The sequence below is a fragment of the Arthrobacter sp. V1I7 genome (genome assembly GCF_030817015.1).
In the GTDB taxonomy this organism is placed as follows: domain Bacteria; phylum Actinomycetota; class Actinomycetes; order Actinomycetales; family Micrococcaceae; genus Arthrobacter.
The window spans coordinates 3,366,992-3,482,334 of sequence record NZ_JAUSYS010000001.1; the positions used below are offsets into that span (position 1 = coordinate 3,366,992).

Sequence of the window (115,343 nt, forward strand, 5' to 3'; positions counted from 1 at the left end):
CGTGACGGCAGGACCTTTGAACGCTACTCCCGCCCGCAACTCGTCGCCGACGAGGTGGTGGGGCGGGTCTGGAGTTTCCGGGACGTCACCCCGGCCAAGACCGCCCAGGACCAGATCAACCAGGCCATGGCGGACCTCGCCGAGCAGGCAGCGCAGCTCAAGGACCTCGCCTTCAAGGACCCGCTGACCAGGCTCTCCAACCGGCAGCTTTTCAACGACCGCCTCGCCGACGCGCTGCAGGGGCCGTACGGCACCGCCGTCGACGTCCTATTGCTGGACCTGGACGATTTCAAGGAAGTCAACGACATCCATGGCCACCACGCCGGTGACCAGATGTTGATCGAGCTGGGCCGGCGGCTGTGCGCCTGCGTCCGCCCGAACGACGTCGTAGCACGGCTGGGCGGCGACGAATTCGTCGTCCTGCTGGTCGGCTCACTCGATCCCGAGGCCACCGCCGAGCGGATCGTCGAATCCCTGAGAGTGCCACTGTGGATCGACGGGACCATGCTGCGGCCCTGCCTCAGCCTGGGACTGGCCTCCATAGGCGAGGACGCCGTGGACGCCTCCGAGCTGCTGCGCCGGGCCGACGTCGCCATGTACGCGGCGAAGACCGCCGGAAAGAACCGGTACCTGCGGTTCCGGCCGGAGATGATGGCGGCCCTCGTGGAGCGCACCGAGCTGGAGGCCGGGCTGCGGCTGGCCGTCGATAGCGGCCAGATCGCCGTGCACTACCAGCCGATCGTCTCCGCCCGGCACGGCGCCGTCGTCACGGTCGAGGCGCTGGCCCGCTGGGAACGGGACGGCGAACCCGTGCCGCCGCAGCAGTTCATCCCCGTGGCGGAGCGCAGCGGCCTGATCATGGAGATCGGCACCGAGGTATTGTTCACAGGCTGCACGGAAATGAAGTCCTGGCTCGCGGAGGATGCCTCCCGGTCGCTGGCCGTCAACGTATCCGGGGTGCAGTTGCAGCACGGCGACTTCGCCGAGCTGGTGCTGGCCGTCACGGAGTCAAGCGGCGTGGACCCCCGTCAGCTGGTCCTGGAGGTCACCGAAAGTGTGTTCTTCGGCGACGACTGCCACGTGATCCAGCAACTGGCAGCCCTGCGGAAGGCCGGCGCGCGGGTAGCCCTGGACGACTTCGGCACCGGCTATTCCTCGCTGGGCCGGCTCCAGGAGCTCCCGGTGGACACCCTGAAGATCGACCGGTCCTTTGTCTCAATGATCCGCACCGGTGCAGAGAAGCTACCGATCCTCACGTCGATGATCAGCATGGCCCACGGTCTGGGCCTGACGGTCACGGCGGAAGGCGTGGAGACCGAGCATCAGGCCGAATATCTTCTGCGGCTGGAGTGCGATTCACTGCAGGGGTTGCTCTTTTCCTCCCCCGAACCGAGGCCCCTGCTGGAGCCCGCCATCAGCCGGTCGGTCGAGGCCTTCGCCTCCCTGCGCGGGGACCGGGTGTCCGGAAACCGGTAACCAACACGTGCTCCGCCTGAGCCCAGTCCAGCTGCCGCGAAAAAGCCGGGCCAAAGGTGCTGGACACAGGGCTGGGGAACCCTATGATCAGGAATACGCATTGCCCACGGTGTCGCCGCTGGGATCCGTTCTTCCTGGACACAGGGCTGGGGAACCCTATGATCAGGAATACGCATTGCCCACGGTGTCGCCGCTGGGATCCGTTCTAACAACCGTCGCTATGGGGGCCGGAATCGCCGTGGGAACCGGGTTCGAAGAGACCCTGCTTGAGCAGGGTCCGGATGCCTTCTTGCTGCTCGCCGCAGACGGCACCATAGCCTATGTCAACGCTGCCGCGGAGCGGCTCTTCGGCTACCCCCGCGAGCAACTGCTGGGGTACCAACACACCATCCTGCTCTCGGAGGACGAGCGTGGCGGATTCCTGCGCGTCTTTGGCCGCTTGGGCCGCGGAAGCCTGGCCGGCCAGCGTCCCTTCGCGGCCGCGGGCCGCCGCCGGGACGGCACCGAAATCGCCTTGGAAATCGCCTGCTCGCTCGTGACGTTCGACGCCGGCACGGCCATGGCGGTCGCCGTCCGGGATGCCAGCTACCGAATCGACGCCGATTCCGGGCGGCGCCTGGCCGTCTCGCTCCTGGATGCCACGCTGGAAACCACCGCCGACGCGATCGTGGTGGTCTCCTGCGAAGGGCAGATCACCGGAATCAATGACCAGTACCTGAAGATGTGGGGCATGCCGGCGGAGCTGGTGGCGGCCGAGGACCCGATGGCCCTGATCAGGTTCATCGCCGCGCAGCTGGTCCACCCGGAGTACTTCCTGGACAAGGTCACGACACTGTACGCGGACCGGTCGCTGCAGAGCCATGACGTGCTGGAATTCAAGGACGGCCGCACCGTGGAGCTCTACTCGCGCCCGCAGAAGGTCGCAGACACAATCATCGGCCGGATCTGGAACTTCCGGGACATCACTTCCCGGCAGCGCGCCCAGGACCAGGCCCGCCACGCCATGGAAGAACTCGCCGAGCAGGCGGACAAGCTCAAGGAACTCGCCTTCCAGGATCCGCTGACCGGCCTTGCCAATCGGATGCTGTTCAACGAGCGGGCCGCCGCCGCGCTGCTCACGCCCGAGCCGGTGCACGTACTACTGCTGGACCTGGACGACTTCAAAGAAATCAATGATGTGCTGGGCCACCATGCCGGTGACGAGATGCTGGTGGAGATCTCCCGTCGCTTGCAGAGCTGCGTGGGCCCGCACGGCACCGTCGCGCGGCTCGGCGGCGACGAGTTCGTGGTCCTGCTGGTTGGCTGCCGGGACTCCGACGCCGTCGCGCAGCGCGTTGTGACCGCCCTGAACGCCCCGGTTTCGATCGAGGGCACGCTGATCCGGCCGGGCCTGAGCCTGGGCGTGGCTTCCCGGAACGACGGCTCAACGACGTCCTCGGAACTGCTCCGGCAGGCGGACCTGGCGATGTACGCCGCCAAGGAGGCCGGGAAGAACCGCTACGTGCACTTCCAGCCCGCGATGCTCGCGGCGCTGCTGGAACGCACCCAGCTCACGGCCGGGCTGCGGCGCGCCGTGGAGCTGGGCCAGATCACCGTGCACTACCAGCCCGTGATCTCCGCGGACCGGCTCGACGTCGTCCAGTTCGAAGCCCTGGCCCGCTGGGACTGGCGCGGAGAGCTGATGTCCCCGGATGACTTCATTCAGACCGCAGAGCGCAGCGGCCTGATCCGGGACATCGGCGCCGAGGTGCTGCGACGCAGCTGCTCCGAGCTGCAGCCATGGCTGGCGGCGGATTCTTTCCGGAGCCTCGCCGTGAACGTCTCCGGCGTGCAGTTGCAGCACCGCGACTTCGCCGAGCGCGTCCTGGACATCGCGGCCTGGAGCCGCGTCGATCCGCACCAACTGGTGCTGGAAGTGACAGAGAGCGTGTTTTTCGACGCCGACACGCACGTTATCTCCCAGCTCTCCAGCCTGCGCGCGGCCGGGATCCGGGTGGCGCTGGACGACTTCGGGACGGGGTACTCGTCGCTGGGCCGGCTGCAGGATCTGCCGGTGGACGTCGTCAAGATCGACAAGTCCTTTGTGTCCATGCTGCAGACCGGTGTGGAGAAGCTCCCGATCCTGACCTCGATGATCCACATGGCCCGCAGCCTGGGGCTGAAGGTCACGGCCGAAGGCATCGAGACAGCGGCCCAGGCGCGGTACCTGATGGAGCATGGATGCGATGCGCTGCAGGGCTACCTGTTCTCCCGCCCGGTGCCCGAATCCGAGCGGCAAAATGCGGTGCGGAAGTCGGCTGCAGCCATCGCCGCGCTGGAGGGCGTCCCGCTCCCGGGATAGCAGTTCGGGCCAGGGTCCCGGACGGCGGTTCGGCGCCTGCTGCAGGGGCTGCTGTGGCGACACATTCGCCCTCCACCTGGGCCGGAGCATGCCGTAGTGTCCCACACCACATATGATGCAGGAAACGCAGCCCACGGTGTTCGTCACGTGGTCCCTGCAACTCGTATCCGACGCTTGGGGGCAGGCAAACATCTTGGACTCTGGATTCGCACAAATTCTGCTGGAACACACCCCGGATGCGCTGCTGCTGCTCGCCCCGGACGGATCCATTTCCTTCCTGAACGCGGCCGCGGAGGACCTCTTCGGCTACACCCGCGCCCAGCTGCTCGGCGCCGATTCCAGCCTGCTGCTGGCTGAGGCCTCGCGGGAAGACTTCCATGGTGTGCTCGCCGGCCTTGGCGGCACCGCAGCCCGCTCCCGCCAGCCCTTCGCCGGCTCCGGCCGCCGCTCCGACGGTACCGAGGTCCCCGTCGAGATCACCTGCTCGGTGCTCCCCACCGGGCCCAACGCCGCCGACGCCGCCGATGCCGCTCCGGCCGCCGCACACGGGGCCGGAGTGCAGTCCGCCGCCCACGCCGACGCACACTCCGCCCACGTCGGCGCACACTCCGCACCCCAGTCGGGGCCGTCCGTCGCACTCTCGGTCCGCGGCGCCGGGCACCGGCAGGCTGCCTCGTCCGGCAATCCACAAAGCCCCGCCGCCGCGTCGGCGGACACCGCAACGCACCGCCGTCGCACTCCTGCCGGGGCAGCTGCCGCTCCGGCGGCTCCCGCGGCTCCCGCGGCCTACGCCGACCGCGATGACCAGCTGCGGGCCGGGGTGCTGCGGGACCAGCTGACCGCGCTACCCAACGGGACCCTGTTCAACGAGCGCCTGGCCGCCGCACTGCGCCGCCCGGACCCGGTGGATGTGCTGCTGCTGAACGTCGATGACCTCAAGAGCCTGAACGACATGCTGGGCCGTTCGTCCGCCGACGAGCTGCTCGTGGAGGTGGCCAGACGGCTGCGCAACTGCATCCGGCCGCACGACACCGTGGCCCGGCTGGGCGGCGACGAGTTCGTGGTGCTGCTGACCGAATGCCTCAACGCGGACGCGGTGGCCCGGCGGATCGCGGAGTCGCTGCTCGAGCCGATGCGCGTCGCCGGGACCCTGGTCCGGCCCGGACTGAGCATGGGACTGGCCTCCAAGACTCCGCAGACCATGGACGGGGCGGAACTGCTGCGGCAGGCGGACGCGGCCCTGACCGCGGCGAAGGCCGAGGGGCCGCACAACTGGCTGCGGTTCAGGCCGGAAATGCTGAACGCGGCGGCCCACCGGACCGGCGGCGAAACCGGGCTGCGGCGGGCGGTGGAGCTGGGCCAGATCTCGGTCCACTACCAGCCCGTGGTGTCCCCCGGACTTGGCGCCGTGGTGCAGTTCGAGGCACTCGCGCGCTGGGAACGCCATGGGACGGTGGTTCCGCCCAACGAGTTCCTGCCGGTGGCAGAGCAGAGCGGGCTGATCCGGGAGATCGGCGACGAGGTCCTGCGCCGTGCCTGCGCCGAGATCCGTCCCTGGCTCGCCGGGGACGCCAGCTACAGCGTCGCCGTGAACGTCTCCGGCCTGCAGTTCCAGAACCGCGATTTCGCCACGGATGTGCTTGCCATTGTGGCGTCCACCGGCGTGGACGCGCGCCAGCTCACGCTCGAACTGACCGAAAGTGCATTCTTCGACGCCGATTCGGACGTGCTGCGGCAGCTCCGCCAACTGCGCGAGGCCGGCGTCCGGATAGCGATGGACGACTTCGGCACCGGCTATGCCTCGCTGGGCCGGCTCAAGGAGCTGCCGCTGGACACGGTCAAGATCGACCGGTCCTTCGTCGCGATGATCAAGACCGGCCGGGAGCAGCTGCCGTTCTTCAACACCATGGTCAGCGCCGCACATACCCTGGGCCTGAGGGTCACGGCCGAGGGCATCGAGACCCCGGCGCAGGCCAAGTACCTGATGGACCGCGGCTGCGACTCCCTGCAGGGCTACCTGTTCGCCAAGCCGGCCCCGGCCAGCGACCTGGCCGGGACCATGGAAAGCGCGCTAACGGCTATCGACAAGGTCGACGCCGCCCGCTGAGTATCAGCGTTTTTCGCAGGCGATTCCGTCGTTGTCACGGTCCAGGTCGTACTCCCTGTTGTGACGTTTAGCGCCCCCGTCGTTGTAGCTATACACAGTGCTATTCACCCGGAAGGTCGTGACCCGCTTTCCGGACGTTTTATCCCGTGCACCGCTCTTGCCGACTCCGTGCGGATAAACCTTATTGAGTTCGGTGCAATTCTTGTACGACCTCGGCGACGGTGCAGCATTTGCCGGCATCACCGAAACGGTCAAGAGCAGCGCCGTCGCCGCCACAGTCGCGACGAAAACCTTCTTTACCAGCATATAAATAGAACTCCCCCATAAAGAAAGCCAAGGCCGCTCGTCGGCAAAGGCTAAAGGAATGCTATCCCAGCATTCGAGTCCTGCGGCGTTTGCTTGCCCCGCGAGCGGAGCTTATCGAGATCCTGCGCCACCATCGCCTCGCTGCGCTCCCACAGCTCCCGGGCCAGCCCGGCGTCGTACGCCTGCTTGTTGGCCTTCGCGAGGGCACGCTTGGCGTAGTAGGCGCCGGAGATCCAGTCCTGCCCAGGGGTCGCAGTAGCGAGCCACACGAGTGTGTCCGCGCCCTGTTCGGGGCTCAGCAGGAAGCGGTTGAGGAAGGTCTTGTACGCGTGCCGCATCGGGCTCGTGGACTCCGCCGCGAAGTTGGTGGCGACCACGCCGGGGTGGAAGGCCGCCGTCGTGATTCCCTCGGCGCCGTAGCGGTGGTTCAGTTCGGTGGTGAACAGGATGTTCGCGAGTTTGCCGGTGCCGTACGCGCGGTTGGTGGAGTAGTTCTGCGCGGAGTCCAGGTCGTTGAGGTCCAGCTTGCCGAAGCCGTTGGCGGCGCTGGAGGTGTTGATGACGGTGGCGTTGCTGGCGGTGAGCACATCCATCAGCTCGGTGGTGAGCAGGAACGGCGCCAGGTGGTTGATCTGGAAGGTCTTCTCGTGGCCGTCCACGCTGAGCTGCCGGGGGCCCATGATCCCGCCGGCGTTGTTGGCCAGGACGTCGATCCGCGGGTACTTCTCTTTCAGCTGCAGAGCGAGCTCGCGCACCTGCGCCAGCTCCGCGAAATCGGCGACGAAGTAGTCGGCACCGATTTCCTTCGCCATCCGTTCGGTCTTCCCGGCGGACCGCCCGACGACGACCACCCGCTCCCCCTGCTGGCTCAAGATCCGGGCGGCGGACGCGCCGATGCCGTCGCTGGCTCCGGTGATGACGATGGTCCGTGCGGTCATGAGGCGTCCCTGCGATTGGAAGCGGCTGGCGCTTCTACAACGAGGCCGGCGCGACTTATGTTCCGCGGCTTCAGCCCGGATTATTCAAGATCGTCGGGGTGCCGGGGTTTCTCAGGCCAGGAGTCGGACCTGTTGTCGGAGGCTGTTCTTCAGCTCGGCATGGCGGCCACGAGTTGCGAACGATCGTTGCCGAGCGCCCTTAAAACGGCCATGAGCTACATCGACGTAGGCCGACGCTACCGGGGGTAGTTACCCCATCCGCCCCGGTTCATCGTCCGTGGTCACAATCAGTAAGTTCGCCTAGTCGTTGAGATAACCTTCGGTCTCGTGTAACTTGGCTCACATATTCCTTATGGCGATAGGGAATATCCATGATACGGAAACTATTGGTCGGTGCGTTCAATGATGAGCGACCGGCTGCTGGCTCATAAGGAGCGGACTGTGGAAGAAAAAATTGCGGAGGCGGGGAGCACGAAGACGTCCCTCGCACAACAAATTGAAGGCGCCTACCAGCGCATTGGCGTCACCGGGGCCCACCGGCAGATTGTCCTGATGATCTTGCTTGGGGTCTTCTTCGACGCTCTCGAACAGAACGCAGTCGGCATCACCGGGCCGGTCCTGCGGGAATCCTGGGGTCTGGGCGCGACCGACATCGGGCTCCTGAACACGATGACCTTCACCGCCACCGCCCTGGGGCGGCTGGCGACCGGGCTGATCATCGACAAATACGGCCGACGGAACATGCTGGTAATCAACCTGATCATCTTCGCCGGCGGCTCGCTGCTGTGCGCCATAGCGCCCAACTACCCGGTCCTGGCCGCCGGACGCTTTGTCGTCGGATTCGGCCTGGGTGGGGAAATCGCCGTCGCGGTCATCATGATGGCCGAGTTCTTCGCAGCCAAGCACCGGGGCACCGCCGTCGGCCTGATCAACGTCACCGCCGCCGGGCTTGGCAACATGCTCGCACCGGCCTTCGGAATCCTCGTCTTCACCCTCTTCGACGGCCCGGACAAGTGGCGCTGGGTCTTCGGCCTGCTGTTCATTCCGGCACTGCTGGTCATGTTCTTCCGCCGATACGTGCCGGAAACACCCCGCTTCCTGGCCTCGAAGGGACGGCTCGATGAAGCCAACATGGTCATCACCCGGCTCGCCAGGGGAAAGCTCTCTGGCCGAATCGATGACCCCGAGGTCTACATCACCGCCGTGCCCGGTCCAGCCACCACGGAATCCAAGGGGCACTGGAAGGACGCGCTGCGTGGCCGGCTCCTGAAGCGGACCGTCCTGCTCTGCGTCGCCGTGTGCATGTCCTACGCTGCCCAGATCTCAATGCTGACCCTGATGCCGACAATCCTGGTCTCCCGCGGCTACGCGGTAAACACCAGCCTCTGGTTCACCCTCATCATGCAGTCAGGATCGCTCATCGGCGCCGCAACCGCCGCGTTCCTGGCCAGCAGGCTGCCCCGCAAGAAGGTCCTCACGGGCGCCGCGATCCTGGGCTGCGCCGCCGGGCTATCGATGGCCTTCCTCGCGAACGACATAGTCCTCGTCGTGCTCTTCGGGGTGCTCTTCAACTTTTCCGTCATCATCCTCAACACCACCATCTGGCTTTTCGCCCCCGAACTGTACCCCACCCGCACCCGCGGCTTCGGCACATCCATCATCCTCGCGGCCGGATCCCTGGCAGGTGGCCTGTTCCCGCTCATCTCCGGCGTCATCTTCGACGCCGCCGGGCTCATGGGCATGTTCACGACCCTGGCCGGGCTCTTCATCGTCCTTGGCATCGTCGTGCAATTCCCCCCGGAAACATTCGGACAGCCCCTCGAAGAAGACGCCAGCGAGGACGAAGGAGCCATCTATGGTCACTGAGCCCAATACAAGTGAGCAGGCAACGGTCCTCCTGGTCAACCCGAACAGCAACCAGCGGACCACCGAGCTAATGACGGCCATTGCCGCCGACATCCTGGGCCCCGAAGGCCTGGAAGTGATAGGCCTGACCGCCGCCAAAGGCCCCACCATGATCATCGACCCGGACTCCCTGGCAGAATCTGCCCGTTACGTGCAGGACGCTGTGAACGGCTACATGCGGGGTCCGGACGGAAGCAGCGTCGAGGCGGTTATTATTGCAGCCATCGGTGATCCAGGTCGGGCCTCCCTTGCAGAAAGCCTTGAAGTACCAGTCATTGGTATCGGCCAGGCTTCCATCCGATCAGCCTGTGGGGAGGGCCGCAAGTTCGGCATGGCAACGAGCACTCCCCTGCTCGCAGATTCCCTGACCGCCCTGGTCGAAGAGCACGGTCGACGCGAATGGTTCACAGGAGTCAGGCTCACGCCGTCTGAACCGCTCGTCCTGGCCGCCAACCCCGACCGCCAGTTTCAGGAACTTGCAGAGGCGGTCAAGGAAGCAAGTGAGAAGGATGGAGCGGAAGCGGTCATCATTGCCGGCGGGCCCTTAAGCGAAACCGCCCGGCGGCTGGCCTTGACCAGCACCGCCGACATCATCCAACCCGTGCCGAGCGCCTGCTCGATGGTCCTCGAAAGGCTTTCTCATCAGCGGATAGCGGATCGCACGCCGCTGGCCAACATAAAGTAAGCATCCTCATGATGCTTGGAGGCATGACCGAACGGCCGCTAACCAAAGGAGGAAACACCATGGGAAGCACGCGCCCAGCCCGGCGACCCGCGTCCATCAGCCACGCCCAAAATCCGATTCAGCCCGCGGGGACGGCAAAACCCCGGTCCCGGCCGCCTCTACGCCCTCATCTGCGATAAGCCGGTTAAATGCGGGAGAGCCTCCAACCTGGTGGTTGGAGGCTCTCGACCGTTTCTAATGGTTGTCCGGCGGTGACCTACTCTCCCACACCCTCCCGGGTGCAGTACCATCGGCGCTGTGGGTCTTAGCTTCCGGGTTCGGGATGGGACCGGGCGTTTCCCCCACGCTATGACCGCCGTAACCCTTGCTCCCGCCCCGCCTGGCTGTGCCCGGGGGTGGGAAAACTTTGGTGTTACAACATGTGCTCTGCCCTGTTGGGGGCAGTTGTGGTGTTGTTATTCAGTTGTGGTTTCGTTCCCGTGGCAACAAAGCCCGGGGACCGGGTTTGTTGGTTGGGAACCACATAGTGGACGCAAGCAGTCTTGTTTCTTTGTACCCTCTTCATGGTGTGAACGTCTTTTGAATCCGTTCACGGAGAGGGTGTGTGGTGTAAGTTATCGGCCTATTAGTACCGGTCAGCTTCACGAGTCGTTAGTCCTCGCTTCCACATCCGGCCTATCAACCCAGTGGTCTGGCTGGGGGCCTCTCACACACAAGGTGTATGGAAATCTCATCTCGAAGCGAGCTTCCCGCTTAGATGCTTTCAGCGGTTATCCCATCCGAACGTAGCTAATCAGCGGTGCACTTGGCAGTACAACTGACACACCAGAGGTTCGTCCGTCCCGGTCCTCTCGTACTAAGGACAGCCCTTCTCAAATTTCCTGCGCGCGCAGCGGATAGGGACCGAACTGTCTCACGACGTTCTAAACCCAGCTCGCGTACCGCTTTAATGGGCGAACAGCCCAACCCTTGGGACCTACTCCAGCCCCAGGATGCGACGAGCCGACATCGAGGTGCCAAACCATGCCGTCGATATGGACTCTTGGGCAAGATCAGCCTGTTATCCCCGAGGTACCTTTTATCCGTTGAGCGACGGCCATTCCACAATGTACCGCCGGATCACTAGTCCCGACTTTCGTCCCTGCTCGAGATGTCTCTCTCACAGTCAAGCTCCCTTGTGCACTTACACTCGACACCTGATTGCCAACCAGGCTGAGGGAACCTTTGGGCGCCTCCGTTACTTTTTAGGAGGCAACCGCCCCAGTTAAACTACCCATCAGGCACTGTCCCTGACCCGGATTACGGGCCGAAGTTAGATGTCCAAAGTGACCAGAGTGGTATTTCAACGATGACTCCACCCGAACTGGCGTCCGGGCTTCAACGTCTCCCACCTATCCTACACAAGCCACTCCGAACACCAATACCAAACTATAGTAAAGGTCTCGGGGTCTTTCCGTCCTGCTGCGCGTAACGAGCATCTTTACTCGTACTGCAATTTCGCCGAGTTTATGGTTGAGACAGCGGGGAAGTCGTTACTCCATTCGTGCAGGTCGGAACTTACCCGACAAGGAATTTCGCTACCTTAGGATGGTTATAGTTACCACCGCCGTTTACTGGGGCTTGAATTCTCAGCTTCGCCTTGCGGCTAACCGGTCCTCTTAACCTTCCAGCACCGGGCAGGAGTCAGTCCGTATACATCGTCTTGCGACTTCGCACGGACCTGTGTTTTTAGTAAACAGTCGCTTCCCCCTGGTCTCTGCGGCCCCTGCACGCTCCGGACAGCAAGTGTCCATCACGATGGGGGCCCCCCTTCTCCCGAAGTTACGGGGGCATTTTGCCGAGTTCCTTAACCATAATTCTCTCGATCGCCTTAGTATTCTCTACCTGATCACCTGTGTCGGTTTGGGGTACGGGCGGCTAAAACCTCGCGTCGATGCTTTTCTCGGCAGCATAGGATCACCGAATCCCCCCATACGGGGGTCCCATCGGGTCTCAGGCATCATGAACGGCGGATTTGCCTACCGTTCGCCCTACATCCTTAGACCGGGACAACCATCGCCCGGCTCGGCTACCTTCCTGCGTCACACCTGTTAATACGCTTGCCTCCCGGGATCAGGTCCCGCGCTCCACCAAAACCCTTCCACCACAAGGGCGGTCGGGCAGGTTTCGGGCGGTTAGTATCCCCCGTTCAGCATGGGCGGTTTTTCGCCGGTACGGGAATATCAACCCGTTGTCCATCGACTACGCCTGTCGGCCTCGCCTTAGGTCCCGACTTACCCAGGGCAGATTAGCTTGACCCTGGAACCCTTGATCATTCGGCGGACGGGTTTCTCACCCGTCTTTCGCTACTCATGCCTGCATTCTCACTCGTGTAGGCTCCACCGCTGGTTTACACCGCGACTTCACTGCCCACACGACGCTCCCCTACCACTCCAGACGCCTGAACCAACCCCACAACGGGGGCGGCTTGGCTATCATCTGAAATCCACAACTTCGGCGGTGTACTTGAGCCCCGCTACATTGTCGGCGCGGAATCACTTGACCAGTGAGCTATTACGCACTCTTTTAAGGATGGCTGCTTCTAAGCCAACCTCCTGGTTGTCTTCGCAACTCCACATCCTTTCCCACTTAGCACACGCTTAGGGGCCTTAGTTGGTGGTCTGGGCTGTTTCCCTCTCGACTATGAAGCTTATCCCCCACAGTCTCACTGCTGCGCTCTCACTTACCGGCATTCGGAGTTTGGCTGACGTCAGTAACCTTGTAGGGCCCATTAGCCATCCAGTAGCTCTACCTCCGGTAAGAAACACGCAACGCTGCACCTAAATGCATTTCGGGGAGAACCAGCTATCACGAAGTTTGATTGGCCTTTCACCCCTACCCACAGCTCATCCCCTCCATTTTCAACTGAAGTGGGTTCGGTCCTCCACGACGTCTTACCGTCGCTTCAACCTGGCCATGGGTAGATCACTTCGCTTCGGGTCTAGATCACGCCACTGCAACGCCCTATTCAGACTCGCTTTCGCTACGGCTTCCCCACACGGGTTAACCTCGCGACGTAACACTAACTCGCAGGCTCATTCTTCAAAAGGCACGCCGTCACCCCAACACAGCAAGCTGCGGAGGCTCCGACGGATTGTAAGCACACGGTTTCAGGTACTGTTTCACTCCCCTCCCGGGGTACTTTTCACCTTTCCCTCACGGTACTGGTCCGCTATCGGTCATTAGGGAGTATTTAGGCTTATCAGGTGGTCCTGACAGATTCACACGGGATTTCTCGGGCCCCGTGCTACTTGGGATACTTCACCAGGCGGTACACAACATTTCGGTTACGGGGCTCACACCCTCTCTGGCCGGCCTTTCAAGACCGTTCACCTATGCCTGTACTACTCACCTTCTCAGTCCGGCAGAACTGAAGCGGGAAGTCCCACAACCCCGACCATGCAACGCCCGCCGGCTATCACACATGGAACGGTTTAGCCTGATCCGCGTTCGCTCGCCACTACTGACGGAATCACTATTGTTTTCTCTTCCTGCGGGTACTGAGATGTTTCACTTCCCCGCGTTCCCTCCACGCACCCTATGTGTTCAGATGCGGGTCACCAGGCAGCTCGCGCCCCTGGCGGGGTTTCCCCATTCGGACACCCTGGGATCACAGTCCGGTTATCGACTCCCCCAGGCTTATCGCAGATTCCTACGTCCTTCTTCGGCTCCTAATGCCAAGGCATCCACCGTGTGCTCTTAAAAACTTGACCACAAAAGATCAAAAAACTAATTCACGAGAGAACCATGAAAACCATCACCCCGTCCCCGAAGGCACGGAACAACAGATCCAGGTTCATATTCTTGGAAATTGCTTCTTATAAAAGATGCTCGCGTCCACTATGTAGTTCTCAAACAACAACCCCGTACCACACCCCCACACACCAGCCCTCCCAAACGGAAGAGCCCCACGTGCATGCCCGGTGCAGCCAGGAAACCAGAAACACAAGTCCCACACCACCACCACATCCCCGCAAGGGAACCCGGCCGTGCCATGGTCCTGTTGTCTCAGGACCCAACAGTGTGCCAAACACTAAACCGTCTCCCTCTCCTCCCGGGACCGTTCCAGGACCTGCTCCGAAGAGCTGGTCCGTACTGGGTCAGGAAGAGACGATGACGGCCGCTATTCGTTGATATTCCACCCGTGAGCACCCGCCGCAGAACTTGCGTCTGCGCAACGGGCGTACTCCTGACAAACCCTCCACACTCACATACATGAGGCAAGGTGATTGTAGGTGCTCCTTAGAAAGGAGGTGATCCAGCCGCACCTTCCGGTACGGCTACCTTGTTACGACTTAGTCCCAATCGCCAGTCCCACCTTCGACAGCTCCCTCCCACAAGGGGTTAGGCCACCGGCTTCGGGTGTTACCAACTTTCGTGACTTGACGGGCGGTGTGTACAAGGCCCGGGAACGTATTCACCGCAGCGTTGCTGATCTGCGATTACTAGCGACTCCGACTTCATGGGGTCGAGTTGCAGACCCCAATCCGAACTGAGACCGGCTTTTTGGGATTAGCTCCACCTCACAGTATCGCAACCCTTTGTACCGGCCATTGTAGCATGCGTGAAGCCCAAGACATAAGGGGCATGATGATTTGACGTCGTCCCCACCTTCCTCCGAGTTGACCCCGGCAGTCTCCTATGAGTCCCCGCCATCACGCGCTGGCAACATAGAACGAGGGTTGCGCTCGTTGCGGGACTTAACCCAACATCTCACGACACGAGCTGACGACAACCATGCACCACCTGTAAACCGACCGCAAGCGGGGCGCCTGTTTCCAGGCGTTTCCGGTTCATGTCAAGCCTTGGTAAGGTTCTTCGCGTTGCATCGAATTAATCCGCATGCTCCGCCGCTTGTGCGGGCCCCCGTCAATTCCTTTGAGTTTTAGCCTTGCGGCCGTACTCCCCAGGCGGGGCACTTAATGCGTTAGCTACGGTACGGAAAACGTGGAATGTCCCCCACACCTAGTGCCCAACGTTTACGGCATGGACTACCAGGGTATCTAATCCTGTTCGCTCCCCATGCTTTCGCTCCTCAGCGTCAGTTAATGCCCAGAGACCTGCCTTCGCCATCGGTGTTCCTCCTGATATCTGCGCATTTCACCGCTACACCAGGAATTCCAGTCTCCCCTACATCACTCTAGTCTGCCCGTACCCACCGCAGATCCGGAGTTGAGCCCCGGACTTTCACGGCAGACGCGACAAACCGCCTACGAGCTCTTTACGCCCAATAATTCCGGATAACGCTTGCGCCCTACGTATTACCGCGGCTGCTGGCACGTAGTTAGCCGGCGCTTCTTCTGCAGGTACCGTCACTTTCGCTTCTTCCCTACTGAAAGAGGTTTACAACCCGAAGGCCGTCATCCCTCACGCGGCGTCGCTGCATCAGGCTTGCGCCCATTGTGCAATATTCCCCACTGCTGCCTCCCGTAGGAGTCTGGGCCGTGTCTCAGTCCCAGTGTGGCCGGTCACCCTCTCAGGCCGGCTACCCGTCGTCGCCTTGGTGAGCCATTACCTCACCAACAAGCTGATAGGCCGCGAGTCCATCCAAAACCACAATAAAGCTTTCCACCCCCCACCATGCGATGAGGAGTCATATCCGGTATTAGACCCAGTTTCCCAGGCTTATCCCAGAGTTAAGGGCAGGTTACTCACGTGTTACTCACCCGTTCGCCACTAATCACCGGTGCAAGCACCGGGTCATCGTTCGACTTGCATGTGTTAAGCACGCCGCCAGCGTTCATCCTGAGCCAGGATCAAACTCTCCGTTGAAGTAAAACAAAAACAGACACAACCAACACCCCCGGGAAAACGGGAGAAACCGGCTGCACAAAATTTGAAACCAGCTGTAAAAACCAGACCACACCACGGGGTGGCGGGCCCGGCAAAACAACCAATCCATATAAATAAATTGGTATCAACAAACTTGGCACACTATTGAGTTCTCAAACAACAGACACATTCGGATACTTGCCGAAACAATCCATCTAAATTCAATGAATTCTTTTGTTTCGCTTTCTTCGCTGCGATATCTAAAGCTTATTTCATTCATATCCACTTTGCAAATCCGGGATATTCACCCGAAATTCGCATTGGCGACTGAATCCGCCCAGCAAAATAAGAAGCAAAGTTCCTTTTCTGCGTCTCGTACAGGACGAGTCGAAGAGCAAGATTATCGCTTCTATCGTTTTCTTGGGGGTTTGTCACCACTCAGCGGCGGCGACTCGAATTACTTTACACGGCACTGGGACCCGGCACAAATCCACGCAAATGAGGGTCCCCAAGCGGTTGAACCCCCGGATGGCGCGGATTTCTGCCAGGTATTGGAACCTTGCACGCCACATCGGCTAAATCGCGTTCCTGTGGACTGACTCACACCCCGCTGTTTGAGCCTGTCGAACTTCACGGCCCCTCGAGCAGGCCCTGCACCTGCAACAGGAACTTCCGCCCGGCGCTGGTCAGGGCCGGAACATCACTGAACGTGCGCTCTGGAACGGCCAGCTGCAGGCAGTCCAAAGTCCACTTCACTTCGAGGTAGAGCTGCTGGGCAAGGTCCAACGGGAGCGGGGAACCATCCTTCATCCGGTAGCCTGCCGCCCCGAGGGTGTCCGCAATCATCCGTTCCCGGCGGTCCCAGGACGGCGTGGAGCCGTCGAGCAGCCATTGGACCACGGTGCCGGTCACAGTGGCCGTCGACTTCTCCGGCGCGAAGGCCACGGCGTCGGCAAGAAAGTCCCACAGCGGACGGCCGCCGTCGTGCATCTTGCGTCCAGACGGTGACAGGACCAGATGCCCCTTGCTCTTCCGCAGCAGTTTCCAGGCCTGCAACTGGTGCCTGAGCTGAAGTACGGGACGGGTCTGGCTTTCGCGGTTCGCCGCTCCGGGCCAGCGGTATTCCCAGCCGAGTTCCCGGACGGCCTGGCTCACCACGGCAGGCTTGAGGTAGCCGTCCGCGGTCAGCTGCAGTCCGTCGGGGCCCGCCTGGCCCAACAGCCACTGCACAGGACGGACGACGGCGTCGATCTCCCCGTCTGTTGGCGGTTCCGGCCAGGGGCGTTTCGCCAGCTCGTCCAAGCGGGCGTTAAGCGCCTCCGCCTCGAACGCGTATGGCTCAAAGGTGCCGGCGTCCTGTCCCGTGACGAACTTGTACCAGCCGGACAGCTCTTTGTGTTCCTCATCTGCCGGATCGGCAAGGGCTTCGATGAGGCGAGCGTAGCCATACGGTCCGCCGGCGTCCTCCACCGGACCCCGGTTGGCCCCGTCGATGCAGCGCACGCCACCCGCGGCCAGCTCGGCCGGCCCCATCACCTCAAAGAGGTGCGTCCACGCGTCGCCGAAGTCATATTCGTATTCCAGCGTGGCCGGGCCGGTCTGCTGGGCGTCTACGAGTTCAGAGAGTACGACGCCGGAGGCCGGCTCGTCGCCCATCTCTTTCGCGGCGTCGTCTGGGCCGATGATCACCCTGGGCTGGCCGGTCCTATCCACGCACCGGATCCCAAAGAGGTGCCGGTTCTCCCATCCGAAGGCGGTCTGGAGGACCCCGTGGAGTTCCGGGACGGTGATGGTCTCCGGCACCAGCAGCCGCCGCCAGATCTCGGGCTCGGTGTTCTGGATGGAGACGCGGAGGTCGTAGGCGGGGACTGCCTGTGCGGGGACACGGCCAGATTCTTCCATGCTGGTTATCTTGCCAGAACCCCGCTGGACCGGGCGGTCGTACTGCCACGTTTCTACCAGTCAGCAGGCGTACGTTGCGCCACTACGGCCGCACTCGCTAGGCTGGATGGTAAGCATGCTTAGCATGCCGTCCGTAGGCAGACCAACCATCGGAGGAGCACCATGACTGACCAGTACACGTTCAAGAACCCGGTAACAGCGTACGAACACATCGAACCTCCCAAGCAGCACCAGCCGGAGCCCGGTTTGGACGCGAAGTTGACGCCCAAGGCGGACCTCGGCGAAGACACGTACCGCGGTACCGGCCGGCTTGAGGGCCGCAAGGCCATCGTCACCGGCGCGGACTCCGGCATCGGCGCCGCTACGGCGATCGCCTTCGCCCGGGAGGGGGCCGACGTCGTGCTCTCCTACCTGCCGGAGGAGGAAGAGGACGCCGCCCGGATCGCGAACCTGATCGAAAAGGCCGGCCGCAAGGCGGTCAAGGCCCCGGGCGACCTCAAGGACTCGGCGGTGTGCCGGGAGCTGGTGGACATTGCCCTGCGCGAGCTCGGCGGTCTGGATCTTCTGGTGAACAACGCCGGCAAGCAGGTGGCCCAGGAGGACATCGCGGATATCAGCGATGAGCAGTTCGACCACACGCTGAAGACCAACGTCTATGCCATGTTCTGGCTGACCAAAGCTGCCGTTCCGCATCTGCCGGCGGGTTCCACCATCATCAACACCACCTCCATCCAGGCCTACAACCCGTCGGAGACGCTGGTGGACTACGCCACCACCAAGGCGGCCATCAACAACTTCACCAAGGGCCTGGCCCAGCAGCTCGCGCCCAAGGGCATCCGGGTCAACGCCGTCGCGCCGGGGCCGATCTGGACGCCACTGCAGGTCAGCAGCGGCCAGCCCAAGGAAGCGCTGCCCGAATTCGGCAAGAGCACTCCCCTGGGCCGGGCCGGCCAGCCGGCCGAGCTGGCCCCGGCCTATGTGTTCCTTGCCTCGGCGGAGTCCAGCTTCGTGGTGGGCGAAACCCTCAACGTCAACGGCGGCAACCCCACGCCCTAACCCGGCTCCGCAGGCCGGCTTCGGCGGATTTAACTCAAGCGGGCTCTTCCCCGTGCGGCCTTGTGTTGCCGGGGTAGAGCCCGCTTTGCTGTGCTGTTCTCTTGCCGGGAGCACACTGCTACCGTGACTGAATGGAACGATCAATGGTTCGACCCAGAAACGGCAAGGTCATCGCGGGCGTCTGCGCAGCCCTCGCTGACCGCTTCGGCGTTTCCAGGACGCTGGTCCGCATCGGTTTCGTGTTCTTCGGCCTGTTCGGCGTCGGGGAGCTCGTCTACATCGCGCTGTGGATCATCATCCCCAAGTCGCAGTAGCCCACTAACCCCAAAGCACAGGCCACGTAGCCCCACTGGCGGGACCTCAGCGGGCGGGCACCTCGTCCACGAACGCCACCTGGGCCACATACTGCTGATACAGCTTCAGTGCCTCGTCGGTGTCGATGCGGCCAAAACTCAGCGTGTCCCGCAGGCCTTCCAGCTGGGCGTTGGCTGTTTCCGCCGCGCTGACCCTGTCCGCGATCGAATGTGAATTGGCGAAATTCGTGGCGAGCGCCGCGGCGACGGACAGCATGACGGCCAGCAGGCACAGGACGCGCCAGACAATCGAGTCGTCCCCGAGGGAGAAGACCCCCTGGAGGGCCTGGGTGAACCCGGTGCCTCCGAACGCCGGGCCGGCGGTGAGCGCGGCGGCCAGGGCACTGCCCACGACGCTGATGTTGGAGAGCTTGTTCCGTTTGGGGCGCTCCCGTCCCAGATAGGAGCGGACGGCCTGTTGTTTCTGTTCGATCCGGTTGGAAAGCAATTGCCGCGTATCCGATGTTTCATCCATGACCTGCTACCAGCCTCCCTCGCCGATGGCGCATGGGTCCACATTCCCACCGCCCCTCGTCAGTGTCCAGACTCCGCGTTGACTCTAGAAGATGCCCGCGTTGAGGGTTTCTGCGGCTGCCGGTTTTCCGGCGGGGGTAGAGCTGCTGTTATGGAGCTGACGATGAGCGAACGCAAGGCTGTCACGAAGTCTGGCCACGGAATACCGTCGGGCTTCCAAAGCCAGGAAGGGCGAGATCCTGGATCAGATCTGCGCGGTGACGCGCTGGAACCGCAATCATGCCCGCAAGGCGCTGGGTTGGGTCCTGACCATCAGGACTGTCCGTCCCCGCCCGCCGAAGCCATTGATTTATGACGACACCGTCATCGACGCGCTGCGGTTCTGCTGGGCGGTGCAGGGGACGCCCTGTGGGCGGCTGCTGGCGGCGGCGCTGCCTGATCTGGTACCCCGCCTGCGCCGCTTCGAGGAGCTTCAGATCGATGACGGGACGGCCGCGCTGCTGCTGAAAATCGCACCGGCCACGATCGACCGCAGGCTCAAGGCGGACCGGGCCAAACTGGATCCGCGGGGCCCGTCCCATACCAAGCCGGGGACCTTGCTGAAGGACTCCTTTCCGCTGCGGACCTGTGCCGAGTGGGATGACGCCCGGCCCGGGTTCGTGGAGATCGATCTGGTCTGTCATGAGGGCGGAAATTCCCAGGGCGAGTTCTGTTTCACCCTTGATATCACTGACATCGCGAGCGGCTGGACGGAGACCGTGTCGGTTCGGAACAAGGCGCAGAAATGAGTGTTCGCCGCAATCAGGGAGGCGACCGCGAAGTTGGCAGGAAGAACGGGGTCCCTTCGCCTTCGGTTGCCTGCCCGTCTGTAAACTGGCGGAGGCTACGCGAAACGTTCGCGCAAACGATTCACCGAGGGCGGCAACGATGACGACAATGGTAAAAGTGGCACAGCTTGCCGGCGTTTCAATCTCCACTGTTTCCCATGTCCTGAACGGAACCAGGCATGTAGGTGATGAGACGCGGCAGCGGGTCCTGAAGGCCATCGAGGAAACCTCCTACCGGCAGGACGCACTGGCCCGCGCCATGCGGCGCTCAAGGACAGACAGCATCGGTCTTATTGTTTCCGACGGCGGGGAGCCGGCCTTCGCCGAAATGATCCGCGGCGTGGAAGAGACCGCTGCCAGCCAGGGCATCACCCTGCTACTGGCCAATTCCGCTGAAGACCCGAAACGTGAGGCGCGCGCAGTCCAAGCCCTCCTTGAACGCAGGGTCGACGGCCTCATCCTGGCACGTGCGGCGGGCTCCGGCCCTGAGGCCCTCTCCGAATTCGCCAACCACGATACGCCCCTGGTGCTGATGGACAGGCTTTCCGCTGACCCGTACGACCAGGTGGGAGTTGAAAACCGCGAGCCCATTATGGAGCTTGTGGAGCACCTGGTGGCGCAGGGCCACGAACGGATTTTGCTGATTGCGGGGGACACCAGGGTTGCCACCCTGCAGGAACGGCACGATGCGTTCGCCGAAGCCATGGCCGCTGCCGGGATCGCGCCATCGGACCAGCTAACAGTCATAGCTTTCGAACCTGCAGAAACTGACGCCGGCATCGAGGCAGCGCTGTCCGCAGCCAAGCCCCCTACCGCTGTGATCGCGTGCAGCACCGTCTTGGCTGCAGCCGCACTGCGGCGCATCCAGCAGCGCGGGCTACGGATGCCGGAGGACATTGCCTTCGCTACCTTCGACGGCTTTGCCTACGCCGACCTGTTCGAGCCCCAGCTCACCACCGTCCGTCAGCCTGCATTCCAGGTAGGCGCCACAGCGGCCGAACTGCTAACCAAGAGGATCGCCGACAAATCAGGCAATCCCTCGGTAGTCCGTCTGGCGCCCACGATCGAATACCGGGCCTCCACCGGCCCGCGGCCGGCCTCCTAGGACCTCAGCACCCCGGTCCTTTCCGACTGCCACACGCCCCGCGGCCAGGAAGATCGGAACAAACCAACATTTCTTCTGTGACCTGTTGCACATCGAAACGTTTGTCCCTACTATCGAAACGTTCGCGCAAACGTTTCGCTATAAGGAGTGGCAGTGGCAACCATCGTCGACGTCGCATCCCTTGCCGGCGTTTCCACGTCCACTGTGTCGCACGTCCTCAACGACACCAGGCATGTTGAGCCGGAGACCAGGGAGCGCGTCATCAGTGCTGTGCGGGCCACCGGATACCGGCGGGACGCGCTAGCCCGTTCCATGCGGCGCGCCAGGACTGACTCCATTGGCCTTGTTGTTTCGGATGCCGGAGAGCCGGCTTTCGCGGACATGGTGCACGGCGTGGAAGAAGCCGCGGCCCAAAACGGCCTGTCCCTGCTGCTGGCCAACTCGGCGGAAGATCCTGCCAGGGAGCGCGCTGCAGTCGAGGCACTCCTGGACCGCCGCGTGGATGGCCTGATCATTGCACGGGCGGCCGGTTCCAGCGGCGGGCTGCTGACGAGAATCCGTGAGGAAAAGAAGCCGCTGGTCCTGTTGGACCGCCTCGCGGACGTGGACGTGGATCAGGTGGGGGTCAATAACCAGTCCGCCATGGCAGCACTGGTTGGACATCTCGCCGTCCGCGGCCACCAGCGGATCCTGCTGATCTCCGGGGATTTGCGGGTTTCATCGCTCCGTGAGCGCTACGACGGTTTCCACGCCGCCATGTTGGATCGGGGCCTGGAGGTGCCGGCCGGCCTGCTGTGTGAGGGGACGGCAACTGCGGCATCGACATTCGACCGTGTCCGTACACTTCTCACCACTTCCAAGGATCGTCCCACGGCGATCCTGGCTTGCAGCACACTGCTGGCCGCCGGCGCCTTGCGGGCCGTGCAGCATGAAGGCCTGCAGGTGCCGGGCACTATGGCGTTTGCCACGTTTGACGGGTTCACCTACTCGGACCTTTTCGAACCCCAGATCACCACCGTCCGCCAACCTGCGTTCCGGCTGGGTGAGAGCGCCGTGGGTTTGCTCCTGCGGCGTATCGAAAACCCCAATGCTCCCACGGAGGTCCTCCGGCTCGAATCAGAAATCGAATTCCGCCGCTCCACCGAATAATAGCCCGACCAACTGCCCCGCAAACAGCTACACACAACCCCATCGCAACCCATCAGGCCCCCTCCAGGCGCCGCATGCAAAGGAGCATTACATGAGAAAAGCAGTCCGCACCTCCATCGCCACGGCGGCAGCCGCGGCCCTGCTGGCGCTCACCGCCTGCGGGAGTGCCACCGAGTCCGCCGGGCCCGCAGTGGACGGGCCGTACGCGGCCCCCGCCAAGGACATCACCGCCACCATCTCCGTCTCGAACTGGGGCGATCCGGGGGACAAAGCCGTGTACGACGGCGTGGCCGAGCGCTTCAAGGAGAAGCACCCGAACGTGACGGTGAACAACAACTTCACCCCCATCACCACGTGGACGGAATACGTCAACAAGCTGGTGACGCAGGCCGCAGCCGGTCAGGCTCCGGACGTCATCAACATCGCCACCGAAGGCGTGGAGCTGGGCCTGGCCAACGAGCTGTTTTCGCCCCTGGACGGCTTCCTCAAGAACGACCCCGAAGCCAAGGCCCTGCGCGAGGACATCGATCCCAAGCTGCTCGCGGGATTCGGCAAGGACGGCTCCACGTACCTGATGCCCAACACCTTCAACACCATGGTGATCTACTACAACACCAAGATGTTCGAGGCCGCCGGCATCGAACGGCCTAGCGATGACTGGACCTGGGACGATTTCCTGGAGATCTCCAAGAAACTGACCACCGGTTCCGGCGCTGACAAGGTCTACGGGTTCGCCATGCCGTACTACTCCTTCGGCATCACCCCGTGGCTCTACTCCAACGGCACCTCCATGATGAGTGAGGACCTCAAGACGGCCCAGCTGACCGATCCGAAAGTCCAGGAGACCGTGGAATGGGTGCGGGACCTGGCCACCAAGTACGGTGTGGCGCCGCAGCCTAAGGGCTCCGACCCGTACCAGCTGTTCCCCGCCGGCAAGGCAGCCATGACCGGGGCCGGGCACTTCGTCACCGGCGGATTCGCCAAGGCCGGCTTCTCCGATTACGACATCCTCCCCTGGCCGAAGGGAACCACCAAGTCCACCGTTTTCGGCGCCGGAGCGTTCGCCATCTCCAAGACGTCCAAGAATCAGGAGCTGTCCTGGGAGTTCATCAAGATGCTCACCGACCAGCAGACCCAGAAGAAATGGGCGGACGCTGGCTCCGCCGTTCCGTCCACCAAGACTGCCGCTTCATCCCCGGAGTTCCTGTCCTCCCCCAAACATGCCGAAGAGTTCTACAACTCCCTGTCCTACGCCAAGCCGGTAGCGGCCCCCGGCGCCTACAACGTGCTGGATCCCGCGTTCATGCGGGCCATGGACGAGATCATGTCCGGCCAGGACATCGGATCCTCCCTGGAAAAGGCCCAAAAGGATGTTGAGGAGGCGTTGCAGAAGTGACCCTGACAGCCCCCCAAACCCAGCTGCCCCCCGCGCCCCCGTCGGGGCGCGGGGGCCACCCCGGGCGGCTCACCGCCACCCGTCGGCGGGAAGCCCTCACCGGGTACCTCTTCACCGCCCCCACCATCATCGGCTTCCTGGTTTTCGTCCTCGGCCCGCTGGTCGCCGCGATCTACTTGAGCCTCACCAAGTACAACATCCTCACAGCCCCCAAATTCGTAGGCTTTGAGAACTACGCCCGCATGTTCCGGGACGAACGGCTGGCCACCACCTACGGCAACACCGTCCTGTACGTTGGGGCGGCCGTCGTCCTCATCAACGGCTTTGCGCTCCTGTTCGCCGTGCTGATTAACCAGCGGCTCCCCAGGGTTTTGACCTATGTGTTCCGCTCCGCGTACTTCTTCCCGTACCTGGTGGCCCTGGTGTATGTGTCCATCATCTGGCAGGCGCTCTTTCAGAAGGACACGGGCATCCTGAATTACTACATCGCCGCCCTGGGCGGGGAACGGATTGACTGGCTCAACAGCTCCGAGTTCTCCAAAGTGTCAGTGATCATCGTCGACACCTGGCGGAATGTGGGGTTCGCCATGCTGATCTTCGTTGCAGCCTTGCAGGAAGTACCCAAGGACATGGTGGAGGCCGCCCGCATGGACGGTGCCAACGAATGGCAGGTCTTCCGCCGCATCGTCCTTCCGATGATCAGTCAGGCAACATTCTTCAACATCACCATCACCATCATCGGCGCGTTCCAGATCTACGAGTCCATCATTGTGCTCACCAGGGGCGGCCCGGGCGATGCCAGCCGCAGCGTGGTGATGTACATCGCCGAAGTGGCCTTCAACAAGTTCGATATGGGCTACGCCTCAGCCATCGCGGTAACACTGTTCCTCATCATCATGCTGGTGACGCTGGTGCAGTTCCGCCTCAGGAAGTCGTGGGTGAACAATGAGTAACACCAACGCTGTCATCAGCACCCCGCAGCAGAGCAGCGCCGCGCGCCGCAGCAGGCCCCGCCCCGGTGTCGGGAAGAGCATTTCGGTGGCGCTGCTGTTCTTGGGGGCCATCGGCATGGTGGCCCCGTTCCTTTGGATGTTCACTACCTCGCTTCGGGACGCCAGCCAGGCGTACGACCTGCCGCCGCAGTGGCTGCCCACGGAGTGGGACTGGACCAACTATGCCGCGGCCGTGAACGGGCCGGTGCCCATCCTGCGGAACATGTTCAACAGCGCGGTCATCGCCATCGCGGTCAGCATCGGCATGATCATCACAGCCCCGGTGGCGGGCTATGCCTTCGCGAAGCTGGAATTCCCCGGCCGCAACTCGATCTTTGTGGGCCTGTTGTCCTCGCTGATGGTGCCGGCACAGGTGACCATCATTCCGCTGTTCCTGCTGATGCGGACCTTCGGCCTGCTGGACAACCCCCTCAGCCTGATCCTGCCCGGCATCACAGGAGCACTGGGCGTTTTCCTCCTGCGGCAGTTCTTCCTCGGATTGCCGCAGGAAATCATCGACGCGGCCCGTATGGACGGGGCAACGGCCTGGCAGACGTACCGTCTGATCGCGCTGCCGCTGGCAAAGAACGCCGTCAGCACCTTGGGCGTGATTACATTCCTGGGCAGCTGGAATGCCTACTTCGCCCCCTCGATCTTCCTCAACAGCACGGACACCGCCACCCTCCCGCTGGGCCTGGTCCTGATGCTCGGACCCTACGGGGCCGGCAACGTGGCCCAGGTGATGGCGGCAACCACCATCGCCATCGCTCCGGCTCTCATCGTCTTCCTTGTGGCCCAGCGGTGGATTATCGCCAGCCTCACCCAGTCCGCTGTCAAGGGCTAAACACTATTTTCCGAAAGGTACTCCTCCATGGCTTCTTCAACCCGCTCCGGCCTGCTCTCCAGCCTCACCAAACTCTCCACCGCCCGCACCGCCCGCGCCTCCAGCTGGGACCAGACCGGCCGCAACCGCGACAACTGGATCATCATGCCCGGCGAGGAACGGGTCCTGGCCGATATTGAAGGCCCCGGCTCCATCACGCACATCTGGATGACCCAGTCCTGCCGCATCCAGCCGGGCCCCGGCCAGATCTCCCCCGAACTGGTTGGCGTCCCGATGCTCGAAATCCACAACGCCCTCGGAGTCAGCTGGGAAGTGGTGGACCCGGATTACTACCGCAAGATCGTCCTCAAAATGTACTGGGACGATCAAGAGACCCCCAGCGTCATTGCGCCCCTGGGCGATTTCTTCGGCCTGATGAACTCCCTGTCCGGCTCCTATGATTCGCTGCCGCTCTCCGTCTCCGCCAAGGAGGGGGAACTGAACACCTTCGGCGGCAGTGCCGCCTTCAACAGCTACTTCGAAATGCCCTTCAACTCCCGTGCCAGGATCGTCGTCGAAAACCAGAACGACATCCCCTACCTGCAGTACTTCTACATTGACTACGAGCTCTACACTGAGCCTCTTCCGGAGGACACCGCCTACTTCCACGCTCACTGGCGTCGCCAGAAGCCGAACGCGGGCTGGGGCCCGGACCTTCAGACCAACAGCATTGAGGTGGCCATCCCCAACCTGACGGGCGAGGACAACTACGTGGTCCTGGAAACGGAAGGCCAGGGCCACTATGTGGGCTGCAACCTCGCCGTCCGCCACTTCCAAGGGTCATGGTGGGGCGAAGGCGACGACATGATTTTCATTGACGACGACACCTGGCCGCCCAGCCTCCACGGCACCGGCATGGAGGACTACTTCGGCCACGCCTGGGGCATGCAGCACAACGCCTTCCTCATGAACGGCACCATGGTCCACGAAGAAAACGTGCCCGGCTTCCACCACAGCTACCGCTTCCACATGACCGATCCCATCAGGTTCCAGAAGCGCATCAAGGTCACCTTTGAACACGGCCACGCCAACCACCTCTCCGACGACTGGTCCTCCACTGCCTACTGGTACCAGACCCTCCCCTCCCCCGTTCTGGACATTGACGCTGTGGAAGAGCGCCTGCCGCTGCGGCCCCGCGACCAGGTGGAAGAACTTCCATTGCCGGAACTGACGCCAGCCCAGCAGGCTGCGCGGGATGCCTCCGCCGAACGGATGCAGCGGTTCACCGAAGCCCGCGACGCCGTCCGGCATGAACGCAGGGCAGAAATTGACCATTGGGAGAGGGCCAACGCCCGAGCAGGCACGGGAAATCCGGCGGCGGTTCCTGGCCGTAAACAGCGTCCCGGTCCAGTAATCCCACCAGCAGACAGCACAGAAGGATCAGTATGAACGCGCAGGAACCCCGCCCCGCCTTCCACTTCACAGCCGCTGAGGGTTGGATCAACGATCCCCTCGGCGTTACTTGGAAGGACGGCCAGTACCACATCTTCTACCAGTACGTTCCGGGCCGCGGCACGTGGGCCTCCAACTGCCACTGGGGACACGCCACCTCCCCCGACATGATTGCCTGGACGGAACAGGGCGTCGCCGTCGCACCCGGCGACGGGGACGACGGCGTATGGTCAGGTTCCATAGTCACCGGCCCGGACGGTGCCGCGACGATGTTCTACACCTCGGTCACCGAACCCGACATCGGCATTGGGACAGTCAGGACCGCCACGCCCGACGACGCGTCCTGGAACTCGTGGACTAAAGGCGCGAAACTGATGACCGCTCCCGATGCCGGCGTACTGGCCTACCGGGACCCGTTCGTCTTTCGCGACGGCGGACAGTGGCGCATGTTCGTCGGCGCCGGGCTGGAGGGCGGCACCGCAGCCGCGGTTTCCTACAGCTCCCCGGACCTTTCGCAGTGGACCCTGGATGGCATCGCCGCGCAACGCTCCGGCACGGCGACGGATCCGGTCTGGACCGGCACCATGTGGGAATGCCCCCAGCTCTTTGAGATTGACGGTTCCCACGTCCTGGTCACGTCCATCTGGGAAGACGACATTCTGCACTACGTGGCCTACGGCGTAGGAAGCTACTCCGATGGTCAGTTCACCGCCCGCTCCTGGGGCCAGCTCACCTACGGCAAGAGCTATTACGCCCCTTCCTTCTTCCGGCACAGGGACGGCTCGCCGTCGCTGATTTTCTGGGTCCGCGGCGTCATCAGCCCGGAAGGGCAGTGGGCCAGCGCGCTGAGCATCCCGCACACGCTGACGCTCGACGGCGATACTCTGACGGCCGCCCCCCACGCCGACCTCGCGACGTACTCCCGGCCGGGCTCCCTGGAGCAGGTCAGCGCTGCGGTTTTTGAGACAGTGCTCGACGACGGTGCGGACCTCCGGTGCGCCGTCACCGCCGGGACGGTCATCAGCCTCTCCACCCTGGACGGGCCACTGGCCACCGTCCGGCACGACGGGGACGGCATCCGGGTCACGGTGGCCGGTAACGCCGACTTCGCCGACGCGTTCCTACCGGCCGACGAGGGCTCCGAGCTGCGGGCCATAATTGACGCCGGGGTGTTGGAACTCTCCGGCGATCAGGGCATCATGGCAGTCCCACTGCCCATCGTGGACTCGCCCGTGACGCTGACGGTGGCCAACGCCGTCTCCACGCCCCTGCTCAACGTGGTTTCGAAGCTGATAGTGAATGGCGTGGGAACTACACGTCAGGCCGCACTGTCAGGACAGCCGTGACCACCACTGCTGGCTCCCAGCGGCCCAACCCCCGGATGTCGTCGTCGGGGAATCCTTGATCGACATCATCACGACGTCAGCCGGACCTGTGGAATTCGCCGGCGGGTCAGGCCTCAACGTGGCCTACGGCCTTGGGCGGCTCGGGGCGGACACAGGCCTGCTGACAGTGCTGGGCGCGGACCAGAGGGCCGAAGCCATCCGGCAACACCGGATTCAGCTGCAGTGCAGCCTCTGCCCCGTGCCACCCGCCTGAGCCGCACCTCCGATGCCACACCCGCATTGGCAGAGAACACAAGCGGCCGATGTTGCCCGGAGACAACTTCTGGGTCCCACTCTCAGGAAACCTTTACGGGATTCCTTGCCTGGAATCACATCTCAGCCACGAGGTCAGCTTAGTTCACGAGCATCAAGCGCGCGGATAGCGTCAGAGAGTAAACGCGCAGGGTTCTCAGGGATCTTCTTCAAGGAGCGCTGGCTCGGCCATGTTGTGAACCCGTCATCTTCCCATCGAGGAACAACATGGAAGTGAAGATGGGGGACGGATTGCTCCGATCCTGGACCACTCGCGCTGAGTAGATTGACACCTGGGGCGCCCAAGGTGTCGCACATAGCCAAGCTGACTTTCTGAATAAGCGCCATTGTGGCGGTTAGCGAGGAAGAACCCGCTTCGTGGACTCCCGATGCATGCGCCGTTGGGATCACAAGAGTGTGTCCAGGTGCCAAAGAGCTCGTCGACAGGGGTAGGAACGCAGCGGCATGCTCCTCTTTCGCAACCCAATCAGCAGACGAGGCCTGCAGCAGCAAGGAACAAAGTACGCAGCTCATACAATCATCCTTACCTCAGTAAATTCCATCTTGCCGGCTTCGATGCCGGTGACAGTAACGGTCCAGTCGGGGCGCTTGAATCCGAGCACTACGCTGACTTTCTGCTGCTCTGTCAGCTCGCCCGGTCGCGTCACTACGCGTTTGACGCTGCAGTATCCAGGCTGCGAGACACTCTCCGTGGGGAGTGGTTCCAGACTGCCGAGGATTCGGCTATCTCTGCTCCGCGATATTCAAAGGCAAAGAACAGGGCTGCCGGTCACGTGGTTGATGCTGCTTGGATGGCGGCACCGACGATGCCCGCTTCGTTCCTGAGCTTTGCCGGTGTTATTGGGGTTCGCAGCCTTAGGAGGGGCAGGTATTCGTCGGTTCGTTCGGAGATGCCGCCGCCAACGATGATCAGTTCGGGCGAGAAGATGAACTCGAGTTCGGAGAAGTAGCGCTGTAGTCGAACGCTGTATTCCTCCCAGGTCAGTCTGTCGCATTCTCGTGCGACGGCGGATGCTCTGATTTCGGCGTCGAAGCCGTCGATGGAAAGGTGGCCGAGTTCGGCATTGGGCACCAGGTTCCCGTCAAATATGAGGGCTGACCCGATCCCCGTTCCCAGGGTGATGACAAGGACGGTTCCGTTTGTTCCTTTGCCGGCGCCGCATCGCGCTTCTGCCAGTCCTGCGGCATCGGCATCGTTGATGACAGCCACTCGTCGGCGAAGGCGTTCCGTGAAGAAGCTGTTTATGTCGAAGTTGAGAAAGGCTTTGTCAACGTTCGCGGCTGATCGCGAAATTCCGTGCTGGACGATGCCGGGAAAGGTCACGCCTACTGTCGAGGTGCGGTCCAGGTCTTCGTTTCCTGTGACGAGCTCATCAACGATCTGGGAGACAACGTCGCCGACGGAGTCCGGGTTGGCCGGCTGGGGTGTGGCGAAACGAAGGCAGCTTCCCCTTACCTCGCCTTCTTCGACGTTGACGATGCCGCCCTTGACGCCGGTGCCACCGATGTCAATGCCGATAATGGGGCCCGTTTTTGCGGTGTTGCTGGCCATACTGGTCCCTTCTTTCATTAGGTTAGTGGGGTCAACAGCCCGCTGTCGCGGCTTGGATTCCCGGCGTATGGCAGAGGCGGCTGGGACGCATTTGTGGTCGTTCCGGGCCCCAGAACGACCACAAATGCGGTCTACTTTTTGGGAGTTAGCGCACCGTCATCAGGTGGTGTGGGCGGGTTAGCGGCTCAGCGCACCCATACGGTGCTGTTGACCGGGAGTTTGCCATTTTCCAGCGGGGCGCTGCTGACCAAGACAGTGCCGGCGGGAAGGTCGACGGGGGTGTCCCCGAAGTTGGTCACCGACTGCCAGCCACCGGGGCGGCGGAAGTGCAGGACCTCCGGGTTGCCGGTCTCGACCCATTCCAGCTCTTCGTCGGACTGGAGTTCACGGCGCAGCCGCAGGGCGGTGCGGTAGAGCTCCAGGGTGGAGCCTTCAACGCCGTCCTGCGCCTCGACGGCGTATGTGCTGAACCAGTCCGGTTGGGGCAGGTGGGCGCCGCCGTCGCCGAATCCGAAGGAGGTGCCTTCAGACTTCCACGGCAGGGGCACGCGGCAGCCGTCGCGGCCGATCTCCACGCCCTTGTTGCGGAAGAAGGCGGGGTCCTGGCGCTCGGAGCCGGGAATCTCCGCGACTTCCTGCAGGCCGAGTTCCTCGCCCTGGTACAGGTAGGCCGAACCGGGCAGGGCGAACATCAGCAAGGATGCGGCGCGGGCGCGGCGCAGGCCCAGCTCGACGTCGAGTTCCTCGGCCGGCCCGCCTGCCAGCAGCCAGGCCTTGCCGTCCTGGCCCTTGGGCTCGGTCGCCGTGACGTCCTGGGCGGCGTTGGTTCCCTGGGCTGCTGCGGCATTGCCCTTGGGCAGGCCGTAGCGGGTGGCGTGGCGGACTACGTCGTGGTTGGAGAACACCCAGGTGGAGGATGCCCCCGTTTCCTTGGCCGCGATGAGGTTCTCCGTGATGATCTTCTGGAACTTCGGCGCCTCAAAGTCGGCCTGCAGGAGGTCGAAGTTGAAGGCCTGGCCCAGGCCTTCGGGGCTGGCGTAACGGGCACGGCGCGTCTCATGGACCCAGGCCTCCGCAACAGCTGTGCGCGGCGGATCGTACTCGTTGAAGAGCTTGCGCCACTCGGCGTACACCTCGTGGACTTCGTCGCGGTCCCAGAACGGATGTGAACCGTCGATAAACCCGTCGGCGCCGGCTTTGGCTTCCAGCTCCGCCTTCAACGGCAGCGGCTCGGAGAGGTCCTTTGCCATACCGTGGGCGACGTCGATGCGGAATCCGTCCACGCCTCGGTCCGACCAGAAACGCAGGGTCTTCAGGAAGTCCTCGCGGACCTCGGGGTTGTCCCAGTTAAAGTCCGGCTGCTCTTTGGCGAAGATGTGCATGTACCACTGGCCGGGGGTGCCGTCCGGTTCGGTGATGCGTTCCCAGACCGGTCCGCCGAACACAGAATCCCAGTCCGACGGCGGCAGCTCGCCGTTTTCGCCCTTGCCGTCCCGGAAGATGTAGCGCTCTCGTGCAGCGGAGCCCTTCGGTGACGCGAGGGCTTCTTTGAACCACTCGTGGCGATCCGAGGAGTGGTTGGGTACGATGTCTGCCACCAGCTTGATGCCGGCGCCGTGCAGGGCCTTTGCCATCCCGTCGAAGTCCTCGAGCGTTCCCAGTTTCGGGTCTACGTTGCGGTAATCATCGACGTCGTAGCCGCCGTCCGCCAGTGCTGACGGGTAGAACGGGCTCAGCCACACGGCGTCGATCCCCAGGGATTTCAGGTACGGGACTTTGGCGGTGATGCCTTTGATGTCGCCGATGCCGTCGCCGTTGGAGTCGGAGAAGCTGCGCGGGTAGATCTGGTACACAGCGGCCTGGCGCCACCAGTTCGGATCGGCCATGCGTTCGGATTCGGAGGAGTTTGCCAGGGTGGCGGTGGTGGACAAAGGGTGATCCTTTTCTTGTTGTTTGGCGTCTATTGCTCGTGGGTTTGGGCTGGCTATTTCACTGCCCCGCGCATGACTCCGGACAGGACCCAGCGCTGGGCGAGGATGTAAACCACGAGAGTGGGTGCCAAGGCCATCAGGTAGGACGCGAATGCGAGGCTGTAGTTGGTGTTGAATTCGCCCTGGAAGAGCATCTGGACCACGGGGAGGGTCTGCAGGGCCGGGTCCGCGATCATCATCTGCGGCAGCAGGAAGTCATTCCACGAGCCGAGGAAGGCGAAGATGCCCACCGTGGCGTTCATGGGTGCGAGAAGCGGGAAGATGATCTGGCGGAACACCTGCCATGTGGTGGCGCCGTCCATCCGTGCCGATTCCTCCAGCTCAACGGGAATGGAGCGGACGAAGGCGATGTACAGCAGCGCGTTGAACGAGATGCCGCCCAGCACGTGCAGGAACACGACCCCGGCCGGGTTGTCCAGGCCAAGGAGTGCCGTCTGCTTGATCAGGGGCAGGATGATCACCGGAAACGGGATGAACATGGCCGAGAGCAGGTACACAAAGGAGCCGCGGAAAAACTTGTGGTGCCAGTTGCGGGCAATGGCGTAGGCCACCAGCGAACTGCAGGCTAGTGCGCCCAGAACGCTGAAGACGGTGACGAAAGCCGTGGACATAAAAGCGCGCGGGAAGTTGGTGGCCACGTAGGCGGCGGCGAAGTTCTCCCAGTTCATCGGGTTGGGCCAGGCGAGGCCGGTCCCGGTTCCGATCTGGTCCGGAGTCTTCAGGGCCATGGCCACGGTGAAGTACAGCGGCAGCAGCACGGTCAGGGAGGCCACCAGCATGAGAGCGGTCAGCCACCAGTTGACCTTAAAGCCTTCACGGCTGGAACGGCGAATCTTTCCTACGGGAGCGTCAACTGCGGGAAGCGTGGAGCCTGTGAACGTGGATGCGGTCATTAGAGTGAAACCCCCCGGCGCTGGATGAGGCGCAGCTGGATGATGGAGATCAGCAAGGTGATCAGGAAGTAGATGACGGCGTTGGCCATCTGGTAGGAGTAGTCCCCGCCGGTGAAGCCGGAGAAGATCCGCATGGCCACTGATTGGGTTGCCATGCCTGGGCCGCCGCCGGTGAGGCCGACGATGATCTCGTAGGTTCCGAGGAAGCCTTTGAAGCCGAGGATGACGTTGATGACCAGGTAGCCGAGGATCAGGGGCAGGGTGAGGCTGATGAACTGGCGGATGCTGCCGGCGCCGTCCAGGTCTGCGGCTTCGTAGACCTCGGAGGGCACACTTTGCAGCCCGGCGAGGTAGATGATGGTGGCACCAGGTGCTGCCTGCCACACGGTGACCAGCACGATGGCGAGCCAGGCGAGGTTCTCATTGGCCAGGATGCTGGTGGCCAGCGGGGTGACGCCGAACCGCTCAGCCAGGACGGGCAGGGTGTTCGAGAAAAGGTAGTTGAACACGAAGGACACGATCAGGGCCGAGAGCACCATGGGGATGAAGAAGATGGTGCGCATGCCGGTGCGCCATTTTATCTTTGCGTTCAGGCCCAGGGCGATGGCGAGGGCCACGACGTTGACCACCACGGTGGTGGTCAGGGCAAAGACGAAGGTGAAGATGTAGGACTGCAGGATTGCCGGGTCTTTGAAGATGTTGACGTAGTTGGATAGTCCGATGAACTTCCAGTCGCCGTAGCCGGCGTAGTTGGTGAGGCTGAAAAACACCCCCACCAGGGCCGGCAGGGTAATGAAGAAGGCGAACAGTGCCAGTACCGGCACCACCATCCAGTAGTACGTCGGATCGACCCTGCTCTTACGGCGGATTGCCTTGCTTGTAGTGCTGGGGGCGGGAAGGTCTTTATGGGCCACCCGGGAAGTGGTAGTCATTGGGGCTCCTGGCATCGGGTGGGCTTAGACGGCGGTGCGCTCGGCAACGCGGCGCCATTCGTCGTCGAGGGCGGAAAGGAACTGGTCGCCGTTCTTGCTGTACACAAACGACTGGATGTAATTGTTGACCGGCACCGACGGCGGGAAGTACGTGACGGCGCCTTGGTAATAGCGCGCTTCCTTAACCGAATCGCTGAGGCCGCTGATCTGCGGGTTGGTCACCGCCGGGGCGTCCTTGAGGGGCGAGAAGGCTGCGTTCTTTTCGTTGTAGGTGTTCACCACTGCCGGTTGCAGCAGATAGCCAACGAACCGCTCGGCCGCCGCCTTGTTGGGGGTGTTGCGGGTGATGGAGAGCGCCATGTCCACATTGACGCGGGCCTTGGTCTCTTCCGGGTTGTTGGTGACAGGCAACGGGAAGGTTCCGACCCGGATGGCGGGGTTGGCGGCAACGAGTTGGGACAGTGCCCAGGGGCCCTGCAGGTACATGGCTGCCTCGCCTTTGGCGAATGCTGCGTTGCCGTCTGCGTAGTTCCTGCTGGCGGCGCCGTCCTGCGAGTAGGCGGCCAGTTGCAGCATCTTAGGTAGGGCGGGCCCAAAGTTGTTGGTGAATGATTCCGGGGCAGTTGCGCTGATGTCCGCGCCCTTGGCCATGATTTTGGTGAAGAATCCGGCGACGTCGAGCGTGCCTCCGATCGCGTAGTCGAACATGCCCTGTGCAAGGGTCCAGGTGTCCTTATACGTCCCGTAGATCGGGGCGATCCCTGCAGCCTTGAAGGTTTCGCAGGCTGCGAGGAACTCGTCCCAGGTGGCGGGAACGGCCACATCGTGGAGATCGAAGATGTCCCTGTTGTAGAGAACGCCTGCCGCGGCGACGGAGAACGGCAGGGCGTTGGTCTCGTTGCCGTTGTACTGTCCCCAGGAGCTGATCAGGTCCTGCATCTCAGGGTTGATCGTGGCGGCTGCTGGCAGGTCGGTGAGGTCGGCGAAGATGCCCTTTTTCACGAAGTCGGCAGTGGCCTGCGCGAAGCCGCGGGTCACGACGTCGGGCGGGTCGTTCCGCACCAGGCCTGGGACGAAGTTGCCCTCGTTGAAGTCCTGGATCACCCGAATGTCGGGGTTCAGCGCTTCGAAGTCCTTGATCACCCGGTCAAAGTAGTCAATGACCTCGGGCTTGTTCTGCATAAAACGCAGGGTGGTGACGCCGTTCTGCTGGCCGGGTGTGGCGCCGCAGCCGGTGAGGGGAATCATTGCTGCGGCCCCTGCCAGGCCGGCAGCCCGGAGCAGTGTCCGTCTGCTGATCATCGCTCCGGGAATGGCGGCGTTCACAGGGCAGGGGCTGACGTGCGGAAGTTGCTTGGCCGGGGCCGTGGCGAGGGGCGGGCCGAGCTTCGGGATGCAGTTCACAGTTGCTCCTTTGCAAAAAGCTGACTGAAGGGGGAAAAGTAGAGCGAGTGATCGGCGGCTGTCCGATCCCCCAGGCTCCAAGTCTTTTATTTGGAATCTAAATTTAGTTCCTAAAGTATTATGTGGGGTAAACGACAGAGAGGTCAACACCATGTCCGAAATATCGACAGCAACGCCCCAGTTGCTGCGCCGTGTGAGCGCCGGAGCTGTCCTGGACTTCATGCGCACGTCGGATGCGGTAACGATCACCGAGATCATGGAGGCGACCGGGCTGACGCGAGCCACCGCAATTGCGGTGTGTGAGGACCTCACGCAGCGGGGGTGGATTCGGGAGCTTGAGAACCAGCGGGCATTCGGTGGCTACCAGAAGGGCAGGCCGGCACGGCGGTTCGAGCTCGACGAACACGCCGGCTACGTGCTGGGCATGGACGTCGGCATCTCCAAGGCCACCGTGGTGGTGTCCGACCTTCGGGGGGAAACCACTGGGCAGGGCCAGCCAGCCGTTTGCCGGCGCCGAAATTTCGGCTGAGGAACGCCTGGCCGTCATTGACCGGACAGCCATGATGGCGCTGCACAGCATTGGCGCCTCGCCCGATTCCGTCCTTGCGGTCTGCGCCGGCATTGCCGCCCCCGTGGACCGCAACGGGGACGTGCTGGCGACTCAGCACTTCTGGGGACTGTTCGACGTCGGCCTGAAGTCAGCGCTGCGGGACCGGCGCGGTTGGACGGTGCTGCTGGAAAACGATGCCAACCTCGCAGCCCTGGGCGACCGCTGGCGCGGCGCAGCGGCGGGCCTGGACGACGTAGTGGTGATCCTCGCCAGTGAGCGCTTTGGTTCAGGAGTGATCGACGGCGGGCGGCTGTTGCACGGCAGCCGAGGCGGCGCCGGCGAACTGGCGATTCTGGAACACGTCCAGGGTGTGGGGGACACATTCGGCATCGCGAGCCTGGCCAGGGCCTGGGCGGCCGAGGCACTGGCCGGCAAGGCCAGGACGTCCCTCCGCGCCCATGCGGACGGCATCGAAGCCGAACACGTGTTTGCTGCCGCAGCGAACGGAGATGCGGTGGCGCTCAAGATTTTGGACCGCCTGGCGGACAGGATGGCCCGTGTCATTGGTACGGTGGCAACGATGTTCAACCCGGAACTCGTCGTCATTGGCGGCGCCGTCGCCAACTCCGCTGGCGTGCTGCTTGAACCGATCGCCAAGCGGCTGAAGGACTTCACAGTAACCCCCCCGCGCGTAGCCGTCTCCCCGCTGGGCGACTCAATCGTGACAATAGGGGCTGTACGCGGGGCGCTGGACTACGTGGAAGAGAACTCCCTGGACTTGGAACTAAGGGCGGATTGACCGGGCTCATACCGTGGCGGAGGTCGCTCTCGCCACGGGCTCCCCGCGGGCTTCCGAGTATGTGGACCGGCTGGCGGCGCTGGCAAGCCGCAGCGGCATGCGCGAGTTCGTGGTCCGGGCACAGTCGCACCGGGCGGTCCTCGGTGACGAGGCCGCCGCCCAGGCTGTGCCCTGGCTGGCGAAAGAGATCGACAACCCTGCGCTGACCGCGTTCCTGAACCGGCGCCACGGCGTCTCCCCGTGATTGGAGCGTGTCCGGGGGCGGTTCCCGGAACCCCTGTCCCGCCGTCGTCCGCGGGACTACCATGCAGCTGTAGCGATGGGATTACCACCGCGCTGTCCCTGCGTGGAAGGAAATCTGTCATGGAATGCATTACGTGGTTCGCGCCTATCCTGCCCGGGAAAATGGACGAGTGGAGGGCGTTGGTCGAGGAGATCAAGGGCCCGCGCTGGGAGGAGCAGGTAGGGTCGTGGCAGCGCATGGGCGTCACCCGGGAGGTGGCCAGCCTGATGCAGACGCCGGAAGGGGATTTCGTCTGCCTGTTCCATGAGGCCGAAGATCTCGCGAAGGCGTACCAGTCGCTCGCGACGTCCGAGGACCCCTTCGATGTCTGGTTCCGGGGGCAGCTGGCGAGCGTGCACGGGGTGACGGCCGAGATGCTGCAGGGCCCTCTGCCGGCCAAGGTGTTCTTCGACTACCGCGACGCCGGTTGAAGGTGACGGCGTCGTACTCGTTCCGCGGCGAGCTGTGGCACTACCCGGAGGAAGCCGGGTGGCACTTCATCACGTTGCCTCAGGATCTGGCTGCGGAGTTCCGGGACGACCCCGCTCCCGTCCGCAAGGCCTTCGGTTCCGTGAAGGTGAGCGCCTCAATCGCCGGGCAGCGCTGGTCCACGTCGGTCTTCTGGGACAGCAAGAGCGACTCGTATCTGCTGCCGGTCAAGAAGAGCGTTCGGGCCGCGGCGGGCATCCGCGCCGGTGACGAGGTCGACGTCGAACTCGAGCTTGGTGGTTGAGCCTCCCGAGACCGCACACCCGGGTTAAACAAAAGCAGGGCCCGTCAAAGACGGACCCTGCTCGAAACCTGTAAGGTTCCGGACTCAAAAGAGTTAGCTGAAAGCTAAGTCTTAGAGAGCCTGGATGTTTACGGCCTGGGGACCCTTGGGGCCCTGCTCGGTTTCGAAGGAGACCTTCTGGTTCTCTTCGAGGGAGCGGAAGCCGGAAGAGGCGATCGCGGAGTAGTGTGCGAAGACGTCCTGTGAGGAGTCATCGGGGGAAATGAAGCCGAAGCCCTTTTCAGCGTTAAACCATTTGACGGTACCAGTAGCCATTATTTTTTGTCCTTCGTGAAGGTGGAGGAAAAGTCCCGACTTTCGGGTCCTCCGGTGTGGGGTGCTCAAAACCGCTGCTTCAGAAGAACAAGGTCTTGCAACCTTGCGTACTGCCTGAACTACGAACTGCATAAACACAACAACAGGATCAACCCTACAGGAGATTTCCGGGGCGGATTACCACTAGCCCGGGAACGCCGCGGCCTACCCGCAAAAAACGGCGAAACCATCGACGTCACGAACAACGGCGAACTAGCCGCCACACTGATCCCGCCGTCCTCCTCCCCCTTCGAGCGGCTGCTGCTGGCAGGGCAGGTCCGGCCGGCAGCGGACGGCGCCGTCGACTTTCGGACGCTGCCGCGCGTCCACGCGGGCTCCGGCACGGCGGAAATCCTGGCGACCTCCGCGGGGACCATTGATCATCTACGTGGACACGTCGGCTGTCCTCAAACTGGTGGTGGAGGAGAAGGAATCGACCTCCGCCGCCGAGTTTCTCTCAACAGCGGCGGCCCGCGGCGACAAGCTGGTCGCGTCCATGCTGCTCTACACGGAACTTCATTGCGCAGCACACCGCCGCGGTTTTCCGGCCGGGCTGGTCAATGCCGTGCTCGGCGGAATCAATCTGCTGGATCTGGCGCGCTCGGATCTCATGTACGCGGCCGCACTGCCCGGCGGTTCGCGCAGCGCAGGTGCCATCCATCTCGCGGCGGCCATCCGGCTGCAGGCCGACGTCCTGGTTGCCTACCACGCCGAACTGCTGGCCGCCGCGGTGGACGCCGGCCTCAACGTCCTGTCCCCGGGCAGCCGGGCTCCTTCCGCCGGCGATCGGGACTGAGCGGACAGTAATCCGAAGGAATCTCAATGATGTTGTCAACGGATGGCGTGTCGCTTGGGTTGTCCCGGCCGGTTATGGCCGGGACAACCCAAGAGCTTTTAGCTGATCCAGCCGGGGTAGGGCTTAGGGTCCTGCTCCGGCAGTTCAGCGGCGGTGGCGGGGAGGTTGTCCGGCCATCGGACTGGCCTGACGCCCAGTGGAAGAACACCTCGTCGGTGATCGCTTCGAAGCAGGCGTCCTGGAACCGGAACCAGTAGGTGGAGGTGTCGCCCTCGACGCAGGTTCCGTAGCCGAACAGTTCCCCGCCGTTGTCGCGGGTGCGGGCGATGGCGAAGATGATGTAGGGCCAGGATCCGGTGTCCATCCCTCGCTTCCCCAGTTCGGCAGGACGGACCAGGCGGTGCCTTCGAGGGCGTCCATCCAGTCGTACCCGTCCCCGGTCCGGTCGCGGCCGGAAGAACCGGCGCGGTAACCGGTTCCGTGGCCGTTGCCGGAACAGGGATCACCGGAGAACCGGAAGATCCACATTTCCCCGCGGCTGACCACCGCGGGGAAACAGCCAAAGGCCCGGCGCGCAGCGCTTTTGTGCGCCGGCTTTGCTTCGCGCCTGGCGCACCGGACCTGGCCCCGTGCCGTCACAGATCGCGGCGGATAGGGAGCCACCGGGACGCGGGGCCATCCGGGTCCCGCGTGAGGCACGCTTCCGCTCAGCGCCGGGTCCGGGCCGCCGCCAAATCCCGCTCCAGCCGCCGGTTCACCGCCTCAAGACGAAGGACCACGCGGATGCCGGCCAGATTCAGACCGTCCTCGAGCAGTGCGCTGATCCGGCGCAGGGTCTCCAGGTCCTGTTCACTGTACCGGCGGGTTCCCCGGACCGTCCGGCCAGGTTCCAGCAAGCCTTTGCGCTCATACAGGCGAAGGTTCTGCTGTCCCATCCCCACCAGTTCCGCGGCCACGGAAATGGCATACACCCCGGCGGTAATCCCGGTTTTCCGCTCCATCGGATCCTCCTCAAAACCCGAATAAACCCCTTGCCCCAGTTTCACACCAGTGCTATAAAAAATCTATACCAGCCACAACAGGTAGAGCGGGCTGGGACGGAATGATCGCACCGATCTGGAAGGAGTGAGGAGACCATGCTGATGCGTACCGACCCGTTCCGCGAGCTCGACAGGCTCGCCCAGCAGGTCCTTGGCACCACAGCCCGGCCGGCCGCCATGCCCATGGACGCGTGGCAGGACGGGGAAGAATTCGTCGTCGCGTTCGATCTGCCCGGGGTCGCGGTGGATTCGGTGGACATCGACGTCGAACGCAACGTCCTGACTGTGAAGGCAGAGCGCAAGGACCCGGCCGGTGAAAATACCGAGCTGATTGCCGCCGAACGTCCCCGCGGTGTCTTCAGCCGCCAGCTCATCCTCGGCGATGCCCTGGATACCGACGCGGTGAAGGCCAGCTACGACGCCGGGGTGCTGACGCTGCGGATCCCGGTGGCCGAAAAAGCGAAACCGCGCCGGATCGAGATCGCATCGGACAAGACCCCGCGTCAGGAAATCAACGCCTAGAAACGCGTCCGGGTCAGGCCCGCAGGACCGGGAGCATTGGACCGGCCGCCAGCAAGTCAAGGGCGATGCAGAGCAGCCACGCCACCGCGCCAGTTGCGCACCGAAAAAGCGGCCCCCGACGATGCCTCCCCACCGATGGTCCCCGGCCTCACAGGCCGGGGACCATCCCCGCCCCTCACCGCACTCCAGGGCCTTGGGGGGCGGACAGGACGAGGAAACAGCAGACAGAAAACCGGACCATGAAAGAGCACAGCCCGGATCCCTACGAGGTTCTCCATCTCAGGCCCGCCGCGACGGCCCGTGATGTTACCCGCGCCTACCGGTCGCTGGTGCGCACCCATCATCCCGACACCCGCGCCCCTGAAACAGTGGACGCCGGTCCGGAATCCAGCGCACAGGAGCTCCACGACATCATGGACGCCTACGCCGTTCTCGGCGACCCGGTCAGGCGGGCTGCCTACGACCGGCAGCGGCGCGGATCCCCGCCGCCGGAACCAGCACCGTCGCCGCCGCCACACGAGCCATCCAGGGCTGGACCACCCAGCCGGTCCGGGCCTGCCCTGATCATCGGCCCGGTGCGGTTGGAAAACCCCGGGCAACAGGCTACCGGACAGCCGGACAGCGGACGGCAGATTACCGGCCGATGGGATCTGTTCGGCCGGCTGCCGCACCGTGGAGCGCAGGGTGAAGAACCGGCCCCTGGCGAGTACCGGATCCTGTGGTGGGTCCGCCGGTGAAACAGCCACACCCTGCCCCGCTGGCCGTCACACCGCACGCCCCTGAAAGGAACCTGCCATGAGCGCCTGGCGCCCGTACGATCAACTTCTGCTGCCGGCGTTTCACGAACGGTTTGAACAGCGCTGGGGCAAAGGAACGGCCCCGTTCCTTGACCCCACGGTCCAGGTCCACCTTCAACCCCTGCCCCGGGCCCAATGGATCAACGCCGACACCGGCGCGGCCATCGCCGTGGTCCCCATCTGGGCCGAGGACACCCGTCACCGCTCCTTCGGCATCTTCTACCTGCCCCCTCCGGGGACATCTGGGTATTGCACCCCGGACACACGGCCCACATCGAGCCAGGCAAAACAAACACCGACGAACAGATCACCCTCCGCAACGACGTCTTCAGAAAAGCCGTAGACCACGCCCAGGAATTCATCTACGGCACCCAGCTCTAAACAAGCGCACAACCCCGCCCATGGCCCGGGCTTGTCCCCGCTGCCGCTTCAGAAAGGCCGGCAAGCGGACCTGCCTTCTCCGGCTGTGCAACGGAACATCTTGGAAAGGAGATTCAGCATGTCCATCCTGTACATGGAGGAGGGCTTCGGGCCGCACGCGGACCGGGGCTTCGACTCCGGCTCAACCCGGCTGGAACGCAGCGGCCTGCGCCCGGATCCGGGAGGCAACACAGACCGGCACTCGCGCGAACTGGTCCGGCACATCCTCAGCCTGGAAGCGGAGCGGGTCCCCGCCGTCACCGCAGAACTCTTCGCCGAAGCCATCGCCGTCGCAAATGCCGTGCGCCAAGCCCAGGGCCGGGGACCCGTCACCTCATACCGGGCCCGGGACTTCTGGGAAATCCTCAAGGAACTCATCGACAGCGTCCTCGACCAATAAGTCCTCAGACCAATAACGGAAGCCCCCACCCTGCCTTCGCAGGTGCAGGCGCCGGGGAAGATCCGCCCTCCTCCACCACGCCTCCTGGAACCCGTCCGTGGAGCGGCATAGTTTCTAGCCGGCGTCTTCGCGGGCGTCAGGGTAATCCTCCTCGTCGTCGGCGGACAGTCCCAAAGCCGCCTCGATCAGGTCTGCTTCGTCGGCCTCCGCTTCCGCCGTGGCGATCCCGTCGTAGCCGGCACTGCCGGGCTGCACGGCCCTGCCCTGGTCGATGAAGTCCGCCTGCGGGACGCCGTCGGGCAACAGCTCCATTTCCGGCAACTCCTCGGGGCTTTCTGGCAGCACGGGCGTCCGCTGCTCTAAGGCGTCGGCTTCCGGCACCTCGGAGCCGGTTTCCTCTGGCTCGACATTCATCGTCCACCTCCCTGTAACCGGTGTAATTCACTGCGGCGCCGGGTTGCTTGGGTGTCTCCCCCATTGCGCGTCCACCCGAAACCAACTTCGCAATGCCAAATTCGGCCGCAATCCTCTTGCACCAATCTTTGCACCAGTGCTATAAAAAATCTATAGCAATGGATACATATCGGCTGCCGCCTTGAGGGAATCAGCGAACCCTGAGAGTGGAGGCGGGAACCATGTTGATGCGCACTGACCCTTTCCGTGAACTGGACCGGATCGCCCAGCAGGTTTTCGGCACGGCGGCGATGCCAATGGACGCCTGGCGGGAAGGCCAGGAATTCGTGGCCGCGTTCGACCTGCCCGGCGTGGATATCGAATCGGTGAATCTGGACGTGGAGCAACATACGCTGACCGTCCGCGCCCGCGCCCCGACGGCGCATCGGCAGCAAGTACCCGGAGTCCGAATTGAAACGGTGCTCCCCGCCGGGGATGGGCGGGGAGCACCGCACCGGAGAGCGGGACGCCGGGAGGAAGAAACAAGCCGGAAGCATGCCGGTGACATGGGTTTACCGCGCAGCAGAGGGCATGGCTGAGCTGTCCCGCGGTCTACCTCGGAGCAGCGTGCGGCAACACCCGTCTCAAACTGACTTCGCAGTTCCGCCGCACCGAGCAAGGCGATCAGCAGCGCCGGTCCCCCCGTGGTCAGGTCAGTTGCCCAGACCACTTCATCCCCGCCGGCGAGTTTCAGGACGTTGGCGATGGGCTCGAGCAGGGCCGGTTCGTCGTTGAGTATTTTCTGCGAGAGCAGCCGGTTTCCGGCGGCGATCACGATGCAGTGTTGTTGGGCTTTGCCGGCATCGATACCAGCCCACAATTTCACCAAAACAGCCTCCAGTCTGTCGGATACTCAAACCCAGCGAAGACGGCGCCGTCGTGCCCTTATCCGGCGATCGTGTCGCGCCTCCCGATCAGCGGTCGGGTCATCGCGGTGGCGGGCGGCCATTCCTTCGAAGCCGTCACGCTGTGAATCGTCCGGCACAGCAGCCAAAGCCATACCCGCCTCCCCTGGGTAGCCACGGAACCACAACGGCCACGAAACCACCGGTCAACACCGTAAGGACAGCAGCCAAAAAACGGTAATACTGGAAAAGGTCTTGAGCCGGCGTGACTCAGCAAAAAACTGACGTGCCTGGCGGCACTGCCTTTCCGACGATCTGTCCGCCGGCTCAAGGTCCGTCAAAGGGGTGTAGAGCCAGGCGGACATGACTTCATAGGAGCCTGATTCGACCAGTCCCATTACCGTTTTGTCTGCCCATCTGGCCCGCGCCCCACTCATCAGCCATTAATCCGACTGGGGGCAACGTCCATCTTGGCAACCGAAACAACCAAAATCATCGCCGGTATCGACACCCACGCCGATACCCACCACGTGGCCATCATCAACGAACACGGCAAACCCCTCGCGGACAAAGAATTCCTGGCCGTGGGATCCGGCTACCGGAAGATCGTGGACTTCATCACCAGCCACGGCACAGTCGCCGCCGTAGGGGTCGAAGGAACAGGCTCCTACGGAGCCGAAATCGCCCGGATCCTACGCAGCGCAGGAATGAACGTGCTGGAGGTCAACCGCCCGAACCGGGCCGCGCGCCGGCTGAAGGGCAAATCCGACCCGCTGGACGCCTATCAGGCCGCCCGATCCGTACTCGACGGTCGAACCACGTCGATCCCGAAAGCCAAAGACGGTCCCGTTGAATGCCTGCGAATTCTGCGCGCCGGGCGGACCTCGGCAGTAAAAGCTCGTACCGCAGCCAATCAGATCAAGGGTCTTCTCGTGACGGCCCCGGACAAACTCGGGGCAAAATACAGAGGCCTCGGAACCTCAGCAATGATCACTGCCCTGCAGCGAATCAGACCTGCCGGCCATGTAGCTGACCCCGAGTACGTGTGCCTGCTGACGTTGAAAGCCCTGGCCACCCGCTGCCAGTCCCTCGGAGCGGAATTAACTGCTGCGGATGCCGCGCTCCAGGAAATCCTCGACACCTACGCGCCCATGCTCTGTGACCTTCCAGGGGTGGGGACGGAAGTAGCAAGCCAGCTCTTGGTCACCGTCGGCGACAACCCGGACCGCCTTAGAAATGAGGCCCAGTTCGCTGCCCTCGTCGGGGTCGCCCCCATTCCCGCATCCTCGGGGAAAACCACCCGGCACCGGCTCAGCAGAGGTGGTGACCGCAACGCCAACCACGCCCTTTACCAGGTCGTCCTGGTCCGCATGGCATCGTGCCAACGGACCAAGGACTACGTCGCCAAACGCACCGCAGAGGGCAAAAGCAAACGGGAAATCATGCGCTGCCTCAAACGCTACGCAGCCCGGGAAATCTACCGCCAGATCACCAACCCCCAGGCAGCCCCAGACAACACCCGATCTGCGCCAAAAGCGCACCACACTCGGTTGCACAATCGCGACCGCCGCCCACGAGCTCGGGCAATGGCCCTCCAAAATTTCCCTCCTGGAACGAGGCCTCCTACGCAACGATGCCCTCGCCGCGAACTACCGCCAATGGCTGACCGACCAACTGCGGGAATCCCAATCCTTGATGAGCAGATCGGGAGTGTCTGAATAACGGTGGATCCGGGGTTGGCCTGACACGCCGGGCGGTGCCTGGCGGGGAGGACCGATCATGAGCGGAACCATGGATCCCATGGCGAGTGAAGTGGATCAGCAAGAGTTAGCGCAGCAGCTCCTGGCCCAGGCCAGGGAGCAGGGCATCGACCTCGTCGGTCCGGACGGGTTGTTGAACCGGCTGACGAAAAACGTCCTGGAGACCGCCCTGGAGGCGGAGATGGACGAACACCTCGGCTACGGAAAGCACGACGTGTCCGGGCGCGGCAGCGGCAACTCCCGCAACGGCACCCGCACCAAGACGGTGCTGACCGAGATCGGGCCGGTGGACATCGACGTGCCGCGGGACACCGGGTCGACGTTCGATCCGCAGATCGTGAAGAAGCGCCAGCGCCGGCTGACGGGTGTGGATGAGATCGTGTTGTCGCTGAGCGCGAAGGGCCTCACGACCGGGGAAATCGCGGCCCACTTCGCCGAGGTTTTCGGCGCCACAGTCTCGAAAGACACCATCTCGAGGATCACCGAGAAGGTCATCGGCGAGATGACCGAGTGGCAGAACCGACCCCTGGACCGGGGTCTTTCCGGTGGTGTTCATTGACGCGATCCATGTAAAGGTCCGCGACGGCCAGGTCACGAACCGGCCGGTCTACGTCGCGATCGGCGTCAGCGTCAACGGCGAACGCGACATCCTCGGGCTCTGGGCCGGAGACGGCGGAGAAGGGGCGAAGTTCTGGCTCTCGGTGCTGACCGAAATCAAGAACCGGGGCGTGGAGGACGTCTGCATCACCGTCTGCGACGGGCTCAAGGGCCTGCCCGAGGCCATCACCACCGTCTGGGAGCTGGCCGTAGTCCAGACCTGCATCGTGCACCTGATCCGCAACACCTTCCGGTATGCGGCCCGGCAGTACTGGGACGCCATGTCCCGGGATCTGCGCCCGGTCTACACGGCACCGTCAGAGGCCGCGGCGAAGGAACGCTTCGTTGAATTCTCGGGCAAGTGGGGCCGGCAATACCCGGCTATCACGCGGTTGTGGGAGAACGCGTGGAGCGAGTTCGTGCCGTTCCTGGACTACGACGTCGAAATCCGGCGGGTCATCTGCAGCACCAACGCCATCGAATCCCTCAATGCCCGCTACCGGCGCGCAGTGAGGGCAAGGGGCCATTTCCCCACTGAGCAGGCGGCCCTGAAGTGCCTGTACCTGGCCACCCGGGCACTGGACCCTACCGGCAAGGGCAGGGCACGATGGGCCACACGATGGAAGCCGGCACTGAACGCCTTCGCCATCAGCTTCGACGGAAGAATCAACTAAATGCCAACCGTGGATCCACCGTTAAACGGACACTCCCCAGATCTGCCTGATTGAGGACCGTCGAGACCGGGCATATTGGCTGTGAAGCCTTTTGGCCGAAATGGGGTAGCCAATAGAACGAACGAGTGTAACGATGCAGGCATGAATACGACCTCGCAGCTGCCTTTTCGTCGTCTGCAGTCGCGAACGGTAGCGATAATCCTCGCCGGCGTACTGATACTGACGCTTGGCGCTTGCACTTCCGCTGAGGAGCCCGGCGCCGCGAACGTCTGGTCGCTCACGGATGCCGGGGCCTCTGTCGGCGGCGTGGCCCTTTCCGCCCAGGACGGGGCCCAATGGACAGACGAGGGCTTGCGGGTCAACGGTGCGGGCTATGCCAGCACCTCGGACCCTGGCCCCATCACCACCGATGCGAGCTTCACCGTGAGCGCATGGGCGCGTCCGGCGGCTCAGCCAGCGGAGTACGCCGTGGTCCTCAGCCAAGCGGGGGACGTCGCCGGCGCATTTTTCCTGGGCGTCGCCGAAGGGTTCTGGTCATTCTCAGTCAAACCTAAAGATGGCAATGGGGACGGCTTTGTCACCAACCGTGACCGAGCGACGGGAGTCGACGTGAAACCGGGCACCTGGGTACACCTCACCGGCGTCTACGATTCCGCCGGTGGACGGGCCCGCTTCTTCCTCAACGGCTATCCCGTCAGTGAACAAGGTGTCGCCACAGACCCCTTGTTCTCGGCGAAAGGTCCGCTGCTGTTCGGCCGCGCGCAGTCGCACCGCGAACCGTCTGACTTCTTCGACGGAACCCTTACCGACGTGCGAACCTGGCCGCGCGCGCTCAACACAGAGGAAATAAGCGCAGCTGCGCAGATCGCGGCACCAAAAGGTGCCATGCTCGACCGACCAGAGCAATCAGCGGCGCCGACCTGCCCGGATCCCCATGGCGGTGTCTGCCTTGGTGACCTCGCTGCGGGCACCTACACGACCAAGTCCTTCGAACCGAAACTGACGTACACCGTCCCGGAAGGCTGGCTGAACGGTGAGGATCTGCCAGGCAATGTACTGCTGCGCCGGACCGACGATCCACAGGAGGGCGACTGGGGCGGGAGCTACATCGGTGTTTACCAGAATGTCCGCGCGCCGGCGCTGTGCGGTGAAGAAGCACAGAATGGGGTCGGTACGAGCGCCCGAGAACTCGCCTCCTGGTACCGCACGGTGCCGGGCCTTGAAATCGTGAGAGAAGCTCCGGCCTCGGTAGGCGGCTTGTCCGGTACCGCGATCGACTTCCGGGTAAGTGCTCAATGGAGGAGCACGTGCCCCCTCGAGGGCGTCATCCACGCGGTCCCCGTCATCATCGGCGGCGGAGTTTCTCAGCTGCACCACATGATGGGCGCCCCGCTCGAAATGCGCCTCATCCTACTCGACTGGGCCGAAGGCAACATTGCTATTGAGGTCACCGCTGCACTCGAGCAACACAGCCTCATGGACTACCTCGAAGGAGCCGGAGCTGGCGCGGTCATCGATTCCTTCAGGTTCGGGTCCTAATGGCCGCTCCCACCGCATTGTTATCCAATCGGTTCAGAGCTGGAATGGATGAAACCTTTGGGGCTTACAAGTGATGACATCTGCTGGATCAGGCAAAGCTGAACTTTTTTGGACGAACACGGGATTCTTCAGCTGAAGTGGCCGCGCCGCGCCATCATCGGATCAAGTGATGCTGAGGCAGCCATGCACATTGTCAACGAGCTATGCGGACAAACTGAACGCCCACTGCTGGTGGACATGGCCACAACGTCCAAGGTCACCCGCATGGCCCGCACTGTCTTCGCCCGGACCTGCCAAGCATCACAAGTCGCGCTCCTGGGCGCTTCACCACTAGACAAAGTCATCGCCAACTTTGTTTTGGCAAAGAACAAGACACCCCGCCCCAAACGCTTCTTCACCTCACGGACAGAAGCCATGGCATGGCTAATGACAAGCACCACTGCATGACCTGACGCCACCCCCTGGACATGTAGGAGGACCCCTGCCTAACGCACTGCCGGCTGTTGCCCAGCAGCCAAAACGGCGAGGTCGTGGATGAGCTGCCGCACTTCGCGTTCGCGGCCACTGGAAAACACAACATGGGACAAAGGAATAGTCTTCGTTGACGGAGCGGGAACGGCTGAAGGCTTGTCCGGCGGTGCCACCGGAGCGGGCTCCTCAGCTGCAAACGGATCAATAAAGCACACTGGTTCCATCACACGTTCCCCTCAACCATCACCATCCTGATCTGCCCATTATGGATGGAACCGCCCGCCGAACCAGCAGCGCCGCTCTCCGGAACTCTCTTTGCCGTGATTTGACGCCTATAGGAGCATCGAAAAGGCTTTTACAGCCCGAGCGCAGCGAGGCCGGGGACGCGACCCTGATAAGGCGCCTCGAACCGGGGACGGGCTGTCGGACGAGGACTCGCGCTACATCGCCTCACCGCCTTGGATGCAGTAGTCTCTTGGCTCCAAGCGGCACACGGCAACGGCGAGCCGCCATCGACCCTGCGCTACTCGTAGTCGGGCGCTGGCCTTCTGGCATCATGACTTCCGCTGCGGAACGCGGACGAGTCCGACGCGGTGCCGTTCTTGGTGGACCCTGGTTGTTGCCTGAACAGCAAGCCGCAGGCGTATGTCGGAGGTGCAGAGAGGCATGGACAGAGCAGGATTCTCACAGCGACCGACCGCAAGGGTTGGCCCAACGTAACACGGCAGGAATCTGGGGAAACGTGGCCGAAATAGTGGAGGGATACAGTCTTCGCATGCTGCCCAGCCCGGACCGCATAAGAAGCCCGAGCCCCCTGGAGCCTTTCCCTATGTCCTATGTGAAGCCCAGTGATTTGATCACGACGATGATCGACGCTGGTGAGTCAAAGGTATTCATGTCCACCCGTGACACGGTGGTGCGTGCAGCGATGGCCGGTGCGCTCCTCTCTCTGGCGGCCGCGTTCGCCGTCACGGTGAGCGTGACCACCGGCATCCCGCTGGCGGGGGCGATCCTCTTCCCGGTCGGGTTCATCCTGCTGTACCTGCTCGGCTACGACCTGCTGACCGGCGTGTTCGTCCTGACACCCCTCGCGCTGCTGGACAAGCGACCCGGCGTGACCGTCCGCGGCGTGTTCCGCAACTGGGGGCTGGTGTTCGTCGGAAACTTTATCGGAGCGTTCACGGTGGCCCTGCTGATGGCGGTCGTCGTGACCTACGGTTTCGCCATCCCCCCGAACGAGGTCGGTGTCGCCATCGGCCACATCGGCGAGGGGCGCACGCACGGCTATGCCGAGCACGGCGCGTCCGGGATGCTGACGCTGTTCGTCCGCGGAATGTTGTGCAACTGGATGGTGTCAATCGGCGTGGCCGGCGCCATGATCGCGAAGGACGTCCCGGGAAAAGTGATCGTGATGTGGATGCCGATCATGCTGTTCTTCTTCATGGGCTTCGAGCACTCGATCGTAAACATGTTCCTGTTCCCGTCGGGTCTGCTGCTCGGCGGCCAGTTCACCATCCTCGACTACCTGGTCTGGAACGAAATCCCGACGGTGCTCGGCAACCTCGTCGGCGGCCTGCTGTTCACAGCGCTGCCCCTCTACGTCACCCACGCGCGAACCAAAGCGCCGTCCAACGCCGTGGGGAACCTCAAGCTGCCGGCTGGGGAAGACGCTGCCCGCACCGAAACCGGAATCCGCCACTAGCCATACCCGACCACTAAGTGGGTGACAAGCTGCTTATGGGGATTTCCGCTCTCGGGCTCGGCGTCTTCCTGGCCCCTCCCGGCGTCACCACCACAGCCGTTCAGGGGGCACTGGGCGCCGGGTACCGGCACATCAACACAGCCGCCGCTTACGGCAACGAGACCGATCGACGCCGAGCTTCGGTGCGCTTGGTCAGCGCTAGGCTAAGCCGGTCCAGGATTGATGACTGGCCTGACCGCTATTCCCCCTGCACGAGCACTCTGACGTCCCAAGGGCCGAGGTCAAGTTCGTCGCCGTAGCCGAAGGTCTCTCCTGAGATCACGTCTTGGACCGCAGCGGGCAGCTTGAAGCTGCTTGGAGTCCAGGACCAGTTGCGGATGAACCGCAGGTGCTCGCCGTTCCGGGCTGTGGCGCCGGTTACGGTCTGCGAAACCGAGGTTGGGCGCCATGCGCTGCCCTGCCGAGCAGCCCACGCGGCGATGTCACGGGCCAGTGCCTCATTGGGCACGGTACCCACGTAGGTGATCCGTCCCTTGCCGTGAACCGAGGTGGTTACCGCTGGCCATCGGCCAAAGTGCACATGCTCGTAGGACGCCAGTACCTCGGCACCGTGAAGCGCGTCTCAACAGCGAGGTTCCCGTGGGCGTAACAATCGAAAGGTGGGGGTCTGAGCTGCGATAAGCGAGGGACAGAGACGTTTCTTCGGCGGCCGACAACGGACTCCTGCGGGTCGCTTAGGCCTGACTCGTGCCACTAGGACCGCAAATTTGGGGCAATAGGCCCCTGACCTGCTGTTTCTCGCTGCCGGTAGGGCATTTTTGGTTACTAAGAACCTCTGGGAAGTAGCCTCGGAGGATGGTTTCACAGTTCGTGCGCAAGATTAGGACGGCCTCGGGCGCCGTCGCGGTCCAGGTCGTGGCGAAGGATCGTGGCCAGGTCGTTGAGATCGACCATGTGGGCTCGGCCCACACCGACGCCGAGTTGGAACTGCTGCTGGAGTTAGCGCGAGAGAGGCTACATCCTGGCCAGGGGATGTTGGATCTGGGCCCGCTGCCCCGGATCCAGGCCAGTACCGAGGATGTCGCCGACTGGACCACGGCCGGGCCCATGCCGGTCTCCAGCCCTGGTGGCCGCCGACGGCTCGTGGCCGGAGGCGGGCGCGTGGTCGCGACCGCTTCGCTGCTGCTCTGGAACGTCCTGACCGAGGCGTACTCCCGTCTGGGATTCGACACAGTCGGAGACGACGTGTTCAGATCTCTGGTACTCGCCCGGATCGTCGAGCCTACCTCCAAGGCCGATACCATCCGGGTCCTGGAAGAGATCGGCGCGGTTGCCCCCTCCCTGCGTACAGTCTTCCGGTGCCTGCAGCGCTGCAACAAGCAGGACTACCGCGGCACTCTGGCCAAGGCGTGCCTGGCCCACTCGGTCCGAACAACCGGGACCTCGGCCATGGTGCTCTACGACGTCACCACGCTCCACTTCGAGAACGAGGACGAGGACGCTCTGCGCAAGGTCGGGATGAGCAAGGAGCACCGCGTCGACCCGCAGGTCCAGGTCGGGCTTCTCGTGGACCCGGCCGGGTTCCCGCTGGAGATGCACCTGTTCGAGGGCAACAAGGCCGAGACGACCACTCTCGTCCCCGTTCTGGAAGCCTTCCAAGAACGCCACGGCGTGACGGACATGGTCGTGGTGGCCGATGCGGGCATGCTCTCGGCGGGGAACCTGAACGCGCTCGAGGATGCCGGGTTCTCCTTCATCGTCGGCTCCCGCCTGACCAAAGCCCCCTACGACCTCGCCGAGCACTTCGAACGCCGCGGGGACTACTTCGAAAACGGGCAGATCCTCGAATCCAGGCGCGTGATGGGCACCGGCAAGAACGGGCGGGAGCGCCGGATCGTCTACCAGTACTCCTTCAAGCGCGCCAAACGGGACAACCGCAATATCAACCTCATGATCGACAAAGCCGAACGCATCGCCGACGGGAAGGCCCCGCTGAAGAAGGCCAGATTCCTCAAGGTCACCGGCGCCCAGAAGGCTCTCGACCAGCCCACCATCGACCGCGCCCGCCAGCTCGCCGGCCTCAAGGGCTACGTCACCAACCTCCCCGAGACCAAGATGCCCGGCACCGCGGTGATCAGCGCCTACCACGACCTCTGGCAGGTCGAGGCCTCCTTCCGCATGACCAAATCCGACCTACGCGCCCGGCCCGTGTTCCACCGTCAGCGGGAGGCCATCGAAGCCCACCTCACCGTCGTGTTCGCAGCCCTCGCCATCGCACGCCATCTGCAGGAGGCCACCGGGGCATCCATCAAGCGCATCGTCCAGACCCTACGCGCAGTCCGATCAGCGACCATCGAACTCAACGGACAACGCCTGACCCTCGACCCCGACATACCGTTGGAAGCCCAAAACCTCCTCGCAGAACTCGGCCGCGAAGGTCACTAAGCCAGTTGGCACGAGTCAGGCGGGTCGCTTAGGGGACGGCCCCCTCTCTGTCGGCGTTCCCGAGTAGGGCTCACGAGACTTCTTATCGCTCTGATTGTGCTCCTTCCAAGTGGGTAGGGCGGCTTACGTGACCGGCCAGCTTCTTTCTCCCGTTACTGTTTTTGAGCCCCGGTACTGGTGCAGGATTGGGGTGTCTGGCCTGTTGGTCCCGGCACGGTTTCCTCTTCCTGTCGTTGATGATCTACGGGGTGAAGCTACCGGGACCGGCAGGCGCCGAAGAGACCGCTTATAGGGGCAGGGCAGAATGAATCGCCGTGCGTAACGTGAAATGCCGGGCTTCGACACCATCCACAGGCCGCGCGAAGAACTGCTGCGACCGGAGGTGCTGGATGATCGGGAACCACGAAACCATTGATGTTTTTGCGGTCTGGATGCGGTAAGCGTGACCATCACGCCGTCGCCCTGGACAGAACCGGCAAGAAACTGCTGGACCGGGGTCTGCCGAATGATGAGGGCAGGCTGCGTCTGATCCTGCAGGTCCTTAAATCCCACGGGCGGATCCTGCTATGTCGTAGACCAGCCCGCCACCACCGGCGCCTGCCGGTTGCGGTGGCGCCGGCCGCCGGCGTCACGGTCGGCTATCTTCACAGCTCCATCCGCGGCGACCACGCCTCCCGCAGAGGGAACAAGGCACTCAAACGCGTCCTGTTCCTCTCCGCCTTCGCCTCGCTCAAGGACCCCGTCTGCCGGTCCTACTACGACCGGAAACGCGCCGAATGAAAACGACACAACCAGGCCCTGGTGGCATTGGCCCGAAGACGCTGCGACACTCTCTACGCCATGCTCAGGGACGGAACCCTGTATGCCCCCAAGGCCGACGTGGTTTGACGGAAAACAGCGAATTCAGGCTGGCTCCGATCTCACGAGTGCGCCTGCGTCGGCAAGGTGAGGATTTCGGCTCCGTCGTTGGTGATAGCGATCGTATGCTCACTGTGTGCTGTCCTGCTGCCTGTCGCACTTCGGAGCGTCCACCCGTCGACGTCCGTAATAAGTTCAGCGGTGTCGGCCATGACCCATGGCTCCAGTGCCAGCAGCAGTCCGGGGCGGAGTTTGTATCCTCGTCCTGGCCGCCCAATGTTTGGAACGTGCGGGTCCTGGTGCATCGTCGATCCGATGCCATGCCCCCCGAACTCGGTGTTGATCGGGTACCCCGCCTCGCTGAGGACTGAGCCGATGGTATGGGAGACGTCGCCGATGCGAGCCCCCGGTCCGGCAGCGGCTATCCCTGCGCTCAATGCGCGTTCGGTCGCGCTGATCATCGCGACGCTCTCCGGGGGCTTAGAGTCGCCCACGATGAAGCTGATCGCAGAGTCTGCAGCAACTCCGCGCTTTGAGACGGCGAGGTCGAGTGTCAGCAGGTCGCCGTCGGCAAGCGTGTAGTCGTATGGCTGTCCGTGGAGCACGGCATCGTTGACGGCCGTGCAGATGTAGTGTCCGAACGGCCCGCGTCCGAAGGATGGCTCGTAGTCCACGTAACAGGACAGCGCTCCGGCCTCGATGATCATGATTTTGGCCCACCGGTCGACGTCAAGGAGGTTTGTGCCGACGGTGCTGCGGCTCTTCAGCGTCTGCAAAATGTCTGCAACCAGGCCGCCTGTCTCTTTTGCTCGAGCCAGTTCGATGGGGTTCAGGATCTCAATCATCCAATAACTATACCGGCCATATTATCCCGGTATAATCGGAGCCATGGTCAGATTGCCGCTCACATTCGAAGAGGTCGAGCGCGGACAGCGCCTCGGTGCCCTGCTGCGTCGCGCCAGGGGCGACCGCTCGATGCTCGACATCGCGCTCGATGCGCGTGTCTCGCCGGAGACCCTCCGGAAGATCGAGAGGGGCCGCGTAGCGACCCCTGCCTTCCCGACCATCGCTGCGATTGCAAACGTCCTCGGACTCTCCCTCGATGTGGTGTGGGCCGAGATCAACCAGCCCGAGCGTGGTGTTGAACCGACCAGCCCTGATGACAAGGCAAGTGAGCGGTTAGCCTCGTAAGCCTCAATCCCGCAGCTGAGCCGGAGGCTTCGAGCAGAGAGAAAGCATGGGCGCGGGCTCTCACCCGATGTCCCCGCTTGGCACAACTAGCACCGCCGCTCCGCACCAAGTTGAAACAATCAAACAGCCCTGGGGTTGACGAAAAACATAGGGGCACCCCGACGCTTCTATGTCTGTCAAGCGGTTGGAAACGGGTGCGGGCGCGGACCAAGTTGTTTTGCCGGTGGCGGGGCGGCTCGTCGTGACCGGCCAGCGTCCCCTCTCCCCCATTGTTTTGGCTGCTGGCGAAGCTTGCGGAGCTGTGGCCGACGGAGGCCTGTCTACCCGCAGGGCAAAGGGCTGGAAATTCCCGGAGGAAATCAGCGACGAAGGAGCGCCGCAGGGAAATTCCTGAACCGCAGGCCCCGACGAAGGAGGGGCTAGACGGGCCGGAGCGGACACGTACAATCCGACAGGACAGCAGCCAAAACAAAAACGCTTCTACAGCCCGAGCGAAGCGAGGCCCTTGTCAGGGTTTAAAAGGGCTGAGGCCGGCCCCGTGGGGCCGGCCTCAGTTTTCCCTCAGCAAAAGGAAACCCAGTGGTGCAGCGTCATCGCGGCAGAAACTTACAGGTCCAGCGGGGATTTCTCCCAGGAGATATCAACGATGCGGGCGCCCGGCTGCGGCATGGTCAACATCGAGAGCTCGAGGATGTCCTGGGCCTGGGTGGCATCGGCAGGTGCTGCGTCATCGTCCGTCAGGATGTACTCGTGGCTCATGTGCTGCCCCCAGGCTCTTAGTGGATCGTGTTCCTTTTCCACTGTAGCCCGGCGGCAGGCCGTTGCCCGCTGGTGGTGCTGCGCCCGCGGCAGCGTGATCGGCGGCCGGAGGAGCGCATGCGGGGGAGGCCGCCACCGCACCCAAGGGGCCGGACCGTTTTCCCCGGTCCGGCCCCGTTGCTTTTAGCAGTGCCGCTTATAGGCGGTTACCTGGTTCTTCGCGACCGGGGCGATGGTTCCCCGGCTCACCAGCTGGTCCATCAGTTCCGCGAGCCTGTAGCCCGGCGTATCAGCCAGAGCAAGCCTGAAGTGGTCCGCAGCTACTGACGACTGACCTTTCAGGTACGCCAGCCATCCAATCAAGGTCAGCAGGGGCGCCCGGTAGCCTTCCGGCGCGGCGTCGATGAGATCCCGGGCGGTTTCCTGCGCCCGGTCCACCCGGTTCCAGTCCGGGGCGATACCCTCCCCCATGAGCAGATTCCCGCTTCCCTCGGCGTCCGGCAGCTCCGGATCGATGACATTGCAGAGCAACGTGTCCCGCAGGTCCGGACGCTGGAAGCACGCCAGCAACTCCACCGCTGTCTGCGGATCCGTCCAGCCGTCCCGGGTCAGGGCCTCTGCCCACAGTTCCCGGCCCGGACCCAGCTCCGCGCCGAGCACTCCCGGGAGCGCGTGACGGATCTGCTCCTCCCTGTCTGCCGGGCCTGCGAACGGCGTGTAGCTGGTGCCGGGCGCCTTTTGGTAGCTGCTGCCACGGAACACCAGTTCCGCGTTCAGCTGCCCGTCCGTGATGGATTCCAGCGATTCGGGCGCGCAGCACCCGGCGTCGCTGTCACACAGCAGGTTTTGCCAGTGGGACGGGGTGACCAGCCACGCGTCCTGCAGCGGGGTACCTGCACTGTCCAGCGCCTCAATGACGGCCTCGACATAGTCGTGGAAGGGGCGGGGCTGTCCGAGGGCGAGGGTGCTGGCCGTGTAGATGGCCAGCAGCACCGCCGTGGCCTGAGTGTCCAGCGCGAGGTAGTCCACCATGGTCCGGGCGAAACCGGCGGGTTCCGTGGACACGGGGACGTCGACGCGGAGCGTCGCGCCCAGCGTCTTGCCCCGCATGGTCAGGAACACGAAGGATTCCCGCGGTACGAACCCGAGGGTGTGCGGGATGAAGCCGAGGATGTCGGCCGGGCTGGAGATGCGGATTGCGTCGTTCATGTTGAAAGTCCTTTGCTGAGGATGATGGTGAGCGGGGCGGCTCGTGGTGACCGGCCAGCGTCCCCTCTCCCCCCGTTGTTTTGGCTGCTGGCGAAGCTTGCGGAGCTGTGGCCGACGGAGGCCTGTCTACCCGCAGGGCAAGGGGCGGGAAATTCCCGGAGGAAATCAGCGACGAAGGAGCGCCGCAGGGAAATTCCTGAACCGCAGGCCCCGACGAAGGAGGGGCTAGACGGGCCGGAGCGGACACGTACAATCCGTCAGGACAGCAGCCAAAACGTCGTAGAGAGAACAGGGCCAGGGGCGGCGGAGCCCTGCGGAGCCGGCACTGGACCCACAGCCGGCCGCGCCAGCGGACGCCCTTTTCCTGGTGAGCCCTGCGAACCCTCCATCAGCACCCCGAGTCTCCATTCGGCGTCCCTGGCTTCGGCGGCCGCGCGCCCCCGGTCGCCGGCACTGAGTATGCGAATGGCGGTCCGCCGCAGCCGACCCACCGCGCAAGTCGGCCACGACGGCGGACCGCCAGCGGTGACCGCCCCGGCAACGGGACGGCCACCTGAAGGGACTAGCCTGCGAGCAGTTCGGCCAGTTCGACCGCATCGGACACCAGCACCGCCGCGCCTTCTTTCAGGAGCCGGTGGCATCCTGCCGAGTTGGCGCTGTGTACGCTTCCGGGGACGGCCGCGACGTGCCGGGCAATAGTCTCCGCGTGGTGGGCGGTGTTCAGCGCCCCTGAGCGCCAGCGGGCTTCCACGACGCAGGTAACGCCTGCGAGGGCGGCGATGATGCGGTTTCTCTGCAGGAACCTGTGCCGGGTCGGGGCGGAACCGGGCGGGAGCTCTGAGAGGGTCAGGCCGTTGCTGCGGATCGCGGCTGCGAGGTCCGCGTTCCCTGACGGGTAGTCCCGGTCAAGGCCGCCGGCCAGTACCGCGAGGGTTGCCGGTCCTTCTCCCTGGCTTCCGGCCAGCGCGGCCCGGTGCGCGTGCGCATCGATGCCGTAGGCCAGCCCTGAGATCACGCAGATTCCACGTTGGGCCAACCCGTATGCCATGTCTCCTGTAACGGAGGCGCCGTAGCTGGTCGAGTCCCGGGAACCGGTCAGGGCCACACACTTCGAAGGTGCCGGGATGCCGTTGTCGATGTTGCCCCGATACCAAAGCCCGTACGGGGCGTCGGGCAGATCGTCCAAGCCTTCCGGCCATTGTTCATCCCCCGGAATGAGGAACCCGCCGCCCAGGCGTTCGATGGTTGCCAGGTCCTTCTCCGGGTCGACCTCCGGAACCCGCGGAGCCCACCGTCTCAACGCTTCTGACAATTCTTCGACCGTTGCCTCCGGAATGGCGTGTACGGGCTGGGCGCCGGTGGCAAGCCTCAACGCGGCATACGCGCCGAGCCTGCCTACGAGGGCCCGGCCGACACGGTCGCCGGGTTCGAAGAGTCGGGTCAGGGCTGCGCGTGCAATGCGATCGTTCATGTTTCTCTCGTCCTTTGCTGAGGATCCGGTGAGTGGGGCGGCTTTGGTGACCGGCCAGCTTTCCCTATCCCCCGGTTGTTTTTGCCTGCTGGCGGAGCAGCGCGTAGCTGTGCCCGACGGAGCCGGGGCAACCCGCAGGGCAAGCAGTGGATGGGTTGTGGGAGGAAATAAGCGAAGCGCCGACACGAGGCATCGGCTGCGCAGCCGTCCGCAGGACGGTTGAGCCGGTGGAGCGGGCACGTACGATCCGGAGGACAGCAGCAAAAACAGAAAAACGCTTCGACAGCCCGAGCGAAGCGAGGTCCGTGCAGTAGACCTGGGCGCTAGCTGGGCAATGTCCGGAAACCGGAGTCCTCAGGCAGGGCGTGGTTTCCGGTCTACGTTGTGGTGCTCTCGCGTGCAGCGCAGGCTTGCTGGTGGCGGTAGAGCATTGCGCGGCTCCAGCCAACGAGACGCACGGCGTCCTCGGCGGTGCGCCCTTGAGACGCGGGTGTCCTGGGAATGGCGGTCTTTTTACAGCCTAAGTCGCACTCTTAACAGGGAGCGCCACATCGGTCTTCACATGATGCGCCTTTGGAGCTCGCGGTACACCGTCGTCCGGGATACCCGGAACAGTTCGGCCAGTTCGGCCTGCGTATGCTCACCGGCGTCGTGCAGTGTCAGAAGATGCTTCCGCTGCGTCTTGGACAATTTTGGCTGCTTGCCTTTCAGTCGGCCCTTCGCTTTTGCGACCGCCATGCCCTCGCGGGTGCGCGCCCGGATCAGATCTGCCTCAAACTCGGCCACCATTCCCAGGACGTTGAACAGCAGCCGGCCTACGGGGTCAGTCGGATCGTGGGTGCTGCCGCCGAGACTGAGGACTACCCCTTTGGCCGTCAGCTCGTCGGCTATATCCCGGGCATCGGAAAGGGAACGCGCCAAACGGTCCAGCTTGGTCACCACCAGCGTATCGCCGGCTCGGCATGCCGCCATCGCTTCACGGAGTCCAGGGCGCACCCGGGTAGATCCCGTCAGTCCGTGATCGACGAAGATCTGCTTCTCTTCAACACCAAGGGCAAGGAGAGCGTTTCGTTGGGCGGTTAGGTCTTGGTTGTTTGTCGAGACCCTGGCATAACCGATCTTCATTCCAGTCATGAGGAACAGGGTTGCAGTAATCCCCCCGTCACCGTGCATTTGATCGTGCGGGTCTTACGTACGTGGCCCAGGCCAGTAACTGCACGGGACGTGTGGCACGTTTCCGGGGCACGGCGATCGACCGGCTTACGGGAACGAGGGAAGAGCAGGCACAACGCCGAGAGATTCCGTTTTGGCGTAGGCACTCTCGGTATTGACGGTGGTGCAAGGATGATGAGATGTCCTTCTTTGATGATCTTCCGGCCCGGCCCGAGAGGCCACGCCAGCCGAAGCCCGTGCCACCCGTCTGGGCAGGTCCGCCATCGGATGAACTGCCCGCCGTTGTCTCATTGGGGCAGTTCTTTCACCGGTCCGCACAGATGGTCATGGCCGCAAAAAGTGTCGAAGTTTTCTCCACAGGTTGCTTGATTGAGGTCGTATGGTCTGTCCGTCGGGCGGATGAGTCAGACAGTGACTGGAGCAGAGTCATTGACCAGTGCTTCAATCGTGGCCCCTACAGATTGGATTCGGACAACGGCCGTGGTGGCGCCCTTCGCTTCGGTGTTGCCTTTCCCGACGGACGGAAGACGACGACCGCTCAGTTGCACCCAGGGATGTTTGAAGGAGAGGAACCAGTAACGGGGCCGGTATTGATGTCGGCGGGCGGTGGAGGCGGATCAAGCAATGACGACGAACTGTTCTGTTCAAACAAGTTCTGGCTTTGGCCGTTGCCCCTCGGCGGGGACACACGAGTCGTGGCGCAATGGGAGGACCTTGGCCTGAAAGAGGAATCCGTTCTCATCACCGGCGAACAACTGGGAACGGCGGCCGCAAACGTGCAGAAATACTGGGTTACCCCGCTTCCTGAACCGGGAGGATGAGCATGTCGGCTCTGGTGTTTGGTGTAGTCGTCATGCTCGGGGGCCTATTTGTCTTGGCAATCTCCAACCCGCTAGCCAAGCTGGTGACTAACTGGAATCTCTTCATCCATCAGGACCCAGGCGTTCTGGAGGCCTATAGAAGTAGAAAACGTCGCGGCATACGACTGGTTGCGAAAGTTTTCCTGGTGTGGGAGGCGGCTTTATTATCGGGGGCCTTATTGGGTGGAATCTAGAGCCCCATAGCCCGCCGGCGACCTCCAGCCTGGAGATATTCCGATGAATCAGGCCCTGCGTCAAACTCGTCGCCGTCCTTCGGCTCCCTGATTTCGGGAACCACCCTGGCGTCCGGACTTCGACGTGTCCCGTGCTCGGCCTGTAGAGCATTCGCTGGCACTGGCCAGCGTCCTCGGTGGCCTTGGACCGTGGCTGGAGTCGTAGAAGGGACTGCTGAAAGGTTCGGTTACGTGGACGAGGGGATCTCAACGAGATACCGGCGGGCGACGGTCAGCGGATCGCTGCGGTTACCCTGGGTCAGAGTGGCCCGCCCCCGGAATGGTCTGTTTTGGGATGTGACCATGTGGTTTACGCTCTGGTCATGACAAGCAGCACGGAAGCACGGTGAGTTCCGGGGAGAAGGGACGGAAGCCACCATTCGAGGTGCTCTTCGCTGTTTGGGTGATGATGGCGGCCATAGCAGCGTTTGGCGTCCTTGGCGTTCTGGCCATCGTAGAAGTGGCCAAGGAACCGAAACCGGCATGGGTTCCTTGGCTCTTCGGATTCATCTTGATCCTACTTTCCGTGATCGCCGCCAGCTTCGTGCAAACCCTCAAAGACGGCGATCGGACCATGCGGTAATACTTGAGCCTCGCCGTCCCGCTGTGGGTGTTCGGCTTCTCCTGGCCGCCGTCTTGGAGTTGGCTGCCCTTCCTGGTCCCGATTGCTATTGTTGGCCCACTTTGGCTGCCGCGGGCTCGTCGTTTCTTCGACGAAGCCTCGGATGCGTCCTCTATCGATACTGCGGGCCCGCGTGCGCCCGGGCCTACTCCATGAATACGACGGGAAGTATTTCTCGAACCGCCGGCATCGTTCCCACTGGGCTCCTCCACTGCTGCATCGGTTCCGCCGGGAAAAGCGCCCGGTGAAGGATCCATATACGGACATGTCAGCTACTGGTTCACTCAGCGGTTACGTTGGTAGCCAGCGTTACGAGGTCGGTTCGTCGTCTTCGTACCGATACTCGTGACGGAGGGCTTTGACCAGCTTGTGTCCGGTGAACAACGAGAGGCCTGCACCGATGAAGAGCGCTACTGCGCCAAGAATGTTCAGGCCCGTCGGATCGCGTAATAGTACAAGTCCGAGGACCACCAAGAGGACAGCAAGGTAGGACCACTGGCTCCGAAGCCACCAAGTGCCGCGGCGCACAGCGGGGTGATTTCGTGCGTCCATCACTGTATCCCCGTCATGAATGAGACGCTATCAGGGCTTCCCCCCTGTATGTACGTCTGCACACTTGGGGATCCTTTACCGGACACCACCTGAACCGTAAATCAAACTGAAGCCCGGCATGCTCAACCGGTGCCCTTATTCCGCAAGGGTCTGCCCCGGCAACGTGGGGGCTGGGGCCGGTGCCTCGGTGGCGTAAAGGGAGTTGAGTTGGCGGTAGAGGATTCGGGCGATGTAGCGCTTGAGGGATCTGCGGATTTCGCGGTAGCTGCGGCCTTCTTGGGTGCGTTTGGCGACGTAGTCCCGTGTTCCGGGGTCGTGGGCCATCCTGGTCATGGTGATGGTGTGCAAGGCTCGGTTGAGGCGCCTATCACCGCCCCGGTTGAGCCTGTGCCGGACAGTGTTACCGCTTGAGGCTGGCAAGGGATTTACCCCTGCCAGTGAGGCGAAGGCAGCTTCGCTTCGAACCCTTCCTGGATGCGACCAAGCTGTCAGGACGGTAGCGACTGTGACAGCCCCGGCGCCCACCATCTCCAACAGCGGTGCCGCGGGGCTTTGCTGGATCAGCTCTGTCATGCGCTTCTGGTTCGCAGTCAGCTGGGTGGTCACTTCGAGAACGCGGCGCGCCAACCGGACTGCTTCCTCGCGCGCGATCGATAGTTCGATCTGTTCCTGTCGTTCCCGCCATCTGGTGATCGTGGCGATCTGGGCGGGAACCAGCGGTTTACGAGCGTCGATTCCCAGATCGTGTGCCCGGAGTAAGGCGATGAGTGCATTGACATTCATTGTTCGTTCCCGGGTCAACTGATCCCGGGCTGCGCTCAAGATCCTGAGTCCGGCACGGGTTCCTTCATCCCGGCGGGGGACTCGAAGCTGGGACTCCTCTAAGGCCAGGACTGCGGTTCCGATGGCTGCGGCGTCTAGCGGGTCGGATTTGCCGATCGCCCGGCGCCCTCGGGCGTTCATCCGTGGAGCTTCGGCGACGTCATAGCCAGCGTCGGTTACTGCCCTGGCCAGACGTGCCCCGTAAGAGCCGATGCCCTCAACGGCCCATAGACAGGCGACATCGCCGTCTGTCCGTCGGCCGACCCACGCAAGTGCCCGGGAAATCCCTGTCGAGGTGGTCGGAAACTGCTCGCACGCGACCTGTTGCTTGGTACTGGCCTCGATGATGGCGTAAGTGTGGGTGCGGGCGTGGCAGTCCACGCCGATTACAAATGGGCGGGTCTGCGCAACGATGGTCAACGCGGCCACCCTCCTTCCTTTCGAACGGGCAAGACTGGTCGCATCGCGACCGGCACTGGACCTGGGAAGAGTCACTTCGAGGCAATACTGTGATGAGCCACAACCGCAGAGGCTGGGCAAGCTTCTAATCAAGCCACCGTCGTGGGACAGGTCAACGCCGGTCACTCCACCCAGCGCGGACAAGTCGGGGGAAATGCACCCTCAAGGGGCAATTGTTTTTTCGAGTCACCCGCCAGATAGAACGACCGGCATCAACACTGCCAGCTAGTCCCAGACCAGCCACTGCAAGACTCACAGTTGTTTTTTGCCTGCTGGCGGAGCTTCGCGTAGCTGTGTCCGACGGAGCCGGGGCAACCCGAAGGGCAAGCGGCGGATGGATTGTGGGAGGAAATAAGCGAAGCGCCGACACAAGGCATCCGGTGCGCTGCCGTCCGCAGGACGGTTGAGTCGGTGGAGCGGGCACGTACGATCCGAAGGAATCTCAATGATGTTGTCACTGGATTCCTGCGGGTCGGTTAGGCGGCGGCCCCCTCTCGGTCGGCGTTCCCGGCCCCCGCCTTGCTGGTTTGGAACACTGTATTGTCTGCGGAGCGGCCCCTGAGGCATGCGTACTGTGCTGTAGCCTCGGGGACACGACAGCCTGAGGGGGCAGCGCCATGAATCGTCCATCACTTTCCGTCATTGCAGCCATTGGTGCAACCAATCGAACGGAGTAAACGGTGATCCTTGCTGTAATCATTGCCTGCGAGATCGGCTTCTGGATTGTTGTCCTGGGCGGACTGGCTGCCCGGTACCTGATGGGTTCCCGACGCGTCGGCACAGCCCTCTTGGTGTGCGCTCCACTCATCGACGTTGTGCTCCTGGGTGCGGTCGCCGCTCACTTGGCAACGGGGGCCACGGCCTCCTGGCACCACGGGCTGGCTGCGCTCTACATCGGGTTCTCCGTGACCCACGGTCACCGCATGATTGCGTGGGCAGACACCCGCTTCGCCCACCGTTTCGCCCACGGTTCCTTACCGGTCAAGCCAACCGGGTCACAGTACACAAAGCAGTGCTGGGCCGACGTTATCCGGACCATGGCCGCCGCCATCGTCGCCGCGGGAATCATCGCAGCAATCACATGGTGGGTAGGTAATTCCGCCCGCACGCAAGCGCTCACCGGATGGTATGGCGTTCTGGGCATCATTGTCGCGATCGAGTTCATTTGGGCAGCCAGCTATAGCATTTGGCCGCGGAAATCAGTGAAGTCGCTGGAGCGAGGCAATAGTTCCGGCCAATCGGCCGAAGCCCCCATAAACCGCCCTTCCTAGTAGCAACGCACGCGGAAATGCAGACCAGATGACCCCCAGGGGCCTTCGCATTAGTCCCTGCGCACCACGCACTGGGAAATCACGCCTCGTGAAGCAATACAGCAAATTTCCGACCAGGCATCAGAGCTTCCTGGGACGGATAGCGCCCCGGCTACTCATCAGCCCGTCAGCTCGGCGGCGGCGAAGGAGACGGCGAAACGCGCGCACCAGATGCTTACCGAGCTGTAGTCGGCCAGGTTCGCTCCGGCCGGGATCTCGTAGTTCTGATCGCCCTTGTTGGCTTTGAGCGCACCCAGATCGAGGTAGGCTCCGTCGTCGAAGAGATACCAGCCGGCCGCTCCCTCGATCACCGGGGCGTCGCTGAGCCACACCCGAAGGTCCGGGCCATCGGAGGTATCGAGACCTTCGAACCTCAGAATCCGGCTTCCGTCGGCGAGTTCGAGGATTTTCACCGTTCCGGAGCTGGCATGTTCATGGCTGATAAGTTTGCCCGTCACGAGTTCATGCGGAGCGACCGCGGCGGGCATATCCGAGGGCCCCGCAGACTGGCTGGGCGGCGGCGCAACGGCCGGAATTTCCTCGGTCACAGTGGAACTGGTGAAGATCCGCCAGGGCTGGAACAGATACAGCCCGACGGCGACCGCGATGGCGGCCAGCAAGGCCACAGCCGGAATGGCAACGCGCCTGTTCATGCCCTTCCAACGACCGGACGGACAACGAAGTTCCGGGCCTGCCACGGGCTTGCCCCTCATATTTCAGCGCACCCGATCTCGTCATCGCCGGCCTCAGCGACCTGGCCGCCGCCCTGGGACCCGTTCAGGCCGGGGTTTGAGCGGGCGCCGACTCCGGAGCAGGCAATAACATTGGGAGAGCTCCCCAGGAATGTCTGTGGTCGCCTGTACCTTAGGCCTTAACCGTCAGCACGTACCCCGTATCAAGGACACGATGGACTACTACGCAATCAGTTCGCTGCGTGAAAACCATGCAGGATGGTCGCTGCTGCGCGCGCAGAACGCCCCGCTGGCGGTCTCCTTCTTCATGAAGGCCTTCACCGGCCCCAACCAGCGGGACATCGGGCGCCAGGACCTCATCGACCACCTCGACGACGTCCTGTTCGGCCTGCGGGATGTGTTGGGCGAGGACAAATTCCCGCGCCCGGCGTCGGAGTACCTGGACGACTGGGCCGCCCCGGAGCGGGCCTGGCTGCGCAAATACTACGTTCCCGGCCAGGACGAGCCCCGCTACGATCTCACCGCCGCGGCCGAGGACGTGGTGCGCTGGGTGGAAAGCCTGCGCGGCAGGGACTTCGTGGCCACCCAGTCGCGGCTGACCAGTATCTTTGCCGTCCTCAAGGCCCTGGTCCAGCAGTCGGAGACGGACCCGGAGGTGCGGCTGGCCGAACTCCAGCGGCAGCGCGACGGGATCGACGCGGAGATGCAGCGGATCAGGGACGGCAACATCAGGGTCATGACAGGCCCGGAAGCGCTGGACCACTTCCAGCAGCTGACGTCCCTGGCCCAGGACCTGCTCTCCGACTTCCGGGAGGTTGAGCAGAACTTCCGGAAACTGGACCGCCAGGTCCGCGAACAGATCGCCACCTGGGACGGCAGCCAGGGCGATCTGCTCGCGTCGATCTTCGCGAACCAGCAGGACATCAGCAGCTCCCTCCAGGGCAGGACTTTCCAGGGCTTCTGGGACTACCTCATGTCCCCGCAGCTGCGCACCGAGCTGCGGGACCTGCTGCAGCGGGCCACCCAGATCGAGGCGCTCTCCGGCGCCGATAACCTCCATGCCGTGACCAACCTCCACCAGGACTGGCTGCCCGCCGTCGAGCAGACCCAGGCGACGGTCCGCCAGCTGTCCCAGCAGATGCGCCGCCTGCTCGACGACAAGGTCTTCCTGGAAAACAAACGCATCATGCAGCTGATCCGCAGTATCGAATCCGGCGCGCTGAGCACCCGGGAGGCGCCGCCGTCGGGCTTCTTCCTGGACGTCGCCGCGCCGTCCGTGGACGTCGCGCTGCCCTTCGAACGGCCCCTCTATGAGCCCAGCCGGAAGGTGATGGTGGACGACGACGTCGTGGCCGCCGACGACACGGACGTGGACGCCGGTGCCCTATTCAGTCAGTTCCACGTCGATCCGGCGCGGCTCCAATCCAGCATCGACGCCGTCCTAGCCGACGCGGAGCAGGCGACTCTCGCGGAAATCACCGACGCCCACCCCCTGAAGCAGGGCCTGGCCGAGATCGTCGCCTACTACCAGCTCGCCACCGAGTCGGACTGGGCCAGCATCAACGCCGAAGCCACGCAGCAATTGTCCTGGCAACTGCCGGATGGAAGTATCCGCGAGGCGACCATCGACCAGATCATCTTTGGAAGGCCAGCATGAACCCCGAAGCACCGGAAGCCAGGACCTCGGAGACCCGGACGCCGGAGGAGCTTCCCGGCGTCGTCACGCGTCTCTTCAAAGGCGTGGTCTACGCCGAAGCGGACGAGAAAATCTGGCAGTCGCTCATTGCCCTGACCTCCCAGGTCCGCGACTACGTTGCCGTGCTGGGGCTGGACCTGATCCTGGACGAGTCCGAGGGGTACGCGTTCCTGAAGTCCCGGGAGGACCCGGATGGAACCCTCCCCCGGCTGATCCCGCGGCGCCAGCTGACGTTCAATGTGAGCCTGCTGCTGGCCCTGCTGCGCGGCCGGATGCTGGAGTTTGACACCAACAGCAGCGAGCTCCGCCTCATCATGACAGAGCAGGAAATTGCGGACATGGTCTCGGTTTTCCTGCCCGAATCCAGCAACGAGGCCCGCATCCTGGATCAGCTCGGCGCCAACATCAAGAAGGTGGTGGAGCTGGGTTTCCTCCGGAAACTGCGCGGACAGGCGGGAACCTACGAGGTGGCCCGGATCCTCAAGGCCTACGTGGACGCGCAGTGGCTGGAGGAGTTCGACGCGCGGCTGGCGGACTACCGCTCGTCGCTCACCGGCACCGGCACCGGCGCCGGCGCCGGCGCCGGGGTAACGGAGGTGGAAAGCAAATGACCGCTGAACTGACCAACACCGAACTGCAGGACAGCCTGTTCAGCCTGGATGAACCCTCCCAGGACGTTACGGACGACGCCGGTACTCCCCCGGGTTTCCGGCTGCACCGGCTGGAGCTGCTCAACTGGGGCACCTTCCATCAGGGGATCCGAACGTTCCGGCTGGACGGCGCCAACAGCCTCCTCACGGGTGACATCGGGTCGGGTAAGTCCACCGTGGTGGACGCGATCACCACTCTCCTGCTTCCCGCGCACCGGATCGAGTACAACAAGGCCGCGGGTGCGCAGAAGAAGGAACGCACCCTGATGTCCTACGTCCGGGGCTTCCACAAGAGCGCCCGCAGCGCCGGGGGTGAATACTCCAAGCCGGTGGCACTGCGCGGGACGGGAACGCTCACCGTGGTGCTCGGCGTCTTCCACAACGCGGTGCTGGGCAAGTCGGTCACCCTGGCCGTGACGCTCTGGGCCATGCAGGAGGCCGGCCAGCCCAACCGCTTCTACTCGGTGGCCGAGACGGACCAGTCCATCGCGGCGGACTTTGCGAACTTCGGCCAGGATCCGGCGAAGCTGAAAAAGAAGCTCCGCGCCGCGGGCGTGGCCGTCCATGATTCCTTCGACCCCTACGCCGCGGCGTTCAAGCGGCAGTTCGGCATCGGCGGGAACCAGGCCATGGAGCTGTTCCACCGCACCGTCTCCATGAAGCAGGTGGAGAACATCACGTCCTTCGTGCGCACCAACATGCTCGAGGAAGACGACGTCGCGGCGCGGATCGGCAACTTGATCCACCACTTCGACGACCTGAAAAAGGCCCACGACGCCGTGCTGCGGGCCAAGGACCAGATCGGCCTGCTGACGCCCATCAGGGAGGGCTCCGCCCAGCACACCAGGCTGAGCCGCGAGGACGAGCTCGCCAGGACGCAGCGGGACCAGCTGCACCCCTGGTTCACCGACCAGAAGCTGAAGCTGAGCCTGGAACACCAGGCGGAGCTGGCGGGTACCGGAGTCCGGCTGCGGGAGGACAGCAGCAAGCTGTCCACCTCGATCAGCCAACTGCGCCACGATCTCTCCGCCGTCAAGGAGGACATCCGCAGCAACGGCGGCGGCCGGCTAGCCGCCATTGATGCAGAGGTCACGCGCCTTACCGAGGAATCCCGCACCCAGCGGCAGCGCTTCGAAAACTACACCGCCGCCGCCGCCGGCCTGGGCCTGCCGGCCGCCGAGGACCGGGTGCTGTTCGACGCCAACCGCGCCCGCCTCACTGGGGTGGAAGCGGAGCTCGGCGAGAACTCCCGCGGGCTGCAGGAAAGCCGCACCGCGCTGACCATCGAGCGGACAACGCTCACCGAGCGCGCCGCCGAGATCGGCGCCGAACTTACTAGCCTGCAGTCCCGCCCCAACCTGCTGCCGCGCCCCCAGCTGGAGCTCCGCCGTCGGCTGTGTGACGGCACCGGCATACCGGAATACGCGCTGCCCTACGCCGGCGAGCTGCTGCGGGTCCGCGACGGGGAAGCCGAGTGGGAGGGAGCCGCGGAACGCACCCTGCACGGCTTCGCACTCTCCCTGCTGGTACCCACCGAGCACTACCAGGCGGTGAGCAAGTGGGTGGATACCAACAACCTCCGGGGCCGGCTGGTGTACCTGAAGATCGGGGAGTCGTATTCACCCAGGGCAGCCGAGCCGGGAACGCTGGCGGCCAAGATCGCCATCAAGCAGGGCACCCCGTTCCGCAGTTTCCTCCTCGACGAACTCAGCAGCCGGTTCGACTACTTCTGCTGCGAGAACCTGGAGGATTTCCGCCGCTATCCGAAGGCGCTGACCCTCAACGGCCAGCTCAAGGGCGGCCGCGGGCGGCATGAGAAGGACGACCGCCGGGACCTGACGGACCGGCGCAACTACGTGCTCGGCTGGGACAACCAGGACAAGGTCACCCGCTTCCTCGCCGAGCAGGACGAGGTCCGGAGCCAGCTCCAGGGCAACACCGCCCGGCTCGGCAAGGTGGACCACTACCTCGGTGCGCTCGGGCGGCAGAACCAGCAGCTCGGCACGGTCCGGTCCGTGACGGATTTCGCCGAGATCAGCTGGCAGCTCACCGCCCGCCGCATCGAGGACCTCAAGAAGGAGAAGAGCGAGCTCGAGTCCGCCAGCGATGTCCTGCAGCAGCTGGCCGCCAAAGAGACGGAGATGGCCGGGCGGCTGGGGCGCCTGGAGGACCAGGCGGACAAACTCCAGCGCCGGATCGGCGCCAATGAGGAAGCGGCCAAGGAGATCGCCGCCGCGATCGAGGAGTGCGCTGCCGTCTTGGGTGAGCAGCCCTTGGCGGACGACGCCGGGGTGCTGGCCGCCGTCGGGAAACTCGCCACCGGTGCGCTCGGGGACAAACCGCTGACGTACAAAAACACCGCGGCGGTGGAAAGCACCGTACGTGCCGGGCTGACGGACATCATCGATGCACTCGTCAAACGGATCGCCCGCACGGCGGAAACCACGGTGCGGCTGATGGCCGACTTCCGCAACAAATACCCGAACGAGACCACCGAAATCGACGCCGCGCTCGAGGCCGCCGGGGACTACAACCGGCTCCTGGAGCAGCTGGTCAGCAACGACCTGCCCCGGTTCGAGGCGCACTTCAAGGAATCGCTCAACCAGAACACGATCCACGAGGTGGTGGCCTTCAACGCCTTCCTGGACAGCCGCCGGCAGGACATCGTGAACCGGATCGGCGAAATAAACCTCTCCCTGGCCGGGATTGAGTACAACACCGGCCGCCACATCCAGCTGGAGCACCAGAACACCACGGACCTGGATGTCCGCCAGTTCGGCATGGACCTGCGGGCCTGTTCGGAGGGCACCATCGGCGACGAGGAACAATACTCGGAACAGAAATACCTGCAGGTGGCGCGGCTGATCGAGCGTTTCCGCGGCCGGGACGGCTACACCACCCTCGACGAGCGGTGGACCGCCAAGGTGACGGATGTGCGGAACTGGTTCACGTTCTCCGCTTCGGAAAAGTGGACCGAAACCGGGGATGAGTTCGAGCATTTCACCGACTCGGGCGGAAAATCCGGCGGCCAGAAGGAAAAGCTCGCCTACACCATCCTCGCCGCCGCGCTGGCCTTCCAGTTCGGCCTGGCCGCGGGGCAGGGGCCCGGAAAACCTGCCGGCAAGAATTCCGGCGCCGGCCGCAGCTTCCGGTTCGTCGTCATCGACGAGGCGTTCGGCCGCGGGTCCGATGAGTCCGCGCGGTACGGCCTGGAGCTCTTCCAGCGGATGAAGCTCCAGCTGCTGATCGTCACACCCCTGCAGAAAATCCATGTGATCGAACCCTTCGTGGCCCACGTGGGCTTCGTGGCGAACACCAACGGCGACGACTCCCAGCTGCGCAACATGACTATCCAGGAATACCGGGACGAGCGGGACCGGCGTGCCTAAGCGGCGTCCCGAGGGCCCCGAACCGAGCTTGCGAGGTTTGGGAAGGGACCTCCGCGCTGAGCCTCTGCCCGGACGTTCGCACGGCTGGACCACGCTGGCGATGCTCCGCGCCCAGTCGCAGAAGACCTGGGACAGCGGCGTGCTGCTGCGCGAGCTGCTGGAACCCAGCGGCGTCTATCCGCGCCGCCGTCCGCTGAAACGCCCGACGGCGGCCACCCTCCGCAGTGACTATGCTGCGGCACGAGCCTGGGCGGCGGAGTTGTTCGCCGCCACCGGGCATTTCACGCTGGAGACCGCGGAGGTGGGCCGCACCACCATCGGATCCAACCTGCTGCCTGCCGCGGCCGTGTTTCCGGCGGCGGACGATGAGATTGCCTTTGTGGGCAGATCGAAGGATGCGTCCCGGTTCCGGGAGCTCGCCGAGGGGTTGTCCGAGCTGGACCCCGGTCTCCGCAGCTGGGTGCTGAAACGTCCACTGCAACTGCTGGAACTGGGCGGTGACGCGTTGACCGCCGCCCGGGTGGCCCTCTGGCTGCGGGACAACCCGGACCCCGGCATCTATGTGCGGCAACTCGGCATCACCGGTGTGCACACCAAGTTCATCGAGCACCACCGGAAGGTGATTGATGAGATGGCCGCGGAGCTGCGTGCGGACCCGCCGCTCCCCGTGGACGCAGCCGACGGCGATGACCTTCCGGAAGCGGCCGCGGAGCCGGGGTCACTGCTGGGCCAGGCCCCTGCCCGGACACCGGCGGCACGCTTCGCCGCGCGGCACGGGTTCCTGCACCCGCCCGAGCTCGTCAGGTTCCGGGCGCTGGACCCCCTGCTGCCGCTGCTGGGCGCAGCACGGGACCTGACCGTCACGGCCGAGGCGTTCAGTACGCTTCAGTTGCCGGTCAGGAAAGTGATTGTCACCGAGAACCTGGTGAATTTCCTGGCCCTGCCGGAGGTGCCCGGCACGCTGGCCGTTTACGGCGGCGGGTACGGATTCTCGTCGCTGCGGGACGCGGAGTGGCTGCGGGAGTGCGCGGTCTGGTACTGGGGTGACCTGGACACCCACGGCTTCCGGATCCTGGACCAGCTCCGGGCGGTCCACCCCCACGTGGTCAGCGTGCTGATGGACGAGGGCACGCTACTGGCGCACCGGGACGCTTGGGGCAGCGAGCCGTCCCCTTCCCGGGCGGCGCTGAGCAGGCTGACGCCCGAGGAGTCCGCACTCTTCGAGGCGTTGGTCAGCGATTCCTTCGGAAAGTCCGTCAGGCTGGAGCAGGAGCTGATCCGTTGGGACTGGGCGCTGGAACGGCTGCTGACCGGCTGAGAGCCCCGTCAGCTTGCTTCGGACGCTGCTTGCCTCTACCGACTGCCGTACAAATTCCGTACAGTCTTTAGTGGAGACGCCGACAATCCTGGCTTAGTCGAGTGGTACGCGCGACACGGATTTACGTCCACCGGCGGCGATAACCTGAGGCTTTACATGAAGGTAGCCACGGCCAAGAAGTACCTTGAAGCCGACGGGTGATGGCTGCCGGTCCACACCGATGAAGAAATCCGGCAGTCGCTAATTGCCCTGGCCTAGGCGCATGCGGTTCCAGCTTTCCGCTCCGGTACGTAACCCCGCAGGATGAAGCCAAGCATGATCCATCCAGCGCCGAACAACGCGAAAACTCCGGCACCGATTGCGGGAGGCAGCACTTCCAGCGCGTACAGGAGCGGCCGCAACGGCAGGACAAACATCCCGACTGCGCCGATCGTCATCAAGCCGGATCCCAACCGTCTCGGATGTCGTTCTCCATGGCGGCCGCCCCTGGTGACGGCGAGTCCGACGAGGAAGGAGGCCAGTCCCGGTCGGAGGAGACGCAGCTGGCCAAAATGGAAGAGCAGCTGGGTGACATCGGGCGCCGGAACCAGCAGCTGAGCGCCGTCCGTTCTGTTGCCGGTTTCGGCGAGACCAGCTGGGCGTTCACTGCCCGCCGGATTCAGGAGTTCAAGGAAGAGCGCCGAGGTCCTGGAAAGCAAACCGGGCTGGACTGCAGGCGCCAGAAGCGGGCCGTGGAGAGGCCCAGCGTGTTGCCGCTTTCCCGGCGCGGCTGCACCACTTCAATCACAACCGAGGCCCCAACTCACTCAAAGGTCAGGCACCAGCAAGCCGCGTAACTAACCTCCGTGGTAAAAACACCTAGATAGTGTCTGCCGGCATTCCGCAGCGTAGGCGACCGGCTGCAGCCCGGAACCCCGGGTAGCCGCGCCTGCCGAAACTCCGGAGTGATTTCCAGAATATTTTGCCAGTCACCCATCCGACATGCCGCAACGCCCGAATAACTGACATCACCTCTTGGGTTGGCAGGCAAGGCGAACCCAGTCGATCTATAAACTCAAACCGCATTCAGGAGATCATCATGACGACACACACCAGCTCCGGCAGGGCTACCCGCACCAACATCCAGAAGGCATCGATGGTTGTGGGTGCCGTGTTCCTGCTGGTCGGTGTCCTGGGCTTCGTGCCGGGAATCACCGCCAACTACGACCAGCTACACTTCGCGGGACACCACTCCGAGGCCCTGCTGCTGGGCCTTTTCCAGGTCTCGGCCCTGCACAACATCGTCCACCTGCTTTTCGGCGCCGCAGGCCTCGCCCTTGCGAAGACCGCTTCCGGTGCGCGCTCCTTCCTCCTCTACGGCGGCATCATCTACCTGGTCCTGTTCGTCTATGGATTGGTCATCCCCCAGGATTCGGCCGGGAACTTCGTGCCGCTGAACGGCTTTGACAACGTCCTGCACCTGCTGCTCGGCGTCGGCATGGTGGCCCTGGCCTTGATCCTCACCAAGGGCCACGCCAAGGCCCGGGCCTAAGCCAAAGCCGGGCGGCCAGCACGAAGGTACGTGCGGGCGTACTAGTGGGCACGGCGGGGCGCAGCAACCTGCGCCCCGCTTCGGTTCCCGCCCTACAGCGATGCTCCGGCAGCCGCAACGGCAATCGTGGCGGGAAGCGCCAGTACGAATATCCATCTGGCCCATGAAGCAAGGATCCCCCGACGCCAGGAAGCCACGCCCAGCAGCAGCACCCCTGAGAGGACTGTCAGGAGCCCGATCAGGAAGGCAATCCAGGCCCCCATGCGGGCGTTGCCTTCCTGATCGGGCTGGTCGCTGAAGAACCTGAATTCGGCCACATTCCCAGCCATCATGGCGGCGAACCCGATAATGATGGAAGCGGTCGCGATGACTGCCAGCACGGACGCCCGCCTCCGGTACCGCAGGAACAGTCCGAGAACCTATGCGGGTGAGTGCACAGCCACGGATGCGCGTTCAATGGTGGGGCACGTGATCTTCACGGCGGAGTCGTTGGGTGCTTCGTCCAGGCCCAGGAGCATGCGTACTCCTGCCGCTCCGAGTTCGTAGTGGGGCAGGGACACTGTGGACAGCGGCGGACGAAGGTGGGCGGCGATGACTTCCTGGTTGTCGAAACCGACTACGGCCATGTCATCTGGAATGGAGAGCCCGTTTTCCCGGAGGCCGTCGTAGAGGCCCATGGCCATGCGGTCGTTGTAGCAGTACACGGCGGTGACGTTGCGTTTGAGCAGTTCTTCGGTTGCGCCGTATCCGCCTTCCTGGTCCGGATAGGCTTCCATGACCAGGTGGGGGTCGAACGGAATTCCGGCACCCTCGAGTGCTTCCTTGTACCCTTGGAGCCGTCCGTCCTTGGCTGGGGCGGGAATCGTGGCGTTTATGAAGGCGATGCGCGAGTGGCCGCCGCGGAGCAGGATTTCCGTTGCCGACTGTCCACCCTGTGCTTCGTCGGGTACGACAGAGCGGGCCGCCCCGGCCTCTGGAGAGAAACAGTTGACGAGGACGAAGTCCGCCTCGCGCAGTGTTTCCGGGATGTCGGTGGCCCGGTGGAACCATGTGGAGTAGAGGATTCCGCGTACCTTGTATTCGAGCATCATGGCGATGGCGTCCTGTTCCAGGTCGCGGTTGCCTTCGGTGTTCGCGATGAGAAGGGCGTACCCGTGTTTCCATGCTTCGTCCTGGGCGCCGTGGATGATCTGGCCGGCGAAGGGGGTGGTGGCAATGGCGTCGGCGACGAGACCGATGAACCGTGAGGTGCCGCTGACCAGGGTCTTGGCCATCGCGTTGGGGCGGTAACCGAGTTGCCGGATCGCGTCCTTGACCCGTTGACGCGTCTCATCCGCAATGCGGGCATTCTTCTTCTTGTTGATGACCAGCGAGACCGTGGCGGTGGACACGCCGGCTGCTTCAGCAACCTCGCGGAGGGTAACCGGATGGGCGCGGCCGGTTCTGACAGGAACGTCGGGGGTGGCCGCGCTGCCTGAATCTTTCTCCTGCGAAATCATGTGCCCTCCATCAGGAGTATATCCGTCTGCCGTGGCCGTCATCCCTTCGTCGCCCCGCTTTCCAGGCCTTGGATCATTGCTTTGTTCAGCACGAGAAATACCAGCAGCAGGGGCGTGATGGTGACGCAGACGGCGGCAAAGGTGGCCGTCCAGTCGGTCTTTCCCATGGCGCCAATGTAGTTCTGCAGGCCGAGCGGAATGGTCTTCAGTTCTTCGGAGAGGACGAAGGTGTTGGCGAAGATGAAATCGTTCCAGATGAAGATGCTGTTGACCAGGACGACTGTCACGACAGTATTTACCGACAGGGGCAGGGTGATGAGTCCGAAGATGCGGTACGGACCTGCTCCGTCAAGAGAGGCTGCCTCGTACGTTTCCCGGGGGATGTATTCAAAGAACGAGGAGAACAGGTAGATGGACATCGGAAGGGCGAAGCCGGCCAAGGGAATGATCATCGACGCGTAGGTGTCAAGCAGGTTGATGGTTGAGTAGTCGATGAAGAGCGGCACGAGGGCGATCTGGACGGGCACGATGATGCCGATCAGGAAAAGGCTGCGGACGAACTTGCTGAACCGGAACCCGAGGACCTGCAACGCATAAGCAGCCATCATTCCCAGGAGCACAATCAGGACATTGGCTCCCATGGTGACGATGAAACTGTTGAGGATGTTCAACCAGAGGTTGCCCGTCTCGAACGCGCGGGCGTAGTTCTCCCACGTCAGGGACTTTGGCAGCGCGAAGGGGTCACCCGTCGCGAAGTCGTGCTCAGTGCGGAGACTGGTGATGAAAAGCCAGGCGAGAGGGTAGACCTGCACAATGACGATAAGGGCGATAAGCACTCTTGACAGGGTGCTGTGAAGGCTGGGCGGCCGACGCCGCCGCAGCGGCGGCGGGCTGTCTGATGGGACTGCCCTGGGCCTTGTAATCGGAGCTGCCGGCGCCGTCATGCGTCCGCCTTTCGTTTGAGCATGAAGAGGATGAGCCCTACGGCGACCAGACACTCGACGACGATGAATACGGCGATGGTACTGGCATATCCGAAGTCGGTGCTCGAGAAGGCCGTCTTGTACATATAGGTGGTCAGCAGCTCGGAGGACTGTCCGGGACCGCCATTCGTCATGAGGTAGGGGATGTCGAATCCGCGCAAGCCGTAGGTTGTTGCCATGATCGTGGTGGTGATCCAGACAGGCATGATGTGCGGGAAGCGGATCTTGGTGAACAGTTGCCACCGCGACGCGCCGTCGAGGCGGGCTGCCTCTTCAAGTTCCTGCGGAACGGACAGCAAAGCGGCGTAGATGATGAGCATGTACAGGCCGGTGAACCGCCACCCTTCGGGAGCCGATACTGCGGCGAGGACGGTGTTGATGTCCGAGAGCCAGGGGCGTTCAAGGGCGCCGAGGCCGATCCAGTGCAGCAGCTGGTTGAGCAGTCCGACCGGGTCGATGGAGTAGATGCGAACGAAGAGGAACGCGATCGCCACGGTGGAGATCACCGCCGGCAGCAGGTACAGGGTTTTGATGAGCTCGCGGCCGCGTCGCATCGAGGTGAGGAGGCTGGCGACGAGCAGGGCGCCGCCGAGCTGCAGCACCAGGCAGATGGCGAGATACCCGAGGGCGTTGAAGAAGGAGCGCCAGAAGATGTCGTCCGCGGTGAGCATCCGCACGTAGTTGGCGAGCCCTACGAACTCCATGTCGCTGATGCCGTTCCAGGAGAAGAAGCTGAGGAACAGCGACTGCACGATGGGGAACAGCACGGCGACGCCGTAAAGCAGCAAGGGTGGGAGCAGGAACACCAGGACAGAAAGTCGTGACCTGTTGGGGAGCATGGCTAGGCCTTTCGGGTGGGGGCCGCAGCCCCCACCGCTGTGATTACTTGAAGAACTTCGGGGCGTTCTGCGCGACGGTGCTGTCCATAGTGCTGGTGAACTGTTCCGGTGTGATGTTGCCCTGGACGAGGAGCACGAGTTCCTGCTGCAGCCGGCCGTTGGTTGTCGGGTCCAGCTGGGTGTCCCACGGCATGGCCTGTTTGTCCCCGAGGTCGTTGGCCTTCTCCAGGGCCTTTTTGTACAAGGGTGTGGCGTTGGCCGGTACGGCGGTCTCTACGTTTGTAGTCGGCGAGAGTGCACCGGTGGCCGCGTATTCGGACGGGTACTTCTTCAGGGCGAACTTCAGGAAGTCGCTGACGAGCGGGTCGTAGGTCTTGGAGTTGACGGCCATGCCGATCCCGGACGGGGAGACGAACTCGTTGGCAGCGGTGACTGATCCTGCAGTCGTCGGCAGGGTGAAGAAGTCGATGTCATCGCGCACATCAGGGTTCAGTTTGTCCGTGGCCAGACTGGGCAGCTCCCAGGTGCCGATGTTGTACATCGCCGCCTTGCCGGAGGTGAACTGGTTCTGTGCGTCGGAGTAGCCCTGCGATGAGAAGCCATCCTGGAAGCACTTCGCCCTGCCGAGCGACGCCAGCCATTCGACGGTTTTCTGGCCTGCAGGGTCAGAGAACTTCGCTTCGCCCTTCTTGAGCTTCTGGATGAAATCCGGCCCGGCTTCACGGAACGGCTGGTAGGCGACGTACCGCTCGAGGGGCCATTGGTCCTGGCCGTCGATGGCGATGGGGGTGATGCCGGCATCGCGCAGGGCGGTGCACATGGCGGGGAGGTCATCGAGGGACTTCGGGACGGACACCCCGGCTTGCTGCAGCAGTGCCTTGTTGTACCAGATGAATTCCAGCTCGAACTGGAACGGAATCATGTACAGGGAGCCATCGTCGAAGCGCTGGTAGTCCAACGCACCGGGCCGGTAGTCATCGTAGACGTCCAGGGACTTCAAGAGCTTGTCGGCGTCTACCATTTTGCCTTGTTTTGCCAGCTGCTGGGCGAAGGGTGTGGCGTCGGTGTCGAAAAGCTCAGGGAGCTTGTTTGCCGCAGCCAGTGTCTCCAGCTTTTGAATGTAGGAGGGGCGGTCCGGGGTGGTAATGAAGTTCAGCGCGAAGCCCGGGTGGTCCTTCGCATAATCGTCAGCGAGCTTCTTCATGATGTTGATGACTGCCCCATCAGCGGGCCGGGAAAGCAGCCACGAAATTTCACGGGGTTTGATTTCCCCGGTCGGGCTGACGTTGGCCGGGTCGCTGGAGCCTCCTCCGCCGCCGCAGGCTGTCAAAGCCAGGGCAGCGACGGCTGCGACGGCGGCAGCACGGAATAGTTTTTTCATTGCGGCAATCTCCCTTGATTGGAACACAGGTTGGGGTGGGGGTATTCAGTTGTCGGTGTGCTTGCGTATCTCAAGTTGGGTGACGGTGACGGATCCTTCGCCGGTGAACAGGCCGATCCGTCCCGCCGGCAGGTCGTAGACCCGGGTGCTGAGAGCTACCTGCCGGTCGACGACGGCGACGCACAGGTCGCCGTCGACGATCACCTCCAGGGTGTGCTCGCCCGGAGCAAGGTCGCAGGGCCGCTCCAGCTCGATGTCGAACGGAACGTCCCCGGACACCTGCCATTGGGCGTCTCCTGTGATGGCCCGTGGCCAGCGGTCGAAGACAAGCCGGCCACGTTTCGGTTCCAAGCGCAGAATGTAGGATTTGTCTCCGTCCTGGCTGGAGCGCAGCAACAGCCCGCATTCGGTGGCGTTGGGGGCGATGTCCAGCACTGCCTTGGCATAGAACCGGCTGGGCAGTTCTTCGTCGGATATGACAGCGGTGTACCCGTCCGGCACGTCCAGCCGTGTGGGCAGGTCGTTGGTCAGGGATACCGGGATGTCTTCCCAGAAGCTGTCCACGAGTTCATCGGCGAAAGAAAATCCCAGGGTTCCGTCCGGGTTTTGGCGGGCTTCCAGAACGGCCATCGTGCCGGCCCACTGCCAAGGTCCCTGATCGGTATCGCCTTCCTTGCTGGCGATCCACCCGAAGAAGAAGCGGCGCCCCTCGCGCTCTGCTGTCTTGGATGCGTAAAACGCGCGGCCGTCGATGCTGTCCAGGTTCGGCACGGTCCAGGGCCCGTCGGGGCTCTTGGCCATGCGGTACCGGGTAGTGAACGATTCCGAGAACTCGGAGTACACCATGTACCACCAGTCGCCCCAAGCGAAGACGTCCGGGCATTCATGCGTAATGTAGCGGCGCGGATCCCAGAAGGGTTCAGTGTGCTGCCAGGTCATCAGGTCACTGGACACGCACTGGGCGATAACACCCCGACGCCGTTCCGGCCCGTCGGAATGCCGTGCCGCCAACAGCATCCGCCACTGGTCCTTGCTTTCATCCCGGAACACGAATGGATCCCGCCAGTCCCCGGACTCATATCCGTCCGGAGCACCAAACGTGAGTTCCGGGTGCTTCACCCAGGTCTGCATGCCATCAGTGCTCGAGGCGTGCATGACCAGCTGCAGGGGCGTACCGTCAGGGCCGAGATTCCGGGGGTTCTGGCCTGTGTAGAACAGATGGTGAATGCCGGTATCGTCGACGACGATACTGCCCGTGTAGGCGTTGAAGTCCAGATCGGTTTCGCTGCCGTGACGCAAAGAAACGCCGTGGTCCTCAAACTGCGTGAGGTCCTTGGTGGTGACGAGGTTCCATGAGGTACCGGGTTTGGGATCCGAGCGGTCTTCGTGAAGGTAGAAGAGCCAGAACTCTCCATCCTTTTCGAAGGGGATAAGGTCCCCAACCCATCCATCGTTGGGCTGGAAGAAGACTGAGCGTTTCATCTGCGCTGATGTCCATTCTGCTAAAGCGTTTGATCACTGTAAGTTAGCGTGAATCGTCTCCTTGATCAAGCGTTTTAGCAATATTTTCTTTTTGCCTCCCGTCACCTCAGCTCAGGAAGACTCTAGGTGAACCGCGCCGTTCCGGGATAGTGACAAGCTGTTTGATTAAACGCTTGACCATCGCCTGCGAATCCGATTATCGTCCTGCGTAACCGGTGAGCCCATGCATCTCGACGCTGAGCGGCATTTCATTGTCACGATCACCGGTGGATGTTTCTCCAGCCCGAAGAGCGCGCAGCGTTGCTGCCCGGGACCTCGCCATGTCCCACCCCCGATGCGCCTCCGCTACCACCACGTTCAGCTGGCTAAGGCGCCCGCCGAATCTTGAGAGGAAACCAATTTATGAGGCACGACATCTCACGACGCACTGTCCTGCAAGGTGCAGGCGTTGGTGCTCTTACCCTTTTTGCCAGCAGCGCCGTACCCGTTGCAGCGCACGCCCAGTCATCCCTGCGGGCGGTCTATCATATGACTCCGCCCTCGGGCTGGCTGTGCGACCCGCAGCGACCCGTATCTACCAACGGCGCTTACCAGCTCTACTACCTGCACTCCGGGCAGAATAATGGCCCGGGCGGATGGGACCACGCGACGACCAGTGATGGCGTGTCTTTCACCCACCACGGCGTGGTGATGCCCTTGCAGCCCGATTTCCCGGTGTGGTCGGGATCGGCCGTCGTCGACGCCGCCAACACCGCCGGCTTCGGCGCCGGGGCGGTGATCGCACTCGCGACGCAGCCGACCGACGGGATCCGCAAGTATCAGGAGCAGTACCTCTACTGGTCGACCGACGGCGGCTACACCTTCACCGCCCTCCCCGACCCGGTTATCGTCAACACCGACGGCCGCACGGCCACGACACCAGCGGAGATCGAAAACGCAGAGTGGTTCCGGGACCCCAAGATCCATTGGGACGAGGTACGCAGCGAATGGGTGTGCGTGATCGGACGGGCACGCTACGCGGCCTTTTACACCTCGCCGAACCTGCGGAATTGGCAGTGGAAATCCAACTTCGACTACCCGAACCCTGCGCTCGGCGGGATTGAGTGCCCCGATCTGTTCGAGATGACCGCTGGCGACGGCACACGGCATTGGGTGCTCGGCGCGAGCATGGATGCCTACAGTATCGACCTACCGATGACCTATGCGTATTGGACGGGCGCCTGGAACGGCACGGCGTTTAGCGCCGGCAGCCTCACACCGCAGTGGCTCGACTGGGGCTGGGACTGGTACGCCGCTGTCACATGGCCGTCGGTCGAGGCACCGGAGACAAAACGCCTTGCAATCGCCTGGATGAACAACTGGAAGTACGCGGACCGCGACGTACCCACCGATGCATCCGACGGGTACAACGGGCAGAACTCGATCGTGCGGGAACTGCGGCTCGAGCACCAATCGGGCGGCCGGTACAGCTTGCTCAGTACCCCCGTTGAGGCGCTTTCGGGCCACGTCACCGCGACCACCACGCTCCCCGATCGCACGGTCAACGGCAGCTCCGTGCTGCCGTGGAGTGGGCGCGCCTACGAGCTCGAGCTCGACATCTCATGGGACGCGGCTACGAACGTTGGGATCTCGGTCGGCCGCTCCTCAGACGGATTGCGTCATACGAACGTTGGCAAGTACGGCGACGAGCTGTACGTCGACCGTGCGCCCTCAGACCAGAGCGGCTACCCGCTCGTGCCTTACTCGCGTGCTGCCGCGCCTATCGACGCCAACGCGCGATCGGTGCACCTGCGCATCTTCGTCGATACACAGAGCGTCGAAGTGTTCGTGAACGCCGGGCACACGGTGCTTTCGCAGCAAGTGCATTTCACCGACGGCGACACCGGTATCTCGTTTTACGCCGACGGCGGCCCGGCGGACTTCACCGGAATTAGAATCCGCGAGTTCGGCAGCCCCATCTAGCTGCGCCGGGTCACCGACAGCCAGATTCGAAGCGCCGTTCGCCTGGTCGAAGGCGGCGAGCCCGCTGCGCAGCAGCGCCATCCCTGAAGGCACCTTGTCCAACAACGCGTCACACCGTGGAGTAGGCTGGATTTTCCGAACACCACTAAGCGAGGAATAACGTGCACGAGGACGCCGCCAGGTTCCTGTCCCAGCCGGTGGAGGCCCAGTCCGGCTCGCCGCTCCGGGTTGCCGTGTACTCCCGGATCGCCGAGGCCATCCGCAACAACCTGCTGACGCCCGGTTCGATGCTCCCCACGGAAACGGAGCTCGGCGCGGACATGAAGGTCAGCCGCACCGTGGTCCGCGAGGCGCTGATGCTGCTCGAGGAGGACGGTCTCATCCGGGCCCGCCGCGGCGTCGGCCGGTTTGTCGCCGACACCCTCCCCCGCATCGGAATCGAGCGGATCCGCCCCTTCGAGGAAGTCCTCGGCGGCCCCGGGCAACACCTCGAGATCAAACGAATCCAACGGGAGCGGCAGCCCGCCTCGGAGTTCGTCGCCCCCGGCGTGGGCGTGGAGCCCGGCACCGATTGCTGGCTCTGGGAGTCCGTCCTGATCCGCGACGGCGAAGCCATCGCCCACCTCCAGGAAAACATCTCGGCCCTGCCCGTGAGCCTGGGCGGCAGTTCCGCTGCCGCCGCGCCGTTGGAAATCGACGACGACGGCGGCAGCACCCTGCTTGCCAGCCTGAACAAACGCTTCGGCCGGGTCCTCGGACCCGGCGAGTGCCAGATCAGCCTGAGCCAGGTGGGGCCCAGCCGGGCCAAGCTGCTGGACCTGAGGGCCCCGGATCCGGTCCTCGTGCTGACGCAGTACGTCAGGCACGCGAACCGGCCCTTCTACCTGGCCAAGTGCCTGATCGCAGCACGCGCCGGGCACCTGTCCGTGATGCAGTCCCTCCAGTCCTGACCGGAGGGACTGCAACCGCGTTTACACTTAGGGCTCTACACAGCCGACTGCTTTGCATGCGTTCACGCGGCCGTGGGCCCAGTAGGTGCCCGTGCCAGGCATAATCCTGTCGGCAGTCGATTCGATCTTTTTGCGGACTGATGTGTTGTCGGTGTCGGTGTCAGCAGGCGTGCTCCAGACAAGCGCGGCAGTGGCAGCGACGATAGGTGAAGCCATTGAGGTGCCGCTGGCGATGTCATAACCCTGAGAGCGGCCGTTCTGCGTACCCAGGACGAAGGGGTGGTTCGGGAAGGTCGAATAGACATTGACACCGGGCGCTGCAACATCCACCCACTTGCCGTAGGTTGAGAAGGATGCCTTGGCGTCGGTGTTGTCGGTTGCGGCGACGGCAATAACGTTAGGGTATGCGCCTGGGTAGATCTTGGCCTGAGTACCGGCGTTGCCTGCTGCGGCAACTACCACCGCACCTGCATTCCATGCGTTATTGACTGCAGTTTCGAGGGTGCGTGAAGAGACACGCTGTCCTAGGCTCATGTTGAGCACCTTCGCACCATGGCTCACCGCCCAATCGATGCCGTTGGCAATGGCCGAGCTGGAGCCGGACCCGTTGTCGTTGAGCACTTTGACATCCAGGATGCTGCAGTCCGGGCACACACCGGCGACGCCGATCGAGTTGTCGGCGATGGCGGCGACGATGCCAGCGACGTGCGTGCCGTGGCCGTACCTATCGTAATCATCAGGTACAACGATTTTCTTATCACTGAAGTTGGCCCGTTCATCAACCTGCGGCGAGATGTCGTCGTTGTCGGCGGCCACACCTGAGTCGATGATGGCAACTTTAATGCCATTACCAATGCCATTACCGGTGGTGACGGTCCACGCTTCGACGGCGTCCACATCAGCATCAGCGTCCTCGGCGCGCCCGGTTACAGTTAGCGTGCCGGCAGTGTTAGTAAATGATTGGCCATTGTTTTGCAGAGCGTACTGGCTAGGGAAATACTCGTCAGCCGTAGCGGCAGTAACCAGCTCGTCCGGCTCGGCGTACTCAACTCCCGGGTTCCTGCTTAAGGCTTCGATGAGTTGAAGTTCTTTACCGGCCGGCACTTTGATGAGGTGCGCGCCAGTGCTGCCGATGCCGGGTCCATCGCTGAGGCCATGCTGCCGAAGCACACCGGCTGCCGCGCCATTATCGCGGAATTTAACCATGATTTGACCGCTGATGTGTGGTGACTGGGTCGCTGGATTGCTCGGGGCCGCGTTGCCTGGAAGCGCGAAGGTGATGGCGCCAAACGCCATCATGAGCGCTGCGAAACTAGCTATAACAATTTTTTTCATGTGGTTATCTTGCACTATCTGGATAGTGGCAGTCAGCAAAGACCCGCAGCAGCGTCGGTATCTGCCCACGCCGGGGAACCCTTCCGCGGACTGGAAGACGGCCGGCCCCAAAGCAGCGTCTCTACCAAGTGCGGTGCAAAGTCGCCGTCGAGCTCCAGCACCACCCGGCAGCGGGCGCCGGGCTGATCCGGGTAATCCAGGTACCGTCCGCGGAGGTCGCAGATGGTCTGGCCACGGCCGGGACCGTCGGTGGTGTCGACGTCGACCGTCACCACCGGGGCTACCGCCGCGCTGACGCCGCCCACCGCGAGGGCCGCGGCGAGGGGGTCGTGCATCGCCGAGCAGGCCCGGCCGAACTGGCTCTCGTAGAAGCGGAAGTAATAGCCGAGCATGTCGCCCAGGGCCTGCGGCACCGGATGGCCCGCGGCGAGCAGTTCCTGCCGGTGGCTTTCCTCGAGCACGCTGGACATGGTGACGTCCAGCGGCACCAGGGTCACATCCCAGTCGGCGGCGAGCACGTCCGCCGCGGCTTCGGGGTCGTTGGCGATGTTGGCTTCGGCCACGGGGGTGATGTTCCCGGGGGCAAACGCGGCGCCGCCCATGATGGTGATGCCCTGCACCAGCCGGGGCAGCTCGGGGTCCAAACGCAGCGCCTCGGCGATGTTGGTGAGCGGTCCGATGGCCAGGACCCGCAGCTGGCCGGGATGTTCGTGGGCGAGCCGGACCAGCATCTCGGCGGCGGTTCCGGGCACCAGCTCGGCGTCGGCGGTCTCCAGGTCCACCCCGCCGATCCCGTTGGATCCGTGGACATGCGGGGCGCCGCCGCGGAAGGTGCCCGCCTGCGGGTGGTGGGCGCCGAGCGCGACGGGGATGTGGGCCTGCCCGGCGAGCCGGAGCAGGTCCAGGGTGTTCCGGGCGCCGACGGCGGCACTGACGTTGCCGCTGACCGTGCCGATCCCCCGCACGTCCGCCTGCGGCGAGGCGAGCAGGTAGGCCAGGGCGAGGGCGTCGTCGATCCCGGTGTCGCAGTCGAGGTAGAACGGGTGGCTGGTGGGCATGGTCATTGCTGGGTTTCTCGTTTCGTTGGTGCTGGACGTTGGTGCTGGACGTGGTGCACGTCGGTGTCGGATCAGAGCTTTTCGCCCTTGGGTGCCGCGACGAAGAGGCTGACGAGGAAGGCGGCCGCGGTGATGGCGACCGAAATCCAGAGGGCGGTGGTGTAGCCGGCGGACGTGGCCTGGGCGGCGAAGGGTGCCACGAGCACGACGCCGAGGCTCGCACCGATGCCGAAGGAGGCGCCGTTGATGCCGGGCAGGGCGGCGGGTGCTTCCTTGGGTGAGAGCAGGACCGAGAGTCCGTTGATGGCGGTGAGGAAGAAGCCGTTGTAGAAGATGCCGAGGGCTGCGATGGCGATCAGGACGGCGATCTGGTTGTCGGAGAAGGTGGCCGCGGCTATGGCGCAGGCCAGGCTCAGCCCCGTTCCGGCCCGGAGGGTTTTGATCCAGCCGCGCCGGTCGGCGAGCCAGCCGGCGAGGGGTGCGGCGAAGACGCCGATCAGCGCTGCGGGGGTCAGGAACAGCAGTGCCGACAGCGAGGCACTGAGTCCGAAGCCCTGGTGGATGTCCTGGCTGAGCAGCACCACGGTGAAGTTGATGATGGCGAAGATGCCGGCGAGGGTCAGGACGGTGGTGGCGATGACGGGCCAGACCTGGCGGGAGCGCAGGTGGTGCACGGCGATCAGCGGGTGGCTGCGCTTCTTCTCGATCATCCAGAAGGCGGTGAAGGAGGCGACGGTGCCGGCCAGCAGGGCCAGGGTGCTGGGCGCAGTCCAGCCGGCGGCTGAACCGTCGGAGACAAAGTAGGTGATGAAGACGAGGAACACGGAAAGTGATCCTGCGCCCCACCAGTCCATGGCGCCGCGTACTCCCTGCGGACGTCCGCTGGGGACGGTTTTGATGATGCACGCGGCGGCGATGGCCGTCAGGACCAGGACGACGACGAAGATGGACCGGAAGCCGAGGGTTTCGGCCATCAGGCCGCCGACGTAGCCGTCCACGCCGCCGACGCCGCCGTTGATGGCGGCGATGATGCCCACGGAGGTGCCGAAGACGCGGGCCTGCAGGTTTTCGCTGAGGACAATGTAGGCGAGCGCGAAGACCGCGCTGGAGACGCCCTGGAGGAACCTGCCTGCGATGAGGAGCGGCAGGGTGGGGGCGGCGATGCAGAGGATGGTCCCCGCGCCCATGATCCCGAGGACCAGGAGCAGGGCGGCGCGGCGGCCGATGAAGTCGCTCCAGCGTCCGATGACGGGCCCGGCGATGGCGCCGGCGAGGAAGAACATGGACTGGACCGGGGCTGCGCTCTCCGGGCCCAGGCCGAAGGAGGCCGCGATCTGCGGCAGCGCCGGGGTGACCATGCTGGCGTTGAGCTGGAAGGACAGCACGCCGAGCAGCAGGGTCGAGATCAGCAGGGCGGCACGGCGGCCGGCAAACTTCGGCTCCGCCCCGGCGAGGCCTGGCGGCGAAGTGGTGACTGTTGCTGGGGTGTTCACATCAAACTCCTTTGTTCTGCAGGGCGTCCTGCCCTTGCGATGCGTGTTGTTATACAACCATGTATGACGGACAAGTACAACCATGAAGTACACTATTTCCTAATCCAGCCCCTTGGCCCCGATAGGACTTCCCATGAGCAATCGACTTCCTGCCGTCACCGTCGTCGGCAGCATCAACCTCGACATCATCGCCACCACGGACAGGCTGCCGGGTGCCGGGGAGACCATCGGCGGCGGCAGTCTGCACCAGCAGCCGGGCGGCAAGGGAGCCAACCAGGCGGCAGCTGCTGCCCGCCTGGGCGCCAGCGCGCGGATCGTCGGGGCGGTGGGCGATGACGCGTCCGGCCGGCTGATGCTGGAGTCTCTTTCCGGAGCGGGCGTGGACACTTCTGATGTGGCAGTGCTCGAGCTCGACGGCGCCGCGACGGGCACGGCGCTGATCGTGGTGGACCGGGATGGTGAAAACCAGATCGTGGTGTGCCCCGGGGCCAACTCCGGGTTCTCGGTGGGGGGCCTGCAGTTCGGGCCGGACGAGACGGTGCTGTGCCAGCTCGAAGTGGGTCTGCCCGTGGTGCTGGAAGCCGCCCGGCGCTCCGCCGGTTTCTTCGTCCTGAACGCGGCCCCGGCCATGGACCTGCCGGCGGAGCTGCTCGAGCGCTGCGACCTGGTCATCGTCAACGAGACCGAGTACCAGCTGATTCCGGCGCTGGCGGAGGCAAAGCTTGTCGCGGTGACGTACGGGAAGGACGGGTCGGCGATGTTCGAGCACGGGCGGCGGGTGGCAGAGGCTCCCGCTTCGGCCGTGAGGGTGGCGAACACCATCGGTGCGGGAGACGCATTTTGCGCGGCTCTGGTTCTGGCACTGAGGGCGGGGCTCGACTACGCCACGGCGCTGGCCGTGGCCAATGCCGTCGGAGCGGATGCGGTGGGCGATCCCTCGTCCCAGCCGGCGCTGGCCCGGTTGGAGGAGTACGTTGCCCGGGTAGCCGGAGCCGGGGCTGCCGGGCAGTGAATCTTGATTTCAGGCCGGCAAGGCCGGCCGACTATTCAGCGGTCCGGACAATCACCCGGGAGGCGTACCTCCACGCCGGGCATTTCACGGCCGACCACCCGTATCTGGGGGTGCTGGACAACGTGGAACACCGGGCGGAGCATGCCGAGGTGTGGGTGGCCGAAGCCTCCGGCGCAGTGGTCGCGGCAGTGACGCTGACCTTCGCGGGGCAGCCGTACAGCGAGATCGCGGTGGAAGATGAGCTGGAGTTCCGGATGCTCGCGGTTGATCCCGCTGTGCAAGGCGGCGGGGTTGGGCGCGCCGTTGTTCGTCGAGTCATCGAACATGCCCAGTCGCTGCCAGAGATCAGGGCGATCAGCATTACGAGTGCGACGTTCATGGAACGGGCACATGGTCTGTACGAATCCCTGGGCTTCGAGCGGGTTCCGGCGAGGGACTGGTACGTGCCGGGCGAGGACGTGCTGCTTTGGGTTTTCCGGCTGGAGCTGCAGCCTGCCGGTGTTCCTTGCTGAACGAGACGGCGACCAGGCTCCTCCCCCGCGGCGGGCTTGCGTGCCTTGTGGGCCGGGAACTGGGCCTAGGCGACGGTGAGTTCGCCCATCCGGCCCCAGCTGTCCGCACCGATTTTTTCGCTGATGATCTGCGGGGTTTCCGCCAGGGCCTGTGGCATGTCGTTCATGGCCTGGGTGAAGTGTTCGCTGTTGACGTGGTCGCCGGCGGCGTCGTCCCGGAACGCCTCGACCAGTACGAATTCGTTCGGGTTGTCCACGCTGCGGGACCAGTCAAACCACAGGTTGCCAGGTTCCTGACGCGTCGCTTCGGTGAAGTCGCGGGTCAGATCCAGCCAACGGTCGGTCCAATCCGGCTTGACGTTGAATTTGACGACGATGAAGATCATCGGGTTCCTGCCTTCCAGCGCTGATGTGGGTACCAGAGAAGTCTGCCCCGAATGAGCCCTCCGCCCAAGCCGGCCATCGCGGGGTGAGGACGCGGGCCACCGGGAGCGAGTCGCAACTGCGGCCCGGGTCGCACCGCCCTGAACCGTCGTGTCGGAACCGTCGGAGGCCCTGTTCGACGGGGGCACCATCGACATGCTCGACATTGACTGCATCCCGGCTGATCTCACGTGGGGTGAACTTTCGGCCGCGGCCGGGCATGGTTCGTACCTCTTCATTGAGAAGGCGGTTGCCCTGGCCATGGATCGCCAGGTCGATGCGATCTGCACGGGGCCGCTGAACAAGGCGGCCTTGCACGCAGCCCGGCCACATCGGCCTTATCGATGCGATCGCCAAGATCAACGGTGACCTGGTCTACCGGACCACCAAACGCGGGCACGAACTGCTGCTCGCCTCCGGCATTGAGAACCCGCGGATCGCCGTGTGCGCCATCACCCGCACGCAGGCGAGGGCGGACTGTTCGGCTATGGCGAAGAGGCGGAAAAGATCCAGCCGGGCATCGAAAAGGCACAGGCCGACGGTATTGACGCCATCGGCCCGCTCCCGGCCGCCACGCTGTTCTTCCTTGCCGGCCGCGGCGACTTCGACCTGGTCGGCGCCACCCGAGCAGGCTGCACTCAAACGCCTCATGGTGAACAACTCCCACCGCATCTATGTCGTTGCGGACTCGACGAAGCTCGGCTTGGAATCCTCGCACTGGTGGACGCCGCTGGAGCGGCCCTGGCACCTAATTACCGACGACGGAGCAACGGACGCGCAGCTCAAGCCCTTCCGCGACCTGGGAAACGTGGTGATCCACCTGGCAGCGGCGGCCGACGGCGGGCAACCTACCTGACGCCGTCGCTTGCGTTCGCGCGAACGTATGCCCAGCAGGTGCCAGCCGGTTATCTTTTCGGCCTTTGATGTAACTTTTTGCGCGGACCACGCCTGCCACGTCGCGTAGCGTTGACCCATGAGCGAGTCGGCCGATCACAACAAGCGCGTAGTTTCCCTGCTGATCGAAGCTATCAGCCGTGGGGACCTGACGGTGTTTGACGAGTTGTATACCCCGCGGGCAGCGCCAAAAGCACTGGAGTGGGTGGAACCATTCCTCCAGTCTTTTCCGGACGTCGCCATGGACATTGTCCAGATGGTCAGCGAAGGCGATACCGTCGTGGCCCGGTTACGGTGCTCGGGTACCCATCTCGGGGTCTGGCGCGGGCACTCCCCCAGCGGCCAGCGATTCAACCGGGTGGACGAGGTGTACTTTTTTACCTTCCGGAACGGGCTGATAGACGGCAGTTGGGGAATCGAGGATAACCTGACGCGGTTCCGCCAGCTCGGCTTCATCCGCTGACAGTCCGGCTACTCCTGCGCGCTGTGGACAAGTGGTTGTTTGCCCCCGCAATTTCCGGATGGGTCGAATTCCGGGCCGCGGGCATGAAGGTGAAGAAGTCTACTGTGGCGCCTGTTGCGGACGAGGCCGAAGCTTCGTAGCGTGACCGCCTGTACCGTACGCAGCCGCGGGCATATCCTGCAGGAAGACCCGTCCTGCCCAGCCGTTTTCCGGAGGTACCCCAGTGGAAATGCCGAAAGCGTCCGACTCCGACAAGGAGCACTTCCGCTCCGTTCTGCCCGACCATCCCGAGGTGGCCGTCAAGCCGATGTTCGGGAACCTCGGGGCGTTCGTGAACGGCAACATGTTCGCAGGCCTGTTCGGCGCCACCATCGGCGTGAAGCTGGCCGACGCGGACAAGGAGACGCTTGAAAGTACCGAGCGGACCGTTCCGTTCGGACCGCCCGAGCGGCCCATGGGCGGCTATACCGGATTACCCGAGATCTGGAACGGCGAGGGCGACGGGGATGAGGCCCGGGCGAAGGCCTGGGTGCAAAAGGCGTTCGAGCACGTGAGCACGCTGCCGCCGAAAGCTCCGAAATCCCCGGCGGCCCCGAAGGCCAAGGCCGCGAAGAAGTAGCGGGCCCTCCCCCGCCGAAGGACGGGACAACGAGGTCGACACCCTGATGATCGGGGCGGGGCAGGCAGGCCTGGCACGGCGGCTTCGCCGCGCAAGACGAGCCAAGGGCGCTGGCTGGCACGGAACGTCGTCCTGGCCAACGGTGCCTATCAGCGGCCGCGGATTCCGGCGTCGGCCGCCAAACTCCCCAAGCACATCCGCCAGCTGCACGGCCAGAACTACCGCAACCGGGGCGCGTCTGCCCGACGGCGCGGTGCTGGTGATGGGGACCCGGGCAGTCGGGCGGGCAGATCACCGAGGACCCGCTCGCCGCCGGCCGGGAGGTGCACCTGTCGGTGTCCGGTCTCCCCCGAGGCACCGCGGCGCTACCGCGGCCAGGATCTCTTCTACTGGCTCCTGCAGGTCAACCTGCACGGGCCGGCCCACGGCATCAACGGCCTGCAGGCGGAGCAGCTCCCCTCCCCCGCCGCACGGTTCCTGTGCAATCCGCTGATCTCCGGCAACGACGGCGGGCACAGCATCCGCCTGCGGGACTTGGGCCGCCGGGGCGTCCGGCTGCACGGACACTTCGAGGGAACGGACGACGGCGTACTCGCCTTCAGCGACGACCTCCCGGCCCGTCTGGCGCTGGCGGAGGCGGCTTCGGGCAGCGGATGAAGGTGATGCTTGACGCGTACATCGCCGCGGCCGGCATCGACGCGCACGCGGCGGAGGCTGCGCCCGCCGACGACTGGCTTCCGGCGGAATCAGGGGCCCGCCTCGACCTCGACGCCGAGGGCAGCACCTCCGTCATCTCGAGTACCGACTACGGGCTGGACTTCGGCGTCCTGGACATCCCGGTGCTCGACGAGTGGAACTACCCCCGCCACTCCCGCGGCGCCACCGAGGGCGACGGCCTTTACACGGTCGGGCTCTCCTGGCTCACCAGGCACGCATCGTCAACAGTGGCACTTGGTCGGGGTGGACGCGGAGTACGTCGCGGGGCACGTTGCAGGGCGGTGAACAGTGCACACCAACCGCGACAGGCGCCGAGCAGGTCAGGTCAGGTCAGGTCAGGAACAGGCATACCATTTCCGTGTCTCGGAGGGAGGGAAGACGCACCTGATGTCCGGGTACGCCCGGCGAGCGCAACTCTTCCTCAACAGGCACCAACCAGCGAAACCTCGGCCGGCAGCTGCTCATTGACAACCTCGACGACGTCCTGTTCGGCCTCCGCGATACCCACGGTGAGGACAAGTTCCCCCGTCAGGCGGCCGAGTACCTGGACGACTGGGCCGCACTGGAGGGCGTGGTTGCGTGAGTAACCTCCCGGGCCACGACGAGCCCCGCTAAAATCCGCGGCGGCTGAGGAAGTGCTCCCTGGTGGAGAGCCTGCGGGGCCGCGACTTCGTAGCCACCCAGTCGCGACTCACAGCATCTTCGCCGTCCTCGAGCGGCTGGTCCAACAGTCGAGACGGACCCCGAAGTACGGCTCACTGTCGGCCTACCGGGCCGTGCGACGAGTGAAGACCAGATGGAGAACTCCGAATGGAGAAGGGGTAGCTTCGATTTCAAAACGTTGTTCGAGTCCTTCGAGTCCATCCCAGAGCCGCTCGCCCCGGCCCAGGACGATCGGCACGAGGACGATGTGCATGTGATCGATCAGATCCGCCTCGAGGAACTGTCGAACCGTGCTGACGCCGCCACCGATCCGGACGTCAAGGTCGCCGGCCAGGGCGCGAGCCTGCTTGAGCGCGGAGACGGGGTCGGCGTCAACGAAATAGAAGGTTGTTCCGCCTTCCATCTCGAGTACCGGCCGAGGATGGTGCGTCAAAACAACGACAGGGGTGTGGAAGACAGGGTTATCGCCCCACCATCCCTTCCATTCCTCGTCCTCCCAGGGACCGCGTTGAGGGCCAAACTTGTTGCGCCCCATGATCTCCACGCCGATCCCCGGTCCCCACTGGCTGGCAAACGCCTCGTCGACGCCGAAAAACCCCTCCGACTCCCCGTGGAAGCCCATCTCCCGGAAGGTGCGCGTCTCGAAAGCCCACTCCATCAGCCGTGAGCCTGCGTGACCGAACGGAGCGTCGAGTTGCTGGCCCTCGCCGGTGCCGAAGCCGTCGAGGGAGACCGAGAAGTTATGCACGCGGACGAGGGACATGTCATCTCCTGAAGTGCTTGCCGTTCGCGATCACTCTATGGTGATTGAACCCAGCGACTCAAGACCGACGATGAGGTCGCGTCATGCTCCTTGGTGCTCTTGACGGTCCTGCAGCCCGCGGAACCCCTCTTAAAGGCCGATTGACAGTTAAGTACGTACAACAGACCAGCTCGCGGAGCCTTCCTTATCAGTGACCCTCGCGACTATCGCCGTCGCGCAAGTCGGTATGGTAGCGGCATGACCATCGAGCTGCGCACCATGGCTGCCGACGACTGGCGAGCCTGGCGGTCGGTGAGGCTCGCGGCGTTGACCGACGCGCCGGGTGCTTTCGGCTCACGCCTGCAAGACTGGTCAGACGCGCCGGAGGACCGCTGGCGTGAGCGCCTGTCTATTCCGGGAGCGATCGATCTGCTGGCCTTCGATGCCGACGGGAACGCTCCGGTCGGCATGGCCACTGGCGTCCCGGACGAGGACAACGACAGCCGTGCCGAACTCATCTCGATGTGGGTCGACCCTGCCGTTCGCGGTCGTGGTGTCGCCACTTTACTCATCACAGCGATCGCACGCTGGGCGGCGAGCGCTGGTGCGCCGACGCTCACCCTGTCCGTGATGCCGGACAATGTCGCAGCCCGACGCACCTATGAAAGGAACGGCTTTACCGTGTCCCATGAACCCGGCGATCTGCTACAGGGTGGCCGGCGCGAGCTAGTCATGCTCCGCGACCTCTGCCCCGAGCGCACCGCCAGCGACTAGCAGCGGTCCCAGGACGGCACCGCATCAGATAAGAGGCACCAGAGTTCAGATCAGATTCTCCATGCCGTCGGCGGAAATCTGCGCGCGTAGCTCGCACTCGGCCTACGGCCACCAAACGCTGTTGGTAACACGCCAATTACCGTCGCGACTCGCACCTCTACGCAATTACAACCAATCAAGAAGAGCCGGTGGCTAACGATCCGGGTCGCCATGGCGTTGCGTTCGATTGGGCCCCCAACACAGCAGCATCCCCTCAGGGGCAGCTAGTGGCGGCTCTACGTGGAATTCATCTATGACCCGCAAGAACGAACCATCGAAGCCATCCGGGCTGGATCGTTCGGCAAAGAACACCGGAACGCCGGTGGCCTCGGTCAGTGCCTCGTGGCTGGCCATTTCCACCCCTTGGTCCCATGTCAAGGTGCGTTTCAGGGACGTTGGCAGCACGGCGAACGCGCTGGTGATGGCGGCGTTGACGCTTGCGGCGGTATGGTCCTGGGGCAGGTTGACGATGATTCCGTACTGGGTTTTTCGTTCCCTCAGGGTCACCATTGCCGAGACGGACCCGACCCCGACGATCAGATCCCCTTCCCAATGGACTGCTTCCAAGCGGGTTTCAACCTCGGCCGGCCGCTGGTCGATCATTCTCATGTTGCGGATCCGCGAGCCGCGCCCCGTGCGGGTGCGCCAACGGGTCTTACGGATCCTCCTGCCGGTGCGCAGCTTGGCGGCGTAACGCTTGTGCAGGCCCTGGCCTTCACGCAACAGCAGCGACCGGTAGATCGTTTCGGGGCAGATCCGCAGTTCCCGGTCCTCGGGGTAGGTCTTCTTCATCCATCCACTGATTTCATCCGGGGACCAGCATCGGTTGAGCTTGCGTTGCACGAGCCCGCGCAGCCGGGGATCGGCGACGAGTTTGTGGACCTTCGGACGGGCCCGTTGCAGGCGGGCATCGTGATCGGCGGTCCGGGGCAGGTAGCGGCCTTCGGCGTCTCGGTGGCGGTCCAGCTCCCGCTTGATGGTGGAGGGCTGGCGGCCCAGTTCACGGGCCACCCGGCGCATGGAATGCCCCAGGTCCAGGAGGTCGGCGATCCGCAGCCGTTCCCGGGCATCGAGATAGCGGCCCGCCGCTGCCGGCGGGGGCTTCAGGGAGGGGATCTGGTAGTTGTTGGCACGCCGGAGCAATGCGCCTGTTCGCCTATGCATACCCAGAACTCTGCATGCCTCGGCGTTGCTTTTGCCCTCGCGCATCAGTTGCCAGTATTTCGTGTCCCGTTCGGCGCGGCGCTGTTGCGCCTCGGAAACCGTTGAGGCCAGCACCTGGTCCGCGTAGCGGTTCGAGGACAGGACGGCGGCGTGTTGGACCGCGGCGGCAGCGTTCCTTTCCTTCGCCAGCCGGGCGAGCCGTTCGCGTTCGAGACCGCGGCAACGCCGGTCGGTCAACCGCAAAAGCACCTGGCATCGTTTCAGGGTGGTCTTCGAGCCCCGGAGCCGGTCGAACCGGACGCGGATCCACCGATACGCTGTCGAACGATTCACCCCGGCGGCCGCGGCCGCCTGATCCACCCTGGCTCCGCGGCCAAAAGCCGTCCAGAATTTGGTCTCGTCTTCGACGTTCGTCTGAAGATGGTGGCGGCCCGTGGCCACACCAACCGCAGCTTCCCAGGCCGGGAGCCGTGACGTCGTGAACCCCAGCGCTTCCGTCGCTCCGGCCGGACTCAATCCCTCACCACGGAATCCCAGATAACTTTCACGCAACCAGCGGTATCCGACTTCCTTATCGATTCCGGCCGCGCGGGTGGAAGGCTTGAGACCATTTCCTTGCTTGATGGAGGCCAGAAACCGGATCCCTGTTGGCGAAGAAGAACTCAAATACATAATCGAATCACCTTGAAATAGGTGTTGCTTCGATCGACAGAATCTCGCGTGCCCCAAACGTTCCACTCCAGATCGTCTCGCAACCCTACGGATGCGTTGCAAGACAACTCAAAGCCCGGTTGAGCGACACCAAGCGATCACAGAACGCCGCCACGAAGCGCTAACTCCACCCCGCCAACGGCAGCGAAGTCCGCCGGCTCCACTCCTTGAATGCTGCCCGGCCGGGCGTATGGTTCTGTGCATGGGACCGATTCTGGACACCCTGGTGATCGGCGCCGGGCAGGCTGGCTTGGCCACGAACTCCTGGCTAAGCCGGGCCGGCGTCGAGCATCAGTTGCTGGAACGGCGCGAAACGCTTGGCGGGGCGTGGCAGGACCGGTGGGATGCGTTTTGCCTGAACAGCCGAACTTCTCGCTCGCGCTGCCCGGCATGCCGTATGACGGCCACGCCCCGGAAGCCTTCATGCTGCGCGCTGACCTCATCGGCCATTTCCGGCACTATACGGAGAGCATCGACGCTCCCGTCCGAACGGGTGCGGAGATCACGCGCATCGCGCCCGCGGAGGGCGGCGGCTTCACCGTGGCCACAACCCCGGGCAGCTGGCGGGCCCGGAACGTGGTGCTCGCTACCGGCGGTTACCAGAAGCCGAAAATCCCCGCGCTGTCGGCGCAGCTGCCCAGCCACCTCCTGCAACTTCACACGGACAGCTGCCGCAACCCAGGCCAGCTGCCCGACGGTGCCGTGCTCATCGTGGCACCGGCCAGTCCGGCGGCCAGATCGCCGAGGAACTGCTCGCCGTCGGCCGCGACATCCACCTGGCGGTGTCCGCGTGCCCGGAAGCACCGCGCCGGTACCGCGGCCAGGATCTCCTCTATTGGATGATGCGGCCTGCACAATTCGGCCCCGGCTACGGACTGAACGGCCTCACCGTGGGGCAGTTGCCCTCCCCCGCGGCGAGGTTCGCCTGCAACCCGCTGGTGTCCGGCGCCGACGGCGGCCACGACATCCACCTGCGGGACCTCGGCCGGCGCGGCGTCCGGCTGCACGGCCATTTGGAAGCAGCCGACGACGGCGACCTCGTCTTCAGTGATGACCTTCCGGAACGCCTCGGCCGGGTGGAGGCGGCGTTCCACAGCGGATGAAGCCGATGTTCGACAGCTATATTGCCGCCACCGGCATGTCGGCACCGGAGCCGGAGCCGCCGCGCAAGGACGACTGGCATCCTTCGGAACCGGCTCGGCTGAACCTAGAAAGCTCCAACGTCACGTCGGTCCTCTGGGCCGCGGGCTACCGGCTGGACTTCAGCATCTTGGAGATGCCGGTGCTGGACGAATGGAACTACCCCCGGCACCACCGCGGCGTCACCGAGCACCCGGGTTTGTACGCCGTCGGGTTGCCGTGGCTGACCGGGGGCACGGCTCGTCCATCGTGGCGGGCGTGGGCCGCGATGCCGAGTAAATTGCGCAGCACATCGCCGGGAACATCGCCGCCCGGTGAAGGCGACGTTCCAGAGGGGTGGCTACCCGGTCAAGGACCCGTCGAAATCCACCGGGGCGGCGAGGCCGGCCGAACTGAACCATGCCCTCGCCCATGCCTGGACCGAGGGCACGGCGAGCTGCTGAGCAACAAGCTCCGGCGGCCCGTCGAACACGGACTTCCCCTCCTGCAGGAGGTCCCCGGTGCCGCTGCCGGCGAGGAGCTTGAAGAGGGCAGGCTGGTCGAGGAAGGGAAGCTTCCCGCCGTCGCCGTCGGTCAGCACGCCCCAGCGCGACGTGAACAGCGAAAACTCCTCCGGACGTTCCCCGTGGTCCACTGCGAGCGGGCACGCTTCGCCGTCGAGCTGGATCCGCCGATAGTTGGGCTCCGTGTCGTCGAGGGCCATCAGCTGGACATCGTCCAGCCACGAAAGCCAGACCTCTGTGCGCTCTCCCATCAGCGGATACGGGGCGGCGGCGATGTAGCCGGCCTTGCTCACGTGGGCGGAGTGGCCAACGGCGATGTTGTGGAGCTGCCCCCGGACCAGCGGCAGGACCGCGCTGACGGGCTGGTGGTAGCTGGCGAATTTCCACCGCATCACGTCGGCGCTTGAATTCGCGCCGATGGAGACCACCAGGGAACGGGCTTCCAGCGGTGCCGCGCCGGCTTGCGCGAGGGCTTCATCCAGGCCGGCCGAAAGCTCAAGGGGACGGAATTCATTGCCGTCCATGACACCAGAGGCGACGGGCGCGTCCCACGGATACAGCAGCGGGTCGAGATGGCCGGCGCCGCCGGCGCCACTCAGTCCCATGGAGTCAGCCGGGTGAAGCCGTCGGGGTCCTGCTCGAGAGTAGTCAAGGTGGCCCGCTTTCGTGGCTCGGGACTTCCATTGTCCCGCACTTTGGGGGAACCGGACCTTCGGCGCTTAAGGTGCCGGCCAACCCCGCCGCTTCGGTGCGAGGCCCTTCCTGCAATCCTCGACGCAGCCGCCCGGCATCAGGCTCCGTAGAGAGTCAACACTGGCAACGACCCAGAGAAGTCACAATTAGGCCTCACAGCCCTGCCCCGCCGCCGCGATGACGCACGCCGCACCTCGATCGGAGCGGCGGCAATCTCGGAGGCACATGCCCACCATCAAGGGACGAAGCCGACCGCTCGAGCGCGTCTGATGGCACGTTCAAAGGCTGAACAGCATCTTCTGTCTAGCTCTATCACCGAAAAACCGGGCCAATCCGCCAGTTGGAGTCTAAGGTGAACAAAAGATCCGCAGGCGAACACCCATCTGCGTCGCAGCGCTCCAAGCCGTCTGTAGGAGCCCGTAGATCTGAAGCAGCTCGGGGGATGGAGTCGTCTTTTGCGCGTCTTGCTGAAGAGCTTTCACCGAGAGTGCTGCTCCGAGAACAAGCCAAACCTCACGGTCAGCCTGAGGATCCGTGACTACGGAACGGACTTGACTCCAAATCTCGTCTACGTTGCTTCCGCGTCCGACCCGCAGCCGTTCTGCCGTTCCGGTCACACCATTGGCTGACCAGGGTTTGGTCCAGTTACCTGAAGGGGGCACGACCTGAGACGTGGGTTGGATGTGCGGTAGATTCTTAATAGCCTGACCTACCACTTCCTGCAATATACTCGCCGATTTCTTATTACGTTTCCCCGCTTTGGCATGGATGAAGGCGACGCGATCGGGTTGTAGCGCAATGAAGTCCGCCACCTCAGTACCTAGATCCGTGCAGATTAGTAGTTCGATTTTGGGAAAAAACTCATTCATGGCCTGCGCTCCAGCCGGACCGCCCGAATTTGCGAGTAGGTCGATTAATCCAAATACGCTGTTGGGCTGCCACTGATTATCGCTGATCGCGGAACCTTTCTCTGACGCTGCAGATTCTAAGGCAGCGACACCAGTCATGATCCGCAACAGAGAAAATCTGTCAAGTTCTTGGTCGGGTCGAATGGGCTCAAAGAATTGTCCGTGCGCGTAGATATATCGACTGTCGGCCGTTACTACTCGAAACGCTTGATCAGCACTAATAGATCGCGTGAGCTCGCGTTCCTCGCCGCCCCTTTCGACGAACATTTCTGACGCCAATGTATTGGATGAAAAGCCGAACCGCTCCCTCGAGGCATCCCATACCAGCCGCGCGTCATGAACTAAGCCATTAACTTCAATCGTGAAAGACCCATCATTGCCGACTTTGCTTGCCGCTTCGCCGACTATAAGCGCAACATCACCAGCTTCCTCCCGTCGCACAAAGTTCTCAGTTCGAATATCCAAAAGAACATGGAGGGGTGACGGGTCTTCAGGGACGTCTATCGGCTCGGCGTAACGAGAAAAAGCGTCAGCTGGCCTGGCACTGCTATCTTGCATCTCAGCGCATAGGGTCTCGATCCACTGACGATATTCTTCGAAAGTCTGCTCAGTTCGGCGGTAGTCACGGACCCTAGAGCGACTTAGTCCTAGATATCTGCGAAAAGTCTCTTGATCGTTCCGCGCATAACCTTCCGCCCGGGAACATAAGTATGTGTAGTCGGCTAGATCAGGCGCCAGATCCTCAATGGAAGCCGCACGGATGGAGCGGGCGTGGGCAGAACGTCGGCCAATGGAGGTGTTCAACAAAGAGACTTCCGTAACCGTACTGGTTTCCGGCAGCAATCGAGTCAGCTCTTTCGATCCGACTGGCACGAAATTCTTCTCAACGATAGACGGTATCCTGCCTCGTGCATCGAAATAGAAGAGATGTCGACCTACAATGCGGATTAGGGTGTATCCGAACTTCGGTTCGAAAAAGGCCATTCTTCGAAGGAATGGAGAGTTCTCAGCCGAGACGTACGGCAGAATGAACGTGCTCGTATCGGGCGATTGGCGTCGAAAAACGCTTCGATCGATCTCGGCCCATTCCTGATTGACGTCGTTAAATAGTTCATTCAGGCTCAAAGGTTGCGAGAGGGCACGGAATACGCGAGTCGTGAGTGGATAAGCAAAGCTCTTCCACGCTAAATCGCTGTCAAAATCCAATGATGTTTTGAAACTGCCACCATGATAGAAACTCTTAGGCTGTGATGCCAGGAGATTTTCAACAAGATCCGGCATCGTAGCTACTGCCCCATGCATGCTGTCTTGGTCGAACTGGAGATAGTTCGACCACAAGGTCTGAAGATCGCTTTCACCGCGGCTCAGAACCCAGGCGGGGCCACCCGCCAGTGCTCCCCTCGGATTGCGTAGGACACGCCCAATTTGCTGAATGGCAGCTCGGTCGTTACGAAACGCATCGTAGAAAGCCACTATCCGAAATCGTGGGTCATCGATGCCTTCTACCAACTTGTTCTGATGCACCCAGAACTCCACATTAGTAGTCCTGGGGTCGGGGACCCACTTCATTAGACCGCCCCTGCTTTCAAATGTGTCGTGTACACCGAGTGCGCTGCGGTCGAGCCGATGAAGTTCTTTGACGCATCGACGAATCGATTCGGCGTCTCCGCACCGAACGATTACACGATGGCTTCCAGTGGATGTCAGGCTTGAAATAAAATCAACGAGGTCGTTCACGAACAACTCTGGCGTTTGGCCCGTTAGGGACGAAAAGATTGGTTTGCGAAGAAACCCGTTCTGCACAGCCTCGTGGTGGGTGTAGCGGAATCGATGATCATCGGCAATCTGGAAGTACTTCTCGTCATTTCTATAGGGAGTTGCAGTCAAGAGAATGGTCGGCAGTTTTAGGGACCGGATTGCTGCAGACCATTTCGGCGCTGGCTCATAATGGCCTTCGTCTACAAAAACCGCACTGAAATCACTGAAGTATGTTCGAATATCGACGCCCGACTCGTGACAATGCCGCTGAATTGCGAAAATCGCGGCGATCGTATCCACGACTACTGTGGGTTTTTTTAATTTCAGCAAATCACCGACTCTAGCCGCCGAAGGAAGGCTGCGAGACTGAGGAAAGTCCGGCGGGGCTTCAATTTCCAACCTCTCCCAAAGCCGCCCCTGTAGGTCGTTCTTGAGCTGTCTGACCAGGGCTGTCCATGGGGTAAGGACCAGAACGTTGCGTCCGTGGTCTCTGACAGCCTCGGCCGCCGCAGCCGCAATCACAGCTGTCTTTCCTGTGCCCGTCGGCATTGAGATTAGAGCAGCACCTTCCAGCCGCCCTGTGCTCAAGTAGGTCGAAACAGTACTCACTGCGGTCTTTTGGTGATCCCACAGCGTTTCGCGCAACTCGCCAACTATTTCGGTCATGGTTTTATCCAACCGCATGAAACTCCTAAATCTGAGTATGACGCGAATGGGTTGTGGTGCCGTCGTTCCATGCTTCGCCCATGCGAGCCGAGGCGCGGCGGACATCGCCGCGCCCCCGGACTCCCCGCTCGAGAGTGCGGCATGACCGGCAATCTTTCGATACTCGCACCTTGAGTACGTTATGCCCCCGCTCGGGGTTAACCAGCGAGCTCGCTCTAGGGTCCACAGTTCCGAGGTCGGGGCCGGCGCAATGGCTTCCAACGCCTGAGTCAAGATGTCCAAGGCTATTGCAGTAAAGACACTGGGCGCCGGCGCCTGAGGATTCGAGGCAATCCAGTATCCTGGTCCTTGGCCATCAGTCCTATTCAGGGAGAGCTCACATGCCGTACCACCCTCCGACCTCCATCGTTTCTGTACTGCGGAAGATTCACGATGGGGATATTGTTCTGCCGGCCATCCAGCGCGAGTTCGTCTGGTCGGCTAAGCAGATCGAGACGCTTTTCGACTCGCTGATGCGCGGTTACCCGATAGGCGGGTTGCTTTCATGGGCGGTCACCCCGGAGACGGCGTCAAAGTTCCAGTTTTACGGATTTATCAAGAACTACTCTCAGTACGACGGCAAGCACTGTCCCAAGCTCGACCTTCCGCCGACGCGCCCATTGACCGCTATTCTCGACGGCCAACAGCGCCTTTCAGCACTGAACATCGGCTTGCGTGGAACCTTCGCCGACCGTACTCAAGGCGGTTGGCGGACGAACCCGGCCTCGTACCCCGAGAGGAAGCTGTATCTCAATGTTTTGGGTATGGCCGCCGAGAACGAAGCCGGAATGAAGTATGACTTCCGGTTGCTGAGCGACCGAGACCTTGCACGGTTCCCAAACGATGAAAATCACCTGTGGTTTCCCGTCCGGTCCATCTACGAGGCGTCTACGATGTCGGAAATCTGGTCGATGGCTGCGAGCATTGGAGTCGCCAATCACCCGGGCGCTTCCTCGATGATCAGCCGTCTTTGGGAGGCCGTGCACATGAGTCCCTCACTGCACGTATACGAGGAGCAGGACCAAGACATCGAGAGGGTCTTGGACATTTTCATCCGAGTTAATTCCGGTGGGACCGTGCTCTCTTATAGCGATCTGCTGCTGTCGGTTGCCACAGCACAGTGGCTTGGTCGGGACGCACGAGAGGCGATCCACGGTCTGGTCGACGAACTTAACCGCACCGGGGAAGGGTTCGACTTCTCACAGGACGTGGTACTGAAATCCGGGCTCGTCCTAGCGGGCATCAGGGACATAGGTTTCAGAGTGAAGAACTTCACAATGGAGAACATGAGAATTTTGGACCGAGAGTGGGACAGAATCAGTTCCTCACTCGGTGTCGCAGTTAGGGTATTGAGCGATTTCGGGCTGTCGGCAGCGTCGCTTCCGGCCGACAGCGTGCTGATCCCAATTGCCTACTACATCCACCACCGTGGTCTCACCGACTCATACCGCTCCTCAGTGTCCGAAGCACCGGACCGGGAAAAGCTGCGAACCTGGGTATTGAAATCGCTAGTTAAGCCAGGCGTCTGGGGTTCCGGTCTGGATACTCTGCTCCGAGACCTTCGGGCTGTCATCGATGAGCACGGTGAGCGCGGGTTCCCTGTGGACGAGGCCGAAAGGAAGATGGCAGCTCGGGGCAAGTCCCTTATTTTCGACGACGCGCAGATCGAGGACATTTTGGACTTGTCTTACGGGCGCAAGCGCACCTTCGCGGTGTTGGCAATCGTGTTTCCAAACGTCGATACCCGTAATACACATCATATCGACCACGTCTTCCCTCGCAGCCTGCTGACAAAGAACGCTACAAAGATGGTCGGTTTGGAGGAGGACGCGGCTGCCCGAGCGGAAGGAATGCGGGACGGGTTGGCAAACCTACAATTGTTGGAAGGGCCGGTAAACATATCGAAATCGGCACGGGCGCCACAGTCTTGGGCGAAGGAGACTTTCACGCCAGAACGGTTGGAGGCCTACTCGGATCGAAATGCAATCCCATGGCTCCCTGATTCGGTAGACGAGTTCGAGCAGTTCTACACGGACCGCCGCAAACGGCTAGAAGAAGTGCTCCGGCGCCGTCTGGCCCTTGGTACAACGAATTAGGCGAACCGGAGACGCGGGCGTCGCCTGTTGCCGAACGCGATGCCTTCTGGGCTGCCCTGCTGATCCGGGCAGCAAAGCCGCCCACCCACCGGTTGATGAATCGCAGTTTCAGTTGAGCCCAACTCACGGTTGATTCCATCAGAGGTTTTTCCCAACGGTGGAAGGCAGTGATGAAGTCGAGAGTGGGGCTATTCGCGAAAATCCCAGGGTCAGGGGCTTGTCGATTCGCTGCATTGCGCGCGAGCACCGGGTTTTCTCGGAGAACCGTCCGGCAAGCACTGGCCGCTGCGGAACCGCCCTCGCGAAGGGCTCCAGTCCAGGAGGCGCCGAAGTTGGGGTCCGCTCAAAAGCGTCATTGATGGGATCCTCCTAGCTGATCTGGGTGTTTCTCGAAAGCAGGGCCATACCGCCCATCGAGTTTTTTGATCGTCAGGTTGATGAGCATCATGCTGTGATCTTGTGCTCCACCGTCCGGCAGTACGTGAAGGCCCGCAGAAGCGATATCGCTGTTGGTTCAGGGCACAGCCCGGTGGAGGTCTTCCTGCCGCAGGCACACGTGCCCGGATCGGAGACTGAGGTAGATTTCGGTGACGTGTGGACCTGCTGTGCATCGACGAACCTGACGGAATGTTGCCATCTCCGATGTCGAATTTGGGTCCGATGAGACTGCAATTTATGTCCATCGCGGGTTCAAATCAGATTGACATTCTAGACGGTCTTACGTCCGTCCCCAGGGCCGACCTGGCGCATTAGCGCTCTTTTTAATCTGGCTGCTGCGCCCATACAGCGCAGCTGAGTCGTACAGGGCACTGGTCGCAAACGTCAGGGTCATCAACCCCGGGAGGCAGATATTCACTTGGAGCCGGAACGATTATGTCGAGAGCCGGCCTCTCCCCTCTCACCGCAGTTTGGTAAGCGAGATCGAGCGGATTGTCGGAGGGGCGGGATTTGCCGGCCAGAGTAAGAATCCAAAGCCCGTGAGCCGAGCGCCCAGTCACGTTTATGACGCGCTTTGCCAGACTGCTGGAGCGCTGGCCTGGGGTGAAATGTCGCCAGAGATCGTTGGCGGTCCTCGAGGCCTTCATCGCGCTCAGGTGCTTGAGTCTGGCGAGCGCACCGACAATGTTCCCGTACAGCATGGAGTGGTGATGCTCGGACTGGTAGGCAGCCGACTGCCCGAGGATCCATTGAAGGGCGAGGCGCCGTGCGCAGACCACTGCCGACGCGGCTGCGCGGGCATCCACCCTGTCCACAGCCCGGCTCAGTTCTGTTGCCGGAACCGATTGCGCAGCCAGTGGCGTGGGCTCAGCCAGACCACCGACATCCCCTGCGGGCGAGACAACCCCAACCCTCAGACCAGCAGCTCTCGTTCGTATTGCGTCAGTCGCTCGTATTGGACGGGTCAGGAGGGAGAGGATCGCCGAGGGGTTGTGCCGCTCACCTCCTATTTCCGATATCCAGCTCAGCGTGACCTTGTTGCCAGTCGTTACGCCATCAAGTGCAAGCCATAGCAAGTAGAGATCGCTCAAAGCTGCGTTCTCAGCTCGGGCCGACAGGATCTCGACTGTAATCGAATCGACTGAGGCCGTAGCGCCGACCATGTCATCCATGCGGAAGGGCCACGACATCGTCTGAACGAATGAAGGGAAGGCTCCCTCTGCCATGTTCGTCAGATGTACGTCACCTTCTTGCTTACGCAGTCCGAGCGCATCCAAACCACGCAGCTCACTTATCGCGCCAGCACTCGGTTCTAAATCACCAAGTGCGTCGAACTCTGCGGTTCGGCCCAGCAACATGCCCACGACATCGACGAGCCCGTCAACATCAATCTCGTCATCGAGACCAACAGAGAAGCCCTCCACTTTGGCAGCAATTTCTCGCCGTTCGTCCTCAGCAAGGTCGCGCATGCCCTGCGCAAGTTTGCTTCTGAGGAATCTAATGTGGTCTTTGAGCGCGACTCGCTCCCGCGATGCCATCTCTTCCACCAACGCCACAGTGGAGGAGATCACCGCCGTAATTCCCGCCGCTTCGTCCCGACTCAGATCACCCCATGGAATGAGACGCAATGGGTTTCCTGCCGCCAGCCGGATACGTTCGACATCGGACGATTCGTGATCCCTCTCGCCCAGCGGCTCAACCTCCGCAATTATCAAGCGGTTGAGTTGTATCGCCCTCTCTCGCCACTGCTCGCCCGTCGTACAGCCTCTAAAAAATGGTAGACCGCGACGCAGAGCGCTGACATAGTCCACGGTCTGGCCTCTCAGCCCATGGGTCTCTAGATAACCGCTCGCGGCAATGTCAAGAAGCGTTTCATCACTAAGCACCACCTCCGCACCGCCGCCGGCCAGCGGCTTGATGCAGTCGTGGATAGCGAGAAGGAACGTCCCAATCGGCAACTGTGCCAAATCTGTCGGGCCAGACCCCGCGTCCCCGGCCAATCTCCTGACGAACCTCTCCACGGATTTCGCATCAGCGCCCAAACCAGCGAGGAGGATTTCCCCTTCCGGCTACGGTTTCACGCCGCCACTGCCGTACGAGTTCCGCTGGACTGCGGCATTCCAAAACGGTGACGCTCTCAGCGAGCCCGTCCAGCGCGACAGGTTCACCGCTGAGCGCCTTGAGAAGCGCTTCCCCCCCAGGGGCAATATCCGCAGCTCCACTCGAGCCGCCTTGAGGGGTGGTTACAGGCCCGGGTACTGGCATGTCCCACTTATCGACGAAGAATCGACGCCATGTTTCGAAGGCGGGATTGGCTCCATCGTCATGCACTACGAAAATCTGGTCGACATTGGGAATGCACCGAAGTAGTTGGAACAAGGCCCACTGTGGCGGCGTGAAAAAGTAGAAACCGTGGTGGACGATCGCTCTCGTACCGCGGGCGATCCCAAACGCGGCCTCCAGAGCACGGTCAATCCGGTCACGCAAGTTGCGTGCATGACTGGTCGATTGCGTCTTAAACTCTTGAAAATCGATCCAAAGATCCGTTCGAGGCGCTGCCAGCGACGGGATCTCGTTCTCTAGCCAAGCCCACGCATCCACGGCCGCTCGGCCTAGGTCATCGCTCACGGACAGTTCTCGAGGATGAACACCCGCAGCAGTCAGCGTATGAACGGTGCGGGAGAACTCCCGCCGAGATCTTACTAGGAGTCGTCCCATCGCAGGATCTGGAGCCATAACTCTGGCGAACCGCCTCAGTGCGTCATCAAACTGAATACCCAGCCGAAACCGGCGGCCAGTGGCTAGCTGCTGCCATTCAGAGATTTCTCGCTCATAGCTTTTGTTGCCTTCCCTCCCCAGAACGTCCGGACCGGGGAATCTTTCGAGAGGCAGCGCCATATCCGGCATCCCTGGCAGCAAGACGAGGTCCGTCAATGTCGCGATAGGCAAACCGACGACACCCGAAGCTCGCACGCTCCTCGCAAGCGAGCCCGTTGCTGTCACATGGGAAGCGGCTTCCCAGCTGGTCCCATGCTCATTCAACATTGCACGCAGAAACTGCTCATCAACCCGTCCGCTGGCTACAGCCTTCCATCCACCCATTCACTACCTCCGCTAGATTAGAAGATCTGCCCAGGACTTGGGCTGCCCGTTTCGCGTACTCCGACGATACGGAACGTAGACCCGAAGCTGGTCTTTGGCACGCGTCAGGGCCACGTAAAGGAGCCGGGCCTCCTCACGAGCCGTTTCTAGGTCGTCTTGAGCCCAGAGGGACTGATCCTCCTCGGAGACGTTCGAGAACCTCGCCGGTCCACTTCCGCCGTTCCATTGCCAGACCACTCGAGGGAGCTCGCTGTCCCTACGTAATACGGCGACTCGCGTCGCAACGTTTTTGGGTGTCTCGAACTTCGTCCAGCTATGAGGCACTATGACGCGGTCAAACTCAAGCCCCTTGGCCTTATGGACGGTGAGAGCTGTCGTCCTGCCCTCGAGGTCGCCCCATTCAACCGGCTCGTCCTCGGCACGGTTGGTGGCTATATTCAGCTGAAGCCAGGAAAGCACTCTCTGCAAGCTGACTGGTCCGTCCTTGAAGTTTGAATCCAGAAGCGTTACCAGATGATCGAAACAGCGAACGTATCGTCTCCGCTCGGAATCATCGGTGGTCGAAGTCAACTGGGATGCCTCGGGCGCGAAGGCTCTGGCACACTCCACAATCCAAGCCATGACCGGCATGCGGCTGAGTAGCGCACCGATGGACTGGATTCGGACCCGTAGTTGCTCGAGATCCGACCTGTCGTAGGTGTCTGAGGTCGATAGGGAGCCAAGCCTGTCGTGCCACGTCTTGACCGGTGGAACGTTGACTCGCCATGAAGGATCGAATACGCCTATTGGCGGCTGCCCACGGAGAAGGCCTGCTGCCCACCTCGTCTCGCACAGCTGCAGCAGAGCTGCATCGTCCGACGGTTGCGCGACGGCCTGGAGGAGTACGTGGAGTTCTCTCACAGCTGGCGATGTAAAGAAGCTACCCCCGACAAGTAATTCGCAGGGCAACCCTGCGGCTTGAACCTCAGATCGCACCGCAGCCGCTTGCCAGTTTCGTCGGCAGAGAATAGCGATCGACGCCTTCGGAGCCTCGCGCCTCCAGACCGCCACGTCGACAGCCGCACGCTCCGCGAACTTGGTCACCGTAATCTGCTGGAAGGAAATCTCCTTGCTCTTGTCCGTATCTCGAATTTGAGCCCGAAGTTTCTCCGCTTCCGTATAGACCAGAAGGCCCGCCGATCCCCATCGCTCGAAGTGTGCGTGGAGCGAGTTGAGAAGGCTCGCTCCGGAGCGGAAATTGCGCGACAGAGGGTACTCGCCGAAATCATCAAGGTTTCGGGCTCTGACGCGAGAACGAAGTTCCTGGAAGGCGTTGCCTTCCGCGCCCCGAAACCTGTAGACACCCTGCTTCGCATCACCGACCGCGAACAGCCTGGCGCCAAGCAGTACTTTGATGTCCAAGATGAGCTCCATTTGAAGCGCATCAGTATCCTGGAACTCGTCGACGAAGAGGTACCGCGGCTTCATGACGCGGGGATCTTTCTGACTCCTTATAGCCGCGAGCGCGAAGGGGACGAGGTCCGAGGTGCGGATCGATTGATTCTCCAAGCAAAGTTCACGGAACCGGACAGCTATCTCGTTCACGACGAGTTGGGTTGCTCGTTGTACCTCTCCCTGCAAGCCGTCCGATCCCTCCCCACCCCAGTCAACCCCAGGTACTTCCCCGGACTGGCCAGTGATGGGCATCAAGTCCACGCCATTATTTTCGAGGGCCGCCCAGATAGCCTCGAAATGATCCTCCCAGAGGTAGGAAGCCGGGACGCCTTGAGGGTACCTCTCAAGCAGCTTCGTGAGGTAGGGGGATAAAGCATCGTGCAGTATAGATCGAAAGGCGACGGTCTGGCGGCTAACTTTTAGCGCGGGCGACAGCCCGAGTGCGCCACCGCCCGACTGCACAATATGCTTTGCAAAGGTATGGATCGTTGTGATCTCAGCACTGCTTAGTTGCATCATCCAAGCAAGGGCAGGGAATACGCCTCGACGGCAAAGCCGCTGCCTGAGCATCAGTGCGCGGCCAATCCTCTCCCGCATCTGTCGGGCCGCGTCGCGCGTAAAGGTCATAAGGACGATATCGTCGGCCCGAAGATCGAAAGGCATCGGGGTATCAGACTCTTGAGTATCCTCGGTGCCGCTGCACGTAGCCAGAAGGTAGATCACTCGCTCCGACATAGTTTCTGTCTTGCCTGTTCCAGCGCCTGCTGTAATTAACAAGTCGGCGTTCGCAGGAGCGTGGACGATGTTGTACTGGCCGACGTTGATCCCGCCCACTTCGTCGGCGACATCAAGGGCCCGCTTCAGGGCATTGGGAACTGGGGAGGGAAGGGCACCATCGACCACCCATGTCCCGTGTGCGTCGTCAAGGGCACTTCCGACCACGGCCCACTCAAGCAGGCGGCTGTCCTTGAACGCTTGGTACTCAATCGAGTCGAGGGATGTCTCAACTTCCGTTTGAGTAATCAAGAAGACCCGAATGCCATAGTGGAGGAGTCCGAGAAGATCATCAATCTCTACGTCATCAAGGCCTACCCGAAGGACGCTATATCGGGGAATTATCGGGATCCCAAGAGACCGGCACAAGACATCCAGGGCCACGGCGGGATCGCCCTCGAGAACTACTGTCCCCGAGTCCGGCACAGCAAACGGCACCGACTGTTTGCCCGGCTTTCGCTTCCTGAGTTCACGCTCGATTGGTTCAAGTCGCTTGGGCTGAAGCGCATGCTGGTCGCCTTCAATTGGAAGGAGATCAACTGATGCCCCGGTGAGGTCAACATTAGGTCCTGAAACAATCTTCATCACAGCGGCCGGCCAGACCCAAGCGTCGACTTCGTTGCCTCCCCTGCCGAAACGCACTCCGTTTCGCCCATGTTCTAGCAGCTCATGGACCTCTGCGCACAACCAGCGGCCAGAAGACGTGGATGTGGGTCCTTCAAACAGGATAAGCCAAACCTTGCACCGGGTTTCATCAGCGACCGCCAGGTAATCCTTAAACGCCGCGTACGTTGTCCAATGCACTCGTTCACCCGTCAGCGGATCAAAGTCTGTCCGCGCCCGGAATTTGATTTCCCAGTACTCGCTGCTTCCGGCCTTCGTCGTCTGCAGGTCTGGCGCTCTCCTGCGTTTGCCACCAAAGGAGATCAGGGGTGCCCTCGTACCTGATGAGTTGCCAACAGCCTCGCTCAGGTAGATGACGGCATATCGCTCAGCCAGAAGCCAGTCAGCCCACGCTATTTCGCACCGGCGCCAAGCTTGATTCTCGTCTTCGAGGGCTGATGTCATTGGTTGTCTCCAATAAGAGGCGCCACCTTAACGGCGGGCGGCGGTGGGATGATACCGTGCGCTTTCATGGCGCCTCGAAGGGCGTCCCTTTCACGGGCGATCCGTACGCGATCCTTTGCGATGGCCTCAACGGGCTTTGTCTCATTGTCTGCACTTGTCAGTCTCTTGGTCCATTCCTGAAATACAAGGTCCTGAATTTCCTGTGGCAGCGCTGGTGTCATTCCCCATCGGGCAAGTAACTCGGCTTCCACGGTGAAGGTCGCACGAAGGGATTCAAAGGCCCGTAGTAGCGATTCATGCTCCTCCGCGGAGACGTGGGGCGTCGGGAGGGTCGCGGCAATCGACGGCTCCTGACAGGAAACTGCTGAAACTGGCGGGACCGCGTTGGGCTTCCCAGACGATTCGCTTCGAGCTGATCTCCCAGCAGACTGGGGCGGGATCGTACCCTCTAGTCGAGACTTGAGCCGCTGGGCACGAGGATTCTTACGATGTTGAAGTTCTGCCACCAGACGCCGATGAACCTCCGAGTCGCCACTAGCGGACTTCGCCAGTTCCTCCAGTTGTTCGATCTTCATCGGGGCGTATGGCCTTACATTCATGCAACTCCCCGCAGGCGGCGAAGGTCCACCTCAGATATTCGGACCACGCAGCGCCGCAATGTCCCCCCTAATAAGATACCCACCACCCTAGCAACTACGCCCTGATAATCCTGCGGATTTGCACGGGCGTCGGCTCCATGCGTGTCGTGCTGCTCCGCCCACTACGGGAGAGAATCAGAGCCCGGGCGGACAAGCACATCACTGACCTTCGGATATCGGTGGCCGTCGCTTCTGTGCCGTTAGCCCCGCCCGGAATGAAGTCTGGGCCATCGTCCAAGACCGGTGTGCTGCAATCGAAGTGAGCTAATCGCGAAGGCGTCTTTGGTTTCAGCGCGGCTGTTCACCGAGGTGTTTTCTCGGAGAGCCCCCGCTTCGGGGGACCGAGAAAACTCATTAGACTTGCATCCAAGGGCGAATTTGGCGGTAGCTCGCACTCCCAAACTACGAGGACACTCCACCCCAGGGACTCCAATTCCCGCAGCTGTCGGGCGTCGCGCTCCTGATTCTTCTCGCGCTTCAGCGCCCAAAAATCTGTGTTCGTCTTTGGTAGCCGCGAGCCAACTGAGCAGTCGTGTCCGTGCCAGAAACACCCGTTGACGAAGATGACCTTTCGACGGGCCGTGAAGACTAGGTCGGGCCGACCCGGAAGTGATCGCTCGTGAAGCCTAAACCTGTATCCGGCGCGATGCAGAAGACTGCGTAGTCGGACCTCCGGCTTCGTATTCTTGGAGCGGATCTTGGCCATATGAGCGCTCCGTTGCTCCGTGTTCATGAAATCCGCCACATGATCAATCCTAGAACCCAATCGCCTTCGCCGACTGATCAAAGTCTTTTCAGACACATAGAGCGTCGTCGACAGATCCCACGTCCACGGTGTGGTCTTGCTGGTCCGGCACGAGACAGGGTTCCCTATCAAGTTAACCTATATAGTTTGTGACCGAGATAGTCAGTGCTGAGCATTATCCGGGGAAAGGGATACGAAATGAGAGAATTATCGGATCTTGAGCGTCTCAATGTCGAATTATTAGTGAGATTGGATGTACCATTCGGACTGCTAGAGCAGACAGAAACGACTCTTGAAAAGGCTTATTCGGATGCTACGCAAGAGTTTCGTGAGTTCTTAGTTTCCACGGGCATTCACGACTACGCCAAGCGAGGCCAAGGTCAAGAAGCAAAGATCATTCGCATGGCAACGATTATGGAGAATGGCGCGTTTCTGAGGTCAGAAGTTGCCATGTACAGGCCCTGCACCAAAAAAGGTGACCCACGGTTTCGGATTTCACATATTAAGAAAATCTGCATGTCTGGTGATATAGCTGCAGTGCTATATCTAGATGACGAACTCTTTGTGCTTCGACTCGGTGAATCGGATATTGAAGCTGAATTGGAACGTCCAGGGGCGCTCCAAGACGTTCTGGGCGGGATAGCGAGAAATAGACTCTCGGCGTCGCAGGAGTTGCTTCAGATGATTCTTGATCTGGCGGAGCGCGGTTTCATCAAGACCCACAGGGCCGGCGACACGGCAGTAGGGCATCTTCTAGAGACAGAATTGGGTATTTCGGCCAACTCCAGCAAAGCACCCGACTACAAGGGAATCGAGATTAAGTCCACGAGGGCAAGAGTGCAGAATCGGCACACGATGTTCGCCAAAGTGCCTGACTGGCATCGGAGCACGCTGTCGAGTACGGCGGAATTCCTCGAGCTTTTTGGCTACGACCGACGGGGATTTCCTGAACTGAACTGCGAAGTCGGCGCCAAACGAGCCAATTCTCAAGGTTTGAGACTGCGAGTCTCCGCGGACGAAACGGTACTCGAAGAATTCTGCGAAAGGCAGCACTCAGCGTTCCGATTGCGCTGGACTCTGGAGTCGCTGCGGACTGCACTAAAACGAAAACACGCCGAAACATTCTGGGTAAAAGCAACGTCCGAGCTGAGGCATGACGGAGAGTACGTGCGCTTCGACTCGATCGTCCATACGAGCAAACCTGTGCTCAATCAAGTCGTACCGCTTCTAGCATCAGGAGCCATCACTGTCGATCACCTCATCTCAAAGAAACCGGGAAAAGGTGTCAAAGAACAAGGCCCACTGTTCAAGATTGCGGATCGTGAATTCGACGCACTCTTTCCACTCATTGAGGTCTATCAGCTAAGTCAAGGATTCGTTGGGCGATCTCGACGTTAGAGATAGATAAGTCCGGCGCCGAGCATGTCTGTTCGGCGCCGGACTTCGCCTGACCGCTCTCATTCAAAGCTTGAACCAGACTTCCGGCACAGCTCAACACTACGAACCGTTTAACACCTTAGAGACCATCTTCCCGACAGCGAGGGATAGCCAAGGGGATACTGCGTTGCCCACTTGCGAGTATTGGGGCACTTCCACCCGCCGTCTGTGTGCCCCCGTCGTCTCTTTGCCCAGGAATTCGAATGCTGCCGGGAAACCTTGGAAGCGTGCCATCTCCCTTACTGTGAAAATACGCGGCTCCAGTGGATGGACATAGTCGTCCGGCAATGTCACTACTGTTCTCGCAGGACTCTTCCAACCCAGGACTTTCTGGGAATGCTTTTTTGTGGCGAGACTGATAACCAATTGGCAAAGCTCATCCAGCGTGGATGCCAGAACATTGCCGTCTGGAGATGTAGCTGGCATCTCGGCGTCCAACAGTTGCGTCTTCACGTAGAGCATCGCATCCGACTCTGGCAAGGACGCAGCACGACTCACCACTCGTTGATCAAGCCCGGCACCCGCTAAGTACTGATAGAGGCGAAACCGTTCGACCGTCCGCGCCGCATGTTTACGAGGCACGTGATTCTGTTCGTCTCGTCTTGCCTTCAGCCGAAGCTTCCAGCCCACGTCACGCATTTCCTTGACATACTCGCGGTTTCGCGGCCGGCTTACTTTGCTGGCGTGGGGTGAGAGGTCGGATATGGCATCCTCGACCGTACGAACACTTGAGCGCTCTACGGTTGGTACCGGTGCCAGATCGGGCAAAGGAAGGGTCATGACATCAGCGAAGTCCGACTTCCACAACACGCCGGTAGACCGAAGGCCCCGCCCCTTGGCTACGTCTGCTCGGACACCGATGATCATTAGACGTGGCCGGTGTTGAGGCGCACCGTAATGCATGGCATTCACTAACACCCCCTGAACAACGTACCCCGGTTCAGTCTCTGCCAGAGCTTGCTGCAATTGGACGAACGAGGACTCTTCATCGGGCGTGAAGCGCTGGTTCATCCCGACGACATTCTCGATGACAACTGCCTTGGGCTTGGTCCGGGCAACGAACTCCAGATACTCCCAGGGTAGCTTGTTCCGGACATCGTCCCGGTTGCGGCGGCCAGCAAGCGAAAATCCTTGGCAAGGGGGTCCTCCAACGACTAGGTCGATTCCTTCTGCCGCCAAACCGGACATTATGTCGTCCTCCGCCAGCAGCGAGTTCAGCTCGCGTACCAGCACGCCTCTCTTGACCTGATCAGCCACCGGGCTGGCGACGTACTGCAGCCACTCCTGCATGTCCGATGCGTCATCGACCAGATTGTGGAAGAACGTCCTCGCCGCCATGTCGGATTTTTCAACGGCGACTACCAGTTCCCCTCCCGCTCTCTCAATGCCCAGAGAGAGTCCACCGCACCCGGCGAAGAGATCAACGTATTTCATCACTGCCCTATTCTGTCTGATTCTCGGATGATTTTCCAGGACCAATTTTCCCGCGGAGATCCCATACCGGAACCATATTGCCGAGCACTGACAGAACTTCATCTGCTGGTGTGGCCGTCTACCCCTGGGCGGCGTCGGTCATGCTCTCCCGGCCGCGGCCAGTCGGCAGTTCATTGTTTCACAGACCCCGACCGCCACGCGCGCGACGAGCTCGACCGAGTGGCGAAGTATCCCGTCCGACGTAGAGGTTAGTTCTAGAACGAGCGGCTCAAGGGCTACATTTGCCGCACAGCACACTGATGTGTGGCCGGGCCACCGGAGTTCACACAGGTGCGTCGTCAAGCTTCATTTCCTCAGCGGGACGATCAGATCAAGCCGTTCTCAGTGGCAATCGTTGATCCAGCCCAATCGACCCTCGGTCTTCCAGACAGCAGCAATTCCCAGCTCCTCCAGCAGGCCGACGAAACCATCCCCGACTGGTTCGTTGAACAGGGCCATTAGACGGGGACGATTTTGCTTCTCGTACAGGAAGTGCGAGTACTCCGAGAGTTGGCCAATTGCGGCCCGCACAGCTTGGGTCGCGTTTCCCTCATACACGACTTTTGCTTCGACTAGCCAATCATCCTTGCCTACCCTGAGCGTGAGGTCACGCGGATGGACACTTGTGTTCGATGGCCTATGCCCACGAGGGGTCACATGCGACGCATATTCGGTCAGGAGAAGCTCATGCCGGTCTCCTCTTCGACGCGAAGTCCTTGCGGCAACTTGGACGATGTACTCTTGGCGGTCCTTTGGTTTGAAGTGAACCGGGACATCCTCATACTCCGTTCGCCTCCCCGGCTGTGCCGGCTGCCCAGTTTCAATCCCGTTGTTCGGTGCTGGGATGATCCGTGTGATCCAGGGCAGACGTCCGAAATCCTCTTGCGATGCATTCAGTAGACACAAATGATCGTCGTTCCAGAGGCACACAAGCACTTCACCGGCCGACACATAGTTTCTCACTCGGGGAAACCATATTCTGGGGTCTCCTCTGGACTCAGCACGATAAAGCGACGCGTCTGGGAGCTCCACGACGCCGGAACGCAGGATGAACTGAACGGGCAAGCGCCGCTTACCGCCGTCACCATATTTCTGAGTATCGTAGTCGTGGACGAGCTGCCGCAAAAGGAATTTTCTGAATCCCTCTACAGCGTCGATGATGCTGTTATCCAAACCATTCTGAGTTGGATAAAGCAGCGCGTAGTCGATTTTA

The 115,343-nt window shown here is 62.7% G+C and carries 92 protein-coding genes, 3 rRNA genes and 10 pseudogenes (2 of these 105 running past the window's edge); 58 read left to right on the forward strand and 47 right to left on the reverse strand.

Annotated features, from left to right (window positions below; all coding sequences use genetic code 11):
- From QFZ69_RS15425 to QFZ69_RS15435, 3 genes are all read left to right on the forward strand, one after another.
- Positions 1-1,476 carry the 3' portion of an EAL domain-containing protein gene (locus QFZ69_RS15425; RefSeq protein WP_307000222.1) on the forward strand. 840 nt of this gene lie to the left of the window's left edge, so only the last 1,476 of its 2,316 coding nucleotides appear in the window; its start codon lies off the left edge, out of view; its stop codon occupies positions 1,474-1,476.
- 220 nt (positions 1,477-1,696) lie between these two features.
- Entirely contained in the window at positions 1,697-3,817 is a 2,121-nt protein-coding gene (locus QFZ69_RS15430; protein WP_307000225.1) for a bifunctional diguanylate cyclase/phosphodiesterase, read from the forward strand.
- Between the two features lie 193 nt (positions 3,818-4,010).
- Entirely contained in the window at positions 4,011-5,924 is a 1,914-nt protein-coding gene (locus tag QFZ69_RS15435; RefSeq protein WP_307000228.1) for a bifunctional diguanylate cyclase/phosphodiesterase, read from the forward strand.
- A gap of 3 nt (positions 5,925-5,927) precedes the next feature.
- Here the strand turns inward: QFZ69_RS15435 and QFZ69_RS15440 are convergent, their stop codons facing one another.
- Together QFZ69_RS15440 and QFZ69_RS15445 are read right to left on the reverse strand one after the other, a co-directional pair.
- Positions 5,928-6,230, reverse strand: coding sequence for an excalibur calcium-binding domain-containing protein (locus QFZ69_RS15440; protein ID WP_306919470.1), 303 nt, complete (start codon positions 6,228-6,230; stop codon positions 5,928-5,930).
- Positions 6,231-6,280: 50 nt separating this feature from the next.
- A complete protein-coding gene (locus QFZ69_RS15445; RefSeq protein WP_306919471.1) occupies positions 6,281-7,168 on the reverse strand; it encodes an SDR family NAD(P)-dependent oxidoreductase in 888 nt (295 codons plus the stop codon).
- A 441-nt stretch (positions 7,169-7,609) separates the two neighbouring features.
- On the opposite strand from QFZ69_RS15445, the gene QFZ69_RS15450 reads away from it, so the two are divergent.
- A complete protein-coding gene (locus QFZ69_RS15450) occupies positions 7,610-9,034 on the forward strand; it encodes an MFS transporter (RefSeq protein WP_306919472.1) in 1,425 nt (474 codons plus the stop codon).
- Entirely contained in the window at positions 9,024-9,758 is a 735-nt protein-coding gene (locus QFZ69_RS15455; RefSeq protein ID WP_306919473.1) for an aspartate/glutamate racemase family protein, read from the forward strand. The genes QFZ69_RS15450 and QFZ69_RS15455 overlap by 11 nt, the downstream gene beginning before the upstream one ends.
- Positions 9,759-10,001: 243 nt before the next feature.
- Here QFZ69_RS15455 and rrf read toward each other — a convergent pair.
- The 4 genes from rrf to QFZ69_RS15475 all read right to left on the reverse strand — a co-directional run bounded on the left by rrf (position 10,002) and on the right by QFZ69_RS15475 (position 17,471).
- A 5S ribosomal RNA gene (gene rrf / locus QFZ69_RS15460) occupies positions 10,002-10,118 on the reverse strand.
- A 244-nt stretch (positions 10,119-10,362) separates the two neighbouring features.
- Positions 10,363-13,510 (reverse strand): 23S ribosomal RNA (locus QFZ69_RS15465).
- 533 nt (positions 13,511-14,043) lie between these two features.
- Positions 14,044-15,569 (reverse strand): 16S ribosomal RNA (locus QFZ69_RS15470).
- The 16S, 23S and 5S rRNA genes sit together here, the layout of an rRNA operon.
- 630 nt (positions 15,570-16,199) lie before the next feature.
- Positions 16,200-17,471: a plasmid pRiA4b ORF-3 family protein gene (locus QFZ69_RS15475; protein WP_306912730.1), complete on the reverse strand. Its 1,272-nt coding sequence runs from the start codon at positions 17,469-17,471 to the stop codon at positions 16,200-16,202.
- Between the two features lie 162 nt (positions 17,472-17,633).
- Between QFZ69_RS15475 and QFZ69_RS15480 the strand changes: the two genes are divergently transcribed.
- Both QFZ69_RS15480 and QFZ69_RS15485 read left to right on the forward strand, forming a co-directional pair.
- The gene (locus QFZ69_RS15480; protein ID WP_306912731.1) at positions 17,634-18,527 is read left to right on the forward strand and encodes a glucose 1-dehydrogenase; all 894 of its coding nucleotides are present in this window, start codon (positions 17,634-17,636) and stop codon (positions 18,525-18,527) included.
- A 143-nt stretch (positions 18,528-18,670) separates the two neighbouring features.
- Positions 18,671-18,841 (forward strand): PspC domain-containing protein, encoded by a 171-nt coding sequence (locus QFZ69_RS15485; protein ID WP_306912732.1) that lies wholly within the window; start codon positions 18,671-18,673, stop codon positions 18,839-18,841.
- A gap of 46 nt (positions 18,842-18,887) precedes the next feature.
- Here the strand turns inward: QFZ69_RS15485 and QFZ69_RS15490 are convergent, their stop codons facing one another.
- The gene (locus tag QFZ69_RS15490; RefSeq protein ID WP_306912733.1) at positions 18,888-19,355 is read right to left on the reverse strand and encodes a hypothetical protein; all 468 of its coding nucleotides are present in this window, start codon (positions 19,353-19,355) and stop codon (positions 18,888-18,890) included.
- 256 nt (positions 19,356-19,611) lie between these two features.
- Here QFZ69_RS15490 and QFZ69_RS15495 point away from each other — a divergent pair, with 256 nt between their 5' ends.
- From QFZ69_RS15495 to QFZ69_RS15535, 9 genes are all read left to right on the forward strand, one after another.
- Complete coding sequence (locus QFZ69_RS15495; protein ID WP_306912734.1) at positions 19,612-20,142, forward strand: hypothetical protein; 531 nt, start codon at positions 19,612-19,614, stop codon at positions 20,140-20,142.
- Between the two features lie 139 nt (positions 20,143-20,281).
- A complete protein-coding gene (locus tag QFZ69_RS15500; RefSeq protein ID WP_306912735.1) occupies positions 20,282-21,286 on the forward strand; it encodes a LacI family DNA-binding transcriptional regulator in 1,005 nt (334 codons plus the stop codon).
- 153 nt (positions 21,287-21,439) lie between these two features.
- On the forward strand, positions 21,440-22,435 hold the full coding sequence (locus QFZ69_RS15505) for a LacI family DNA-binding transcriptional regulator (RefSeq protein ID WP_306912736.1): 996 nt from the start codon (positions 21,440-21,442) through the stop codon (positions 22,433-22,435).
- A gap of 91 nt (positions 22,436-22,526) precedes the next feature.
- A complete protein-coding gene (locus QFZ69_RS15510; RefSeq protein ID WP_306912737.1) occupies positions 22,527-23,831 on the forward strand; it encodes a sugar ABC transporter substrate-binding protein in 1,305 nt (434 codons plus the stop codon).
- Entirely contained in the window at positions 23,828-24,784 is a 957-nt protein-coding gene (locus QFZ69_RS15515) for a carbohydrate ABC transporter permease (RefSeq protein WP_306912738.1), read from the forward strand. Before QFZ69_RS15510 ends, QFZ69_RS15515 begins: the two co-directional genes overlap by 4 nt.
- Positions 24,777-25,667, forward strand: a complete 891-nt coding sequence (locus QFZ69_RS15520; protein ID WP_306912739.1) for a carbohydrate ABC transporter permease — start codon at positions 24,777-24,779, stop codon at positions 25,665-25,667. Before QFZ69_RS15515 ends, QFZ69_RS15520 begins: the two co-directional genes overlap by 8 nt.
- Before the next feature lie 27 nt (positions 25,668-25,694).
- A complete protein-coding gene (locus QFZ69_RS15525; RefSeq protein ID WP_307000230.1) occupies positions 25,695-27,095 on the forward strand; it encodes a glycoside hydrolase family 172 protein in 1,401 nt (466 codons plus the stop codon).
- Positions 27,092-28,444 carry a glycoside hydrolase family 32 protein gene (locus QFZ69_RS15530; RefSeq protein WP_306912741.1) on the forward strand — a complete coding sequence of 451 codons (1,353 nt, stop codon included), beginning with the start codon at positions 27,092-27,094 and terminating at the stop codon, positions 28,442-28,444. Before QFZ69_RS15525 ends, QFZ69_RS15530 begins: the two co-directional genes overlap by 4 nt.
- Positions 28,398-28,697: a PfkB family carbohydrate kinase gene (locus tag QFZ69_RS15535; RefSeq protein ID WP_373461706.1), complete on the forward strand. Its 300-nt coding sequence runs from the start codon at positions 28,398-28,400 to the stop codon at positions 28,695-28,697. Before QFZ69_RS15530 ends, QFZ69_RS15535 begins: the two co-directional genes overlap by 47 nt.
- 134 nt (positions 28,698-28,831) lie before the next feature.
- Here the strand turns inward: QFZ69_RS15535 and QFZ69_RS23370 are convergent, their stop codons facing one another.
- The 6 genes from QFZ69_RS23370 to QFZ69_RS15560 all read right to left on the reverse strand — a co-directional run bounded on the left by QFZ69_RS23370 (position 28,832) and on the right by QFZ69_RS15560 (position 35,528).
- Entirely contained in the window at positions 28,832-29,269 is a 438-nt protein-coding gene (locus tag QFZ69_RS23370) for an HIT family protein (RefSeq protein WP_373461707.1), read from the reverse strand.
- Between the two features lie 256 nt (positions 29,270-29,525).
- Positions 29,526-30,308, reverse strand: coding sequence for a polyphosphate--glucose phosphotransferase (gene ppgK, locus QFZ69_RS15540; protein ID WP_306912743.1), 783 nt, complete (start codon positions 30,306-30,308; stop codon positions 29,526-29,528).
- A 185-nt stretch (positions 30,309-30,493) separates the two neighbouring features.
- Positions 30,494-32,239: an alpha-amylase family glycosyl hydrolase gene (locus QFZ69_RS15545; RefSeq protein ID WP_306912744.1), complete on the reverse strand. Its 1,746-nt coding sequence runs from the start codon at positions 32,237-32,239 to the stop codon at positions 30,494-30,496.
- 53 nt (positions 32,240-32,292) lie between these two features.
- A complete protein-coding gene (locus tag QFZ69_RS15550) occupies positions 32,293-33,192 on the reverse strand; it encodes a carbohydrate ABC transporter permease (protein WP_306912745.1) in 900 nt (299 codons plus the stop codon).
- Positions 33,192-34,124, reverse strand: coding sequence for a carbohydrate ABC transporter permease (locus QFZ69_RS15555; RefSeq protein ID WP_306912746.1), 933 nt, complete (start codon positions 34,122-34,124; stop codon positions 33,192-33,194). Before QFZ69_RS15555 ends, QFZ69_RS15550 begins: the two co-directional genes overlap by 1 nt.
- Positions 34,125-34,148: 24 nt before the next feature.
- A complete protein-coding gene (locus tag QFZ69_RS15560; RefSeq protein ID WP_307000233.1) occupies positions 34,149-35,528 on the reverse strand; it encodes an ABC transporter substrate-binding protein in 1,380 nt (459 codons plus the stop codon).
- Between the two features lie 151 nt (positions 35,529-35,679).
- On the opposite strand from QFZ69_RS15560, the pseudogene QFZ69_RS15565 reads away from it, so the two are divergent.
- The 4 genes and pseudogenes from QFZ69_RS15565 (at position 35,680) to QFZ69_RS15580 (ending at position 37,893) form a co-directional block, all read left to right on the forward strand.
- A pseudogene (locus QFZ69_RS15565) lies at positions 35,680-36,877 on the forward strand (ROK family protein).
- A gap of 13 nt (positions 36,878-36,890) precedes the next feature.
- Positions 36,891-37,121, forward strand: a complete 231-nt coding sequence (locus tag QFZ69_RS15570; protein WP_306912749.1) for a hypothetical protein — start codon at positions 36,891-36,893, stop codon at positions 37,119-37,121.
- Positions 37,122-37,240: 119 nt separating this feature from the next.
- Positions 37,241-37,591 (forward strand): DUF6176 family protein, encoded by a 351-nt coding sequence (locus QFZ69_RS15575; protein WP_306912750.1) that lies wholly within the window; start codon positions 37,241-37,243, stop codon positions 37,589-37,591.
- A 2-nt stretch (positions 37,592-37,593) separates the two neighbouring features.
- A complete protein-coding gene (locus tag QFZ69_RS15580) occupies positions 37,594-37,893 on the forward strand; it encodes a DUF1905 domain-containing protein (RefSeq protein WP_306912751.1) in 300 nt (99 codons plus the stop codon).
- A gap of 111 nt (positions 37,894-38,004) precedes the next feature.
- Here QFZ69_RS15580 and QFZ69_RS15585 read toward each other — a convergent pair whose 3' ends face one another.
- The gene (locus QFZ69_RS15585) at positions 38,005-38,208 is read right to left on the reverse strand and encodes a cold-shock protein (RefSeq protein WP_024365339.1); all 204 of its coding nucleotides are present in this window, start codon (positions 38,206-38,208) and stop codon (positions 38,005-38,007) included.
- A 427-nt stretch (positions 38,209-38,635) separates the two neighbouring features.
- On the opposite strand from QFZ69_RS15585, the gene QFZ69_RS15590 reads away from it, so the two are divergent.
- Positions 38,636-39,043 (forward strand): type II toxin-antitoxin system VapC family toxin, encoded by a 408-nt coding sequence (locus QFZ69_RS15590; protein ID WP_307000235.1) that lies wholly within the window; start codon positions 38,636-38,638, stop codon positions 39,041-39,043.
- 707 nt (positions 39,044-39,750) lie between these two features.
- On the opposite strand, the gene QFZ69_RS15595 is transcribed toward QFZ69_RS15590, so the two are convergent.
- On the reverse strand, positions 39,751-40,044 hold the full coding sequence (locus QFZ69_RS15595; RefSeq protein WP_306912753.1) for a MerR family transcriptional regulator: 294 nt from the start codon (positions 40,042-40,044) through the stop codon (positions 39,751-39,753).
- A gap of 135 nt (positions 40,045-40,179) precedes the next feature.
- On the opposite strand from QFZ69_RS15595, the gene QFZ69_RS15600 reads away from it, so the two are divergent.
- From QFZ69_RS15600 to QFZ69_RS15615, 4 genes and pseudogenes are all read left to right on the forward strand, one after another.
- A complete protein-coding gene (locus QFZ69_RS15600) occupies positions 40,180-40,605 on the forward strand; it encodes an Hsp20/alpha crystallin family protein (protein WP_306912754.1) in 426 nt (141 codons plus the stop codon).
- Between the two features lie 239 nt (positions 40,606-40,844).
- Complete coding sequence (locus tag QFZ69_RS15605) at positions 40,845-41,342, forward strand: J domain-containing protein (RefSeq protein ID WP_307000238.1); 498 nt, start codon at positions 40,845-40,847, stop codon at positions 41,340-41,342.
- 58 nt (positions 41,343-41,400) lie between these two features.
- Positions 41,401-41,783, forward strand: a pseudogene (locus QFZ69_RS15610) (hypothetical protein).
- Between the two features lie 118 nt (positions 41,784-41,901).
- Entirely contained in the window at positions 41,902-42,222 is a 321-nt protein-coding gene (locus tag QFZ69_RS15615; protein ID WP_306912756.1) for a hypothetical protein, read from the forward strand.
- Positions 42,223-42,336: 114 nt separating this feature from the next.
- Here QFZ69_RS15615 and QFZ69_RS15620 read toward each other — a convergent pair whose 3' ends face one another.
- The gene (locus QFZ69_RS15620; RefSeq protein WP_306912757.1) at positions 42,337-42,636 is read right to left on the reverse strand and encodes a hypothetical protein; all 300 of its coding nucleotides are present in this window, start codon (positions 42,634-42,636) and stop codon (positions 42,337-42,339) included.
- A gap of 221 nt (positions 42,637-42,857) precedes the next feature.
- On the opposite strand from QFZ69_RS15620, the gene QFZ69_RS15625 reads away from it, so the two are divergent.
- Positions 42,858-43,214, forward strand: a complete 357-nt coding sequence (locus QFZ69_RS15625) for a hypothetical protein (RefSeq protein WP_306912758.1) — start codon at positions 42,858-42,860, stop codon at positions 43,212-43,214.
- 68 nt (positions 43,215-43,282) lie between these two features.
- Here the strand turns inward: QFZ69_RS15625 and QFZ69_RS15630 are convergent.
- A pseudogene (locus QFZ69_RS15630) lies at positions 43,283-43,501 on the reverse strand (transposase); the annotation flags it as partial.
- A 489-nt stretch (positions 43,502-43,990) separates the two neighbouring features.
- Here QFZ69_RS15630 and QFZ69_RS15635 point away from each other — a divergent pair.
- The 6 genes and pseudogenes from QFZ69_RS15635 to QFZ69_RS15660 form a co-directional block, all read left to right on the forward strand.
- Positions 43,991-45,238, forward strand: a complete 1,248-nt coding sequence (locus QFZ69_RS15635; RefSeq protein ID WP_306912759.1) for an IS110 family transposase — start codon at positions 43,991-43,993, stop codon at positions 45,236-45,238.
- Between the two features lie 73 nt (positions 45,239-45,311).
- Positions 45,312-46,551 (forward strand): annotated as a pseudogene (locus QFZ69_RS15640) (IS256 family transposase).
- 141 nt (positions 46,552-46,692) lie between these two features.
- On the forward strand, positions 46,693-48,090 hold the full coding sequence (locus QFZ69_RS15645) for a LamG domain-containing protein (RefSeq protein ID WP_306912760.1): 1,398 nt from the start codon (positions 46,693-46,695) through the stop codon (positions 48,088-48,090).
- A 108-nt stretch (positions 48,091-48,198) separates the two neighbouring features.
- Positions 48,199-48,537, forward strand: a complete 339-nt coding sequence (locus tag QFZ69_RS15650) for an STAS/SEC14 domain-containing protein (protein ID WP_306912761.1) — start codon at positions 48,199-48,201, stop codon at positions 48,535-48,537.
- An 853-nt stretch (positions 48,538-49,390) separates the two neighbouring features.
- Positions 49,391-50,263, forward strand: coding sequence for a formate/nitrite transporter family protein (locus tag QFZ69_RS15655; protein WP_306912762.1), 873 nt, complete (start codon positions 49,391-49,393; stop codon positions 50,261-50,263).
- 35 nt (positions 50,264-50,298) lie between these two features.
- Positions 50,299-50,430, forward strand: a pseudogene (locus QFZ69_RS15660) (aldo/keto reductase); the annotation flags it as partial.
- A gap of 71 nt (positions 50,431-50,501) precedes the next feature.
- On the opposite strand, the gene QFZ69_RS15665 reads toward QFZ69_RS15660, so the two are convergent.
- Positions 50,502-50,780: a Beta-galactosidase C-terminal domain gene (locus QFZ69_RS15665; protein WP_306912763.1), complete on the reverse strand. Its 279-nt coding sequence runs from the start codon at positions 50,778-50,780 to the stop codon at positions 50,502-50,504.
- A 338-nt stretch (positions 50,781-51,118) separates the two neighbouring features.
- On the opposite strand from QFZ69_RS15665, the gene QFZ69_RS15670 reads away from it, so the two are divergent.
- From QFZ69_RS15670 to QFZ69_RS15680, 3 genes and pseudogenes are all read left to right on the forward strand, one after another.
- Positions 51,119-52,708, forward strand: a complete 1,590-nt coding sequence (locus QFZ69_RS15670) for an IS1634 family transposase (protein ID WP_306912764.1) — start codon at positions 51,119-51,121, stop codon at positions 52,706-52,708.
- A 414-nt stretch (positions 52,709-53,122) separates the two neighbouring features.
- Positions 53,123-53,299: pseudogene (locus QFZ69_RS15675) on the forward strand (hypothetical protein); the annotation flags it as partial.
- A gap of 57 nt (positions 53,300-53,356) precedes the next feature.
- Positions 53,357-53,596, forward strand: a pseudogene (locus tag QFZ69_RS15680) (IS110 family transposase); the annotation flags it as partial.
- A gap of 32 nt (positions 53,597-53,628) precedes the next feature.
- On the opposite strand, the gene map reads toward QFZ69_RS15680, so the two are convergent.
- Positions 53,629-54,411, reverse strand: coding sequence for a type I methionyl aminopeptidase (map, locus tag QFZ69_RS15685; protein WP_306912765.1), 783 nt, complete (start codon positions 54,409-54,411; stop codon positions 53,629-53,631).
- A 43-nt stretch (positions 54,412-54,454) separates the two neighbouring features.
- Between map and QFZ69_RS15690 the strand changes: the two genes are divergently transcribed.
- Positions 54,455-54,757: a helix-turn-helix domain-containing protein gene (locus tag QFZ69_RS15690; protein WP_306912766.1), complete on the forward strand. Its 303-nt coding sequence runs from the start codon at positions 54,455-54,457 to the stop codon at positions 54,755-54,757.
- 606 nt (positions 54,758-55,363) lie between these two features.
- On the opposite strand, the gene QFZ69_RS15695 is transcribed toward QFZ69_RS15690, so the two are convergent.
- From QFZ69_RS15695 to QFZ69_RS15715, 4 genes are all read right to left on the reverse strand, one after another.
- Positions 55,364-55,516 carry a hypothetical protein gene (locus QFZ69_RS15695; RefSeq protein ID WP_307000240.1) on the reverse strand — a complete coding sequence of 51 codons (153 nt, stop codon included), beginning with the start codon at positions 55,514-55,516 and terminating at the stop codon, positions 55,364-55,366.
- A 183-nt stretch (positions 55,517-55,699) separates the two neighbouring features.
- Positions 55,700-56,725: a DUF4192 domain-containing protein gene (locus QFZ69_RS15700; protein WP_307000242.1), complete on the reverse strand. Its 1,026-nt coding sequence runs from the start codon at positions 56,723-56,725 to the stop codon at positions 55,700-55,702.
- A 562-nt stretch (positions 56,726-57,287) separates the two neighbouring features.
- Positions 57,288-58,196 carry a DNA-processing protein DprA gene (gene dprA / locus QFZ69_RS15705; protein ID WP_307000244.1) on the reverse strand — a complete coding sequence of 303 codons (909 nt, stop codon included), beginning with the start codon at positions 58,194-58,196 and terminating at the stop codon, positions 57,288-57,290.
- 558 nt (positions 58,197-58,754) lie between these two features.
- Positions 58,755-59,321 carry a recombinase family protein gene (locus QFZ69_RS15715; protein ID WP_373463155.1) on the reverse strand — a complete coding sequence of 189 codons (567 nt, stop codon included), beginning with the start codon at positions 59,319-59,321 and terminating at the stop codon, positions 58,755-58,757.
- A gap of 227 nt (positions 59,322-59,548) precedes the next feature.
- Between QFZ69_RS15715 and QFZ69_RS15720 the strand changes: the two genes are divergently transcribed.
- Together QFZ69_RS15720 and QFZ69_RS15725 are read left to right on the forward strand one after the other, a co-directional pair.
- Entirely contained in the window at positions 59,549-60,190 is a 642-nt protein-coding gene (locus QFZ69_RS15720) for a hypothetical protein (RefSeq protein WP_307000248.1), read from the forward strand.
- Between the two features lie 618 nt (positions 60,191-60,808).
- The gene (locus QFZ69_RS15725; protein ID WP_307000250.1) at positions 60,809-61,045 is read left to right on the forward strand and encodes a hypothetical protein; all 237 of its coding nucleotides are present in this window, start codon (positions 60,809-60,811) and stop codon (positions 61,043-61,045) included.
- Between the two features lie 348 nt (positions 61,046-61,393).
- On the opposite strand, the gene QFZ69_RS15730 is transcribed toward QFZ69_RS15725, so the two are convergent.
- On the reverse strand, positions 61,394-61,636 hold the full coding sequence (locus QFZ69_RS15730; protein ID WP_307000253.1) for a hypothetical protein: 243 nt from the start codon (positions 61,634-61,636) through the stop codon (positions 61,394-61,396).
- Positions 61,637-61,771: 135 nt separating this feature from the next.
- Entirely contained in the window at positions 61,772-62,878 is a 1,107-nt protein-coding gene (locus QFZ69_RS15735; protein WP_307000474.1) for an IS110 family transposase, read from the reverse strand.
- 719 nt (positions 62,879-63,597) lie between these two features.
- Here QFZ69_RS15735 and QFZ69_RS15740 point away from each other — a divergent pair.
- On the forward strand, positions 63,598-64,188 hold the full coding sequence (locus tag QFZ69_RS15740; protein ID WP_306912767.1) for a hypothetical protein: 591 nt from the start codon (positions 63,598-63,600) through the stop codon (positions 64,186-64,188).
- A 158-nt stretch (positions 64,189-64,346) separates the two neighbouring features.
- Here QFZ69_RS15740 and QFZ69_RS15745 read toward each other — a convergent pair whose 3' ends face one another.
- Complete coding sequence (locus QFZ69_RS15745) at positions 64,347-64,880, reverse strand: DM13 domain-containing protein (RefSeq protein ID WP_306912768.1); 534 nt, start codon at positions 64,878-64,880, stop codon at positions 64,347-64,349.
- Positions 64,881-65,133: 253 nt separating this feature from the next.
- Here QFZ69_RS15745 and QFZ69_RS15750 point away from each other — a divergent pair, with 253 nt between their 5' ends.
- From QFZ69_RS15750 to QFZ69_RS15765, 4 genes are read left to right on the forward strand one after another with little or no spacing between them, the layout of a single operon-like run.
- Entirely contained in the window at positions 65,134-66,576 is a 1,443-nt protein-coding gene (locus QFZ69_RS15750) for a DUF3375 domain-containing protein (RefSeq protein ID WP_306912769.1), read from the forward strand.
- Positions 66,573-67,226 (forward strand): DUF4194 domain-containing protein, encoded by a 654-nt coding sequence (locus tag QFZ69_RS15755; RefSeq protein WP_306912770.1) that lies wholly within the window; start codon positions 66,573-66,575, stop codon positions 67,224-67,226. Before QFZ69_RS15750 ends, QFZ69_RS15755 begins: the two co-directional genes overlap by 4 nt.
- A complete protein-coding gene (locus QFZ69_RS15760; protein WP_306912771.1) occupies positions 67,223-70,654 on the forward strand; it encodes an ATP-binding protein in 3,432 nt (1,143 codons plus the stop codon). The genes QFZ69_RS15755 and QFZ69_RS15760 overlap by 4 nt, the downstream gene beginning before the upstream one ends.
- A gap of 37 nt (positions 70,655-70,691) precedes the next feature.
- A complete protein-coding gene (locus tag QFZ69_RS15765; protein WP_306912772.1) occupies positions 70,692-71,972 on the forward strand; it encodes a Wadjet anti-phage system protein JetD domain-containing protein in 1,281 nt (426 codons plus the stop codon).
- A gap of 254 nt (positions 71,973-72,226) precedes the next feature.
- Here QFZ69_RS15765 and QFZ69_RS15770 read toward each other — a convergent pair whose 3' ends face one another.
- Positions 72,227-72,409, reverse strand: coding sequence for a hypothetical protein (locus QFZ69_RS15770; protein ID WP_306912773.1), 183 nt, complete (start codon positions 72,407-72,409; stop codon positions 72,227-72,229).
- Positions 72,410-72,702: 293 nt separating this feature from the next.
- Between QFZ69_RS15770 and QFZ69_RS15775 the strand changes: the two are divergent.
- Together QFZ69_RS15775 and QFZ69_RS15780 are read left to right on the forward strand one after the other, a co-directional pair.
- Positions 72,703-72,834: pseudogene (locus tag QFZ69_RS15775) on the forward strand (IS481 family transposase); the annotation flags it as partial.
- A 216-nt stretch (positions 72,835-73,050) separates the two neighbouring features.
- Positions 73,051-73,503 carry a DUF4383 domain-containing protein gene (locus QFZ69_RS15780; protein WP_306912774.1) on the forward strand — a complete coding sequence of 151 codons (453 nt, stop codon included), beginning with the start codon at positions 73,051-73,053 and terminating at the stop codon, positions 73,501-73,503.
- 92 nt (positions 73,504-73,595) lie between these two features.
- Here the strand turns inward: QFZ69_RS15780 and QFZ69_RS15785 are convergent, their stop codons facing one another.
- Genes QFZ69_RS15785 through QFZ69_RS15810 form a run of 6 tightly spaced genes read right to left on the reverse strand, consistent with a single transcriptional unit; the run spans position 73,596 to position 79,687 of the window.
- Positions 73,596-73,883, reverse strand: coding sequence for a hypothetical protein (locus QFZ69_RS15785; protein WP_306912775.1), 288 nt, complete (start codon positions 73,881-73,883; stop codon positions 73,596-73,598).
- A 39-nt stretch (positions 73,884-73,922) separates the two neighbouring features.
- Positions 73,923-75,002 (reverse strand): LacI family DNA-binding transcriptional regulator, encoded by a 1,080-nt coding sequence (locus QFZ69_RS15790; RefSeq protein WP_306912776.1) that lies wholly within the window; start codon positions 75,000-75,002, stop codon positions 73,923-73,925.
- Between the two features lie 38 nt (positions 75,003-75,040).
- Positions 75,041-75,946: a carbohydrate ABC transporter permease gene (locus QFZ69_RS15795; protein ID WP_306912777.1), complete on the reverse strand. Its 906-nt coding sequence runs from the start codon at positions 75,944-75,946 to the stop codon at positions 75,041-75,043.
- Positions 75,943-76,824 carry a carbohydrate ABC transporter permease gene (locus QFZ69_RS15800; RefSeq protein ID WP_306912778.1) on the reverse strand — a complete coding sequence of 294 codons (882 nt, stop codon included), beginning with the start codon at positions 76,822-76,824 and terminating at the stop codon, positions 75,943-75,945. The genes QFZ69_RS15795 and QFZ69_RS15800 overlap by 4 nt, the downstream gene beginning before the upstream one ends.
- Positions 76,825-76,867: 43 nt before the next feature.
- Positions 76,868-78,205: an ABC transporter substrate-binding protein gene (locus QFZ69_RS15805; RefSeq protein ID WP_306912779.1), complete on the reverse strand. Its 1,338-nt coding sequence runs from the start codon at positions 78,203-78,205 to the stop codon at positions 76,868-76,870.
- Between the two features lie 45 nt (positions 78,206-78,250).
- Positions 78,251-79,687 (reverse strand): GH32 C-terminal domain-containing protein, encoded by a 1,437-nt coding sequence (locus QFZ69_RS15810; RefSeq protein ID WP_306912780.1) that lies wholly within the window; start codon positions 79,685-79,687, stop codon positions 78,251-78,253.
- A 402-nt stretch (positions 79,688-80,089) separates the two neighbouring features.
- Between QFZ69_RS15810 and QFZ69_RS15815 the strand changes: the two genes are divergently transcribed.
- Together QFZ69_RS15815 and QFZ69_RS15820 are read left to right on the forward strand one after the other, a co-directional pair.
- Positions 80,090-81,649, forward strand: coding sequence for a glycoside hydrolase family 32 protein (locus QFZ69_RS15815; protein WP_306912781.1), 1,560 nt, complete (start codon positions 80,090-80,092; stop codon positions 81,647-81,649).
- A gap of 161 nt (positions 81,650-81,810) precedes the next feature.
- Complete coding sequence (locus tag QFZ69_RS15820) at positions 81,811-82,599, forward strand: GntR family transcriptional regulator (RefSeq protein WP_306912782.1); 789 nt, start codon at positions 81,811-81,813, stop codon at positions 82,597-82,599.
- Positions 82,600-82,626: 27 nt separating this feature from the next.
- Here QFZ69_RS15820 and QFZ69_RS15825 read toward each other — a convergent pair whose 3' ends face one another.
- The 3 genes from QFZ69_RS15825 to QFZ69_RS15835 all read right to left on the reverse strand — a co-directional run bounded on the left by QFZ69_RS15825 (position 82,627) and on the right by QFZ69_RS15835 (position 86,485).
- Complete coding sequence (locus tag QFZ69_RS15825; RefSeq protein ID WP_306912783.1) at positions 82,627-83,934, reverse strand: S8 family serine peptidase; 1,308 nt, start codon at positions 83,932-83,934, stop codon at positions 82,627-82,629.
- A 32-nt stretch (positions 83,935-83,966) separates the two neighbouring features.
- On the reverse strand, positions 83,967-84,998 hold the full coding sequence (locus tag QFZ69_RS15830) for a nucleoside hydrolase (RefSeq protein ID WP_306912784.1): 1,032 nt from the start codon (positions 84,996-84,998) through the stop codon (positions 83,967-83,969).
- A 65-nt stretch (positions 84,999-85,063) separates the two neighbouring features.
- Positions 85,064-86,485, reverse strand: coding sequence for an MFS transporter (locus tag QFZ69_RS15835; RefSeq protein ID WP_307000255.1), 1,422 nt, complete (start codon positions 86,483-86,485; stop codon positions 85,064-85,066).
- A gap of 133 nt (positions 86,486-86,618) precedes the next feature.
- On the opposite strand from QFZ69_RS15835, the gene QFZ69_RS15840 reads away from it, so the two are divergent.
- Both QFZ69_RS15840 and QFZ69_RS15845 read left to right on the forward strand, forming a co-directional pair.
- Entirely contained in the window at positions 86,619-87,497 is an 879-nt protein-coding gene (locus QFZ69_RS15840; RefSeq protein WP_306912785.1) for a ribokinase, read from the forward strand.
- On the forward strand, positions 87,494-88,009 hold the full coding sequence (locus QFZ69_RS15845; protein ID WP_306912786.1) for a GNAT family N-acetyltransferase: 516 nt from the start codon (positions 87,494-87,496) through the stop codon (positions 88,007-88,009). The genes QFZ69_RS15840 and QFZ69_RS15845 overlap by 4 nt, the downstream gene beginning before the upstream one ends.
- A gap of 65 nt (positions 88,010-88,074) precedes the next feature.
- Here QFZ69_RS15845 and QFZ69_RS15850 read toward each other — a convergent pair whose 3' ends face one another.
- Positions 88,075-88,395: a putative quinol monooxygenase gene (locus tag QFZ69_RS15850; RefSeq protein WP_306912787.1), complete on the reverse strand. Its 321-nt coding sequence runs from the start codon at positions 88,393-88,395 to the stop codon at positions 88,075-88,077.
- A gap of 193 nt (positions 88,396-88,588) precedes the next feature.
- Here QFZ69_RS15850 and QFZ69_RS15855 point away from each other — a divergent pair, with 193 nt between their 5' ends.
- The 5 genes and pseudogenes from QFZ69_RS15855 (at position 88,589) to QFZ69_RS15875 (ending at position 90,408) form a co-directional block, all read left to right on the forward strand.
- On the forward strand, positions 88,589-88,801 hold the full coding sequence (locus tag QFZ69_RS15855; RefSeq protein ID WP_307000476.1) for a 4-hydroxythreonine-4-phosphate dehydrogenase PdxA: 213 nt from the start codon (positions 88,589-88,591) through the stop codon (positions 88,799-88,801).
- Positions 88,802-88,876: 75 nt separating this feature from the next.
- Positions 88,877-88,987 (forward strand): annotated as a pseudogene (locus QFZ69_RS15860) (4-hydroxythreonine-4-phosphate dehydrogenase PdxA); the annotation flags it as partial.
- Positions 88,988-89,081: 94 nt separating this feature from the next.
- Positions 89,082-89,288 carry a hypothetical protein gene (locus tag QFZ69_RS15865; protein ID WP_306919720.1) on the forward strand — a complete coding sequence of 69 codons (207 nt, stop codon included), beginning with the start codon at positions 89,082-89,084 and terminating at the stop codon, positions 89,286-89,288.
- 117 nt (positions 89,289-89,405) lie between these two features.
- Positions 89,406-89,789 carry an ester cyclase gene (locus QFZ69_RS15870; RefSeq protein ID WP_306912789.1) on the forward strand — a complete coding sequence of 128 codons (384 nt, stop codon included), beginning with the start codon at positions 89,406-89,408 and terminating at the stop codon, positions 89,787-89,789.
- A 223-nt stretch (positions 89,790-90,012) separates the two neighbouring features.
- Positions 90,013-90,408 (forward strand): TfoX/Sxy family protein, encoded by a 396-nt coding sequence (locus tag QFZ69_RS15875; protein WP_306912790.1) that lies wholly within the window; start codon positions 90,013-90,015, stop codon positions 90,406-90,408.
- A 746-nt stretch (positions 90,409-91,154) separates the two neighbouring features.
- Here the strand turns inward: QFZ69_RS15875 and QFZ69_RS15880 are convergent.
- Positions 91,155-91,340 (reverse strand): hypothetical protein, encoded by a 186-nt coding sequence (locus QFZ69_RS15880; RefSeq protein ID WP_306912791.1) that lies wholly within the window; start codon positions 91,338-91,340, stop codon positions 91,155-91,157.
- A gap of 551 nt (positions 91,341-91,891) precedes the next feature.
- On the reverse strand, positions 91,892-92,551 hold the full coding sequence (locus tag QFZ69_RS15885) for a dihydrofolate reductase family protein (RefSeq protein WP_306912792.1): 660 nt from the start codon (positions 92,549-92,551) through the stop codon (positions 91,892-91,894).
- Positions 92,552-92,788: 237 nt separating this feature from the next.
- Here QFZ69_RS15885 and QFZ69_RS15890 point away from each other — a divergent pair, with 237 nt between their 5' ends.
- The gene (locus tag QFZ69_RS15890) at positions 92,789-93,304 is read left to right on the forward strand and encodes a GNAT family N-acetyltransferase (RefSeq protein WP_306912793.1); all 516 of its coding nucleotides are present in this window, start codon (positions 92,789-92,791) and stop codon (positions 93,302-93,304) included.
- A gap of 192 nt (positions 93,305-93,496) precedes the next feature.
- Here QFZ69_RS15890 and QFZ69_RS15895 read toward each other — a convergent pair whose 3' ends face one another.
- Complete coding sequence (locus QFZ69_RS15895) at positions 93,497-95,023, reverse strand: IS30 family transposase (protein WP_306912794.1); 1,527 nt, start codon at positions 95,021-95,023, stop codon at positions 93,497-93,499.
- Positions 95,024-95,420: 397 nt separating this feature from the next.
- Between QFZ69_RS15895 and QFZ69_RS15900 the strand changes: the two are divergent.
- Positions 95,421-96,637: pseudogene (locus QFZ69_RS15900) on the forward strand (flavin-containing monooxygenase).
- Positions 96,638-96,698: 61 nt separating this feature from the next.
- Here the strand turns inward: QFZ69_RS15900 and QFZ69_RS15905 are convergent.
- Positions 96,699-97,466, reverse strand: a complete 768-nt coding sequence (locus tag QFZ69_RS15905) for a hypothetical protein (RefSeq protein ID WP_306912795.1) — start codon at positions 97,464-97,466, stop codon at positions 96,699-96,701.
- A gap of 435 nt (positions 97,467-97,901) precedes the next feature.
- Positions 97,902-100,886, reverse strand: coding sequence for a DEAD/DEAH box helicase (locus QFZ69_RS15910; RefSeq protein ID WP_306912796.1), 2,985 nt, complete (start codon positions 100,884-100,886; stop codon positions 97,902-97,904).
- A 380-nt stretch (positions 100,887-101,266) separates the two neighbouring features.
- On the opposite strand from QFZ69_RS15910, the gene QFZ69_RS15915 reads away from it, so the two are divergent.
- Positions 101,267-103,021, forward strand: a complete 1,755-nt coding sequence (locus QFZ69_RS15915; protein ID WP_306912797.1) for a DUF262 domain-containing protein — start codon at positions 101,267-101,269, stop codon at positions 103,019-103,021.
- A gap of 761 nt (positions 103,022-103,782) precedes the next feature.
- Here QFZ69_RS15915 and QFZ69_RS15920 read toward each other — a convergent pair.
- From QFZ69_RS15920 to QFZ69_RS15930, 3 genes are all read right to left on the reverse strand, one after another.
- A complete protein-coding gene (locus tag QFZ69_RS15920; RefSeq protein WP_307000257.1) occupies positions 103,783-105,426 on the reverse strand; it encodes a hypothetical protein in 1,644 nt (547 codons plus the stop codon).
- A 1,147-nt stretch (positions 105,427-106,573) separates the two neighbouring features.
- Positions 106,574-109,837 carry an ATP-dependent helicase gene (locus QFZ69_RS15925; protein ID WP_306912799.1) on the reverse strand — a complete coding sequence of 1,088 codons (3,264 nt, stop codon included), beginning with the start codon at positions 109,835-109,837 and terminating at the stop codon, positions 106,574-106,576.
- A 939-nt stretch (positions 109,838-110,776) separates the two neighbouring features.
- Positions 110,777-111,208: a very short patch repair endonuclease gene (locus tag QFZ69_RS15930; protein WP_306919474.1), complete on the reverse strand. Its 432-nt coding sequence runs from the start codon at positions 111,206-111,208 to the stop codon at positions 110,777-110,779.
- Positions 111,209-111,418: 210 nt separating this feature from the next.
- Here QFZ69_RS15930 and QFZ69_RS15935 point away from each other — a divergent pair, with 210 nt between their 5' ends.
- On the forward strand, positions 111,419-112,618 hold the full coding sequence (locus tag QFZ69_RS15935; RefSeq protein ID WP_306912800.1) for an MvaI/BcnI family restriction endonuclease: 1,200 nt from the start codon (positions 111,419-111,421) through the stop codon (positions 112,616-112,618).
- A 99-nt stretch (positions 112,619-112,717) separates the two neighbouring features.
- Here QFZ69_RS15935 and QFZ69_RS15940 read toward each other — a convergent pair whose 3' ends face one another.
- Complete coding sequence (locus QFZ69_RS15940; protein ID WP_306919475.1) at positions 112,718-114,091, reverse strand: DNA cytosine methyltransferase; 1,374 nt, start codon at positions 114,089-114,091, stop codon at positions 112,718-112,720.
- 381 nt (positions 114,092-114,472) lie between these two features.
- Positions 114,473-115,343, reverse strand: the 3' portion of a protein-coding gene (locus tag QFZ69_RS15945; RefSeq protein WP_307000259.1) for a hypothetical protein. It continues 44 nt past the right edge of the window; 871 of the gene's 915 nt are visible here — the last part of the coding sequence; its start codon lies off the right edge, out of view; its stop codon occupies positions 114,473-114,475.

Coding starts and splice junctions, on each gene's coding strand:
- QFZ69_RS15430 (WP_307000225.1), top strand. CDS start 1,697: ATGGGGGCCGGAATCGCCGTGGGAACCGGGTTCGAAGAGACCCTGCTT.
- QFZ69_RS15440 (WP_306919470.1), bottom strand. CDS start 6,230: ATGCTGGTAAAGAAGGTTTTCGTCGCGACTGTGGCGGCGACGGCGCTG.
- QFZ69_RS15445 (WP_306919471.1), bottom strand. CDS start 7,168: ATGACCGCACGGACCATCGTCATCACCGGAGCCAGCGACGGCATCGGC.
- QFZ69_RS15455 (WP_306919473.1), top strand. CDS start 9,024: ATGGTCACTGAGCCCAATACAAGTGAGCAGGCAACGGTCCTCCTGGTC.
- QFZ69_RS15475 (WP_306912730.1), bottom strand. CDS start 17,471: ATGGAAGAATCTGGCCGTGTCCCCGCACAGGCAGTCCCCGCCTACGAC.
- QFZ69_RS15480 (WP_306912731.1), top strand. CDS start 17,634: ATGACTGACCAGTACACGTTCAAGAACCCGGTAACAGCGTACGAACAC.
- QFZ69_RS15485 (WP_306912732.1), top strand. CDS start 18,671: ATGGTTCGACCCAGAAACGGCAAGGTCATCGCGGGCGTCTGCGCAGCC.
- QFZ69_RS15490 (WP_306912733.1), bottom strand. CDS start 19,355: ATGGATGAAACATCGGATACGCGGCAATTGCTTTCCAACCGGATCGAA.
- QFZ69_RS15500 (WP_306912735.1), top strand. CDS start 20,282: ATGACGACAATGGTAAAAGTGGCACAGCTTGCCGGCGTTTCAATCTCC.
- QFZ69_RS15510 (WP_306912737.1), top strand. CDS start 22,527: ATGAGAAAAGCAGTCCGCACCTCCATCGCCACGGCGGCAGCCGCGGCC.
- QFZ69_RS15520 (WP_306912739.1), top strand. CDS start 24,777: ATGAGTAACACCAACGCTGTCATCAGCACCCCGCAGCAGAGCAGCGCC.
- QFZ69_RS15525 (WP_307000230.1), top strand. CDS start 25,695: ATGGCTTCTTCAACCCGCTCCGGCCTGCTCTCCAGCCTCACCAAACTC.
- QFZ69_RS15530 (WP_306912741.1), top strand. CDS start 27,092: ATGAACGCGCAGGAACCCCGCCCCGCCTTCCACTTCACAGCCGCTGAG.
- QFZ69_RS15535 (WP_373461706.1), top strand. CDS start 28,398: ATGGCGTGGGAACTACACGTCAGGCCGCACTGTCAGGACAGCCGTGAC.
- QFZ69_RS23370 (WP_373461707.1), bottom strand. CDS start 29,269: ATGAGCTGCGTACTTTGTTCCTTGCTGCTGCAGGCCTCGTCTGCTGAT.
- ppgK (WP_306912743.1), bottom strand. CDS start 30,308: ATGGCCAGCAACACCGCAAAAACGGGCCCCATTATCGGCATTGACATC.
- QFZ69_RS15550 (WP_306912745.1), bottom strand. CDS start 33,192: ATGACCGCATCCACGTTCACAGGCTCCACGCTTCCCGCAGTTGACGCT.
- QFZ69_RS15555 (WP_306912746.1), bottom strand. CDS start 34,124: ATGACTACCACTTCCCGGGTGGCCCATAAAGACCTTCCCGCCCCCAGC.
- QFZ69_RS15575 (WP_306912750.1), top strand. CDS start 37,241: ATGGAATGCATTACGTGGTTCGCGCCTATCCTGCCCGGGAAAATGGAC.
- QFZ69_RS15585 (WP_024365339.1), bottom strand. CDS start 38,208: ATGGCTACTGGTACCGTCAAATGGTTTAACGCTGAAAAGGGCTTCGGC.
- QFZ69_RS15595 (WP_306912753.1), bottom strand. CDS start 40,044: ATGGAGCGGAAAACCGGGATTACCGCCGGGGTGTATGCCATTTCCGTG.
- QFZ69_RS15600 (WP_306912754.1), top strand. CDS start 40,180: ATGCTGATGCGTACCGACCCGTTCCGCGAGCTCGACAGGCTCGCCCAG.
- QFZ69_RS15605 (WP_307000238.1), top strand. CDS start 40,845: ATGAAAGAGCACAGCCCGGATCCCTACGAGGTTCTCCATCTCAGGCCC.
- QFZ69_RS15615 (WP_306912756.1), top strand. CDS start 41,902: ATGTCCATCCTGTACATGGAGGAGGGCTTCGGGCCGCACGCGGACCGG.
- QFZ69_RS15620 (WP_306912757.1), bottom strand. CDS start 42,636: ATGAATGTCGAGCCAGAGGAAACCGGCTCCGAGGTGCCGGAAGCCGAC.
- QFZ69_RS15625 (WP_306912758.1), top strand. CDS start 42,858: ATGTTGATGCGCACTGACCCTTTCCGTGAACTGGACCGGATCGCCCAG.
- QFZ69_RS15645 (WP_306912760.1), top strand. CDS start 46,693: ATGAATACGACCTCGCAGCTGCCTTTTCGTCGTCTGCAGTCGCGAACG.
- QFZ69_RS15655 (WP_306912762.1), top strand. CDS start 49,391: ATGTCCTATGTGAAGCCCAGTGATTTGATCACGACGATGATCGACGCT.
- QFZ69_RS15670 (WP_306912764.1), top strand. CDS start 51,119: ATGGTTTCACAGTTCGTGCGCAAGATTAGGACGGCCTCGGGCGCCGTC.
- map (WP_306912765.1), bottom strand. CDS start 54,411: ATGATTGAGATCCTGAACCCCATCGAACTGGCTCGAGCAAAAGAGACA.
- QFZ69_RS15690 (WP_306912766.1), top strand. CDS start 54,455: ATGGTCAGATTGCCGCTCACATTCGAAGAGGTCGAGCGCGGACAGCGC.
- QFZ69_RS15695 (WP_307000240.1), bottom strand. CDS start 55,516: ATGAGCCACGAGTACATCCTGACGGACGATGACGCAGCACCTGCCGAT.
- QFZ69_RS15700 (WP_307000242.1), bottom strand. CDS start 56,725: ATGAACGACGCAATCCGCATCTCCAGCCCGGCCGACATCCTCGGCTTC.
- dprA (WP_307000244.1), bottom strand. CDS start 58,196: ATGAACGATCGCATTGCACGCGCAGCCCTGACCCGACTCTTCGAACCC.
- QFZ69_RS15715 (WP_373463155.1), bottom strand. CDS start 59,321: ATGAAGATCGGTTATGCCAGGGTCTCGACAAACAACCAAGACCTAACC.
- QFZ69_RS15720 (WP_307000248.1), top strand. CDS start 59,549: ATGTCCTTCTTTGATGATCTTCCGGCCCGGCCCGAGAGGCCACGCCAG.
- QFZ69_RS15730 (WP_307000253.1), bottom strand. CDS start 61,636: ATGGACGCACGAAATCACCCCGCTGTGCGCCGCGGCACTTGGTGGCTT.
- QFZ69_RS15745 (WP_306912768.1), bottom strand. CDS start 64,880: ATGAACAGGCGCGTTGCCATTCCGGCTGTGGCCTTGCTGGCCGCCATC.
- QFZ69_RS15750 (WP_306912769.1), top strand. CDS start 65,134: ATGGACTACTACGCAATCAGTTCGCTGCGTGAAAACCATGCAGGATGG.
- QFZ69_RS15755 (WP_306912770.1), top strand. CDS start 66,573: ATGAACCCCGAAGCACCGGAAGCCAGGACCTCGGAGACCCGGACGCCG.
- QFZ69_RS15760 (WP_306912771.1), top strand. CDS start 67,223: ATGACCGCTGAACTGACCAACACCGAACTGCAGGACAGCCTGTTCAGC.
- QFZ69_RS15770 (WP_306912773.1), bottom strand. CDS start 72,409: ATGACGATCGGCGCAGTCGGGATGTTTGTCCTGCCGTTGCGGCCGCTC.
- QFZ69_RS15780 (WP_306912774.1), top strand. CDS start 73,051: ATGACGACACACACCAGCTCCGGCAGGGCTACCCGCACCAACATCCAG.
- QFZ69_RS15790 (WP_306912776.1), bottom strand. CDS start 75,002: ATGATTTCGCAGGAGAAAGATTCAGGCAGCGCGGCCACCCCCGACGTT.
- QFZ69_RS15795 (WP_306912777.1), bottom strand. CDS start 75,946: ATGACGGCGCCGGCAGCTCCGATTACAAGGCCCAGGGCAGTCCCATCA.
- QFZ69_RS15800 (WP_306912778.1), bottom strand. CDS start 76,824: ATGCTCCCCAACAGGTCACGACTTTCTGTCCTGGTGTTCCTGCTCCCA.
- QFZ69_RS15805 (WP_306912779.1), bottom strand. CDS start 78,205: ATGAAAAAACTATTCCGTGCTGCCGCCGTCGCAGCCGTCGCTGCCCTG.
- QFZ69_RS15810 (WP_306912780.1), bottom strand. CDS start 79,687: ATGAAACGCTCAGTCTTCTTCCAGCCCAACGATGGATGGGTTGGGGAC.
- QFZ69_RS15815 (WP_306912781.1), top strand. CDS start 80,090: ATGAGGCACGACATCTCACGACGCACTGTCCTGCAAGGTGCAGGCGTT.
- QFZ69_RS15825 (WP_306912783.1), bottom strand. CDS start 83,934: ATGAAAAAAATTGTTATAGCTAGTTTCGCAGCGCTCATGATGGCGTTT.
- QFZ69_RS15830 (WP_306912784.1), bottom strand. CDS start 84,998: ATGACCATGCCCACCAGCCACCCGTTCTACCTCGACTGCGACACCGGG.
- QFZ69_RS15840 (WP_306912785.1), top strand. CDS start 86,619: ATGAGCAATCGACTTCCTGCCGTCACCGTCGTCGGCAGCATCAACCTC.
- QFZ69_RS15850 (WP_306912787.1), bottom strand. CDS start 88,395: ATGATCTTCATCGTCGTCAAATTCAACGTCAAGCCGGATTGGACCGAC.
- QFZ69_RS15855 (WP_307000476.1), top strand. CDS start 88,589: ATGCTCGACATTGACTGCATCCCGGCTGATCTCACGTGGGGTGAACTT.
- QFZ69_RS15865 (WP_306919720.1), top strand. CDS start 89,082: ATGGTGAACAACTCCCACCGCATCTATGTCGTTGCGGACTCGACGAAG.
- QFZ69_RS15870 (WP_306912789.1), top strand. CDS start 89,406: ATGAGCGAGTCGGCCGATCACAACAAGCGCGTAGTTTCCCTGCTGATC.
- QFZ69_RS15885 (WP_306912792.1), bottom strand. CDS start 92,551: ATGTCCCTCGTCCGCGTGCATAACTTCTCGGTCTCCCTCGACGGCTTC.
- QFZ69_RS15890 (WP_306912793.1), top strand. CDS start 92,789: ATGACCATCGAGCTGCGCACCATGGCTGCCGACGACTGGCGAGCCTGG.
- QFZ69_RS15905 (WP_306912795.1), bottom strand. CDS start 97,466: ATGGGACTGAGTGGCGCCGGCGGCGCCGGCCATCTCGACCCGCTGCTG.
- QFZ69_RS15910 (WP_306912796.1), bottom strand. CDS start 100,886: ATGACCGAAATAGTTGGCGAGTTGCGCGAAACGCTGTGGGATCACCAA.
- QFZ69_RS15915 (WP_306912797.1), top strand. CDS start 101,267: ATGCCGTACCACCCTCCGACCTCCATCGTTTCTGTACTGCGGAAGATT.
- QFZ69_RS15925 (WP_306912799.1), bottom strand. CDS start 109,837: ATGACATCAGCCCTCGAAGACGAGAATCAAGCTTGGCGCCGGTGCGAA.
- QFZ69_RS15930 (WP_306919474.1), bottom strand. CDS start 111,208: ATGAACACGGAGCAACGGAGCGCTCATATGGCCAAGATCCGCTCCAAG.
- QFZ69_RS15935 (WP_306912800.1), top strand. CDS start 111,419: ATGAGAGAATTATCGGATCTTGAGCGTCTCAATGTCGAATTATTAGTG.
- QFZ69_RS15940 (WP_306919475.1), bottom strand. CDS start 114,091: ATGAAATACGTTGATCTCTTCGCCGGGTGCGGTGGACTCTCTCTGGGC.